Consider the following 115,343-nt stretch of genomic DNA (forward strand, 5'->3'; position numbering starts at 1 on the left):
TTTTCCCGCTCCCGGGCAACATGTGCCATGAGTTCCGATCTTTCAGAGATCTGCCAGGCAACAATCTTTTGCAATTCTCTATTTTTTTGAAGTAGGATAAGCTGGGTCAGTAACAGCGATTCCAGCAATTCCCTTGATCCGGACTTCTGAGTGTTCCCGAAGAACTCCATTGCTCCAATGGTAGCAGGGGACCAATAGTCCTTGCCCATAAAATAAGCCTCGATCAGTTTTTCCACCGATCCGAAATACATGGTCACAAGCTTTCGGTCCACGCCCGCACATTTTGAAATGTTGCTGACTGTCAGTCCGGTATATCCCTTTTCCTCGAGGACCTTTCCCACTGAAATGATCATTTTGTTCATGGTGCGTTCCCTGTCGTGCTTTGCCCCACTGTATTTTTTCCGCTGTTGCTTGATGGCCATGTCCTTTTGTTAGATGAAACTGACATTCAATTTAGCCAATCTCTTTTAATATGTCAAGCAAGGGGTTATTGTTGTGCAGTCACTGGGCAAATACAGTGTTTTATCTCTGTTCTTAGGGAGTCAATAAACAAGTTGCCCAATCTTCTAGATTAATCGAGCACTTGGACTTCGTTGATTAATAGGCCGAAATCTGATCATAATTACGGGGACGCAACAATAATATCAGGATTGAAGGAACGGTCAGAGAAATTGCCCCTAAAACTGGCATAACCGTACAAAAAACCGTAAATTTAGAATGGAAAGAATTATGGATACAAAAACGGTAAAAGGGGATTTCAGCTCTGGCAGAACCCTGGTCATGGGAGACCTTCACGGGTCCCACCTGGCATTGAAGCAATGTCTGGAACGCTGCGGATTTGATCACGGAAATGATACCCTCATTCAGTTGGGTGACGTTGCCGATGGACGGGACGGAGTCTACCAGTGTGTGGAAGAACTATTGGAAATTGAGAACCTTATGCAATCGCTGGGAACCATGACGTCTGGCTTCGGGAATTCATCGAGACCGATTTCCATCCTCATTATTGGAACCATGGAGGAAAGGATACCGTTATGTCCTACCTTCGGTGTGCCGGGGGCAATGGTGTCTGTTTTCCTTCGGGAAGCGGCTATAAGACTTCCCTGAATTCCTCCGATATACCTGCGGCGCACAGGCAATTTTTCAGCAGCCAGAAACCCTATCATATTGATAAGGAAAACAGGTGCTTCGTACATGGAGGGTTTGACAGGTACGCTCCTTTTATCGGACAGCCGGCAAACACCTATTATTGGGACAGGATGCTCTGGTCTGAAGCTATGGACTATCGGGAAATCGGGAACGGGAACGGTGGATTCCGGATGGAAACACCGTTCAAAGAGATCTATATCGGGCACACCCCAACGACCAACTGGGGTTCGGACCATCCGATGCGAGCTTTTAATATTGTCAACATGGACACGGGCGCGGGTGGTACCGGACGTCTGAGCATTATAGATATCGATACGGGTGAATATTGGCAGTCCGATCCGATTTCCCTGCTCTATTCCGTTGGGTTCTAAGATAAGCAGATTTTCAAAGATTTAAAGGGGTTCCGATCACCCTAATGGATCAATAGAACTTACAATAGATATGTCTATATTTTGATATCACTATTTCGAAAAGAAGAAAGTTTCTGAAACTAGGTGACAAGGGTGTATCACTATTTTTGTATACCCTGAACTTTTTTCAAGATGTTTGAGAAACCCGTGGTTTCTTACGGTGCAAGCATCTTCGCAGGCATAGGTTCGAAATTTTAAGTAAGGTAATATTACTCCCGGATATCAAATTCTGCAAAAATTTCAAAGCTCTTACGCGTCTGCATATAGTCAGATTTTAAATAATGTTTCACGACCCTGTATCTGCCTGCGGTGTAATGGATCCGGTCTTTATAGAGTTTCTTTGTGAAGGTTTCGGAACCGTCGGGCACTATCCGCCAGCCAAGGTCGGGAAACTCGATATCTTTTGGGGAGACAACCTTCCATCGATCTGCTTCAAACCTTTCGATACAGAAATGCAGTCCGGTAGTAATGGTATCGTTCGTATTATTGGTTATTTTTACCGTCATGCTACCAGGCAATGTCGATATTTTTAGGGTTTCTGGCAGGGCGGTTAACTCTACCGTCTTATCTGTACTGTCCGGCTCCTGAACCGTTGTACGGTTCGTACGGGACGCTCCATGGTCTCTGCTATTATGGCCCTGCCCACAGCCCAGTATTAAGCTTGCTGATATGATAGAGATTGATAACTTTCCCATATATTTAAGATTTTGTACCAATAGCGGGATCAATGATTGGCCTCTACAGTAACGATTACCGTTTCTGCCGCTCCAAGTTTGGGAACCAGTGCGTGAAAGGTTATGTTGGGGGCTTCCGATGTTAGGTTCATCTTAATTTTAACATTCAGTGTATATTTCCCGTTACAGTCTCTGGAATAGTCGTAGTCAATTTTTTCGACTCCACTGCTTAGCTGTTTTTTACCGATGATCAGATCGTATTTTTCGAAATCCAATTCATCCGCACAACTGCCCGTGACCAGGTCGTCGAACTGTGCCTGAGAGCGGATAATAGAATGGTTATCCTTCAGGTCTATCCCTAAAGACCGTTCGGTATGCTCGCATCCATACAGTGTTTCCATAGACTCCGTTCCGATCTTGGCAGAACGGCACTGTTCACTTTTAGTGCATCCAACCAGGAGCGTAACCAGCGAAATAATAACAAGAAAATTTTTCATTGAACTGATATATAGGTTTAAAATCAATTTTAATCATCATATGATGATATAACGTTCAGAATTGATTGTTCGCTACAACAATACATGCCGAACGTGATATCTGTCGATAGATTAAAGTTGACCCAAGGCTTTTGTTGTTTTAAACATCTTCGATCTTGGTCAATTGAACCTCATATTACAAAAAGATGTCTCGGCCGTTTGGGCCGAAACGAGGTGTAGCCGCAAGCGGCGATAACTATTAAAGGACATCAACACCTTCCGATATACGAAACTTCATCCGGGATATCATTCGTCGATCACTCTTCCAGCCTGCTCGCCAATAGACTTTCAGCCAGCATCATCGCTTTGCCCGCTGACGGATGTTCGGTGATATCGACCAGGAGCGATGAGAATTCATCACTGACCGGGATCATCTTTTTTAGATCGCGTTCCAGGTGACGGCGGAATTTCTCCATGTCATCCCCAAGGCGATGAAACCTCTGTAGCTCATGGTAGGCCGGACTCTCTTCCATTTCCTCCAACATCACCCTATAATTGTCCCTGTCTGAACGGAGGCCGACGATCAGCCACCGGAGCCTTTCATCGTCCTGCCGGCCGATATAGTCCGGATCCCCGGCAAGATTTTCAGCTTCTATCTGTAACAGCGTCAGCAGGTCGTTTTGCTGGTAAGCGGCATCCAGTTCACGGACGATATCGCTCCGCAGTATCTCTCCCTCTTTTCCAAGATCCAGCGTATCGCAGAAGTGGTCCATTAGCCTCTGGTAAAGCTCAACGACCTCTTTCGGTCTGTCCTGTGCTGTCTCTCCTTTTATCTCGGACATACTCTTGAATCCAAAGGCCTCCCTGATCTGTTCCAACAGCAGGTTTCCGCTCCGCAGTGTTTCGTCCATCGGAGTCAGTTTGGGAGCGCCCGGTGGAAGGAACAGCGATAACAGGTCGGTCATTATATCGGCCCCCATCGGAGCCGAGATATATGGCCTGCCCGACCATTCCACATAAAAATCCATCTCTTCCATAGCAGGCGAGCGCAGTGCGAATGCACTTTCGCAGGAACTTACGATGGCCTGTTTTAGGATCTTCCTGTTTTTGGCAGGTATCTTTTTACTTTTGTGCCAACCGGCAAGAAGATATGCTGCCTTCATATATTCCTTCCCCAGTTTCTCGTGGGGAAGCCTGCTGATCGCTTCGGCGACTCCCTTCACCTCCTTGCCAAGCTCACGTTCCCGCCTCACGGTCTGTTTCAACCTGTCCGTTTCAGCCCGTAATGTATGGAGTTCCCCGAGCAGTCCGTTTCTGTCCTTTCCTTCCAGTTCGGACAATATTTCCTGCTCGGACGGAGATGGTTCGTAACGCCTATCGCCGGCGCTGTCTTCTTCGGATAGTTCTTCTTCTTCCGTATCCGGCCGGGGCTCTACCTCCACCTTTTCGCCGAGACACATCAGCAACAGGCAGTCGCATAGATAATGAAAACGCTCTACCGAGGTGCTTTTCGTGTCGATTTCTTCCAGCATGTTCCAGAGAAAACTATCCAGTTCACCTGAGCCGCTGAACACATACTGGTCAATGGGGCCGTTCCTTTCGGTCAGTGACTGATCGATGATATCCATGACGGCCTTTCTATCTGCCAGATGGGAAAGACATTCCGGTCGGACGTAAAGTTCGACCAGTGTATGCTCGTCTTCCATCAGCCGGTTCTCGGTAATGCGGTCTCCCTGCCAGAAGATCCGGTTGTCCATAAAGTCCAGCTGCAAACGTGTTTTCTCTTCCTGATAGCCGAAAGCCGCGCCTTTTCCTACATGTATCCGAAGACAGATGGCCGGCTCGGAAGGTTCGGTGATGAATGTTGCGGGCTGGGTAACCGTGTACTGCCTGTAGCAGAACAGCCGGCCGATCCCGGCAGCACTCAGTGATCTGGTCTGCCAGCCCTTTCCCGCATCGCTAAGCTTACCTATATGAACGCTGCCTCTCGGATCAGGCTCGGGAAAATGAAAGGTTATCGGGGAACGTTGTTTTCCTTTCTTTCCATGGTAAATTGACAGTACGGTCTTTTTCATATCCCGGGATATTTTAGGTCTACATATTCAATCGAACCTTAAAGCTAACCAATAAAAAAGGGACGCGGAAATATTTAACCTACCAAAATGCCAAAAACGGTTACATAATTATTGCTTTAAATAAACCTTGATGGAAGCATGGTCTGTATATTTATCAGTAAAAGTATAGACAGAAAATATAGCCGATCCTAAAGATATAGTTGGATTCTGACAACCAGAGATATCGTTCGTGGTGTTCAAAATGCATTTCAAGGTGGTAAAACCTCATTTCGTCGAAAAAATTTGAAAAACAGATTAAAAAATATTAGTTTAATGGTTTTAACCTCAGTTTTGTCTGAACAGTATGCAAAGGAGTTTCGATGTTGAGTTCAGGACACGTGTGACGGTGACCGATGTCACAGGGAATATTCCCCGCTGGTGCGGGGACTGCCTGACCTATGCCCAGGCAGAACGGTTTATCTTTCAGGAGGGAATCTCCGTCCGTCAATTCTACAGTCACTACCTCTTCTTTGTCGAAGTTATGGATATTGACCTGCATACCGAACTGGTTGCTGATTTCCTGATAAAGGAGGCCAGCCTTTTCCTTTTCGTGATGCTCGAAGGGAATATGTCCTTCTGCACCGGCGGTGGGGAAGCCATTGCCGAAGCAACGGGAAATACGTGCTATGCCACCTACAACCGGGAAGGCAGGTTCACGTTCTCGCTGCCGGCAGGAAAGCACAGGTTATGCTATATCTTGCCCAGGACAGAATGGATCGCCAAGAACATCAAGCACTACCCGAGATTGGAACCTTTTCTGGAAAATATGTACAATAGCGAAACCTCTTTCGGATACCTGCCCACGTGTACCATCACCAAAGGTATGGAAATAGGTTTAAAGAAACTCTTTGGACTCAGGGAGGAAAAGGGAAGGGACTTCGAAGCAGATCTGCTGAGGGATGCAAAACGGGTCATGTACCATTACCTTAACCTGTTGGAGGACAAACTGGCACAGCGTGTCCATCTGATAAAGGACTATATTGACCGGAATTATGCCAACCCGGAGCTGAACAACGCCTTGCTGATGAAAGTTTTCCATATTACCGAAAAGACCCTGATCGACACCTTCAAAACCGAGTTTGGCACCACGCCGTATAATTACCTTGTTGAGCTGCGTATCGAAAAGGCCAGACTGATGTTCGAAAAGAGAGAAAAGACGCCGACACAGGTTTATATACTGGTGGGTTACGTCAATTTTAGGAGTTTCAAGACCCAGTTCAAGAAAATCCATGGAATTTCCCCTTCTCAGTACTGTAAACTGATACGTTAGGGGTTTTGCAAACGCTGACAAAACCTCCAAGTGTCAAAAAACACACCTTTTTGCCCTATTTTTCCTACAGAAAACAGCTAATTTTCTCTGTTTTTTGCCCCTTCACTTTCAGAAACGTTGCCGAAATTTAGCCCTAGGCAGTAAAAAATTATTCGACTGTACATATTATCGGTAACTAAAATGAACACAGCATTAAAAATATTGAATCCATCGTGGTTTATTCAGACTAATCAGAGAGTTGAATAAATACGATCGCTTCATCCCCTAAATTACATACATATGAAAAAGATAGTCCTTACGATAACCATATGCCTGACCGGGTTGCTTGCACATGGTCAGCAGCGTTTGTCCTATTCGTATGACGCGGCCGGCAACAGGACAAACCGCACCGTCATAGTTAGTGCACAGGCCGTTTCAGGTCAGGAAAACCAGGAAACAACTTCCCCGGTATATATTGACACCCTTGACGGCAAAGAACTCGCGATCCGTCCAGGTAAGGGGAATGCCTCCCTGGCGGTTTCCGTAAAGGGAGGCACGTCCACTTCAGGTGGCCGTATATCCCTTATAGGCCGCGGGGGAAAAATATTGACCGAGCAGCCCATATCCGGCGAAACTACTATTATTAAACTGGACGAACTGTCTATGGGTACCTATACAATGCGAATCTTTTTAAACCGCCGTTCTTCCATATGGAAGCTGGTCAAATTACAGACTAAAACCTGCAAGTTATGAAAGCGCTAACATCGATATTCTTATTCCTGCTGGCTGGTACAGCCATTCTGTTTGCGCAGGAAAATCCTAGTGACTCCACAAAAAGGAAAGTCCCTGATCTTGAAAATTGGACAGAAGAAAAGATTGCACAATGGGAAGACTCAGTTAAGAAAGCCCTTTATCCGGAGGCAATCATAATGTCAATTCCTCAATCAGAGGTGCAGACCCTGAAACCTGCTTCTAAGACCATGTCCGTTTCAATGGCATTTGTCAATAACCACGTCCCCGATACCTATCCAGTGGATGTGACCAAGGATGTAGGTGAAATACCCATGTCCTCATCAGTCGCTCCTACCGGAGCCAAGATGTACAATGTGCCTATAGAAATTTCCCCTGGCCGCCAAGGGTTCCAGCCGCAGCTTTCGATTGCTTATAACAGTCTTGGAGGAAATGGCACAATGGGCATCGGGTGGAGCATTGGGGGACTTCCCTCGATCAGCCGAATACCACGAAGTAAATACTATGACAACCAGTCGGGCGGGGTGAACCTTTCCAAAGCAGACGCTTTCGTTCTGGACGGGACCAGACTGATAAAATTGTCGGAAACGTCCACTCAGATAATGTATGAAACGGAACAGGGACAGGTTAAGGCAACAGCTTTCCTTAACGGCAATATCATCCGATATTTTGAGGTTAGTTATCCCAATGGAAACAAAGGTGTTTTTGGTCTTACTACCAACGGAACAAATCAGCTGACCTATCCAATTACAAGCCTAACCGACCTCAGGGCGAACAATATTACTTATTCATATACATTTGCAAGTAACCGCTACTACATCAGCACGATTACTTACGCTGGCGCTTCTGTCACATTCGTCTACTCTTCGACCCGCCCAGATCCCGTGGTCAGCTATGACGGAGGACTGAAAGTAACGGACAACCGGTTATTGCAGCGGATCGAGTGTAAATCAGCAGGAACCACCTTTAGAACCTACGATTTTACCTATCAGACCCAGACCATCCAGAATGTATCTGCACTTACCCAGGTAGGAAGCACGGCATCGGGAAAATCCCTGAACCCTCTAAGGTTCTACTACGGGGAAGGGAATACTGCTTACTCGTACACAAAAGCACAGACGCAGCTTCTAGAATGGTACAACTTCACCCAACCCGGACAATTGATCGTGAGCAAGGGTAAGTTCGATTACGGAACGGACGACGATGGCCTAATTACGCTTCCTAACAAGAATCCTTATTGGCAGCATTATCGTAACTCCACTTGGTTTAGGCGCTCGCAAAACCGCTACGACAATCATTACAGCGGGACGGAGAAGATCTTTCTCTATGCAGGACTTAAGGAAACCTTTGCATCGCCTATGCCGAATCTGGTGACCGAGGCAGGCTTTACGGATATCTTCACTGCCAATATAGACGGGAAATACGAAGAAGAGGTCATCAAAGTTAACAATACGGTTTCTGGAAATGATGATCGCTTGCAGTTCAAAGTGTATTCAGGAAACCTCTATTCGGGGATTGCCCTTAAATATACGAGAGTTTTTAATTTCCCAACCGTTCTTACCGACGCCGATGGCGGAAAGAGCATCCATCCGAAAATGCATCTCACCGGTGATTTCAATGGGGATGGAAAAATGGAGGTTTTCTCCGTATCGAATGCCAACCCCTTTGGATGGAATGTGTCGGGACGCTGCTACCTTTTTGACCTAGAGACGGGCAGCAAGCTCTACGATGGGATCTCTTTCCAGATGTACCGGGAGTTCGTCGGTACCAACCAGAGCAACCCGCAGGCAGCTGCACAGAATTCCGACCGCCTGTACGCTCTTGACTATGACGGAGACGGGCAGACGGACATCTGTTTGATCAATGGAAGCGGCACCCATATCTATAAATTCCAGATATCAGGATCGTCCCATACACTGGTCCACGCTGCTTCCTACTCGGCACTGACGAAGGCAACCCTGGACGGCAGGCAGTTGTTGGTCGGTGAATTCAACGGTGACGGCAAACCTGACTTTCTGTTGACCACGAAGTCGGCTATATCCGATTGGGCGATCTATTACGGCATGGGCAACGGACAGTTTGAAAGGGTCGCTGTTTCCATAACGAGCAAGAACAGCACGGATGAATTTTTCTTGCAGGATGTGAACAGTGACGGGTTGACCGATATCATCAAGAAATTTGGATCATCGGGCATGTTTACCTATCTCACCAGACCCGGGGTAGCTTATACTTCGGATAATTACGCCTCATTTGATTACAGCGGTTCCATACCCGTTCCCACCAACATCATCAGCCGGAACTATTTCCACCAGGTTGTTGCACTGAAAGATGGTAAGGTCACCCGGTATTCCTATCCGCGGAACGACACGAAAGAGAAACAACTGACAGGGGCAATCAACAGCTTTGGGGTGGTAGGCAAAAACTACTATCTGATGCTGAATGAAGCCGGTTATTATTACAGCAAGGGTAGTGGGGCTGTATATCCGTTTGAAAACTTCCAGGGCCCATTCTCTGTCGTTGTGGGAGAAGAACAGTTCCTGAACGGAACGCGAAATGAAAACGGTGAATATCGCTATGAGAATGCGGTTATCCACAAACAGGGACGGGGATTCTGTGGTTTCGGCAAGATAACGGCGATCGACAATATCCGGGGACGGACTTCTATACAGGAATTTGACCCATACAATTTCGGGATACTGAAAATTGATGATTCCCAAACAGCCAAAACTACCAATACCTGGTCGGTCAGCGTCCAATCAAATAAAATTGCGAAAATAAGACTCACCACACAGTCCGTGCTGAACAAACTCACGGCACAGACGGCAACCTCCACATTCGTGCATGACACGTATGGGAATGTGACCAAGGCGAGCGTTAATTATGGAGGAGGACTCACCACAGTCACAGACCAGACTTATTACAATTCTGTTACGGGCGCAATTTATCTTATCGGCCAGCCATTGACCAAAGCAGTAACTAATACCCGTGCGGGATCATCGTGGATCGATAAGGAAGTATTCACCTACAGTACGGTACGTCTTCCGCTGACACGGATCACCTATACCGGTACCCTAGGTAATCAAAAGACCGGGGAGACCAGATGGACGTACGATTCTTATGGCAATATCCTTTCTCAAAAATCGGCTCCTTACAATGTCACCGAGTTTTTGGGGAATACGTACACCTATGATGCCACGGGAAGGTTTATTGCCACGATGACCAATGCGATGTCACAGATTACGACATATTCCAACTACGACCCATTCGGAAACCCGAGGAGCATCAAAGACCATAAGAACCGGACCACCAGTTATACTTACGACGTGTGGGGAAGACTGGTTTCCGTGTTACATCCTAGCGCTGTAACCGAAACTACAACTATTGCATGGGGTGGTTCGGGGATGTATACTGTCAGTAAATCAGCGACCGGAAACCCTACGTTTATTACCCATAATGATGCCCTTAATCGCGATCTGCGCACAGGTAACCAGCGGTTCGATGGGCAGTGGCAGTATGTAGCAACAGAATATGATTCTTATGGCCGAATTCACAGAACATCACTTCCATTCAGGGGCACATCGGCTACGCAATGGAACACTTATGCCTACGACAGTTATGATCGCCCGACAACATTAACGTCGGCTTCAGGCAAAATATCTTCTTGGAGTTATTCAGGCCTGAGCACCACCGAAACGCAGAATGGCATTGCCTCCACCAAGACCACGGATGCCACGGGAATATTGGTAAGTGTGACAGATCCTGGTGGCATTATCACATATACTGCGCGACCTGACGGGCAACATTCATCCATAACGGCTCCCGGTGGGGTCGTTACCTCTATCGAGTACGATGCCTTTGGAAGGCAGACAAAACTGATCGATCCCAGTGCCGGGCAGCAAACTATCGCCTATTCCTATTCTGTGACAGGTGTATTGACGAAAACGGAAACCAATCCGAAAGGAATCAATATTTCCGTGTTTGATAAATACGGGCGTATCACTAGCCTACAGCGTCAAGGTGAAATTACCACCTCATATGCTTATAGTACGGACGGACTGTTGGCAAGCGAGACCTCAACAAACGGAACTTCAAAAGTATACACCTATGATACGTACGACAGGCCTTTGACCGAGCGCGAGAACGTACCTGACGGTAAGTGGCTGCAAAAAACGTACGCCTACAGCGCAGGCAACGTTTCTTCGGTTCAGTATACGGCACAGAGCGGTACGCTTGGTACAGAAAATTATTCGTATGCCAATGGACATAATACGGAGATAAAACTGAATGGAACAGCCTCCATCTGGAAGCTGACCGCAGAAAACGCATTGGGACAACAGACTGCCGCTACAACCGGCGCCATGAACAGGACCTATACCTACAATAATTTCGGAATACCGACCGGTAGAACGGCGGGAACTGTCCAGAACTTCACCTACAATTTTGATGCACAGAAGGGCAACCTGTTGAGCCGAGTTGATAACAGGCACAGCAAAACCGAATCATTCGCTTATGACAACCTCAATAGGCTTACAAGTGCTGCCGGCAAGGTGATCACCTATGCGGCTAACGGCAATATAACCCGTATCCAAGGTGTCGGTACGATGGCCTATGGCAACACCGCCAGACCTTATCAGGTAACCATGCTTACGCCAGAGGGAACCTCCGTTCCATTACGGAATCAGACAGTCGCTTATACCTCGTTCCAGCGTCCCTCCAGTATCGTGGAGAATGGAGTTACCGCCTCTCTAGTCTACAATGTTAACGGAGACAGGGTAAAGATGCAGGTGCTTAACGGGACTTCAACAGTACTCACACGCTATTACATAGGCGGTCAATACGAATTGGACGCTAATTCTAATGTCGAAAGATTGTACCTTGGAGGTGATGCCTATTCAGCGCCTGCAGTCTACGTAAAAGAAGCGGGTGCTTGGAAAATATATTATATTTGTAGGGACTACCTCGGTAGTATCACGCATGTAGCAAATGCGGACGGTTCTTTGAAACAGGAATTGAGCTATGATGCTTGGGGTCGATTGAGGAACCCAGTTACCCAAGTAGCCTATGTTCCAGGTAGCGACCCGGTATTGTTTCTTGGACGGGGATATACCGGGCACGAGTACCTGCCGTGGTTTGGGTTGGTGAACATGAACGCAAGGCTGTACGATCCAGCACTTGGTCGCTTTTTAAGTCCCGACCCGTTCGTTCAGATGCCGGATTTCAGCCAGAACTTCAACAGGTACAGCTATGCGCTGAACAACCCGCTTGTATATATCGATCAGAACGGAGAGTTCATCCATCTTATAGTAGGTGCCATTATTGGTGGTACAGTGAATTTAATCGTCAATTGGAAAAACATAGATGGAAATTTTTGGAAAGGATTGGGGTACTTCGGTGTTGGTGCGGGCGTGGGAGCTCTGTCTGCGGCAGGAGGTGCTTGGGCTGTAGCGACATTTAAAACAGTAGGAGTAGTAGCTGGCGCTGGTGTCGGTGCTTTATCAGGGTCGGTTCTAGGAGCCGGAAGCAGTGTACTGCTGAGTGGAGGCAACAACCTACTTGCTGGTAATGACTTTTTCGAAAACTGGAAGTCCAGCGCGATCTCGGGAGCGATCAACGGCGCTATTACAGGTGCTGTCGGAGGTGGTTTCGCTGGAGGAAAGGCGGCAATACAACAGGGCAAGAACGTGTGGTGGGGAAATGATGTAAAATACGGTCGAAATCAATGGTCATTCTTTAATATTGAGAAACCTTATGACGTAGTTGATTTTAAAACTTACAAAGTTGGATCAAATAATCTAAATGACTGTGTCCCTACTTCTATGGCTGAACTCGACAAACATTTTGGCGGCAACACCTCATACGAAGAATTTGTAAAACGGACGAATTACATTGATGGGGAAGGTGTTAAAATAGGGATAAACGAAGGCTATAACAAGATATTAAGTTCAAATTTTCACTCCAATAGAATTGATCCAACCCAATTACAAAATGTCAGTTCTATGCACTCTCTAAAAAACTCTGGCAGAATGGTATCCGTATTTATGAAATTAGGAGATAAACTAGCACACGCGGATAATATTCGGTCAATAAAATATTATTCAACCAAAATTGTAATTCAATTAAGAATAGGAAGTTATCACTATACAGACCTAATAAAAGATCAATACTTTAAAGTTTGGTCCGTTTCTGGAATAAAGTAATTCTTGAATTAATATATCATCATGAGAAATATCAAGACAATATTAATGTTATGTTCAGCATTTAGCTTTTTTTATGTGAAAGCGCAAACAAATCTTTCTTTGATCGAAGAGAAGTATAAACGGCTGGATTCGATATCCTATATGGGTAAACTAGAACGTTCAATTGCACAATCATCTTTTTTGAAATTTAAGGAACGTAACAAAAGTAATATTAATGAGATTTATGATGAAATCATGGGTGGGATAAATGGATATACGGTAAAATTCGTTTTGAGAGTAGACATTGATACAACAAGTCTAAAAACAGGCAACTACTTGAGAGTTAAGGATTCAGTAATGCTGTTTGACCTGTATTGCCACGATGAAAAGCTTAATCCTCGATATTTTGTCAGTTTTGAAAACAATAATTTAGAGGATTTCGGAACCAATTATCCAATTTTATCTGCGAAATATGCAAAACAACTAAAGTCCGGTATTAAGCAAGTTTTAAAGAAAAATCCAAAATACATCGTCGACTGTACCTATTTATCAAACACGATTCTATACGTGAAAGATGAGAAGCTATATGTGTATAGGGTCATCCAGAAAGAAGTATACGAATTGGATGATTATGTAGCAAAGTTTAAAGACTCCAAGGCCTTCTATGTTAGTTATTAAGTAAGTGATTAGTCGGTTTTAAAAAAATAGCAGTGCTACAATTCAAAATTATAATATCGTCACTATTTTGCTTTACCATAGTAAACGCACAATCAAACCTTACATTGATCGAAGAGAAATATAAACAGCTGGATTCTATAATCTATTTAAACAGTTTGAAGGAAGCAATTCGACGATCTTCAACATATTTCCTTGAAGAGCCCACTGAGGATACCGTCAGTAGGATATATGATAAAATAAATAAAGAAATAAATGGAAATAGAATAAAGTTTGTTCTACGTGTTGACATTGACACCTCAAGGCTTAACTCTAATAGTTATTTAGTGCTCGAAGATTCTCGGTATGCCTTTGATATTTATTGTTATGATAGCAAGTTCAATCCCACATTCTTTGTCTATTTTAACAAGGATGAATTAGACAATTTTGGTAATGTTTATCAAACCCCTGAGTTGAAATATGCAAAAAAGTTAAAGGCTGCGGTTAAGCAAATTCTGAAAAAAAAGCCAAAACATATACTATTTAGTTATCATTTACCCAATACGATTTTATATGTTAACAATGACAGGATATATGTTTATCGGGTCATCCAGAAAGAGGTATACGAATTGGATCATTACGTAGCAAAATTTAAAGATTCGGATTTTTTTTATCAGACACTATAATAATATAAAAGCACAAATGTCAAAAAAAAGGTCAAAAAACTGAGTTTGCTTGGAGTACGTCCTTGGATATCGAACAATTGTGCTCATGGCGTAATGGATACGACCCCGCCCATATCGTTAAAACTTAAATTAATAACGGCATGAAGACTATAATTTTAGTTCTAATTGGTTCATTTTTTTTCACAAGTATTTTGCACGGGCAAGTAAAGTCAATGGAAGATATCCCAAAAAATATTATTCAATGCCTTGATAAGACGGGGGATGATTCTTCTGCAGTATTGAATATATGTGAGTCTACATTTCTGAATTATTTCTTTGAGAAACAGCGAGGTTCATTTTCATTTGAAGATAAGAATGTTCTCTTTCTTACGGGAAATTATGGAGCAATCAAGAGTACAAAAAACACATTTTTTAGCGATATAAAAAAGGGTTTAAAAATTGGTAGTATACCCAATAATTCTATGAGACAACTTTTGATTTTTAACGATTCTGAAAGGAAAAGCACAGGGTATGATGTCGCCATTATTACCGGGAGTAAGAAATTTTTAACAAACAAAGATGCTATTAAATCTATAGAAAAATCTCGAAAAAGATCGTGAAAACTATGTTTTTGTTTTCCTGCATCCGTGTCTTTTATTTACAACGCGGCCGGAGCAAGGGTTGAAAAGCGTGCGGTGAACTGTTCAATACAAAACCAAAGATTAATTTTAATTTTCCAGATATCTCAGCTGCACTAGGGTCAAAAAACACACATTTTTGTTCGCTTTTTGCCGAAAAACAGTGTCATTTTCTCTGTTTTTTGACACCTGCATTCAGGTAAAGATACCGAACTTTATATTGTGATCTACACCTTGTAGGTCAAAGAAATTTCAAGGGATGGTAAAGGGGAGTGCCCACTTTCATGCCGTGGTTCCCCTACGGAAAAAAGTAGTTGGAGCTAAAGAGAAGATGCCCCGTATTTTAACATTTTCTCCTCATGCACAAACCGCTGGGTACTGGTAACTTTTAAAGCGGACCACTACACGGGACGCCGGCACGGCGATAAGGTGCCATGAATAATAAATACGCAGGGCCGGTGGGAGGCTAGGCCAACCACTGTAGAACCAAGGTAACGGATAAAAGTAAAATGGAAACAAAAAGCACATCGGAAATAATAATGAGAAAGATCCTCTGTATGTCAGAGGCTCTGATCCAGCCCATGAGGATATGGCTGTGCACTGTATCCATACGGATATCCATTGCGGTTCCACCAGCGATCATGTTCATTGGAATCAAAGAGATGTTCATAATCAAATTTGCCCGAAAGAGAATTGTCAACAGATTCTATTACCCGCGTAGGTTTGCCCTCTTTAGGCTTGGCTAGGCCTTTCGGCTTCTAGGAAGCTGACTGACCACCGAATAAGATCCCTCGACTGCATAACTGTGAGGCAAAACCGTTGTGCGGGTAACAGCAAAAGATTTTATAAACTTAATGCTTGCATTATGGCAACAGTAAAGAACAACCGGACACGCACCGGTATCGCATTGTTTTTATTCTTTTTGTTTGGTGCATTTCTTGTCGTGAACGCCATGGAAAAAAATAGAGGGGAAAGAGAAGAAAAACAAGTAGAGACAAAGAAGGCGGATGAGCTTTATACTTTTGAGTATAATGGTCCCGATTTTAGCAAGGCGAACGTGGAGGACGAATCACACTGGTCCTTCACCCCGAGTACAGAACTATGTGACGGATTGGACGAAAGACCATGTCGTATACAGGTATCCGCAGCGTATGTGGATAATCCAAATACTTCTCCATCCTTAAAGCCTAGCGCTAATATAAGCGCAAGCTTAAATTCAGGAACGAATACGCATTACGTGGATGCCATCGCCGATGCGGCTGGGGTTATCTCTAATATGCAGAATTAATATCCCTTCCAGACGATCTTAAAATCCCCCAAAACCAATCTGTTAATTAGGTTGGTTTTAGGGGATTTTCATTTGATAAATGCAGACTATTATAGCTACGAGTGTCTTTAATTCTGCTCGATACCGGTCAATCGGATGATGTCATCGGGAAGTGGTAAAGCATAGAGGCTGCTGTTGGGCTGTAAAGAGAACGTTTCCCCATTTACTATCCTTGTCGGGATTATTCCTGCGCCTTCCCGGTTAAGCCTCTTGATGTCTATCCATCTGAGGCCCCGCATAAGGAGCGATTTTCTCCTTTCCAGAAGAATGATTGCCAGAGCATCCCCATCCGATTCGGCAACCAGCTCTTGATATTCCGAATCGCTGTTCCATCTCGTCCTCAGCAGTGTATTAAGATCGTCCATCGCTGTCGAGAGATTTCCCAAGCGGGCGCTGCTTTCCGCCCTGATCAAATATAATTCATCGACAGCAATGCCGCTGAAAAGGATGCTTGGACTTGCTGCATAACTCCCCTTGAACTGATGATAGCCACTGTTGGGCCTAAAAAAAGCGGTTTTCCGGAGATCGCCGTCATCGTAGGAAGTATAGAGGGACGTGTCTATCCTGCCCCTTGCGGGGTGGTGAAGCCCAAAACTGGAGTACATCTCCGAATAGAATACGGTTTCTTTGTTAAATTTTCTGAACGGTATTGACGCCGTTACGGATCCGTTGAGGTCGGGGTCTCCATTGTAATCCATAAGTGAATTTTTGATCCCAAGTGCAAGATTCGCATATTTATTAGCACTATCTGGAATGGACATGGACAGGTAGGTTCTTGCCAACAGGCCATATGCAGCGGCCCTAGATGGGCGCATAACGTGGACAGGATGTTCGGATAGCAACAGAGCCGCAGCTTTTGTGTCTTCCATGATCCGGTCGTATGTATCCTGCACGCTTGCCCGTACGGATTTGACATTGAAATCCGAACCTGACCGCAGGACTATGCCCAGGTCCGTGGAAGCTGTGGTTTCATCGTAAACCTTGGCATGCTGCCAGACAAGCAGGAGATAGTAATATGACCTATAGAATAAAGCAGAGCCCTTGATGTTGTCCCAGGCAACCGAGTTTGCCGGAGTCCGCGGGACATCGGCCAATCTTTCCATAACGATATTTGAATTGTAAACCACCTGATAGGACTTCGACCAGTCATTGCCGTATTCGTATGGAAACGGTTTGTAACTATACAGGGAAACCTGTAAACTCGTCAGTCCGTTATAGGTAGCCGGCAGAAGAAAGTAGTCGTCAGCGCATGTTTCCATGAAGCCGGGGGTGGCGGTATTCATGGTTACCGCATCGTCAAGCAATGCCTGAAAGTCTTCGAGCGTTGAAGGGGTAACCAAAACCTTGTCCGATTTTTCTTCCAGGTATTTTTCACACGCCAGTAATAAAAACAGGATAGGAACAAACAGTATGATTAATCTTGTAAATTTGGTTTTCATGATGGGGTTGATTTAAAAGTTTGACCTTAGACCAATGGTTACGGTGCGCGGTTCGGGATAAATCGAGTCGTTATCGGGATCGATCCGGTCTCCGTTCGCCCTCCAAAGGATACCCAGATTGGAGGCAATGGCAAATAACTGCAGTCGTTCAAATGGAAGTCCTTCTTTCTTGGAAAACAGTTCATAACCCAGGTTTATGTAGTTTAGCCTGATATGGTCTCCTTTGATAACATTAACTTCCGATGATGCAAAAAAGGCGTCCCTTCCCGAAATTAGCGGATAGGTAAAGGAGGGAATATCCGTAATGGATTCATCGCCCGGTTTTTGCCATCTGTTTTCATAGTCAGCGTGTCCTCTTCCGTTTTGCACCAGCGCTGCATAAGAGATGGTGGGTTTAAAAAGGTAATATCCGAATTTGTAACCTATGTTGATGGATGCAGAAAATTTTTTCCACTGGAAGGTATTGATCAGGGATCCAAAATATTCAGGGACGGAAGAGCCCATATATCTGACGTTCCCATCGGTTCCCTCTTCATACCCCTCTTTGCTGATCTCTGTGTAGTCCGTGCTCAGGTCCCCATTCCGATAACCCTGTGGATTCCCCGAAGCATCCAGTCCACCCCATCTATACGCTGCAATGGCATATAGGGGCTTTCCCACGATGGGGCTTATACTGTTGCCAGTAGAGGTTGATACGATATTGGCGCTTGGACTGAAATACTCCCTAGTTTTACTTATATTATAGTTGAACAAAAGTGAAGTGTTCCAGCGCAGGCTGCCTTCAATATTTTTGCTGTTAAGTACGATGTCTATGCCGTTTCCTTCCATGGCTGCAACATTCCGGACGATTTCTGAGCCTCTTCCCCAGGTAGTATAATCGTAAGGAGTTGTTCCGTACAGGTCGGTCCCTTTCTTTCGGTAGTATTCAAGCGACCCTGCAATCCGCTGTCCGGCGGATGCAAAGTCTATCCGCAGGTTAAGTTGCGAAGATTGTTCCCAGCGCAGTTCGGGATTATTAAGTGTATTTATCCTCGCAAGACGGAGTCCCGTGGCAGCATATGTGCCGTAAGTTGCTACCGGAAGTGCAGAACGGCTCAGGTCTACGTTGCCACTATGACCGTATGTCGCCGTCAGTTTTAGGTAGGGTACCCAAGCGGCTTTATAAAAATTTTCCTTCGAGATGTTCCAGCCGATACCCGCCGACCAAAGAGGTTTCCATCTGTCATTGGTATTGGCTCCAAAGATATTCGACCCATCCTGACGAGCACTGGCAGAAATCAGGTACCTTCCCTTAAAATTATAAGAGGCATTCATGTACCCCGAAACAAAGCGGTGCACTGTGCTGCTCAATGTTCCGTTGGACGAGATGCCCTGGGAGTTTCCCGTGATAAAGTGGGGATAGTAGTTTACGAAATCGACATCGGTATAGGACAGCGGATCCTCATTGTAACCGTATTGGGCGTAGCCATTCCCGCTTCCCTTTGCCTGCCGCACTTCCCATCCCGCAATCGCGGATACACGGTGGTATCCCCAAGCCCTGTCAAGATTCAGCTGTGTTCTGAACGTATGGGATTCCACCGTCCGCATGCTTAGTCTCCTGATGCCGCCCAAAGGGACAATATAGTCGACAATGCCCGTTGTCCTGTTTAGCTGGCTGAATGAGTTTATCAGGTTCCTTGCATTGTAGCTTTCTATGTCCGATAGATTTTCGGTATCCGAAGACTGTCTCTGGTATTGGTATTTTGCATCAATGTTCAGATAACTGGTCAATTTATAATTTGCACCAGCGTTTGCATATATTTCCTGTTGCTTCGTCGTGGATCTATTATGTTTATAGTCTTCCAATGGATAATAACGCCAGTTGAGCAATCTGCCGCCTCCAACGGTATCGGTATAGGCTTCCCGGTAGGCAAGCTGTATCGAGGCCGGATCCCCGTTTTCATCGGCAAAGCTTAGATAAGTAGGCCATCTTCCATTCACCTGCACGGTGTTGTAACCCGGACGGCCAGATTCCGAAGTACTGTGGGTGAAATATAACCCTGTCGTAACAGCCATATCCCTTAATGGTCGGAAAGTGTGGTCTGCTTTTAGGTTAATCTTGCTGAACCGTGCATGGGATTCGTTTACATTCTGGTCATAAGCGGAAGAAAGGTTAAAATTGTGCTTATCTCCGCCACCCTGCAAATTGAGGGCATGTTGCTGGGTAACACCTTTTTTCAGAAAGTGTCTGCTGTACCCATCCCGGATATCTACCGACTTCAGGCGGTCGATCTCCTTAGCGGCATCAATATCCGATATCTGTCCCGACCTGTTCTTTAGGAACACTTCAACGGCTGGGGTAAGCGCCGCATACGGTGTGCCGGTTATCTGGTCATCAAAGTAGCCTTCATTGAACAGCAGACGTTCCACATCGATGTAATCAGAGGAGGACATCTGCGGATAATAGTACAGGTCTGGTTTGTCCGCAATAATAATGTTTGAATTGAACCCAATTCGCAGCGGCTGGTTGAATTTCCCCCTTTTGGTCGTTATAACAATTACACCGTTCCCTGCCCTTGCTCCCCATATACTGGCCGCCGATGCGTCTTTAAGGATCGTTACGTTTTCGACATCATTGGGATTGATGTTATTTATGTCTCCTTCATAAATGAAATTGTCAAGAACGATCAGCGGATCCAGGGGGCCGTTGATGGTACTCAGGCCCCTTATCGATATGTTGGTGGTGTTCTGTGGATTGCCATTGGATTTTCCGGTGGTGAAACTAAGTCCGCTGGTAATGTTGTTCAGGCGATCCAATAGGTTGGTTCCTGATTGCTGGTTCAGATCGCTGGCACCGAGGCTTACGGTGGAGCCGTTTATTTCATTGGGTTTCACCGTCTGGTACCCCGTATTCACGACAGTAACCTCATCGAGGTCAAATGTTTGAGGCTGTAAGACAAGATCAAGAAACGGAGTCCTGTCAGAAAGTGGTATGGACAGAGGCTCATACCCTAAATGGGTGATCAGTAGAGTGTCGGGCAACGAGGGGATTGAGATCTGGAACAGACCATCTGAATCAGTGGCTGTCGCCCGTTTGCTGACAGCGGATCTTACCGTTATGGATGGAAGTTTATATGAGCCTTGTTCCGTACTTATCCGTCCGGAGATTACATGGGATCGATCCTGAGCAACCAGTCCTCCAGATATTGAAAACAACGCTATTGCCAAAAGTAATTTTATTTTCATATCAATACTCCTTTGTTGTTAGTGTTACATTTTCATTATGGATCATCCGCTCAATATTTTCGAATGTCAATTCTTTAGAGGCGGTAATGGCTTTGACCTTGCCGTTGTTATCTATCCACACATAATGTGGAATCAATTTACGGGGGAACAATTTTTTGAAAAGGCTATCATTGATGACAGAGGGAATGGACAACGTATAATCCAACTTGTCAAAAAAGGCTTTTATTTTCGTGTTGGTATCTCCAGTACCTGTTATACTGTTGACCAATAAGATTTGGAGATCGGGTTGTAAACGTGTGTTCAGGGAATCCATCTTTGGGAAACTCTTGATACAGCTTCCGCACCACGTTGCCCAAAAATCCAATATGATCAGTTTCCTGTCCCTATAGTCATTCAAGGTTATCGTATCCTTACCGTCTGGATGGTTGACTACATGCAAGGGAATCTGCCATAGCGCATAGGGGATGGTGTCACCGACCTGTAAGTGCCTGATTTCGGATAGCCCAGCTTCAGCCCGCTCTCCGGCGGACTGTGCATGGACATCACTAAACAATATGAAACAAAAAACCTGTAGTAAAAATGCCTGCCGGACATTTACCAGTGTATGCCATTTGGTGGCAGGCGAAAATATTGTTGTTGGTATTCGAGTCACCTTCGAAAGGTTTGGAATATAGGCAAACAGGCGCCTCATGTAGCTGTAAAATAGCTTCATTTGTAAATAGGTTTATAACGTTCATCATTCTGTTATTTTAAAAATTACCTATTTTGTTTTGGGCGCCCTTTTCAATTTAGGTAAGAGAAAGCCATATAATGGCTTTGCCAACCTTAATCAGGGGCAGCAATAATATTTTTAAAAAGTTGTTTTTTTAGATTCATGCTCGTTACCAGTTAAACGAGCCTCGATAGGTAGCACAAAACCATTAGGCCGGGCGTACTGATGCCCGCGCTCCTGGTGGTAAACAGGGAGTGATTATAAATCACTCTGGACGCATCAATAAGTGCCCGGCCTAATGATAAGAATATCATAAGCCGGGGTTCACTTACTGCTCGCGTCCTTTTCAATTACCACATTGCGCGGACGAGGCTCAAATAAGCGAACACCATATTCAAAGGTGTTCCAAAAATATCATTTTTTAAGAACTATCTATCATCGTCTCGCGATGATGGAATTGTTATTTCAGATTCAAATCTACGGAATGGTATTAAAATTTCCTAAATTATTACAAATTATTTCTTTTAAGCCGAATTATTTCTTTGAATATCCAAAACAAAATCAAGAAATAATACTACCGAACTGCACCATTATGGCGAATTTGCAGTATGAAAGTTGATATTTTTAGTGAAATAAATAAAGAGCTCAAAAGGCAGAAAAGAAAATCCCCCTGGCTGGCTGATGAAGTGGGAACTTCGCCCAGAAATATGTATGATATTCTTAATGATAGAAAGGATATTTACGTGGGCGATCTAAGTGAAATTAGCATTGCTCTTAAAAAGAATTTTTTCAAGTTATATGTCCCTTTTGTTGATGCTGCTATATCAGCATCTGGCACTAAGGAGACGGTAAGTCCAACAATTGGCGATGAGGAAAAGTCAACCCTGAGGATTGGCATCAAATACCCCGAATCTCAAACAGAGGCTATTGGAGCGTTCCTAAAGCAGGTTAAAGTACTGGCCAAGGAATATGGCTTTGAGGTAGAATAATTTTCCATATTGAAATTTTAAATCATGAACAACTTCCTTCACGATATATCTATTAGCAATTTTAAATCCCTTAAGGATTGTAAAATTACTGACTGCAAACGAATAAATTTATTTATAGGCAGGCCAAATGTTGGTAAATCCAATATACTGGAAGCCCTATCATCATTTTCAATACCCTTTTTAAAAGAAAACTCTTCAAAAGCTCTAACTCAATTGATCAGGCTTGAAAGTGAAACCGAACTTTTTTATAATGGCAACTATAACGATCCCGCAAGAATAGAGACGAATAAAGGTTTCGTCCAATTCTCTTATGAAAAGGAAACTGGGCTTCAAATTAAGATTGATACAGGGTTCGACCTTGGTATATATACTATTGATGATAAGCTAAATGTCCGTTATAAAAGAAATGACGATTATGTTTCGCCTATACGCAAATACTCATTTCAAGCCCATACGCAACAGCGCAAGACGCATAGCCGTTACCTGATCCCTCCTTTTGGAATAAATATGTTCAATATGATTGAAAAGGACGAGGTGCTCAAAAAGGAAATTTCGGCGCTATTCGCTGAATATCGATTGAGCCTGGTATTCGACAGAGCTAGTCAGTCACTGAAGATTATGCAGGCGGAGGATGCTAACGAGATTTTTCTTGTGCCTTATAACTCTATCGCCGACACCCTGCAACGAATAATATTTTTCAAAACAGCAGTCGCCAGCAATAACGATTGTGTATTATTATTTGAGGAGCCTGAGGCACATTCATTCCCGCCCTATATGACACATATAACCCAGGAAATGATCCATAAAGAAGATAACCAGTATTTCGTTGCAACTCATAGCCCTTTTATTCTGAATGACTTTCTGGAGAACAGCCGTGAAGAATTAGCGGTGTACATGGTGCACTACGAAAATCACGAAACTCGGCTAAGGCGCTTGGCAGACAGTGAACTCCATGATATTTATCAGTTTGGGGTTGATTTATTTACTAACAGCGAAAGTTATATCTAATAATACAGTATGGATTTACATATTATTCCGGAGTGTTATGTTGATACAAACTTAATTGAAACACTGGTCTCCCCACTAAAAGGCTACAACCATCAGAAAGGATGTGGAACGGTTACGAAAGTCATGAAAGAGAGATTTTCAGATGATTTTGCATTAGGTATTATTGATAAGGACAAAAAGGAGATCGATTATTTAAAGGAGTTTACTGAAGTACTTGCCAAAGGAAGTTTGATTCTTCATAAGCACAAAAGTAGACCTCATTATATCATACAGATTAATCCTGCAATTGAACAATTTATACTAAATGCAGTCAACGAAGTTGGCCTGCACCTTAGGGAGTATGACCTGCCCGATTCGATCGATGCTCTAAAAAAGGTGTCCAAATCTGCTAATAGCAAAAACGACCAGCGTTTTAAAAGACTGTTTAGGGATGTAAGAAAGATCGGTGGTAATGAACTAAATATTCTTGCCTCGTGGGTGGAGTACCTTAAAAGTACCACCTATGATGCAGAGCTGGAAGTTATTAAATCACTTTAACTTCATTTTCGGAGGACTTGATTGTGAAACCCATAGTTGGGAACCCCGAATTTGAACCAGACTGGAAATGGATTTGAAGACAAATGGTTGTTACGGATGGCCGTACCATAGCTACTTTTCCTAGCAGACTAGCTCTACAGCTTTAGCGACAGCAAACCTGGTTTTCTCAGCACTGATTTCGAGTCCGAAGAAAGTGCCATAGCCACGGTCGATCCAAACAGCCGACCAATAGATTCCGGCCACTACCATGGATAGATGTTTCCGGTCAACTTTGTCGGTTTCCGCTCCCTGATATGGTGCAAGCATTTCCGAAAAGCAGGCCTCCCGCGCATCGTCCAACGGCTTCAGGAACGGTTTGGCATCGTTGAGGTGCCAGACCAGCAGTTCCTTAAGTTGCTTTTCGGTGAGCAGGTATTCAAAATGATCAACCAGTATTGCCGCGATCTGTTTCTTTGCATTCCGACTAGGATGCGCCTCACAGACAGTCCTTAACCTTTCCAAGTAGGAAGCCCTGAAATCCCTACCCCGTACATAGATCTCAATAAGATTGCCGACACTTCCGAAATATGAACGGATCTGCTTGGAATGGCAACCTGCAACCGCTGCGATATGGGTTATGGTCAATTCCCGGTAGGTACCATTAAGAAGGACATCGCCTACCGCCGAAATTAGTTTCTGTTCGGTCGTTAACCGGTTTCTATAAATCCGCTTTGGAGTTTCATGTGCCATACCAAGAAAAATTTATCGTGGAACTTTCTAAGTAACCAAAGTTGCTATTTCCCCAAATTTAAGCAATTGCTTTCAATCAGGATAATATCCGGTCAACTTGGCGTTTCCATTCTGCTTCAATGGCGCCAATTCAACTATCTGGGCTGAATATTGGATTTCGATTTCGTGCATAGAATACAAATTACTACCGGGGTCGAAGGCGTACAGCCGCTTTTGCAATAGTCAAAGTGTAAAACCATATAAGCACCTTTAAAACTTCCCCCCTATAAAGCGCTTTCAATATTCAAATAAAGGCTTATACAATTTTTGTAAAAATTCAAAAAAAGAAAATTAGATAGGATAAAAAGAGGTGTCCATAACTATTCCTATTAAGATTAAGGCTTCTCCTCAGGTAAATATATCTTCGTTCTCTTGCTCCATTCTAGGTTCGCATAATATGGATAATATGGATCAGATTTAGGTAAAGCAGAAAGCGTAAGCCCTGAAAACGAATTTAATGTATTGCCAAGAAATTCAGGTGTATTCTTTTTGTATACTAAAGCATCCTCTAGCAGTTTTTCTATGGAAGCAATATGTTCGTATGAGTAATTCTTTGATATAAAGTCTCCAAAGTCGTACAAGGGAACTGGAAACCCATGGGTAAAATCCATTCGTTGTACACCAACAGTACTAAATGAACGTCTATCCTCTAGATTTAAAGAACCGATGTATTCCGAAAGTGCCTCCAGTCTAGAGAGGTCTGTAACGGAAATAGTGGCTGACCGATGAAGACCTGTTTTTACGTTATAATAGTTAAAATAAGCTGAAGCAATTTTCTTAACGTCCTCTTTTGAGCCTGAATTAATGAGAGGCAATATGTTCTGATAGGGAAAACCATCCGAAAGGACGTCCGTAGGTGAAGCTATTATATAATTTGCTTTGTTTCGGAATTCGAAAAGGACTTCCACGCTTGCCATTGAGCATGCGTCAAATATGATATAGTTAAAATGCATAGGAAGGGCATCCCTCAAGTCCAATATATCAATCTGATTTCCCCGATCTTCTCCAAATGACCGTGTTTTTGGCTGACTGGAATACTGTGCTGCGGGAGCCCAGGCAGTGCCGTGGGACCAAAGTATCAAGTTATAATAATTAGCTTGATAATTACTCCTAATATAAGTCAACACGTTGCTTATCTGGGCTGCACCGGACGGGTCTGATGCATCGAATACTTTTAGCGTATCGCTTGATATTTTAAGTGGGTTATTATCCGGAGAAATTTTTAGTAGGTATCCGTATCGATCGTTATCCTTCACATATGCAAGGATCAATGAAGTGGTATTGTCCGGCTTGGACGAACCTTTTTCAAGATCATTGATTGCTTTCCGTGCTTCCTGTTTTAAATCATTGTTGGCTTCCAAATACAGAATAGTAACGATGTTTGAAACCGTTGGCATATTGGGATCATCGGCTTTCTTACATGAGAAGGTTAGAGAAGATAGAATTAAGCTTAATATCCAACATTTTAAGTGATCCATCAGTTTTTGTATTGTTTTGTTCTGAATGTGGCTTCCACTTGGATGCTGTCGTTTAAATCATTTGTATTGAATAAATAGCCGTTGATTTCCCCTTCTACGATTTTTGACTTAGTAACAGGCTCCATATCTACCCGGTTGACCGACAGGTGTACAGGGTTTTTCAAAGAAGGGATATAGGTTAATTTTTGGGTTTTTGTTGGATTAACCGCTACCCTTTCAATATAATCACATACGATACCTTGGTGCTCGATATCGCCACTTTTAATAAGGTCAGTAATCGTATACTTTTTGCCTACCATAGGATTAGAAATATTGATCTGCATTTGTACTGACGATAGACCCAAAACATTCGGCAATTCGTCAAAAGTATCGGAAAGGATTATGCAATAGAGCGGATTTTCTTGGATTGTCCTGATAAGTTTTTGGGTACGGAATTCATTTGGAATACTATCATATAAAGTTGATCCGATTTTCCCATCGAAAAATGTATCGTCTTTCTCTATAGGTGCACCTTCTTTTTTACAACCAAAAAGGAGATTAACCGCTAATAATAAGAATAAGATTTTCGCTTTCATAAAATATAAATTTAAGACAAACCTACCTCCTGTACTAACTAAGAACAGGAGGTAGGTTTATTAAACAGGTAATATTATAGTTTTTTCGGCAATACCTGCATTGTAACTGCGCCATTGCTAATGGTATAAGCATCTGAAAAGAACCATGGACTATTGTCTATTTTCTTTTTACCAGAATTTGTCCGAAGTATAGGATCTGAAAAATAGAGCGTCAGACTACCTAGATCGTCACTAGTTTTAGTTGTCACTATCTTTGTAGATTCCGTTTTTTCAGTGGATTTATTAGACGAATAGCCAAAACCTAGGTCTAGTTTTACAATTTGCTTAATTATGTTTCCTAGGCCTATGTCAATTTTAAAATTGGTACTATTAGCATACGTATTTTTGTAGCTGTAACTTTTCTCAATGGTTTCAGAATCATCTCTTTCAAAAATCTGAAAATTTAAATTCATAGCCTCCTGTGCCACGTCCCATTTTTCTAATGGGTACCCGGCACCATTGTAGGGAAAATACCATTTAGATTCAATATCATCGCGCGATTCGATGGAGTAGGTGTGTCTGTCCCGATGAAACCATCCCCCGTTCTTGATTACGTGTTTTATTTTTCGGAAGCGGAATATCTCCGTTGGATGCACATTCATTACAATAGATTGAGCAGCCGCACTATTGCCGTCTCTTTTCCCTTTTGAAACGTAAATACGGAACTCGAAATTGCCGTCTGTCCATAATGCCCTACTGATCTGATCATATGAAAGTGGATTTTTGTCATCACTTTTATGTTCATGCTTATCTTTTAGAAACGGATCGCCCGTCTGATCTGAGATAGTATAAAGGATCGAAGGTTCAAATTTAATCATTTCGATATGCTCTCTAATCTGTGGGTTAAGTTGACCGTCTTTAGGATTAGAATGTGACATTCCGTAATATATATAATCTCGCTGCCAATATTGCGGATCTACACCGAACTCTTCCCAAGCTCCCATAATCATTCCCTCGTTCTCCGTGGAAGTTGCGGGAGTTGCTTTTGTATTTAACCTCTTATCAAAAGCATTATCTATAAATTCATAATCCGATTTCCCTATCGCACCTTTTACTTTTATATCGTTCTTTTTCTTTAATCTTTCGCTGTTTTTTACAACCAAAATGGGAAAGCCTGGAATTTCATTGGGCTCAAGAGTGAACATTCTCTCTCCATTACCATAAATTACATGAGGATCATTATTACGATTTAGAGCAGTAACCGCAATTTCTTTTTCCTCAGAATTCCACTTATCTGCGCTAAACTCAAAGAAAGCGGTCAAATCTGGTAAAAGTATATTCAGCAAAGGAAGTTCTTCTTCAATCTTGTTTAGTGTACTAGGATCATCACTATATTTCTCAAGGATCGCTCGAAAAGTTTGGCCTTTGCTTACGACCTCGTCCTTCACGAACGGATAAAATACATCATAATCATTGTCAAATTGCTCCATCGCCTTAACCTTAATAAAATTTCGTAAGTCAGGTTCGTTGTAGACCGCTTTGGATAGAATTTTTGAAAATACTGTTCTGGCAGAATCTGCGGATAGCTCGGCATGTGTGTGCCCCGGTTCCACCGGGGTTGAATGATCCTTCTGACAGCCGATTAAAACGCCTCCGCTGATTAATAATGGAAAAAGTAAATGTTTAATTCTCATAATATGATTGTTTTAAAAAATATTTCTCCTATAGGATTACCAAATTTTCAAGCTGTTTTTGCAAGCGAAATCTTAAGAAGCATTCTTACGCTCTGATTAAGCACAAACTGTATTTGGAATATTAAGAATTCGATTTTGTGACGCATGCATCCCATAAAACGTCCTTAAAGAATTAACGTCTAAACACACCGGTACTGTTTCTGAGCCTAAATAAACGAGCGGTTCACCAATGGTCTCCGATGCAATTCCCATCTTCGAAAGGGTTCTCAAAAGCTTGGTGTCACATTCCGCAAAGACTATCGAATCGGAGGCTTCACAAATAGGTGAGATGCCGGTTAGGATTAACTGCTTGAATAACTCAATAGAGCCTGCCCCCTTACGTGTTGCAAACCGCCCGATATGCCACACTGTGGAATCCGATGGAATGTGACATCGTTCAACAACATGTAAACCGAACACTTTTTCAATGGGAAGTTGGTCGATTTTGTTCCACTTGAGCGTCCTGATACAACCGATGATAGTCTTAAAGTGATTTTCTGCTACAAAGAAAGACGATTGGTGGAAATGTATTATTTCTTCTTCATATACCGTGCGGACTAGCTCAAAATACTCTGCGGTAAATGCGGTTTGCAAATGCCTTGTGAAATTCTGCTCCACAACAAACTCTGCGGCATTAAATAACCGATCAGCAGTAATTTTTCTTATTTCAATTGTATCTTTTGACATAACCGACTGCAAAGTTAACCTTCACCCTAATGGATAGTATTACCCAAAAGTGTAGTTTCCTGCAACTACACTTTTGGGTAACAAGTTGTTGACAACCTATACAGAAGTTTATTTGAACATGATTGAATTATATAACTTTATGGGAAAAGGTTCGAATAGCAATGAATAGATTTTTCTTTTCAAAGAATAAAATAGAGAAGCTGTCGGAAATTGATTTTCGCCAATTGTCGGACTATCAGGGGGTATTACACGCCTTTGCCAGAACGACATATACAAGCGTGTATGTTATCGACTACGAAAAGCAGGCTTTTGAATACATGTCAGAAAATCCGTTGTTCTTATGTGGACATTCTGCTCAGGAAGTTAAGGAAATGGGGTATGCCTTCTACTTCAAATATGTAACCGAGGAAGATCTGGATCTTTTAGGCAGGATAAACAGAATAGGATTTGACTTTTTTGAGGGGATACCCATCGAAGAAAGGACCCATTATACGATTTCATATGACTTCCACCTGAAGAGCGATAACGGAAAAAAGATTCTGGTTCATCATAAACTGACTCCGGTGTTTTTGACGGAATCCGGAAAGCTTTGGAAGGCAATCTGTGTAGTGTCGCTTTCAGCAGAAAGAGGTTCAGGTAATATAAAAATCACCAAACAGGGAGATAAAGAGATCTTTCAGTTTGATCTGTTGGACAACCGGTGGAAATCTGTCGAAAAAATAAATCTTTCAGATAGGGAGCGGGAGATCCTCCAGCTTTCCATACGCGGCTTTACTATTAATGAAATTGCAGAGAAAACGTTTGTTTTTCCCGAAACCATTAAATTCCACCGCAAAAAACTGTTTAGCAAGCTGAAGGTAACAAATATCTCGGAAGCCATATCTTACGCAGCAAACAATAGGTTGCTTTAGCAATCCTTTATCGAACTGAAATAAAAATCGGGAAATTTTTTTATGGCTCCCCTTGTAGAAATATCAAAAAGTATGGATGTACACATTGATGCTACTAGCCACGATCCGATTGATAATTGAGGAGGTGGGACACTTCCATCTTCGGTAATATAGCTGTTCAGTACTTCGGTCGCCCAGTGTTGTGGTTTGCCCCAAAACGAGAGATGGTTTAGCGCGTATTCGACAAACTCTATTTCGTTGAATTTCCTGCCGGGCCGGGCTATTGTATCAAGCCCCGTCCCGTCCGGTGTTATTACAGCTACAAGCCCTCCCCAGCCGATATTATACGGATGGAGCACCGGTATACCATTGTCCTGGCAGTGCTTGTCGAACTTTAGGGGAATGTCGGACGAAAAATCAAGCGCATTGACTGCTATTTTATGCCCTTGGATAAGGGTTTGCAAATTTTCTTCTGTGACAAAGCATTTATGGGTTTTTACAGATGCGTGGCTATTGATCTCTCCCAACCGTTGCTTAATCGAGTCAACTTTCGGGAGCGATATGTCCTCCACCGTAAAGTTCTGCCTGTTCAGGTTAGATACCTCAACCGTATCCCCATCTATGATCGTCAGGTTCTCAAACCCGAGCCGGAGGGCACATTCAGCAATCACACTGCCGATCCCACATCCCGCGATGAGTATCGGAGTCTTTTTGATAGTTTCCTGCTGACTGTCATTGATGTAGATGCGATTTCTTATATACCTTGTGTCGGGATTCTTCATAACCGCAAAGTTAGTAAAGAGCTATGGCTATGTCGTTACACAAAAGTGTAGTTATAAATTCCTCCACTGTTAGCCTGCATGACAGCTGAAACATATCGCGCTGACGGCACAATTTTTTAATCGCTTGAATTGCCTAAGGTAACAGATCATGTTTTATTACGCAGGGAGTTCTATCAACGACCCCGTGACCTATTTGCCTCCTGCTTTTTCCGTTTCCTCCTTCGCTTTTCGGCCTCGTCCACGGTATCTGGGGCAATATCCGGCTCGGGAACGGTTTCCAGCATGATTTCTAAAAAAACCGATACCGTGCTGCCGACGGTTTCAAGCATAGTGGACGTTGTATGGAATAGACCCTGGTCCACACCGGAGGCAAGTTCGTTCGCCTGAGACCTGCTACTATGGTTATTCTCGGCTCCCTGTTGCAATATATCCAATTGCTCACGCTGCGCCAGACTGCCGTTCTTTTTGATATTGGCATAGGCAAGGGTATCCTTTAGGCCGCGCTCAAAACCGAATTGTGCGTCAAACACCCGCTCCCCGCACTGTTTGAAGGCCATGCGGTCAAACTGTCCCATCTTTTTGGAGTGCTCAACGTTCCTTCCCTTTGAGCTGTTCATCGGGCTGAGCTTGAATTTACCGGTAATGTCCTTTCGGCTTACGATGACCTGTATGTGCATCTGGTTGCCAGTCTTTTTCTCGCCCCGTTTCTTTGAGCCTTGTTGTACTTCTTTGTCCTTGTGGGTATAATACCGGTGGTTTTCCACCTTGGCGAACCACATCAGGTCCCTGTGGCTATTGATGCCAGGACGCTTGAAGTTTTTTGCATATTCGTCCATGACCTTTTCGGCGTACCGTTTCAGCTGTTCCTTCATACCCTCCTCTCCATATTTTTCTTTCAGGTGAGCCAGTTCTTTCTGGCTCGGGCTGATATTGATCAGAAAAAACTTCGCCTCGTGGTTGCCGAGTTTTGCACGGTTGCCATCCAGCGAGCGGCGTACCTCGTAGGCTTCGATATCGCTGCGCTGCCCGTTGAACCAACGTTCCGGTTCCAGCTTATTTTCCGTGCGGTTCTCCTTTTCCAGGTAGTGAACGAGCTTTGCGCTGCTGCCTTTATTAGCCGCTTCCTTTTTATCCGTGATATTGATGTACATGGTTATAAAGCTTCGATCTGTTTTCTGGTCTGGCGGATGAGCTCTTCCTTTTCCCTTGCCGGGGTCATCATCCCGAAGGCTTCCCGTGACCGGATATAATTTTCCAGGATATACAGGAATTTCTTTTTCAGCTGCTCCTTTGCATCCAGCATGTCTGATAAGTCCGTAACAGCAGCGGAGGTCTCTGCAAGGATCTCGTTATGTTTTTTTACCACAGTGAACACTTCCTGCTGCGCGCTGAGCAGAATCTTGTTATGCTTGGCAAGACCGTTGAAAAAATCAATGATGTTCTTCTGGCTTCGGGTCATGCGGTCAACTTCCCTCTTGATCGGGATCAGCAGGTCGTTTTCCTGTGTCCTGATAAATCCGATGTAGTCCTTGTGCTGTTTCAGTAGCGTGTTCTTCAGCAGCTCATCGTTGACGTCTTTCGGATCCTTTTTGCTCCGGTGGAAATAGTCCACCATCTGTACGAACACCAGCCGTTTCGGCCGTCCGAGTTTCAGGGCGATCCTGTCCATTTTCTGCGCGGTCTGCATGTCGTACTTGATCGTCCGTAATGTTGCTTCCGCATCCGTCTTCCTTGTTTCCATTGGCATAAACGTTTGGTTACTTAGCAGTATATCCGCTATGCGGGATATATAGCCTTCTGGATATATCGAACCCTATGGAGGGTTCTTTTTTATTGTATTTTGCCGCTACCGGCGGCCATGGGAACCCCCGGAGGGTTCCCAAAGCGCCCTTTACGGCACCGTAAAGGCAAGCAGGTGAGGCTCTGCCCAACCTCCGCTTGCTCCGATTTTCTTTGGGAAAATTGGACCTTTTTGACCCGGAAGGGTCAAGGGCGGAGCGATGGACATCCGACCGTCGTAAGGCGGTCTCCAGTCAAGATCTTCATGCGGAAGATCCTTTGTCCATAGGTATCCTGCCCGGTGTTGTTCAGCGGGTAGGGTAACCACACTGAGCAACAAAATTCTGGGATCACTAAAGTGGTTTACCGATGGGCAGGTAGGCCAGCCAAAGGGTCTATCCCTGGTATAGCCTATCGTATATCCAGATAAACAATGAGCTGGATATCTGAAACTCTGTATATCTGGATATTTGATATCCAGATATCTCGGTATATAGATATCATGGTACGTTGGTATCATGTTCTATCGGTGGAATTGTTGGTTGTACATATTAATGACTGCTTCCCGGTATTGACTTTCATTCCTGATCCGTGGTCTCCTTGAAGAGGGAATCTTTTTACGAGGTGCAGACCCGTTATGGGCCCGCAAGAAATGGCCAGTAGATCAGGCTCCCCTCGGTAGGGTGGTAGGATGGATGGTAACGGATATACCCGTACCCATCCAACTCACGCATGCACTTGTGGTAGGTGGCTATGGAAGCGATCTTCGCATAGCCCATCAGTGTCTTCCGGGTCACGTTGAAAGGGTTGGAGTAGCCGCTGCGCTGCCAGCATATGAGCAGTGCAGTGAACAGGCTGACATGGGTCGGCATCAAACAGTCATCCGCGCACATGCGCCTGAGCCAGTCGCCGAAGGTCACTGTTAACGCTGTAGGTTCGAGTTGCCGTTTCATTGCTCGCCTCCTTCCAGCATTCTGTTGATATCCTCCAGCCGGTAGTACATCATCCCGCCGATCTTGGTATAGCGCAACGTACCATTGATCCGTAAGTTCTGGAGCGTTCCTGGTGAAATGTTCAGCAGTTTTCTCACTTCGCTGCTTTTCAGCCATTGTCTGTGCTGTGGCTGTCCTGTGCCGATGTGTTGCCTGATCTCCGCCAGCAACTCCTCCTTGAACGCTTTCAGGTCTTCCCTTGTGATAAGTTCTAACTGCATGGCTTTTCCTCCTTTCCATCCTCACCGTTTTTCTGTTGCATAATGGCCAGCACTTCGCTGCGTTTGAAATACACTCGCTTTTGCAGGCGCAGGAAGGGAAGGCCCTTTCTCATCCAGTCAGTAAGGGTAACCAGCGATATGCCGAGTTCCTCTGCGAGTTCTTTTTTGGACAATAGCCGCTCCTGTTCCTCGGGCTTGCCGCTGCCCGATTGTCTGAAATGTTCCTGTAGTTCCGCCCTTACGGCATCCCTGATGCACCGGCTAAGGGCTTTGCGATCGATGATCTCCATAGTATTCTGTTTTGGCTCAAAACTGCCAAAAAAGACCGCACGGTCATGACCACGCGGAACCGCTTGGTTAAAATGGAGGGATTTGGATTAAGTTGGGAAAGGGGATAACCTGCTGGACACCAGATTGATGGCAAACAGGTTAAGTTAGAATGGTATGAGGCTGACGAAAGAAAAGGTCAGGTCCGCTTTTTGGCGTCCACGATGCGGAAAAGTTTCATTTTAGCCGGAACGGGCGCGTATTTGGAACCGGGTTTCCGTTTATCCCCCGGAAAATACCGGCGTATGCTTTCAAAGTTGATCTCTTCGTTGTCCTCCCGGAAATATTTACAGATCATCTTTACCCAGACGATCTGGGTCTGTGAAAAGAGCATCTCCCTGCCGTCGGACAATTTTGTCTCCTGTAATTGCAGGCAAAGGTCGATAAAGGTAAGGAGATGGTCTTTACTGATATTGATATAATCTTCGGTCTCGAGTTTCCTTGCAGCTTTGAGCTCCTGTTTGGTTGTCTCCAGCTGATCTTTCAGGTTCCTGATCTCCGTTTCCTTGGCCGTGATGATCTCGTCCCGGGTCTTTGCGCTGTCCCATCGGTCTATGCTGTCGAGGTAGGCAATAAACGCGCGGAGCCGGATTTTCTGGGCGTTGTTCCTTTCATGCTGTTTCCTGGAACGTTGCCAACCTTCCCTGACCAGGGCGGTTAGCTCGTCCGTAGCGATATCTCTGACCCGGTTATAATATTCTTCTTCATCGGCACCCTCGTTTACGGTAAGGAAATAATTGAGATGATAGCGGTAAAAGGCTTCCAGTTCGCGTTCGTCCAACATGTATAGAATGTTCAGGTAATGGCGGTCATAATGGCTTTTCCACCAGGAGAACGGTCTGCCGATGTCATAGGGGTGCTCTCTTTTCCCGAAACGGGGACGGGGTTTGAAGTATTCTTTCATAAGCTTGTCGATCCAGTTGTTGAATAAAACAACAAATATACCCTATTTTTCTGTCAATCAGGTTATTCGGTCGGTTCAGCGGAATGTATCGGAAAAAGCACATCTCCTCCGGTATGCGCTATCTGTTCGGCAGGTCATTGTTACCGCTCGGTATTTCAACGGCGTGGCCCCCGAGGCCCACGGCGGTAACTGGTATCATCATCACGCTGGGGCGAGCGGCGGTTGAAGTGTTTTTGTATGCCCGATATAGCAGACTCCGCCCAAGCAGGCCTGTATTCACTGAGATAGACAAGCTGCCTGTTCTGCACACTCACAAGTGACTTTAAGTTGTACGATTCTTCCGAAGCATCGATGAGTTCCACGTTATAAAAACGGCCAGCAAAATAGGAAAGGTTCTTCAGTCCCTCCTCATAATTGTAACTGATGCTTGCAGCATCGACAGCATGGCCGCCCGCCTTTACCCGCGCGGCAACCCGTTCCATCGACAGTTCGACACTCCTAAGACCGATGTAGACAAGTCCCACAGTATAGCCTTGGCCTTTGAAGCGGGACACCGTATCCATGATAAGACCGGGATCTCTGAAATTCGTCTCGATGGTAAAGTCTGTCCGGTTCTTCAAGGCCTCGTCCACCTGGTCGAGAAAATACTGGTCAACTGCATAGGCAATGCTCTCAAACGGAAGGCCGGGAAACTGTGCTTCGAACCTTGCGATCTCCTTGTCGGCATCGAAGATAAAAGCACCGGGACTGGACATATCCTTGGAGAATGTGGACTTGCCCGCTCCATTCGGCCCTGCTAAAATCAGTAGCTGGGGATAATCCGGCAACATGTTCAGAGAATTTTGACAAAGTGACCAATACCTTCGCTGTCTACCCGGACCAGCTCTTTTCTGTCCCTGTATTCACGCACCACATAGGAGGTGTCCGGACAGACTTTTTGGTCATAGTAGGCGATGTAACCGTTCCGGCGGAACGTGTCCTGTCTGACGGATTCGGCAGTAGCGCGCAACCTTTCGGTCAGCTCCTCCGCTGATAGCTCGAACACGGATTTGGAACGTATGTCTTTTGACAGTGTGCCCATAGGTCGTTGTAATGTTGTCATACAAATTTAATTAAAATAAACCATTCTTTAAATACTCCTTCTTTTTGAAGCGGCACAGGGCCAAGTTGCCCTGTACCGCCATATTCTGTGCGGATCAAATGCCTGCCAGTCTCTGTTTGAGAATCGCCATGTCCCGGCTTACCTTTATGTCCAGTATCTTCGCATAGTGTTGCGTAGTCTTGATATTGGTGTGTCCCAGCATCTTCGACACGCTCTCGATGGGTACACCGTTGGAAAGTGTGACCGTAGTGGCAAAGGTATGCCTTGCTATATGGAAGGTCAGCGTTTTGGCTATGCCGCAGATGTCGGCGATCTCTTTCAGGTAGCTGTTCATCTTCTGGTTGGTCAGCACCGGTAGGAGCAACCCTTTATTCACGCATACCGGATGGTCTTGGTATCGTTCCAATATGATAGCAGCACCGGGCAACAGGGGGATACGGCTGGCCGTGTCGGTCTTTTTCCTCTCCGTGAATATCCAGAGATCACCGTCAATGCCCTTGGCCACTTCGTGGCGCTGTAACTTTTTAACATCGGCATAGGAAAGGCCGGTGTAGCAGCAGAACAGGAATACGTCCATGACCTGTGCAAGCCGCTCGATGCTGATTTTTTTATTAGACATCCTTTCCAACTCGTCCTGCGTAAGGAACACCCGTTCTTTTGCCTTGGCCGTTGACCTGTAACTGATGAACGGGTTTGCATCCAGCCATCTGTTGGCAAGGCAGTGGTTGACGATTTTTTTGAGGTGCTTGATGTATTTGGCGGCGGATACTCCGCTGCATTTGCATTCGGTTCTGAGATAGAATTCAAATCCGGTGATGAAGGCGTGGTCAAGCATGCCGATCTCGATGTCCGGTTTGCCGTATTGGAACCGGAGAAAACCTGTAAGGTGCTTTTCGGAGGTCCTGTAACCTTTGAGCGTATTGTTCTCAAAGCCATTTCCGATCAGCGCTTCCACCTTTCTGTTGTGATCGGCGAACAGTTCCATCAGATAACGGCTCTTTTTTGTCCTGCCGAGAAACTGATCAAGCAGGCCTGCTGCGGTGATAGGCCTGTCTGCGCTCATCAGTAGTTGATGGGCAGCACTTACCTTGTTCTGGAGGCTGTCGAGGTAGGTGTTCAATGTCCTTGCGTCCTCTTTGGTTCCGGTGGCACGTCCCGCACGGCCGTTCCACCTAACGGGATCAATGGTACGCCCGGTGGACATTTCGGCACGTTTTCCGCTGACGGTGATGCGCATGTAGATGGCGATGGGGCCACCCTTGTAGACTTTTTGTTTTCTCAGATAGAAAAGCAGGCTGTAATTACCTCTCATGATAACAGATATTAAAAAGTTAAACAAAAGTAAGGATGTAGTGACCTGCTGTCAAGATGTTCAGATATTGAACATCTTGTCTATCAATTGGTTATAGTCCATTCGGTGCGTAGTGCTTCCGCCTTTTGGTACGCACCGAATTACGCTCATTTTTATTGCGAATTGGTGCATATTTTGGCGTTTTGATAGCAACAAAAAACCCTGCAAATGTATGATTTGCAGGGTTTTATCATCTTTTGATATCTTAATCAGTAGCCCGTAGGGGAATCGAACCCCTGTTTCAAGAATGAAAATCTTGCGTCCTAACCCCTAGACGAACGGGCCATTGTTTTTGGTGATGCAAATATAAGATCAATATTCAAATCACCAAAACATTTTTGCCTCCTATTTTATAATACACTGAATTTGAAAAGGTTATTTTTTTCTAAGAAATATATCCTAAAACACGGTATCCATGATATTTCCGAAGCCGCTATAATAACGCTAAACAACAGGTATTTTATATCAAGTCGAAACCAATATCTTTTCGAAAATACTTACGTTCAAAAAAGATTCTTCCGGCATCAGCTGTCGCCTGCTGAAGTGCATCAAACAGGTTATCTTGTAGCGTCGTGACAGCGATAACGCGTCCTCCCGCAGTAACAACCTTCCCATCTACTTCTTTTGTTCCTGCGTGAAAAACAATAGAGTCTTCTACATTCTCGATATTCGTAATCTCTTTACCAGATTCATACTCTCCCGGATAGCCTCCAGAAACCAATACTACTGTTACAGCTGTTTTGGAGCTGACTGTATAATTCCGAGAATCTAAATCGCCTTTTGCTACCCCTTCCAATAAATCAACTAAATCAGACTGAATCCTCGGCAATACAGATTCAGTTTCCGGGTCGCCCATACGGACATTGTATTCGATAACGTAAGGCTCTCCATCTATATTCATCAAGCCAATAAAAATAAACCCCTTGTACGGAATTTCGTCTTTCTTCAACCCCTCGATTGTCGGCTTAATAATGCGCTCTTCCACTTTGGAAAGAAAAGTTTCATTCGCAAAAGGAACGGGTGATATCGATCCCATACCTCCGGTATTCAGTCCAGTATCACCTTCGCCAATACGCTTATAGTCCTTAGCTGAGGGCAATACCTTATAAGAATCACCGTCGGTAAGTACAAAGACGGAAAGTTCAATCCCTTTTAAAAATTCTTCGATAACCACTACTGAGCTAGCATCACCAAATTTCGCATCGGCAATCATCGCCTTTAGCTCCGCTTTAGCGTCTTCCATTGTTTCACAAATCAACACCCCCTTTCCAGCAGCCAGACCATCGGCTTTCAAAACAACGGGTAATTTTTGTGTCTCCAGATAGGTTAACCCTTCTTCCAGATTAGATTTATCGAAAGATTTATAAGCAGCCGTCGGAATTTGATGGCGCAACATAAATTCCTTCGAGAAATCTTTAGAACCTTCGAGCTGCGCCCCTTTTTGTTGAGGGCCGATGACAGGTATATGTTTAACATCTTCTCGGTTTAAAAAATAATCGTGAATACCCTTCACTAGCGGTTCTTCGGGTCCCACTAGAATCATATCAACAGCATTTTCAATAGCGAAAGATGCTATCCCATCAAAATCAGTAACTTTCAAGTTCACATTTTGTCCATACTGACTCGTCCCCGCATTCCCCGGAGCGATAAACAGTTGATTCAATTTTGGACTTTTCGATAATTTGTACGCAAAGGCAGATTCCCTGCCGCCCGAACCAATAATTAAGATATTCATATGAGCAAAGATACCGATGTTGATTAATAATCATCAAAAAAATAATGATGTATACTGATTTTTTTCGTATTTTGAGTGCAAATTTCACCTGTTATGAACATGAAAAGACTTCTTTTATTGTGCTTTTTTACGCTAGTTACAATCGGTGTAAAAGCACAAGATTTACAAGGTCTTCTGGCTAAAATAAATGCATACCATGATTCCCGTCCTATTGAAAAGTTATATCTCCATATCGATAAATATAGCTATACTGCAGGGGAAACAATTTGGTTCAAAGCCTATACTACAGTGGGAATAGACAATCTTTTGTCCAACATTAGCAAAATTGCTTATGTAGAACTCCTCAACCCAAAAGAAGAAGTTGTTTCGAGTATACGAATCCCTATATTAACGGGCCTCGGGATGGGCGACATCACATTGACCGACACCTTAATTGAAGGGACATACCGTATTCGAGCTTATACCAACTGGATGCGCAATGATAGCTCTATTTATTTCTTTAACGAGAATATACAGGTGAGCAACGGTAGATTAGATAACGTCCTTTCCCGCTCTTATCTAGATAATAGCAACTATACCATCCAATTACAGGATATCCAAGGCGCTCCATTGGCAGAGGAGGTCGTACGATATGAAATTATTTCCCCGAGGGGCAAGAACTTAAGAAAAGGTCGCGTTAAAACCAACGACCAAGGTCAGTTGGAGATTCCTTTTAAAGATGATTATGCCGAGGCCAGACTTTCTATTAATTTTACGAATAAAGCAAAAGCGCCTGTCGAAAAAATCTTCAAATTACCTAAAGCAACAGTTTTAGAGAATAGTATACAATTTTTTCCAGAAGGAGGAAACTTATTAGCCAACAGCATCAATAGAATCGCTGTCAAAGCACTAAAACCCAACGGACTTGGCATCGAGAGTCGAACGACTGTATTAACAACGACGGGTGATACCGCAGCAACCATCGAAACCAACATCCTAGGTATGGGCTCGGCTCCGCTATTTATCCAAAATACAGAACCCATGGTTGCATATACCACATTCGATGATGGAACGACTATAAAATCGGAACTTCCCATCCCCCTTTCTTCCGGCTGTAATATCCAAATAAACAATGGAAATAGTGATAAACTGTTTGCACAAGTAAATGTAAGTACCGATAAGCAAGATGGTAGTGAAATCTATTTTGTAGCACAAAACATGGGAAATGTATACTATGCATCGAAACAACCTGCCTCCAAATCAGAACTCGTCTTTTCCGTACCTAAAACTGATTTACCCAACGGGATATTAACTATCAGTATTCTAAACAGCAAACTAGAGCCTCTGATAGAAAGACCTGTTTTTGTCTATAATGAAAAGAAAGCGCTACCTCTTGTAACGGATATCAATACACCAACGAGTACCAAAAGAAAACAAATAACCGTGTCTCTTGAAACGGGAGATCCATCAGATACTATACGGACTTCGGTTTTATCCGCTTCAGTAGTCAACACCTCCAAATTAAAAGATAACCCTAAAATAGCGCCCAACATTCTCTCATCGCTGTTATTAAGTGCAGATATAAAGGGGTATATCGAAAACCCCGGCTACTATTTTGACGGCGAGATAAAAACCAGCGATATAGACAATCTACTTTTAACACAAGGTTGGCGTAAAATAGATATAACCGCTCCCTTAGAAATCAGTGAACCTGCTTTTTCTCCTGAGAAGAGCATATCCATCAAGGGTGAAGTCCGAAAACTCGGCCGAAAAGCGCCGGTTCCAAAAGCCAACATGGTCTTAGTGCCAACACACAATTTTATGGAGTTTATCGATACGGTGGCGAATGAAGAAGGCTATTTCGAGTTTGACAATTTATTTTTTCCCGACAGCATTAAATTTTTGATAACAGCGAAAGACGAAAAAGGCAAGAATAATATCGACATTATTGTGCCTGAAGAAACTTCGCCCGTTATTGATCCTAACAAAAATGCTCCCGGCGAACAAAATAATGTGAACGCGACCTTTGTCGACGAACTTCTTAACAGTAAGAAATATTTTTCGGGGCTAGAAGCGCAAGGGCTTATGGAAAAATCTATTGCGATTGAAGAGGTTATCGTAACTGCCCAACGCCCACGACATAAGGCTTCCGAAAGTTCCGCAAATCTCAATGGCCCCGGTAACGCAGACCAAGTTATCTCTGCCGAGGATTTAACCACTTGTACCACATTGGAAATGTGCCTGAATGGACGCCTAATGGGGGTAATGTTCCGAAACGGCATACCATATACCACTCGCGGAGGAGGCGAAATGCAGGTTATATTGGATGGAATGTACGTCGAAAGCGATATGTTATCCATGATCAACCCTATGGACGTGCAAAGTGTAGAAGTGCTACGTAATGTAAATTACACCGCCATTTATGGCTCCTACGGTGGAAACGGTCTTATCATCATTACTTCAAAAACAGGAGCCGACGCCATGCGAAGCAGCTACACCCCTAAAGGTATCGCGACAGTACAACCAAAAGGTTTCCATATTCAGAAAACATTTTACAAGCCCGTTTACGAACCCGGTTCTGAAACAACACTTAATCAAGATTTCCGAACTACCATCCATTGGGAACCCAATATCATAACGAATGAGCAGGGTAAAGCGACTTTTGACTTTTATACTTCTGATGAGGCCGGTGAATACCTTATAACCATAGAAGGGTTGGATTTTAACGGAAGATTGGGACGAAAAACACTGACTGTTGACGTAAAATAAGAACGACCTATAATATGCAAATTGCGTATTACAGGTCGTTCTGGTTACATCATTGTTTTCTCCACATCGTTAATCTTCGTTATCATATAACGACCGATTGCTGCGCGTTGCACCGCATCTACGGCATCTACAAGATTTCGTGCTATCGATGCTTCACCCGGCTTAATCAATACAATAATATCCTGTCCATTCGTTGCTTGTTTCACCTCAACAGCCATCTTCGCCAGCAGCTCTCCTAAACCCAGTTTTCCATATGCTACTTTTTGCGGACTGCTTTTGGGTGATTCCGCAGTGCCGCGATAATACGTTAATTCATTATTTTCGCCTAACAGAAGGTTCAGCACTCGATCTTCACTCAGTAAAATTGGCTCCGTTATAGGCCCTTTATCTGGCATCGCGATATCCAGTTGGTTGGGTGTATTCAGCGAGGTGGTGAGCATAAAAAAGGTAATTAAGAGGAATGCCAAGTCAACCATTGCTGTCAAATCTACTTTAGGCATAGGCCTGTTTCGAATACTCCTACGTTCTTTCTTGCCTCCAGTTTTTTGATTGTTCGTTAATTCTGCCATAATGTATTGTTTTAAAAAGTGAGACTTGGTTATTTATTTATAATATTGATGGTTTTTTGCTTATTTTTCCATAAAATAGCACAAAAGAATATTATGGGCGAATTCATCAAAGCACAAACAACCGAACATATCACTTACGTGGGACTTGACCGAGGAAAATCCAACGCCATGCATTTAGAAATGATGCAGGAACTAATAAGTGAATTGGAACGTGCGAAAGAAGATCCCGCAGTGGAGGCTATTATTCTTCACGGCAAAGAGGGTTTCTTTTCTGCTGGGCTTGATCTGATCACGCTATACGAATACAATGAAGAGCAGATAAAAAACCTGTGGGAAACATTTATCGATTTAATATACAAGCTTGCTTCTTTTCCCAAACCAACCATTGCTTCTGTTACAGGACACGCACCTGCCGGTGGATGTGTTTTGGCCATCTGTTGTGACTATCGTATTATGGCAGAAGGAGAGTTTATTATCGGATTAAATGAAGTTCCCGTCGGCCTAATTGTGCCGCCAAGCATCTTCGACCTCTACAGTCTATGGTTAGGACAAGCCCAAGCTTATCGATACCTCTTAGATGGAAAGCTTCTCTCTCCTGCTGAGGCGCTACAAAGCGGTCTTATCGACGAGGTTGTTCCGACAGACCGCATCCATACTACAGCTGCTCGAAAAGCAAAATCATGGACACAATTCGAACGCCAAGCTTGGGGAACAACAAAATTGAATATGCGCAAACATTTGCTACAGCACATCAACGAAAACAAAACAGAAGTGGTACAACAAATGTTAACACAATGGTGGAAACCATCAACACGGCATATATTGAAAACTATTATCAATAATCTCACGAAACAAGGATAAAAGATGAAGAACATTTCTATTTTTATATGCTGCTATGTCATTTTAATGACGTCCTGCACCTCGTCCAATAAAAAAACGGAGGAGACAAAGGACACTATGGATACTCCCACAGCTATATTTCCGGAGGATACACAAGGAATCAGTGAAGTCATCACTCGCTTTACAAGAGCGTATCTCAGCCAAGATAAAGAAAAAGCAAATGCACTTATACATCCTGATTTGGGCTTATATGTGATTTATCGTCCGGGAGCCGCCGATACGTATGAAAAGCTCGATAGCATTGATTTCAGCCGACCGACGCCCGAATATTTTCCCTACGTAACTTTTGAAAACGACTACGCGCTCACATTTGAAAAACTTCCTGTTTTTGATTGCGGAGAAGAAAAATGGGATAAGTTGGGATTCTTCTGCGATACCACTTCTCAGGCAAATCAACTTACAACAATAGCAACCTTTGACCATGAGTTTAATGGCATAAGCGACGATGAACTCACGGAAATAAAACAGCTAGAAAAAGATACCTTTCGTGTTATTTTAACTAAGGACGAAAACTTAATTTTCCACGTAAAAAAATACCAAGATAAATGGTACGTGTTTGTGCTTGATCGTGCTTATGGTGGGTGTGATGCATAAAATAACCAAGTAGACTTAAATTTTAGATAAACTTACGATATGAACAGTATAGACATTGAAACAAGAAATCGTATTCAGCAGTGGCTTGGCGCAGAATATGATAATGATACTGTTTCACAGGTTCAAAAACTTGTGGACAGCAACGAAGAAACAGAATTGATTGACGCGTTTTACAAAGAACTGGAATTTGGAACCGGGGGTCTGCGTGGTATTATGGGTGTTGGATCGAACCGAATTAATAAATATACCATTGGCAAAGCAACACAGGGTCTAGCAAATTATCTTAAAAAACAATTTTCAAATCAAGCTATCAAGGTGGCGGTAAGTTATGACTGCCGAAACAATTCGCAACAACTAGGACATCTGGTAGCGGATGTTTTCTCGGCAAATGGTATCCATGTCTACCTATTTAAAGAGCTTCGTCCAACCCCCATGCTTTCCTTTGCTGTCCGGCATTTTGGATGTCAAGGTGGGGTTATGTTAACAGCCTCTCACAATCCAAAGGAGTACAACGGATACAAAGCTTACTGGAATGATGGCGGACAATTGGTAGCACCACATGATAAAAACGTAATCAATGAGGTCAACGCCATACAATCCGTAAACGATATTAAGTTTGAGCGCGATAACAATAATATTACCCTCGTGGATGAAGACTTTGATAGACTCTATATCGACGAGAACAAAAAATTAAGTATACATCCAGAAGCTGTATCTGCACAGAAAGATCTGACGATAGTCTTCTCACCCATCCACGGGACGGGCGTAATCGTACCTAAGATGCTTTCCGCATGGGGTTTCACCAATGTGCAGGTTGTGGAAGAACAAATCAGATCGGACGGAAACTTTCCAACAGTAATCTATCCAAACCCCGAAGAGGAAGAAGCAATGACGATGGCGAAACAAAAGGGAGAGGCTTTAGATGCGGATATTGTGATGGCTACCGACCCCGATGCGGATCGTGTTGGTTTGGCAGTAAAGAATCATAAAGGCGAGATACAGCTACTAAATGGGAATCAGATTGGTAGCTTACTTATTTATTATGTACTATCGTCCAAAAAAGCGAAAGGCGACCTGCAGGATAACGATTTTATCGTGAAAACGATTGTGACATCCAACCTCATGAGCGATATCGGCAATAGCTTCGGTGTGAAGCATTACGAAACGCTGACCGGATTTAAATTCATCGGTGAAATTATGACGAAACTGGAGGGAAAAGAAAACTATCTGGTTGGCGGCGAAGAAAGTTACGGTTTCTTGGTTGGCGATTTAGTTCGAGACAAAGACGCAGTAAATGCCTGTGCCTTTATCGCAGAGATGGCTGCTTATTTTAAAACGCAGGGAAAAACGGTATTCGAAGTATTATTGGAGCTTTACGAAAACTATGGCTGCTATCAGGAAAAACTTATCTCGCTTACCAAGAAAGGAAAAGCAGGCGCCGACGAAATCAAGCAGATGATGGCGGATTTACGCGCCAATCCTCCACAATCATTGGGCGGCATAAAAGTTAAAGAAATCCGTGATTATTCTACCAGTGTCACACATGTATTGGCCGATGGAACGAAAACGACTATAGATCTACCAAAATCAGATGTACTTCAATTCATTACAATTGATGGCGATGTTATCTCTGCCCGACCGTCAGGTACTGAACCTAAAATTAAGTTCTATTGTTCTGTTAAAGAGAATCTCGATTCCAGGGATGCTTACGAGCAAGTACTAGCGAAGCTGGAAGACAAAGTAAAACGAATTATGGCTGACATCGTGAAAGATTGATTATGGAGAAATGGACTTTATTAGATTCAAAGTATATTATCCAGCGTCCTTGGGCAACTTTGCGCGTTGATAAACTGCAACTCCCAAACGGCAATATTAAAGACGAGTACTATGTCCTGGAATATCCCACTTGGGTCAATATGGTAGCATTTACGGAAGACGATCAGCTACTCTTTGTCCGGCAGTATAGACATGGCGCCAACAAGATTATGGTAGAACTTCCCGCCGGCGTAGTCGATGACGGCGAGGCACCGGAAGAAGCAGCACATCGTGAACTTTTGGAAGAAACAGGCTATGTTTTTGAATCTATTGAATATATATGCGAGTTATACGCCAACCCGGCAACGAGTGGAAATCTAACGTACACCTATGTATTGAAAGGCGGAAAGAAAATTCAAGAGCAACAATTGGACAGCTCAGAAGATATCGACGTCGTGATTATGGGAATAGAAGAAGCTAAACAGTTTCTTTTTGGCAATAAAATAGGGCAGGCATTGCATGCTTCTGCGCTATTTTATTCTTTTCAAAAATTGGGTTTGCTTTAGCAAAACCCAATTTTATTTTCAGAACGCCCCCATAAACAGAATAATATTCAATATTTTTGTACCTTTGCAATATGGCAAGAGAGATTTTTGAAACCAAACGGAAAGCATTAAAAATTAACCTCAATCCCGATATTTATGGCACCTTTGCTGAAATTGGTGCTGGGCAGGAAGTCGCCCGCAACTTTTTTGGCGCCGGAGCCGCTTCGGGAACCATTGCAAAAACGATGTCGGCTTACGACATGGCTTTTAGTGACGCTATATATGGCGTGGAGGAATCCGGTCGTTATGTGAGCCGTACCCGTTTAATCAAAATGCTAACGCACGAGTTTAATTTACTGACCGAGCGTTTGCAAGGAGAAAAGTATAAATCAAAAAAATTCTTTGCTTTTGCCGATACCGTTACTACACTCAATTTTACCAAAACCAACGATCCGCACGGATGGATCGGCATACGTTTTCAACATGAGGTAGACGGTCCAGTCAATGATATCGTTGTCCATATCCGTTTATTGGACAGTGATTCTCGTCTACAAACCAAGGTATTGGGAATTTTAGGTGTTAATCTCATTTTTGCAGCGTACTATTATGCAGAAGATCCGCAAACCATGATTGAATCACTTGTCGACAATCTTTCTATCGGATCAGTCGAAATAGATTTAGTTAAAGTATCGGGACCTGTTTTCGAACATGCCAATGAAAGACTTCTCAACCTTTATCTCATTGCCAAAGGATTCGCTAAAGCAGCTATCTTCAGACCAGATGCGCACGCGGCTCAAATCAAAGATTACTTGTACAAAAAAAATATCATCATTCTACGCACCAAGTATCGTCAAAAATCAAACCCCAACTTTGACCTCTTCAATCTTGCAGTAGAACAATTCAAAAAGAATACAGGAGGAACAGCAGCAGATACGGTCGTTTTAATCGAGGTGTTGATGGGTAACGTGCTAGACGAAGAAAACCGAATCACGAACGAGGATCTCACTTATTTCGCAGAGCGTGCCGAATACCTTTGTTCAACCGGCAACAACATTATGGTCTCCAATTTCCGACGCAATAACCATCTCGCTGAGTTTATCCAAACATTCAGACCCAAACACGTTGGTATTGCGACCAATACATCCAACTTGAAGAATATCTTCAATACAGACAATTACAACAAAGACCTGTATACGAATGAATTGCTTTCCTATATATCCGGCATGTTCAGTAAAGATGTCAAGCTATATGCTTATCCTTATCTGGATAAGGAAACAAATGAGATTATTACGACCAGAAACATGCCTGTAGCAGAAGAAGCCAAACCACTGTTTGACTTCCTGGTACAGAATAAATATATTATCGATATAGAAAACTACGACGAGAAATTTGTGAAGACCGTATAGTGTAGTGTACTACTTACTTTTAAGCTTCATCAGCTCGTCAATAGAAAAGAACACACCAAATGTGACTAAAGATTTATTCGATTTCCACTTATCTTCATGCATAGGCGTAGCACCTACGATCTGGAACTGGCCTTTGATGAATTTGTATCCACCCCGTATCGTAAACGCCGGTTCAAAAAAGGATTTCCGTCCATCAGTGATATTCGTTAATCCTTGATTTTCGATATATTCTTCAGACATACCATTTGCGTCAAAATTCGTATACTTAATACCACTATACCGCAACGCAATACCTACATCTACGAAAGAAAACCGCAGATGAATTCCTGGCTGGATAAAAGTCCTGTTGAACCGCATATTTACATCGCTGTTAAGTCGTCCGCCCCCATACCCCACATAAGTATCCGCAATCAATGCCAGTCCATTGCTTCTTTCAAAGATAGGATAGTATCCACCGACACCGCCTTCAAACAGCATCGCGTAGGCGTCTACATCACCCGTACTTGGATCTTCATTCGCCATACTGTAATTGTATGTCGAAAGCGTCGTCATCAGTCCTAGATATTTAACAGGGGAATAAGCCCCATGAAAATTAAACACCGAGCTATAGTCTCGGTTGTTGTCCGCACTTCCAGTCCCCAACCTTCCATTGACAGCTAAGTTGGCATCGTTCTTATCTTTCAACATCGGCATACTAACCGCATTGGGCTGATAATAATAACGGCTACAAGAAGCTAATAAAAGGATAGACACGGTAAATACTAGCGTTATCAGATGTATTCTTTTATTCGTTTTCATCATAAACTCCTTTCTATAATGTTTATACCCAAAAAGACGACTTTAATCGAAAAGTTAAAACATCCGTTTGGGTGATTTTTTCCTCCTCCTCTTTTCGGGTGAATACACTACCCTATTCAAGTGATTTTTAGCTTATACAAGATAGATTGAAGCTTTTGGCATACGTTCACCGTGAATATATTGTAAATTAGAGTCATGAATACGGTGTTGTCTAAACGGAAATTTCTGCTCGTATGGCTCCTTTTTGTAATGTTGTTCCAGCTGAAAGCACAAGTTTTCGTTCTGCCAGACTCGATGTCCCACATCCCACTCTCCACTTATTCTTACACTTATTATGATCCAGAGAATAAGGAATTTCTTCCTCCTGCTGATAGCCTCTTCCGCAAACACGAAGGGATAATTTTTAATCTAGGAAGGAAAGCCGGCACCTATTGGATCAAGATGGATATACGAAACATAGATTCCTCCGATAGAAACATTATCATAGAGTGTACGACTCCCAATTTGGGTAATATAGAACTGTATAAAAGAACGGATTCCGTTATCGCCCATTTGGAGACACTCGGAGCAGAACATGTCTACCACAGTCGTCCCATCAAACATCAAAACCTGCTATTTCCAATCGCACTTACTTCACAAGAGGAAGCCACTTATTTTTTTAAGATTAAATCGGACTTGGCTGCATTGAATTTCGACCTGTTGTTATGGGATATCGAAGCCCGGAAAGAATATACACTTAAGGAATCCAATGTCATCTCCTATTTCTTCTTTATCATGACCACTTTTCTCGTGATATTAGGAATCGTATTGATCATCACAAAACAAAAAAGACAATGGAGTTTTTTTATATATGTTTTCTTAGGTGCCGCTTATACCTATTGCATCCTGGGATTGTCGTATAAAAATATCTGGAGTAATTCGCCAAACTTCCAACAGATCGCGAGCTACCTCTTCACCAATCTATATCTTATTGCAGGAATCTCCTTTTTTCGGGAGTATTTCGTAACGAGAAGATTGCTTCGTCGGTTAGACAATATATTGAAAATCCTGATCTACTGTTCGTTTGTTTTGACTTTGTGCAGCCTCTCCCATTTATGGATACCCAAAGCATTTTTTTCCGTATTACAAACGTTAAATCCCATTATATTCTCTCTTGCAGGTATATTGGTAACTTACATTCTCATTTTCCTATTGATACATCAGCGAAATAAAACCGAAACGATTTGGTTCTTGATTGCTTTTGCACCACATGCCTATGCCATTATAACCTCCAGTCTCCGTCAAGTAGGCGAATACTATTTTGAAACTGAGCTACAACTGCTTGCTAACGTGCCTTTATTCTTATGGACAATCCCCACCCAAAACCTGATGATATGGTCGATGATATGGGAAGTTTTAATTGTTTTTACACTGATGATGACCCGTTTCCATAATTTATACGAACAGAATAATGCCATGGCCTGGGAACTCAGCAAACAAAAAGAGAAAAGTGCGAGAATGCTGATGGATAGCGTGGAGCAAGAAAGAAAAAGAATTGCACAAGAACTGCATGACAGCAGCGGTGTACAACTCTCATCTATCCGTATGAAACTCACCATGCTGGCGGATAGCCAATCTTCAAATCTCTCTGAAGATAAAATAAAAGAGGTTATGCGAGATGTAGATCATGTACATCACGAGATTCGTACGATTTCGCACAATCTCATGCCGATATCCCTCAGTAAATTAGGGCTCAAAGCAGCCATACAAGAACTTATCAATCCTATTAAAGCTTCTTTTCCGCAAAAGAAAATACAACTTTTTCAGCAATATGAATCTCAAAGACTGTCCGAGGATTTACAGGTTAATCTATACCGGATAATTCAAGAGCTCATTAACAATGTCATGAAACATGCTGATGCCTCTGAAATTACCATTCAGCTCATAACTGATGGCAACCGCCTAATTGTAAGCTTAGAAGATAATGGTAAGGGTTTTCAATATAACGCGATGCAACATACCGGATTAGGTTTAAAGGGTATATTCTCACGTGCGCAGCTCTTGGGTGGTACTTGTGAAATCGACTCCAAAGAAGGGACAGGTACATTTATTGTTATCACCGTGCCATTACTCTAAATAAGATTATTCTTTGTAGCAAAGGTTATCAGTTCGGTTACTTTGTTCACACCGCATTTCGCCATCATATTTTTGCGATGCGTATCTACTGTGTTCATACTGATAAATAACTGTTCGGCAATTTTACTGCTGGATTTGCCTTCTGCAATCAATTTTAGTACTTCTATTTCCCTCGAAGACAATTTAACACTGTCGTTTTTACTCACTTGTCCAGTAGCATTAGTATCTTCGTTTAATATAAAAGCCTCTACCACTCTATTCTGTACCTGCTGATCTAAGTATCTTCTTCTATCGTTTACCGTTTCGATAGCGATGATCAACTCCTCTTTAGATACGTTTTTAAGCACGTAACCCAATGCGCCTATTTTTAAGGCTTCGCGTATGAGCTCCGTATCATCATATCCGGTCAGCATTAAGATTTTTTGTTCTGGAAAACGTTCCAATATTTTTTCTATACACTGGATGCCATCTATCTCAGGCATATTGAAGTCCATTAATATTACATCCGGACGATGCTTCTCTATGGCATTCATCAATTCGGATATTGCTGTACACGCAATAATATTCCCGAATTGAGGCGCTCCACCCAAAATCATAGCCAGTCCATCCACAATAATCTGTTGGTCGTCGACAATTAATAAATCTAATTTGTCTGTTGTTTCCGTTTCTTCCATCGTTCAAAATTGGGCTCATGAATATGTAGACATTCTCAGCTCGAATGCCACAAGCTGCTATCTAGAGATACTTTTTAAAAATAGAATACAGAATTTTCAATTCCTCTTCATTTAAAACGGCTGCTGTCGTCTCTTCTTGAATATAATGAACTTTAAATGCTTTAATGGCAGCATCTAAATTTGTTATATTATATCCGATAATTCGTAATGCCAATTTAGGATCAAAACCTTCCGGTGGCGTTTCCAGGTTATCATCATACCAATATCCAAAACCTTGATCTGCCAGTATTTTCCAAGGAAAACGAGAAGGGTCTATCTTCCTACCGGGCGAAACATCCATATGCCCAATAAAATTTGCCTGCGGAATCTTGTAGGTTTCTTTCAGATAACGCAATAAATTAATCAACGCATTAATTTGAATATCTGGCCAAGGGTCAGTTGTTCCGTTATTGTCCAATTCAATACCAATGGATGACGAGTTGAGATCTGTATCATTTCCCCATTTGCTTACACCTGCATGGTGCCCTCTGTACAAATCATTTACCATTTGTATTACTTTCCCATCGCGCCCAATTACATAGTGAGAACTGACGCCCACCTTTTGGTTATGGAAGGTTCGGACAGTCTGTTCCGTAGAATTTTGTGCTGTATGGTGAAGAACAACATAGTTTGGTTTTCTGATCCCAAAATTCACGGAGGCTATCCATTCCTTTTCAGGAACAATAACCTTTTCCAATTGGCCCGTTGCAGTCGCTTCTTTATATAATTCAGCAAATTCTTCTGCCTTTGCTTTATAAATTTTTTCTGTTGCCGCATATTTTCCACCGCCACAAGACGACAGCAAAGCTGCACAGCTAAATAAAAAGATATAGATATTTTTCATTCAAAGTTTTCTGTTACCTCTCTGCTCCTAATTTAAACAAAGCAATAAATGCTCCAATTCCTAAAGCTCCTTCACGATGTGTTCCGGTAAGATATATCCCTCGTTCAGTTCGATAATCTGCAGATTCCTGAACTCTATCTGGGCTCCCTCCGACTCTAGGCATAAATATCCCTTTCTTTTAGAGGATTCACGTATACCATTTACAAATTTTCCGTTAACAGCGAGTTTAATGGTTCCGTCAACGCAGACCACGGTATATTTATTCCACTCTCCTACACCCAAACACCTGTTTTCAATCGATTTGCTCCGCACTCCTCTAGGGTTATCCGGCACCGTAGTTACCTTCCCTGCTCCGAAAAGTTCGCCGTGTACGTAAGCAATAGGTGGCGTTTCGCCATTCCGCTTGTTTTGATTAACCCAATCTAGCTCCAGCATCTGCACTTCCACGCCACTAGGTAGCCTATTATGTTCTTCCGGTTGTGCATCGCACCAAACAAAGATCCCCGAGTTTCCGCCTTTCTCCATGTGACGCCATTCCACGTGCATAATAAAATTTTGATACATCTTTTCCGAACGCACCACACCGATCGGCAACCCTTTACATACCAGTTTATCTCCCTCGCGATACCAAGTCGTATCGGTCGTATTAACGTCAATCCATTTTAATGTCCTTGCTTCCGGAACACCATTTATCAAGGTATTGAAATCCTTCCGTTCTCCAAACTCAAAAAGAATTTCTTGGGCATTAGAAACCATTCCTCCGCTTAGAATAAGTAGTCCAACAAAAGTTAATATCTTCAATATATGCATGATAAAAGAATTAAGTTTTCTTTAAAAATAAAAAAACTCCTGCAATTTTAAAATTGCAGGAGTTCTTCAGACATCTCCTATTTTCGACAAATAGGGTGGTTATCTTAGGCTTCCGCGTATTCCTCGATAGAAGGACATGAACAAATCAATGTTCTATCTCCTTGTGAATCGTTTACCCGGCCTACCGAAGGCCAGAATTTATTCACTTTTAAATAAGGAAGCGGATAAGCGGCTATTTGACGTGTATATGGTCTGTTCCATTCATCAGCAGAAACAATCTCCGCTGTATGTGGCGCATGTTTCAATACATTATCCTTTTGATCAATCTCACCAGCTTCCACCGCGGCGATTTCAGATCGTATAGCAATCAATGCATCGCAAAAACGATCAAGTTCCGCTTTGGATTCCGATTCGGTCGGCTCTACCATCAATGTACCTGCGACAGGGAAAGATACCGTAGGCGCATGGAAACCATAGTCCATTAAACGTTTGGCGATATCGCCAACTTCAATGCCTACGCTCTTAAATGCACGGCAATCCAATATCATTTCATGTGCACAACGGCCATTTGCTCCCGCATACAATACCGGATAATAGCTTTCCAAACGTGCTTTTATATAATTTGCGTTCAAGATAGCTGTTTTGGTTGCATCGGTCAACCCCTCTCCTCCCATCATCGCAATATAAGCATACGAAATAGTTAAGATGGACGCCGATCCAAATGGAGCAGCCGAAACAGCCGAAATACCTTGCTCTCCCGAAATTTCTACTACCTCATGATTCGGTAGAAACGGTACCAGATGTGCTGCGACACCAATTGGCCCCATACCTGGGCCACCTCCACCATGTGGGATACAAAAAGTCTTATGCAAGTTTAAATGGCATACGTCTGCTCCGATAAAACCGGGACTGGTCAAACCTACCTGCGCATTCATATTAGCACCGTCCATATATACCTGTCCACCGTTTTGGTGAATAATTTCACATATTTCGATAATCGACTCCTCGAAAACCCCATGCGTTGAAGGATAAGTTACCATGAGGGAATTTAAGTTTGCAGCGTGTTCTTCTGCTTTCGCCCGAAGATCCGCTACGTCGATATTACCATACGCATCACATTTGACAACAACTACCTTCAATCCTGCCATAGATGCTGAGGCGGGATTTGTTCCATGTGCTGACGCCGGAATTAAACAAACGTTGCGATGTTCCTCACCTCGGCTTTCATGATATGCACGGATAACCATTAGACCGGCATATTCACCCTGAGCACCCGAATTTGGCTGAAACGACATCTTCGCAAATCCTGTGATTTCGGATAGCCAGTCGTTTAATTCATTGATGAGTTGCATGTAGCCGGATGTCTGATCAACAGGCGCAAACGGATGCAGACCGCCAAAATGTGCCCATGTCAACGGTAACATCTCGGTAGTCGCATTGAGTTTCATCGTACAAGAACCCAACGGAATCATAGAATGGCATAAAGATAGATCTTTCGCTTCCAATGATTTAATATACCGAAGCATCTCACTCTCGGAATGATAACTGTTAAAGATCGGATGGGTAAGATAAGGAGAGGTACGCACAGCTTCTGCGGGAATAGAAGATCCTAGTTGGTCTACCATGCTGCGTAACTCAACATCGTTCCACGATTTTCCTTTAATTTTGGCAAAAACCTTCACAATGGTTTCAATGTCTTCAAAAGTGGTAGTTTCATCAAGGGAAATACCAACTATTCCATCATGATAAAAGAAATTCAGTTCATTGTTGAGGGCTTCCGCTTTCAACGCACCAACATGATCATCAACCGCGATACGTAAGGTGTCAAAATATGTTTCGTTAATTTGATCGTAACCAAGTTCCTGCAATGCCTTGTCTAATAACTTAGTTAAGTCGTTAATACGTGTTGCTATATCTTTTATACCTTGTGGACCATGGTACACCGCGTAGAATGACGCCATGATCGCCAATAGCGCTTGTGCTGTACAAATGTTTGAAGAAGCCTTGTCACGACGGATATGTTGTTCCCTTGTCTGTAATGCCATACGCAGTGCATAATTACCGCTAGCATCAGAAGTAACACCAATAATGCGTCCGGGGATATTCCGTTTATATGCTTCTTTTGTCGCAAAGAACGCGGCGTGCGGTCCACCGAATCCCATCGGTACACCAAAACGCTGTGAATTCCCGACAACAACGTCGGCACCCCATTCTCCTGGAGGGGTCAGTAACGCCACCGACATTAAATCGGCTATAGCGCATATGGTGATATTTTTATCGTGGGCTGCTTCGGAAAAAGCGGCATAATCCGTAATCGTACCATCAGCCGCTGGATACTGAATAAGCGCGGCAAATATGTCTTCTGTCAAGTTCGCCTCTTCGAGATCAGCGACCCGTATCTCCACACCAAACGGAACCGCTCTCGTTTGCAGTACATCCAATGTCTGTGGATAGATATTAGGCGTTACCAGAAATACATTTGCCGTTTTATTTTTCCGTGCACTGTATAGCATAAACATCGCTTCAGCAGCAGCCGTAGCCTCGTCCAACAGGGAAGCATTCGCAATTTCAAGTCCGGTTAAGTCAGAAATTGCTGTCTGGAAATTTAACAATGCCTGCAAGCGTCCTTGGGCAATTTCCGCTTGATACGGTGTATACTGCGTATACCATCCTGGATTTTCCAATACGTTGCGCTGAATAACAGCAGGAACAGTTACGTCATAATATCCTTGGCCGATATAAGATTTGAATACCTTATTTTTATCTGCGATTCGCTGGATTTTAGCTAAATATGCTTTTTCGCTTAATGCCTTTGGCAAGGCTAGCGATTTCTTCAACCTAATCTGGCTCGGAACTGCCTGCTCGATTAATTGATCCAAGGATTGCACTCCTAAATAGCTTAACATTTCCTGAGCCTCTTCTGCCCTCGGGCCATTGTGGCGATCCTGAAACTTTTCTTGATAAAATACGTTGCTCATTTTGCGCTTAACTTTTCCGTAGCACCGTCCTAAACCATCTTATTTAGACCTTTTGAGAAAGATACTATCTTTTACTTTTTGAGACCGCAAAGATACGATTTAATCATCGAAATTAATAGGAACCAAGAGCCGAGTATAATGCCACAAGCCTATAATTTAGTTATAGTATTTCTCATAGATACGACTATATTTTAAACGAAATCAAAACAAAAACAGTTTTATTTCCATAATTATTAACCTTTTCACAAGAATTTTAGCAATAACACATTTCGGCATAAAAATTATTCTTCGCAGCGTAAATTGCTTAACTTTAGGACAGTAGTAAATAAAAAGCACCCTTTATGATAAAACTCCAGGTGACAAATGAAACGGGAAGATTAAGGGCTGTCGTATTAGGTATTGCGAACCAAAACGGGCCGGCTCCGAAAGCAGAAGAGGCTTATGATCCGAAGTCTTTGGAACATATATTGGCGGGTACCTATCCGGTAGAGTCGGATATGGTTTTTGAGATATCCGCCTTCCACGATGTATTGGAGCGATATGGAGTAAAAGTATATCGCCCCGAGTTGATACCTGATTTAAACCAAATATTCTCGCGCGATATCGGCTTTGTCATAGACCGCTTCTTTATAAAGGCTAACATCCTACCCGACCGTGCAGAAGAGTGGCGAGCCATCGGGCATATTGTGAAGCAAATCGAACCAGAAAATTTTATGGAAGCGCCAGAGGAAGTACATATCGAAGGCGGCGATGTCATCCTATGGAATGAATACCTTTTTGTAGGTACATACAAAGGCGACGATTACCCGACGATAAATACCGCTAGAACGAATATGAATGGCGTACAATTTTTGAAGGATATGTTTCCCAACAAAATTGTGAAAGAATTCGATCTGATCAAATCGATGACCAACCCAAGGGAAAATGCTCTCCATCTAGACTGTTGCTTTCAACCCGTAGGCAGGGATAAAGCTATCATCTATCCCGGTGGTTTCCGGAATCCAACAGACTATCTTTATCTCCGCAAGATTTTCGGCGGAGAAAACATTTTTACTATAACGGCAGACGAAATGTACGAAATGTACAGTAACGTATTTTCTATTTCAGAAGATGTTGTAGTGACCGAGCGGCGGTTTGATCGACTCAATTATTGGCTTAGAGATCAAGGCTTTCATGTTGAAGAAGTTCCTTATCACGAAATTGGTAAACAAGAAGGTTTATTGCGCTGCTCCACCCTTCCGCTACATCGAGATTAATCTTTATGTTCTTTTTTACCTCAAAAAAGAACCAAAAAAATCGTCGCTTAAAACCTTTGGCATGGAGGATAGTACAAAAAATAGCGTTTTACATTTGCCAAAGCTTTTGAGGCGACATTAAATGTTAAGGAAGGGGATAGTGCATGTGTGGAAATAGTAATCTTTTGTAGGTATGCAAACAACAGACACTTTACTTTTAGTTCGGCCTTTTCGATTTCGGAAAAACGAAGAGACTGCCATAAACAATTATTTTCAAGAAGATTTACTGTTACCTCTGCCTGCTCAGCAGGCTCAAGAAGAGTTTGACAATTTTGTAAACACCCTCAACGCACATAAAATAAATACATTGGTGATACAGGATAAGGGAGAGTATGACACTCCAGATAGTATCTTCCCAAACAATTGTATTTCATTTCATAAGCGAACAGCAGTTCTCTATCCGATGTTTGCTGAAAACAGACGGCGGGAACGTAAATTGGATTATTTGGAACCGTTGAAACAGCAAGGCTTGACGTTTGATAATATCATAGATTATACCGGTTTCGAGAAAGAAAACCGTTTTTTAGAGGGAACAGGCAGCCTGATTCTAGACCGTGTAAACCGAATAGCTTACTGTGCATTATCTCCCCGCGCTGACGCCGGTATTGCACATCAATTTTGTCTAGATCTGGGGTATGAATTATTTATTTTTGAAGCCAACCAAACAGTAGATGGTTTGCGCAAACCTATTTATCATACTAATGTAATGATGTCGGTAGGAACATACTTCGCCGTCGTATGTACTGACAGCATCGACAATATATATGAAAAAAGGAATTTGATTAAACGGTTAGAAGAAACCGGAAAGACGATTGTCGATATATCGGAGGAACAGGTTACGTCCTTCGCGGGGAATATACTCGAAGTACGGTCTATTGCGGAAGGCGCTTATATTGTGATGAGTTCACAAGCATATCACAGTTTCACAACGGAACAGCTAAGCTTACTACGTTCTTGGGGACAAATTATACATAGTCCATTGGATACCATTGAAAGGGGAGGAGGCGGCAGCGCACGGTGTATGCTCGCGGAAGTATTTTATTAGATTAGCTTACTCCTTGCCTCTATTGGTTCTTCTTTCAGATAATAACTCTCTACGCACACGACTAAGGCTCTCTGGCGTTATACCAAGATAAGAAGCAATCATCCATTGGGGAACGCGTTGTAGCAAACTCGGGTACATATCCATAAAAAGCAGATAACGTTCCTTTGCACTCATGGCTAATAGTGAGTTTATTCGTTGCTGCTGTATGTAAATATTGCGCTGTAAAGAGTTTTCCATAAAACATGCAAAAGCATGGCTTAAGTGCGACGCCTTTTCCATAAATTCCGGTTGTATAAAAACAATTACCGATGGTTCGATCGCCTTGATATAGAAGTCGGTAGGCTTATTGAAATACTGGCTCGCCCGATCTGAAATAATCCAGTTCTCCGGTGCAAATTGTAAAATATGCTCTCCCCCTTTTTCATCCAGAGAAAACGATTGCAACAGACCCGATTCTACAAAAAAGGCATATTGACTCAATTCTCCTGCTCTTAACAGATAATGGTTGTGCGTTATTTCCCTAAACGAGAAATAACGCACAAGTTGCTCAAAAACCTCTTCGGAAAGTTCAGCTTTCTCCTTATAATATCTATAAAAGTTACTCTCTCGCCAATTGATATCTGTCAGTGCCATTAATATAGAATCGTAAATTTAAAATCTAACGGATTAAAGTATTTTTCCAGATCCCGAATAAGGTCATCACCGTGTTTCAGATATAAGGAAGCAAAGTTTTCTGTGCGCTCTTGTAGCCCACCATTAGGGAACAGTTTGTCTTTCACACGCTCTATTTGTATCAGAGCATCTTCATGATTATGTTTATCGGCTTTCAGCAACTTTTTCTCCAAATTATTAATCGCTTTTTTCAGGCGCGCCTTCACCGCTTCCGTGCTCGGTCCAAGACTCGGGTCAATCTTATGCGCCCGCAGCTTAATCTTTCCGAAAATAGCATTAAACTCCATCCACTCGTCACGCAGGTTCAACCTATGTTTTGTATGACGCCGAACATATTCATTTTTTAATACGTCTGTTGGTTTAAATATGCTTTTGAAAGTCAGATCCAAACGAAAAATTTTTCCTGCGACATTGTCATCTGTAATCATGGCCGAGTTACGTGGAACAAGAATAGGGAACGGCACTTGATAGTAATCGAAGTTAGCCTTCAGCTGCAGCCAATACACAATCTCCGCTCCTCCACCGATATACGCTAAATTTGGTAGGATCAGCTCTTGATATAATGGTCGCATTACTACATTCGGGCTAAAACGTTCGGGATATTGTTCTATTTCTGCCCGCATCTCCTCTTCCGAAAAATAAAGCTCGCGATGCAGCACTTCAAATCGGCCATCTTCCATACGCACGATACGCTCTCGAAATTCATCCGTTAAGTAAAAGAAGTTGATTTCCCGCGCATGAACTTGGGTATGATAACCTAACTTTTCCAACTTTCTGGAGGTATCGTCAATAGCTTTAAAACTATTTTCATCAAAAATATCTTGGCCTATAATTGGCGTAAAAACTTTCTTAAAGGCCTTACTATCCGCATCAATAATCACCAGTCCGTACGGTTTGAACAGTTCGTTTACCATATGCCGGGTAGCGGTTGCAAGAGACTGATTTTGCAGATAAGCGTCCTCTACTATCGTTTTTAATTTATCCCCGTTCACAGATAACCCAAACGTACCACAATATTGTTTCACGGTATCGGCAATATCTTGTGTGGACATCCGCCCCGTAGCAGAAATAGTTGGTGTATCCCATATTATCTTCTTACCGAATACCTTGGTGTTATTGATTTCGGCGAAATCATGGTCCTCGGTGGCCATCCAATAGACCGGTACGAATGAATATTCCGGATAGGCTTCTTTTAAATCTTTCGCCAGTCGTATCGCGGTAACAATCTTAAATATAAAATAAAGCGGGCCAGTGAATATATTGAGTTGATGCCCTGTCGTGACGGTAAAAGTTTTTTTATCCCCCAACAACATGATGTTAGCTTCCACTTCGGGGGATTGTGCTAAAAGCGAGCCGTATTGCTCACGAAGTGTAGTGGTTAATAATTTTCTGTGCGGAAAGTTCTGCTTATCAGTAATCTGTCGTTTAAACCCTTCCAGTGTAGGTGCTTGACCATAAAAAGGTGCCAGCTGTTCATCGTTGGCAAGATAGGCTAATAGTGTCTGCGAAAAACTACCGGTGTCACTGTAATCAATGTATGTTGCTTTCATCTAACGCTGTTCGTGTCGTCTCGTAATATCTACGGATTTGAGCGGACAATTTACATATTTTTGTACGAAGCCACCACGAGAATATCGAAATTATAGCAAACGTTTGACGAAAGTCTATTTAATTACTTTTCCATATAAATCGAAATCCTCTGCCCGCTCCACTTTTACCTGGACAAAATCTCCGATACGTGCGTAATCCGTTCTGGCATCCAGCACGACCTCATTGTCGACCTCCGGCGAATCATACTCTGTACGGCCAATAAAATAATCACCATCAACACGATCAACAAGCACCTTGAACGTTTGTCCAATTTTATCTTGATTAATTTCGTACGAAATGCCCTGCTGAGCCTCCATAATTTGCTCTACACGTGACTCTTTCTCCTCTTGTGGCACGTCATCTACTAAGGTATGGGCATGTGTTTTTTCTTCGTGTGAATAGGTAAAACAACCTAAACGGTCAAATCGCGTTTCTTCCACCCATTCCAACATTTCATTAAAGTCCTGCTCCGTTTCTCCGGGGTAACCGCATATTAAAGTTGTACGTAAGGCAATATCGGGTACTTTATCTCGGATTTGATTAACCAGGTCAATTTGTTTTTGTTTGGTCGTTCCACGGCGCATCGATTTCAGCATGGCATCAGAAATATGCTGTAAAGGCATATCCAAATAGTTGCAGATATTCGAACGCTCATTCATCGCATCCAAAATATCCATTGGAAAACCAGATGGATAAGCATATTGGAGGCGAATCCATTCGATGCCATCTACATCCGATAAATGACGTAATAAATCGACCAGATTACGTTTTCCATAAATATCCAACCCGTAATAGGTTAGATCCTGCGCGATCAGTATCAATTCCTTCGTTCCATTAGCCGCTAAAAACTTCGCCTCTTTCACTAAATCGTCAATAGATTTAGACACATGCTTACCGCGCATTAACGGGATAGCGCAAAATGAACAAGGACGGTTACACCCTTCTGCAATTTTGAAATAAGAAAAATGTGAAGGCGTGGACAATAGACGTTCACCCAATAGTTCGTGTCGATAATCCGCCCCAATTGTCGTCAGCAATTCTGGAAGATCATTTGTCCCAAAATAAGCATCAACATTTGAAATCTCGGATTGAAGTTCTGGTTTATACCGCTCGGATAAGCAACCGGTCACGATAACCTTATTTATCTTACCTTCTTCCTTTAAAGCCGAATATTGCAAAATGGTATCAATCGACTCTTGCTTTGCATTATCAATAAAACCACAGGTATTAATAACGACAATATCATTTGTTTGTATATTGGAAGCTTCATGCACAACTTCCATCTGGTTGCCTTTCAGCTGCCCCATTAACACTTCAGAATCGTGGATATTCTTGGAGCATCCCAACGTCACGACATTCACCCTCGGCCTACTCACTTGAAGAGCAACCTTTTTATTTTTTGTTCTCATTTATTACTTAAACAACGAATCGACGAAATCCTTTTTATTAAATAGCTGCAGGTCGCCGATCTTCTCACCCACACCAATATATTTTACAGGAATTTTAAACTGATCTGAAATACCAATAACTACCCCTCCTTTTGCCGTACCGTCCAACTTTGTTAATGCTAAGGCATTGACGTCGGTCGCCTGTGTAAATTGTGTCGCTTGCTCAATCGCGTTTTGCCCTGTTGAAGCATCTAGTACTAACAGGATTTCATGAGGAGCGCCCGGTACGACCTTTTGCATCACATTTTTAATTTTGGTCAACTCGTTCATCAAGCCCACTTTATTATGCAAACGACCAGCTGTATCTATTATAGCGACGTCATCACCATTTGCCACCGCCGATTTAACGGTATCATACGCCACCGAAGCCGGATCGGAGCCCATCGGCTGCGCCACGACACGTACCCCAACACGTTCACCCCACAATTTAATCTGATCTACAGCCGCAGCGCGGAAAGTATCTGCAGCACCCAGTACAACCTTATTTCCTGCTTCTTTCAACTGGTGGGCAAGTTTACCGATAGTCGTGGTTTTTCCCACACCGTTTACACCTACGACCATAATTACATACGGTTTGTGCGCACCATATTCAAATGTTTCGAAGTCATTACTGTTATTTTCTGCCAATAGGGCTTGTATTTCTTCTTTGAGCAGACGATTTAGGTCCTCTGTACCCACGTACTTATCACGAGCAACACGTTGTTGGATACGGTCAACAATCTTCAGCGTTGTTGTTACGCCAACATCCGACATCACGAGCACTTCTTCGAGGTTATCTAGAACTTCATCATCAATAGTCGATTTACCAACAACAGCTTTGGTTATTTTGGAGAAAAACCCTTCTTTGGTTTTTTCCAAACCTTTATCTAAAGCTTCTTGCGCCTCTGCTGTTTCCTGCTTCTTTTTAAAAAAATCAAATAATCCCATGGAGAAAAAAGTAAAAGGTAAATATACTAAAAAAGCCCTTTCGGTACATACCAAAACGGCTTCTCTTATCTTTTAAAGAAAACTTTAAAAAAGAATAGCTGCTGCGCAACTTATTTTGCAGCTTCTGCTACAAATTCTTTTACCTTGTCGTTGTGAACCATACCTTCTTTAAAGGTATAAGCTCCCGTTTTGGCAGACTTAGTAGTTACGACAACCTTGGTAAATTCTTTACCGCCTCCTTTTTGTAACGATGCAACCGATTTCTTTGCCATTGTTTTATATTTTTTTGTGAGCTAATGCTCTAACTCGTTAATTACTTAATTTCTTTGTGAACAGTTACTTTTCTGAGTACAGGATTGAATTTCTTCAATTCTAAACGCTCCGTAGTATTTTTCTTGTTCTTGGTGGTGATATAGCGAGACATTCCCGGAAGACCACTTTCTTTGTGCTCAGTACACTCTAAGATTACTTGTACTCTATTTCCCTTTTTTGCCATTGTTTTACTTTATTTGATCCGCCTGATGGCGGACAGATTTCATGAATATTTTGATAACAGGCGGTAATGATTAAATAGATCCTTTTTTGATAAATTTATCAATTACTGCTGTAATTCCTTTTTTGTTAATCGTCTTGATTGCTGAAGTAGATACTTTTAGTGTAATCCAACGATCTTCTTCCGGGATATAAAAACGTTTAGTTTGTAAGTTAGGATAAAACTTACGTTTAGTTTTAACGTTCGAGTGTGAAACGTTATTCCCTGTTAATGCCGCCTTGCCTGTTAAATCACAAATTCTTGACATGATATTTGATTTTTAATATTGTTTTCTCCAAATCGCTCTTTTCACAAAGAGTTTGCAAATATCCATATTTCTTTTGTGAATTGCAAGCAATGAAATAATATTTTTTAAAGTTTTCCACAATCCACAATTGTACCTATCCCGTTGTAACTTTGTAATCCACTCCATACTCTTTACTCATCACTTCTTACTCATTACGAATCAACATAAATTATATAACTTTGTCTTTTTACAACATGCTTCACAAAACGCAAGGAATCGCTCTCAAGACCACCAACTATGCAGACAATAGTATTGTCGTTCATATTTTCACCGAAACATTTGGCATGCAGTCCTATCTCATAAACGGGGCGAGAAAACCTAAAGCACGCATTTCAGCAAACCTCTTTCAACCTTTACATCTCTTGGATCTTGTTGTATATTATAAGGAGACTAACGGGTTACAGCGCATCAAAGAAGTACGCCCACGCCCGGTATTGAAAGAAATACCTATGGACATCACCAAGGGCTCGATAGCTCTGTTTCTGAACGAAATACTATACAAAGTCCTTCGTCACCAATCACCGGATGCCTTTCTTTTTAATTTCATACAACAATCAATTATATGGTTGGATGAAACAGATCAACGTCTAGCAAATTTTCATTTGATTTTCCTGATTAAGTTAAGTCGATTCCTCGGTTTTTTACCCTTGCACCATCATAACCAGAAATATCCGTACTTTAATCTCTTGGAAGGTGTATTTGGCAGTAGCCTTCCTGCGCACGGCCATGTGTTACATGAACCACATACATCGATTTTCCTCCAATTACTGCAAGTCCATTTCGAAGAATCATACCGTATCAAGATGAATAAGGATGACAGAAAGTATCTTGTAGAAAAAGTGTTGGAGTTTTATAGATTGCATACCGAAAACTTCGGCCAAGTAAATTCATTATACATCTTGGAAGAAATATTTAACTAAATATTTCTATGTAACATTTTTATTGTTATTTTTAAGACAGCAAAAACAAAACTTGTTTACTTATTTACTTCACTTAAAATTTACTGTTATGGACTGGTTTCTGAAAACATTAAAAGAAAACTACGCCAACTTCGACGGCCGGGCACGCAGAAAAGAATTCTGGATGTTCGTTTTATTTGTTTGGCTAATCTATGTTGCTCTTGGTATCGTAAGTGCTATACTTTCTTATATCAGCTCTATTTTGGGCGGGTTGGTATCCATTATTATGGGGCTTGTTTCTCTTGGATTACTCATTCCCAATCTAGCTGTGGGTGTACGTCGCCTTCACGATACTGGTTGTCCCACGTGGTACATTGTATTTGCCTTTATCCCTCTTGTCAACTTGTATTTCCTCTATCTGATGATCAAAGAAGGAGATAAAGGTCCAAATGAATTTGGCCCTGATCCGAAAGAAAGTGGCGAGGGTCCCAATCCATTTGGCAACTTCCCGCCGACACCAGGGAACAATCCATTTACGAACAATCCTAACGTATAATATAAAAAAGCCAGACCGAAAATGGAGTCTGGCTTTTTTATTGTAATTATAAATAAGAGCAAAAAAGAAGCTGTTTCCCTCTTCGGAAAACAGCCCTTTACAATAAATATATTTGAAATCTAAATTAGATAAGCTTTACATTTACCGCATTAAGACCTTTACGGCCTTGTTCTACTTCGTAAGATACGTGATCGTTCTCACGGACTTTGTCAACTAGTCCTGACACGTGAACAAAAATTTCACTCTCGCCGGAGTTAGGGATAATGAAACCGAAACCTTTGGTTTCATTAAAGAATTTTACTACGCCTTCTTGCATTATTGTATTGTATTATTATGTATTGTTTCTAAAGGTATAAATTAATTTTTAATGTCTCTTTATTTATTTTCAATTTTAAACGAAAAGCAGCTTGTACCGTCAAACAATACGCATGCAATTTTGTATTAGTAACAATAAAAACGAAGAAGATGAAAAATATAATCGGTTTAATTTTAGCAATCTGTATGGTATCTATGTCCAATGCACAAACGAATAATTTTGAATCCAGCAGAAGAGTCTCTACTAGAGGTTATGCTGAAAAAGAAGTAACTCCTGATATTGTTTATATTTCCATTTCATTAAGGGAATACTTTGTCGATGGAAATACCAAAAATAAAGTCAATATCGAAACATTGGAAAAGCAACTCTATGATGCCGCATTGGCTATTGGCGTTAAAAAAGAGGACTTCAACATCCAAAATATCTATAGCTATAATTACGACAGTTCAAAGAAAAAAGAAAACAAACAGCTACTACAAGCAAAACAATATCGGATCAAAGTTTCCAATCTAAACGGATTGAACAATATGTTGGATCAAGTGGATCCTAAAGGTATACAAAGTACTTCTATAAACGGTTACGATCACTCTCAAAAGCGTCAAATTGAGAAAGAGTTGAAAGTAGCAGCGGTACAGGATGCGCGTACTAATGCAGAGATCATCGCTACTGCAACCGGAGACAAAATAGGAAAGGTGCTCGCCATCAATGACAATAGCTCATTTGGCTGGAACGACATTTTGCCGACTCCGCGTATGTATGCCATGTCTGCAAAAGCAGAAGTAGGAGATGCTGCTTCGGCAGATGGTGGAAACCTCGACATCAACGTGCGCCCCATTAAGCTCACCTGTAACATCGATGGGATCTTCGAGTTATTATAGTTCTTTTTTTCCCGTAAAAAAAGAACCAAAACCGAGCGAAGCGAGCTCATGGACACCAAAACAAACACTTGTCCATAAAACCTCGCCGCTGTTTTTTTTTGAATCCTTATTGGATAGTACAAAAAAGAAATTTCTACATACTCAACAAAAAAATAGGCGGCATTTAAGGTTAAGGATAGTGAATACAATGCGTAAGCAGGAATGTTTTATATCCCAGCATGAAAAACAATCTTTCTTTTGAAACAGAAAAAAGAATACGAGAGCTAAGATGGGTGGAGCGCGTCTCCACCCTATTAGATAGCAAGTTCAAAGTCGCCGGTTTCCGTTTCGGACTTGACCCTCTATTAAACTTCTTTCCTGTTCTTGGGCAAACCATCACATTTGCAACATCCGTTTTGTTAGTTCTAGTTATGTTTCGAAACGGAGTAAGTTCTAAAGCAGCAACCAAAATGTTGTTAAATAGTATATTCGATGCTATTTTAGGCTCTATCCCTATTCTAGGAAATATCGTCGATTTCTTTTTTAAAGCCAATCAACGAAACGTTAAAATATTAAAGGAGCACTATAATGAAGGTAAACACGAGGGAAGCGCCAAAGGAATATTGACGGCGCTTTTTCTCATTTTGCTTTTACTATGCATCATACTTTTTTATCTTCTATGGCTCTTTGGTAAGTGGATAATGGAAATTTTTACGGGCTAATCCCTATTTTTGTATCCAATATGAGCAAAACAAGAATATTCGCTCTAAGTATGATTGTACTCATGCTTATCGCTTTCTTCAGTAACCCCAAACAAGAGCAACACGAAAAGATAGTAAGGGAAAAAGCCATAGTGCTTCTTAAACAACAAGCTGGAAAGCAAAATGAACAAATGGTAGATTTTGGTATTCAGCTTTTTGGAAATACGTTAATCGATCAATTCATGCAAAACCATGTAAAGGTCGAAAACTACTATCTTTTTTCCGTTACGAAAATACGTGTAGGCCACCAAGAAAACACGATCGGTGGAGGAGCATTCGGCACAATCTGGCTTAGTCCTAAAATAGACGAAAAAGCAGCCGAGATAGTCAAGATGATAAAAGAGGGACTATAAATGCTGGACATTCTATATGAAGATGAAGATTTAATCGCTATTAATAAACCACATGGATTATTAGTACATCGATCGTCTATTGCTGCGGATACCTCCAAATTTGCTTTACAACTTCTCCGAGATCAGATACAGCAAGCTGTATACCCTGCCCATCGTTTAGATCGCAAGACCGGTGGTATCCTGCTCTTCGCACGAAACAAGGAAATGGACTCGCTCACACAACAACTCTTTGCTAACAAAAATATAGCGAAAATATATTGGGCAATTGTACGAGGTTACACTGATGACCAAGGAACAATTGATTACCCCCTTCGTAAGGAAAACAATTCCTTACAAGATGCGATTACACACTACCGGACATTATCCCGAGCGGAGATTGATCTTCCTTTTGGTAAACACGCCACTTCTCGCTACTCATTATTGGAAGTTAGGCCAGAGACGGGTCGGATGCACCAAATCCGTAAGCACCTCGCCCATATTTTCCACCCTATTTTAGGTGATAGACCTCATGGCTGCAATAAGCAAAATAAGCTTTGGAAAGAGCAGTTTTCTATGGACACCATGATGCTCCATGCACAAAAATTATCCTTTAAACACCCGAGAACCCAGCAAGAAATTAATATTGAAGCACCTACACTTTCGGAATTTAGCCGTGTACGGCAAATTTTGGATTTATAAATATAAGGAAATAGAGTAAATCGTTCGCGTGAATTGAAAATAGCCGAATATCCAGACGGTAAATGGTCTTTTTTTGCCTATTTTTGAAAAAATTTAGATGATCATGATTAAAAACGTTGCGTTAGCCGAGCATCATATAGCGCTTGGTGCTAAAATGGTACCTTTTGCGGGGTTCAATATGCCCGTTCAATATTCAGGAATCAACGACGAGCATGAAACTGTTCGTACTGCTGTGGGTGTCTTTGATGTGAGCCACATGGGCGAATTTATCCTAAAAGGTGAAAAGGCGATGGACTTGATCCAAAAAATATCATCAAATGACGTTTCTAAATTGTACGATGGTAAGATACAGTACGCGTATATACCAAACGAGACAGGGGGTATTGTAGACGATTTTCTAACCTATCGCATTGATGAACAGACTTATTTATTAGTCGTGAACGCGTCGAATATAGAGAAAGACTGGAACTGGATCAGTAAATATAATACGTATGGTGTAGAAATGAAGGATATTTCGGATAAAACATCATTATTTGCAGTCCAAGGTCCGAAATCAGCCGAAGCCTTACAATCTCTAACTGATATTGAGTTGGCAGAGATGGAATATTATACTTTTAAAAAAGGTTCATTCGCGGGTGTAGACAACGTATTAGTGTCCGCTACGGGCTATACTGGTGCCGGCGGGTTTGAAATCTACGTGGCTAATGAAGACGCTAAGAAAGTATGGGACGCTATATTTGAAGTGGGCGCAGCATACGGCATTAAACCTATCGGCCTTGGCGCACGCGATACATTACGTTTAGAAATGGGTTTTTGCTTATACGGAAACGATATTGATGAGAATACTTCCCCATTCTCCGCAGGTCTAGGTTGGGTAACAAAATTTACCAGCGATTTTGTGAACAGTGAGAACTTAAAGGCTGAAAAAGAAAATGGCGTTTCTCAGAAATTGGTAGGATTTGAAATGCTTGAGCGTGGTATTCCGCGTCATGACTATGAAATTGTCGATACAGAAGGTAATAAAATCGGCCGCGTAACTTCCGGTACACAGTCCCCAACACTGAAGAAATCAATTGGCCTGGGCTATGTAGACAAAGCCTTTGCTAAAGAAGGAACAGAAATATATATATCGATCCGAAATCAATCAGTAAAAGCCGTCGTTAAAAAGCCTCCTTTTGTTAAATAAGAATATTATATTAAGTATAGAGACGCGTGCTGCGTCTCTATTTTTTTCTTTTCGGCTGCTGTTTTCCCTCCCGTACACTTCTTTTAACGACCTTCAACAAAACCAGCTTGAAGTATATCAATACGACCAATAAGGCTATGGATATAAATAAAAAAAGGTGATTTCCCGTCTGGAAAGACATGATGCCACTGTATACCAAAAATGCAATGGCGAGATTCAAAACTATATTTAAGATAAAATACTTCGTCATATTTATTTTTTAATGGGTTTTCCTATGACCTTTTCGCGCATAAAGAAAAAATAAGCTATCCCGGCTATGATGTTACCAAAGATGATAAAAATAATTAACAATATCCGCTCTGTATTGGTCAACTTTACCGAGAGCATAATTTCCCGTAAAACCAAAAGTATCCACACCAAGGACAGCAGCAACGCCATGCTTATCAAGATGTAAGCTAAAGAAAAGTTTAATACCCACAATATAAACGCCAGGATGTAAAACCCTAGGCTAAAATAAAATGCTTGCTGGGTTTGTTGGATGAGGTTCTTCATCCAACAAAAATACAGAATCTTTGATTATGGGAAAATTCCCAACTCTTCATAAGCCACTCCGATCTTATCGATAGCACAGATGAAAGCGGCCGTCCGCAAATCCTCTACCCCCTCTCTGTTTTTATAAATATCACGAATCTCACGATATGAACCTATCATCGTATCTTCCAGTCCGGAATGGACCAAATCAATTTCATCCGGTCCACGCAAAATTGTTTTACGCTCCAAATCAGACACACGCTTACCTGTGGTAGATTCGATAATGTCAATCAGCTCATTATACATATTTTCTTCGAAACGCTTTTCCAAACGCCCGTAACGCACATGGCTTAAATTTTTCAACCATTCAAAATAGGATACGGTAACACCTCCTGCATTTAGATAAATATCCGGAATTACCAAAATTCCCTTATTGTTTAAAATGACATCCGCCTCTGAGGTCAACGGTCCATTGGCCGCCTCTCCAACGATTTTTGCCTGTATCCGATCGGCATTATCTTTATGGATAACGCTTTCTAAAGCTGCCGGAATAAGGATGTCACAAGCTTGCTCCAATCCTTCTGCAGGGTTTGAAAAATTAATGGCCCCGGGATAATTAAGAATGCCTCCTGTTGTTTGTCGATGGGCTTGTACTTGGTCAACATCCAATCCATTTTCATCGTAAATTGCCCCATTATATTCGATTAAGCCCACGAGTTTGGCACCTGCCTCTTGAAAGTACTTTGCAGCATGGTAGCCCACATTTCCTAACCCTTGCACAATAACACGTTTACCAGCAATACCCGTAGTAAGTCCCAGCTTCTCCATATCATCTTGGAAGGAGCATGCCTCACGAACACCAAAGAATACACCTAAGCCTGTAGCCTCGGTCCGCCCGCGCACACCTCCTTGTGAAACGGGCTTTCCAGTCACACAAGCTTGTGCATCGATATTATTAGGATTAAGTGAAGAATAGGTATCTACAATCCAGCTCATTTCACGGGCCCCAGTACCATAATCCGGTGCTGGCACATCGATACCCGGCCCGATGAAGTTTTTCTTACACAGCTCCGATGTATAACGACGGGTTATCTTTTCTAACTCAAAAGCGGAATATTTACGTGAATCTATCTTTATCCCTCCCTTTCCTCCACCAAAAGGAACGTTTACAATAGCGCATTTATACGTCATTAAAGCCGCCAAAGCCATTACCTCTTCCTGGTCTACCTCCATACTGAACCGAATGCCCCCTTTACATGGAAGTTTATGATGCGAATGCTGTACCCGATAGGCTTCGATGACTTCAATACTGTCACCAATCTTAACAGGAAATTTTACCCGAAGTATAGAATTACAAGCTTTAATTTGGGCAAGAATACCCTGATCAAATCGTGTAAATTGAGCGGCTTTATCAAAATTCCGCTGAACACTTTCAAAGAAACTGTTGTTTGCTGTATTTGTCATCCCCATAACATTGCTTTTTATATATTTATGTTGGTTTTGCTTTACGCATTAAAATTAACAAACTTTAATCGAGTTAAGCACAAAATACACGTAGCAACAAATATTTATGTTTTTTTTGTTGAAATATGCTTTTTGTTTTCCTTTACATAAAAAACAGCAATGTCTGCTAAGAGTTTTGTTTAAAAAGCGAGAACTTTTTTTGAAAAAGAAAAAGGAAACAAATGTCTCCTTTTACACTTTATCAATATGAACGCTAATAAACATCCATTTCCGGATCAATTTCTTCTTTCCATGCCAAGATACCACCTGTCAAGTTAGCCAAATTATCGAACCCTTGTTGTTCTAGTAACATAACCGCCTGCGCACTACGTTTCCCGCTACGGCATTGAATAATAACCGGCTTATCTTTCGAGACCTTGTCCGACTCAATTACAATCCCTGCTAGTGGGATGTTTAAACCATTTAAATTTGAAACTTCATATTCAAACGGCTCACGTACGTCAATAAGTTGAAAATCCTCATTGCGATCGATCATTTCTTTCAGTTCCTGAACTGTAACTTCTTTCATATTTTTTTACTTTTATCAAACCTAAATAATTTCATTTTTATATGCAATTTAATTGCACATAATATAAAAATGCATGTGCTTTAGCTCTCCTTTGCCATATAATGCTATTTAATTAGAGGAAATATACTATTTTAGAAACACGTAATTGGAATCTATCCTTAATACAGCGCAAATTTTATACCCAATTACATTAATGTTATACTATGAAAGAAAACCTTTTACGATGGTCTTTTCCTCTTTTTCTACAACTTGCGGTGTGCACGTTTGTAACGGCGCAAGTCGTGGAAACAACGGATGTGGAACGTATTATCTCCACGCTGGCTGCCGACGATATGCGAGGAAGAGCAGCATTAAGCCCCGATATTGCACGCGCGGCAGATTTTATTGCAGAAGAATTCCGGCAAGCGCGTCTGCAGCCGTATGTCGAAGATAATTACCGCCAAACATTTGAGGTTACGAAGGTTTTTACGGAAAACGAATCCATCAAGATCAACGGAAAAGCATTAAATGTAGACGAATTTATCATATTGAACAGCAACCCCAACCTCTCTTGGAATCAAGATTCGGAAATAGAAGTCATGGAAATCCGCGCAGGAGACGATTTCTCTGAGCGCTTCCGTGACATCGTGCGGAATAATGCCAACCACAACATCGTTTGGGTAGATCCATCCTTTGCACCTATGCTGGCACGTTTCAAAAAAATATTTTCACGTGAAAACGTCATTCCAAAACAAGCAAGTGCAGCCGATGGTCCAAGTAAAGTGTTTGCCATCAAAAAAAAGAATATAAAAAGTTTTCAAGTAGACGCTAGCACCATACACGAGGATTTCCCATTGTTTAATGTTGCGGCTGTTATTCCCGGAAAATCTAAAGCAAACGAATTTGTAGTTTTCTCCGCACATTACGACCACATCGGTATCCTCGACCCAGTAGGAAAAGATTCCATCGCCAATGGGGCAGATGACGATGCTTCCGGCACGACTGCCATGATTGCATTGGCCAAACACTTCAAAAAGGAAGATATTAACGAGCGTACCTTGATTTTTGTTGCTTTTACTGCCGAAGAGATCGGTATGTTTGGTTCTAAATATTTCTCTAATAATATCGATGCTGATAAAGTGGTTGCCATGATCAATATCGAAATGATCGGCAAGGATTCAAAGTTCGGTCCGAATACCCTATATGTAACAGGATACCATCATTCCAATCTCGCAGAACTGATGCAAGAAAACCTAAAAGGAACGGCTTTTACCTTTCATCCAGATCCTTATCCCCAGCAAAACCTCTTTTATCGGAGTGATAATGCGGTATTAGCCGCTTTGGGAGTTCCGGCACATACCTTTTCTACTTCGCAAATTGATAAAGATGAATATTACCACACGGTAAAGGATGAGCTTTCGACATTAGATATCCGAAATATAAAATCCAGTATCGAAGCCATTGCTAAAGGTGTAGTTGGGATCATCACCGGAGAACAAACGCCGTCACGTGTGGAGAAGTTAACGGACTAGTTTCTGCATGACATAATCATCTAGGACGTAACCATAATAAGGTATATCCACTTCCTCTATAACTTGAAACCCTTGTTTGAGATAGAAGTAATATGCCTTGTTACCCCTGTTTACATTGAGTTCAACGACTGAAAAACCTCGTTCTTCTGCTTGATCTACCGCGAAATCAATTAACTGTTTACCTAACCCCAGTCCTTGGTTGTTTGCCAAAAGGTATAGTTTTTCTATTCGCAAAATATCTTCACTTTTCTTTTGAAGAGCAATAAAACCCAACGGCTGTGTCTCTTGTTGAAAAATAAGATAAAAATCTTGCCCATTTAACATAGATTGTTGAATGGCTTCAGGTCTATAATTTTTACGCAACATGAAATCTATTTGATCGCGACTTAAAATAGCTGTATACGTCGTATGGTATACTTCCGTCCCTAAATGATGGATTACCGCAGCTTCTTCCTTGCTTACTCTTCGAATAGTGTACATTTTAAATTTCTTCGCCTATACAAACATATTCATCCGAATTAAATTCCAGATAGATAAAACCGTCCTGTTCTGTTATAAATTCATTCCGATTTATATGCTTAATGCCAACCAATGATTTGAGGAGATTTTCTGGAACGAAAATACGAGCACCCGCTTCCTTCCATTTCTCGTAACGATGAAGAATATATACATATCGTATACCGTGAGACAAGACTACGATATTTATTAACCCACTATAGGATGCTAATATGTCATCCGACATATCGCAAACAATATTAACAGCTTTGTGGTTGTGCTGAATAAGGTAATCCAGGGCATCTGCTATAAATCCCTTTTTTATCGGAAAATTTCTGACCTGCTCTTGTTGGTATGCTCTTTCTTTCGTGCTGAATACTACATCCACTTTGATGTCTGCGGCTAAGAAGAAATCTACGGTATCATCGTTAGCTATTACCGTAGGACTCCACTCCAGAAGTTGCCCTATGTATTCTTCATCGAGCGCTTCATAAGATGCCACGATCAACGCTGGTTCTTGATTTTCCCTAATAATATGATGTGAGGACATTTTTATTTCTCGCCAAGTTGTCGCAACGTAATATACGACATCAACCCTATACTCACTTTCAGTGCATTTTCATCAATATCAAAGGTTGGCGTATGCACAGCTGATGAAATTCCAGCCGCTTTGTTTCCGGTTCCTAATCGATAAAAACAGGCGTTGGTTTCTTGCGAATAATAAGAGAAATCTTCGGCAGCCGGCCATATATCCAATTCAACGACGTTTTCTTCGCCGAGGTATTCCACAGCAAAAGCGCGGGACGACGTTGTTAATTTCTCCTCGTTAATTAGGAAAGGGTATCCTTTTCGAACTTCGAAATCACAAGTTGCACCCATACTATCCGCAATGCCTGTTGCCATCTTGACCATACGCTCATGGGCTTCCGCCCGCCATTCTTCGTCAAACGTACGGAACGTTCCCTCCAAATATACCTCATCAGGAATAACGTTGGTTGCGCCATTACCCACAATCTTGCCCCAAGACAAAACCGTCGGTACCCTTGGATCCGCATTCCGGCTGACTACCTGTTGAAGAGCGGTAATAATTTGCGCCGTAATGGCGATTGGATCTATATTTTGATGTGGGTGTGCACCATGTCCGCCCCTACCCTTTACGGTCATGAAAAGTTCATCACAAGATGCCATGTATTTTCCGGCGCGAAAGCCCACTTTGCCTGTTTCGATAAAGGGCATCACATGCTGCCCTATAATACCTGTAGGCTTGGGGTTTTCCAGCACACCTTCTTTAATCATAATGGACGCTCCGCCGGGTAGACGCTCTTCCCCGGGTTGAAAAATAAGTTTTATGATACCTCCAAACTCGCTTTTTAAAGATTGCAATATAGACGCAACACCTAGTAATGAAGAGGTATGCACGTCGTGCCCACAAGCGTGCATAACGCCAAAATTCTGTGAACCATAACTACGCCCTTCCACCTCCTGTATAGGGAGGGCATCCATATCCGCACGAAGAGCCAATACCTGTGTCGAAGTCTTCTCTCCATGAATCAGCCCGACCACTCCTGTATTTGCCATATCCTCATAAGGTATGCCTAAGCGCTCCAGTTGCTGTTTGACAAAAGCAGATGTCTCGTATTCTTCAAATGATAATTCAGGATGTTGGTGCAAATGGCGTCTAAACCCCACCGTTTCTTCAAAGAAGTCTTCGGCAAGCTGTTTTATCTTTTCTTTCAACATAGACATGATTTTTCTCCTTATTCGTACGCCCAAACGTCTTCGGTGAAGACGAAAACATTACTATACTGGGAACGTAGCTCCCGCATAAAATTTGTCGCTTCGGATCGACTTCTAAAATCGCCGACCTTGACTCTGTAATTTGGCTCGTCATAGGTTACATAACTTCCTATGTCTTTATAAGACGTCTGAAACCTAGATTGTACGGCATAAGCATCACTTCGGCTCGATCCAGAAAATATCTGTACACGAAACCCACGTACTTTTACCCGCTTACCACTTTTTTTATCGACTACTTTTGATCCCAAGCTGATCATACGGGCGGTAGTCGGATTGATACCGTTTTCTGCTCTGAATTCCTGCAACAGGTTAATCAAAGAATCCTTTTCCACTTCAACGATTCCCGATTGTGCCTTACTAATTTGTGCTAATCCAATGAGTATGAAACCAAATATCAATCCTTTATATAACATCTTCCGTGAAATTTTTTAACTGTTTTTTCCGTGACAGTTTTTATATTTTTTGCCCGAGCCACAAGGACATTCGTCATTTCTACCTACAGTTTGCGTTTTGCGTATAGGTTGTGTTACCTGCTGCTCACGCGTATCTTTATCTTCTTCAGAAACCCCTGTCGGCGATACCAGTTCTGCTTTAGTTGCTTTAACCTGCGCTGGCTGCGGCTGTACCGGGCGCGCTTCCCGCACATTTTGCGGTTCTTGTTGCTGGCCTGGAATTTCTCCTTTAAATAAGAAGCTTACAATCTCTTTATTCATCGAAGCAAGCATGCTCTTGAATAGGTTGTAGGCCTCCATTTTGTAAATAATAATAGGATCCTTTTGCTCGTAAACAGCATTTTGTACAGATTGCTTTAAGTCATCCATTTCACGTAAATGCTCTTTCCAAGCTTCGTCAATCAACGCTAAAACAATTCCTTTTTCAAAAGATCTGAAAACTTCTTTTCCATTAGACTCTACTGCCTTCTGCAAATTTGTCGCAACTTGTATGCCACGAATACCATCGGTAAACGGTATAACGACATTTTCTATCATTCCTCCACGTTCTGCCAAAACGTTTGTTAATACAGGAAGCGTTTGCTCCGCGATTTGCTGTCCTTTATTTTGATAATGCGTGATAACCTGTTGGAATAGTTTATCAGTCAGCGTAGCTACGCCACTTTGCGCAAACTCTTCTTCCGTAATTTCGGGATTTAGGGCAAACAAGCGGATAACTTCGATTTGGAATTCTTCATAGGTTCCGCCCTCTTTCGCTTCGGAAACGATATCTTCTACCACATCATAAATGGTATTATTCAAATCGACATCCAGACGTTCACCAAACAAAGCGTTCTTACGTTTCGAATAGATTACGGTACGCTGGGAGTTCATTACGTCGTCGTATTCCAACAACCGCTTACGAATACCAAAGTTGTTTTCCTCCACTTTACGCTGCGCTCTTTCAATAGATTTCGTCAACATACTGTGTTGCATCACTTCCCCTTCTTCCACGCCCATTTTCACCATGATGTTGGAAATACGCTCAGAAGCGAATAACCGCATCAAATTATCTTCCAAAGACACAAAGAATTGTGAAGAACCGGGGTCTCCTTGACGGCCCGCACGACCACGTAACTGACGGTCTACGCGACGTGATTCATGCCGTTCTGTACCAATAATCGCTAAACCTCCGGCTTTGATAACTTCTTCCGTTAATTTAATATCCGTACCCCGACCCGCCATATTCGTAGCGATTGTCACTTGACCCGGGCGTCCAGCTTCCGCAACAATGTCAGCCTCCTTTTGGTGTAGTTTCGCATTCAATACATTGTGTTTGATACCACGCAATTTCAACATCCGGCTAAGCAATTCGGAAATTTCCACAGATGTTGTACCGACCAATACCGGTCTGCCTGCCTCGGTTAAGACTTGAATTTCCTGTGCCACCGCATTATATTTTTCTCTGGCTGTGCGGTAAATTAAATCCTGACGGTCATCCCGTTGAATAGGTCTGTTTGTCGGGATCTCAACCACATCCAGTTTATAAATCTGCCAAAGCTCTCCTGCTTCTGTGGATGCCGTACCAGTCATCCCAGCAAGTTTATGGTACATACGGAAGTAGTTCTGTAAAGTAATCGTTGCGTACGTTTGCGTCGCATCTTCTACTTTTACATTTTCTTTTGCCTCGATTGCCTGGTGCAAACCATCGGAATAACGGCGTCCTTCCATTATACGGCCTGTTTGTTCATCCACAATCTTCACTTTACCTTCATCTACGATATACTGATCATCGATTTCGAACAAGGTATAAGCTTTAAGCAATTGGTTTATAGAGTGGATACGCTCTGATTTAATAGAGTAATCCCGCAATAATTCTTCTTTTTTCTGCGCTTTTTCTTCTAAAGATAGATCTGATTTTTCGATATCGGCTATTTCCGATCCCACGTCAGGCATAATGAAGAAGTTAGGGTCTTCACCCGAAGCAGTAATCAATTCGATACCTTTTTCACTGAGTTCTACTTGATTATTTTTTTCATCAATCACGAAGAATAACTCCGCATCCACTTTAGGCATGTTGCGGCTTTGCTCTGCCATATAGTAGTTTTCTACCTTCTGCAACAATTGTCTGTGGTTTCCTTCAGATAGATACTTAATTAAGGCCTTGTTTTTCGGCAAACCACGATAAGCGCGCAATAATGCCATCCCGCCACCTTCTACATCAGCATCACCGTTGGCAATGGCTTTTTTCGCTTCGTTAAAAACGGTATTTACATACGCCTTTTGTGCATTTACTAATCGCTCAATCCGTGGCTTCAGTTGATAAAACTCATGCTGATCACCACGAGGGATCGGACCGGAGATAATCAATGGAGTCCGTGCATCGTCAATCAAAACGGAGTCCACCTCATCAATCATCGCGAAATGTAGCTTGCGCTGCACCATAGAATCTGGTGTCTGTGTCATATTGTCGCGCAAATAGTCGAAACCAAATTCGTTATTTGTTCCGTATACAATATCCGACAGATATGCTTTTCTACGCTGAGGTGAGTTAGGTTGGTGCTTGTCAATACAATCGACACTTAATCCATGAAATTCAAATAATGGTCCGTTCCATTCGGAGTCACGACGTGCCAGGTAATCATTCACTGTTACAATATGCACACCCTGTCCGGATAATGCGTTTAGGTAAGTCGGCAGTGTACCCACTAAGGTTTTACCCTCACCGGTGGACATCTCGGCAATCTTACCCTGATGCAAAACGACACCACCGATAAGCTGCACATCATAATGCACCATGTTCCAGGTCACTTCCGTACCAGCTGCTATCCACGAGTTTTTCCATACTGCTTTATCACCGTCAACCACCACGTTGGGTTTACGCGCCGCCAGATCACGGTCAAAGTCGCTTGCTGTAACCTCAATTTCTTTATTTTCTGTAAACCGACGAGCAGTATCTTTCACAACAGCAAAAGCTTCGGGTAGGATTTCCAACAGTACTTCTTCCAACTTCTTATCTCTATCCTTGGATAGCTTGTCCACCTTCTCATAAAGTTCTGTCTTTTTGCCCATATCGACATCATCCTTATCAGCTTCCGCTTTAAGAGACGCGATTTCATCGTCAATATCGGCTAAATATGCTTTGATTCGGCTTTTAAAATCGGCTGTTTTCGCCCGTAATTCGTCATGGCTTAACGACGATAACTTCTCGTACTCCTCTTTGATCTTATCTACAATGGGCTGTATGGATTTGATATCTCGCTCTGACTTGCTGCCAAATAGTTTACTTAAAAATTTTAACATAATATTTTATCTCCGTATATCGTTGTGCAATAATGACTCCAACACACTATTTACAGACATTTTGACACTAACCCGGCAAATTTAATTATTACAGATGATAACTAACAGGATTCCAGTTTATTTTTTTGTAACGAAATGGAAATTTCGGTACGCTGGTTTTAAGGTGTTAGGAAAAGCTTTTTATCCGAAATCGGTATCAGTTTTAGCCCCTGCGCTTTATCGAATAGCTGCTGAATCGCTCTGCGTCCTTCATCGCCCAAATGCTCCGAATATTTATTGACATATAGCTCAATATGCTTATACATCACTTCTTCTTCCATTTCCTGCGCATGCGAACGGATATAATCCAACCCCGATTTTGGGTTTTCAAAGGCAAATTGCACACTTTCGCGAACCAATAGGTTGATTTTAAGCTTGAGCTCCTCGTCCAAATCACGTTTCACTACAATTCCTCCCAAAGGTATCGGACTATTGGTTGTTTGTTCCCAAAAATCACCTAAATCCACGACCTTATGTAATCCCTTCGCCTGATAGGTAAATCTGTTTTCATGAATGATCAACCCTAAATCAATCGCGCCGTTTAATAGTGACTGCTCGATATCGGAGAAAACCAATTCCACTTTATTCTGCAAGGCGGGGAAAGCCAAACCTAATAAGAAATTGGCAGTGGTGTATTTTCCGGGAATACCAATTTTCAAATTACTTTGGTGCGGACTCCACGCTGTCCCCTTTTCTAACACCTCTCGTAAACGGGCTGCAAGCTGAGGGTCTTCCGCGATGAGCAACGGTCCTACTCCGGAACCTAATGCGCTCCCGGCATCTAGCAACTCGTAGTCGTTTACGGCATATGCGAAAGCGTGGTAACTTAACTTGGTGATATCTAATTCTCCTTGAAAAGCTTTTTGATTCAACGTTTCTACATCGTGATATTGTACATCAAATTCCAGTCCTCCGGTATCGATTTTATGATGGATCAACGCATCAAAAATAAAGGTATCGTTGGGACAGGGTGAAAAGCCTAGCGTAAGTTTCATTTTATATATTCAATTTATGAAAATACAAAAATACTAACATTCCAAGAAAGGTCACGAGCATAACGCCTCTTGCTGCCTTCTCCTGTGGCATCGTCTTTCTATAGAATATTCGTACCAGTAACAGGTTGATAGCCGCAGCAACAACATATGCTATGAGGGGTTTCGTTGGAAAAAACCGTTCAGGAAAAGACGTATACGTTGTTAGCAGGTAGGCGGTTAAAGGACATATAAGCCCAATCGCCATACCTATCCAGAAGTTATTTTTCATTTTTTCACATCAAAACTCCAGGAATTTAATTCCGTAATAGTATGATGAGCAGTCATATCAAACTGGGTAGGAACAATAGAGACGTACCCGTTGCTTAGCGCATAAGCATCCGTATCCTCTCCTCTGTCCAGCAATTGAAATTTGCCCGTCATCCAAAAATATTCTCTATTATATGGATCTAAGCGCTCATCAAATTCTTCAAACCATTTAGCAGTGGCCTGTCTACAGATTTTTATTCCTTTTAATTCCTTGCTGATATGTGGGAAATTAACATTCAATAACGTGGCTTTTTGCAATCCGTGATCCAGCACCTGTTGTGCTATAGCTCTTACATAGGGTCGGCAATGGGAAAAATCGGCGTGATGGGAAAAGTCATCCAACGAGTACCCAATCGATGGAATATCTTCTATAGCTCCTTCAACGGCGGCAGACATCGTGCCCGAATACAGCACGTTGATAGAATAATTCAGTCCGTGGTTGATACCCGATACGCATAGGTCCGGCTTTTTGCCTTTAAAAATTTTATTTACCGCAAGCTTGACACAATCCACAGGTGTTCCGGAACATTTATACATTTCCACACCTTCATACAAATCGATTTTATCTAAACGGAGCGGTTTGCCAATTGTAATCGCATGCCCCATCCCTGATTGCGGGCTGTCGGGAGCCACCACCACGACATTGCCTATTTTTTGCATTTCCTCTAACAGCACCTTGATACCTGGGGCGGTAATGCCATCGTCATTGACGACCAAAATCGTCGGTTTCTTTTTTGCCATAGGGCTAAAATAAGGTTTATGTTCTTTTTTTTGCTTAGTTTATGAAAATTTCATCATTTTACTATTTGTTCTTGTACACGTAAAGTATAACTTTGGAAGTCAATTAAAAACAGATATGCAACAAAAATCAGATATAGGCGTCATTGGTATCGCCGTTATGGGAGAAAACCTTATTTTAAACATGGAAAGCAAGGGTTTTCATGTGTCTGCCTATAACCGTACAGTAGACAAGGTAGAACATTTTGTCAATGGTCGCGCAAAGGGAAAAAACATCTATGGAGCTACTTCCATCGAAGATTTGATCCAGTCATTAAAAAGTCCGCGGAAGGTGATGTTAATGGTAAAAGCGGGTAAACCTGTTGATGACTTCATTGAGCTGCTGATTCCACATCTGGATGAAGGCGATATCATTATCGACGGCGGAAACTCCCATTTTCCGGATACCGAGCGGCGAACCAAATACGTAGAAAGCAAAGGTCTGTATTACATCGGAACCGGTGTATCGGGTGGTGAAGAAGGAGCATTATTGGGTCCATCGATCATGCCAGGCGGTTCTTCGGCAGCATGGCCTGTTGTAAAACCAATTTTTCAGTCGATTGCCGCAAAAGTTGTCGATGGTTCTCCCTGCTGCGACTGGGTAGGTTCCGGCGGCGCAGGACATTTTGTGAAAATGGTGCATAACGGCATCGAGTATGGCGATATGCAGCTGATCAACGAAACTTATCACATCATGAAAGATGTGCTGGGTATGACACCCGATGAGATGCATGAAGTGTTCAAGGAATGGAATGAAGGTGAGCTGGATAGCTATCTGATTGAGATTACCCGTGACATCTTAGCATTTAAGGATGAAGACGGAGAACCGCTAGTGGACAAGATTCTTGATACCGCCGGACAAAAGGGTACCGGTAAATGGACAGGAACGGTAGCGCTTGATCTGGGCATACCGCTTACGCTTATTGCCGAGTCGGTATTTGCGCGTTGTTTATCGGCGCTGAAAGATGAGCGCGTAGCAGCTTCTAAGGTGTTACAAGGGCCAAAGCCATCTTTCGATGGGGACCGCCAAGCGTTCATCAATGATCTACGCGACGCGTTATATGCGGCTAAAGTTATCTCCTACGCACAGGGATATCAAATGATGGCCGCGGCTGCCAAGGAATTTGGCTGGGAACTGAACTACGGCAGTATAGCGCTCATGTGGCGCGAGGGATGTATCATCCGTTCTGCTTTCTTAAGCAAGATCAAAGAAGCCTTTGATAAAAATCCGGCATTGCAAAACCTGATTCTAGATGATTTCTTTAAAGATAAAATTCAAACAGCCCAGCATGGCTGGCGTCGGGTGGTTGCAACGGCGGTTACCAACGGTATTCCTGTTCCTTGCCTCAGTGCCGGGTTGATCTACTACGATGGCTATCGCTGCGAGCGTCTGCCGGCAAATCTGTTGCAGGCACAGCGAGACTATTTCGGTGCGCATACCTACGAGCGCCTCGACAAGCCACGTGGCGAGTTTTTCCACACCAACTGGACAGGTCGTGGTGGGGAGACTTCCTCCACAACCTACGACGTATAAATCTAACATTTTATTTAGATTTTCTTTTCATGCGCTGGGGCTTCCTCAGCGCATTTTTTTTAAATATAAACCCGTATCTTCATTAAAAATCATGACTATGGAAAGAAGAAGCTTTTTAAAATCAGTGACTGCCGCAGGTTTAACCGGTACGTTGCTTACATCCTGTGCCTCTCCGGAAGAAGGCGCAAGGTCTGCTAACGGAATCGAGAATGGTACCATTTTACATAGTGTATATTTCTGGTTAAAAGACGGTCTTTCCGAGGACGAAGAAAAGGATTTCTTAAATTTTTTCGAAGAACTCCGTAAAGTGCCGGGCGTACAATCGTTAGATTACGGAAAACCGGCACCCACCAATCCACGGCCCGTTGTAGACAATTCATTTCAATATAACCTGCTGGTTACCTTCCTAAACATGGATGATATTAATACCTATGAAACACACCCTATACACACAGCTGCCTCAGAGAAATACAGTAAATATTGGGTTAAAGTAGAGGTTAGGGATACTATTATCGCTTAATTTTGTATTTGCAACCGACAAGTATCTCCAATTTCTTTTAATGTACAAAAACGGGGGAACTAATTCCCCCGAGTAATTTCTTTGATAAAGTCTACCTCTTTCTGTGAAAAAGGAGTTCCATCTTTTCGGAACACATCGTGAAACCAAATAGGAGGCTCTTTCTCATTGGGCAAGGGCGTATCCCATGCAAAAATTGTGTTCGTTTTGCCAGAAACCAGTCCCCAGTTGATCGCCCCGATGTTGTGCTCTTTTAATATAGGCATAATCGTTTCAAACGTACTTCCATTAGTTCTCGCCATGTACTCCGTACAGATCATCGGACGGTTGAAACCCTTTAACGAATCGATGGCTGCTAAATGATCTTCCGGTCCACTGTAATTATGGTAGGAGATGATATCCGATTGCTCCAATGAATAGGCTGTCAATTCCACTAAAGCCTTATCCCAGACGCCAACGCTTAAGGGCTGTGTTGGGTTAACCGCACGAGCCCATTCAAATACCTTTTCCAACAATGGCATACTTTGGTTTCCATGCCCACGATTTCCAGGTTCATTATACAGATCCCAGAAAACTATCCGTTTTTCGTCTTTGAACGTCGTCAATATATCTTTCACGTACGTTTCAAGTGTATTTAACAATTCCGGCTTTTCATGCAATAAATCTCCCGGATCCTGTGCCCAGCCCGAATTATGAATGCCCGGCTTGGGTTCAGGCTGTTTACCTGCTGAATATGTAGGGTTCCAACAGTCGTCAAAGAAAACAAATATCGTCGAAATATCATGTTTCTCCGCAATGTCCATATATTGCTTCACACGGTCTTTAAAACCTTCTTGATCAATTTCCCAAGCTGCGTGGTGTAAATATACCCGCATACAGTTCATCCCGATTCCGGCAGCCCAACTAAGCTCTCTGTCAATAGTTTCAGGATCGAATGTTTCTTCCTGCCACATTTCCAGCTGATTGATAGCGGTACTAGGTTGAAAGTTTGCCCCGCGAAGCCACCCCCATTGTTTATACCATTCGTTGGATTGCTCCTCCGTCCAACGATCGCGGGGCTTCTGCTCTGCGGTGCTACAAGAAAAAAGAATCGTGGCAATACCTAATAATACGACACTTTTTAACAGTTTCTTTTTCATGAATTGTTTGTTTAAATATACGAATTCTCTTTATTTTACTTATAAGCTTTCACTATATCCTGATATTGCTTCTCATTGACTTTGATGATAAACCCATGTCTGGCTACAGGAGGCGTAAAGTCAACCTTAGACCACATGCTTCCCGTCAACGAATTCGCTTTATACAACTCATATAGATGTTCGCCATAGTTTTCGACGTACAAGAACCAGCTTTTGTCATCCATCGATTTAACAATAATAGGCGCTTCACGCCATGCAGGGCTAATCGGTGGTCCGGGGTTACTATATGGTCCGATTAGATTAGGTGAAGTGGCGACTCGTACCGTTTTTCCGTTTGGATTTTTTTCTGGCCAGCGTTCATCTTTAATAATCGCGTAATAGGTATTGTCCACCTTTCTGATGATCGCGTCAATAGTAGCCATATTCTCATCGGCACCTGTAAAATTAAACAAACGTTCAGCTGGGGTAAATGTCTCAAAATCCGATGTCAGGACATAACAGGTACGCATTCCTTCCCACCAAGCTTGGTCTTTAAGTCCCGGAAATGACGCATGCCAAGTGATGATATATTGCTTACTGGTCTCATCGTAGAACATCTTAGGTGCTCCCACATAATATCCTTCATTTTGTTGTCCCAGATGGGAGACATCAAATACACTTCTTGCAAGATCCTTCCGGCTCCAGGTGATGAGGTCTGACGAATAATACAGCGTGAGTAATGGTGCATTGTCGCCCCGAACGCCGATCATATAGTAGTTGCCATCAGCTCCCTGACAAATATCTGGATGTCCACGATAATCTGACACGATCACGTTTCCCTTATTCAACGTTTCCCATTTCAAGCCATCACGTGAGACAGAGTAAAACAAATGTCCATACGCCGCATTCGTCATGTGCGCAAACAAATAGCCCCCATTACCATCTGATGTACCGGGAGGATTAGTCTCGTCAGGCTCTAAACTCTTCTTGCCCTGACATGAAGCGAGGGTGATACACACTAAATGTAAAAAAAGGATAATAGATAATACTTTATTTAGTTCTCTCATTTTTTTCTGTTTAATTATAGAATAACAATCGTTCCGTTCGCTTCTTTTATTCTGGTAATTTTCGGTTTCTCCGGATAGCCATTTGGCGTGTGGTAAGAAATATACTTATTGCCGTCAAACCCTGTAAAAATCATAGCATGTCCTCCATCATCGTTATTCAGTTGCTCTGATAGATGTTTCCATGGCCCGGCTAATGTTCCGGATTCAGACTCGGCTATACCAATGGCATATTTTCCGTTTTTGTCAAAACTCGACCATATCATTTGCAATTTGCCATCATCGGTTTTGTAGAGGAAAGGAGCATCCGTTACATAACCTGTTATATCACCAGATTGAATAGGGTTAGTCCAAGGAGCTGCAGAGGCATTTAATAACAGCAAAGGTTCTCCCTCTGTCTCTTTTAAGTCTGCCGTTAACTGCTGGGCATAAATCTCTCCGTCTATAGCCTGCAGCCATTCCTTACAGAAGATAATCCAGGGCTTGTCCTCGTCATCGATAAAAAGACTTCCATCCAAGCTCATCCATTCAGAAGGCGTAACGGCGTGGTTTACCAATGGTTTATATGGCCCTGTCACTTCGTTGGCCACTAAGATAGACGTGCCTCTATTAACGGATGGCAGTGCCGAGAAAGTTGCGAAAATATAATACTTGTCCTCGTATCGATACAAGTCGGGCGCCCAAAAGTCTTGCTTACCCCAGAAATCCGCATTGGCAGTGAATACGTTCCCCTCGTCTTTCCAGTTCTTCAAATCCTTACTGCTATACATCTTAAAGTGTGGATTGTTCCTGAAGGTAAGATAGTACGTTTTTGACTCCTCATCTGCATACACAAAAGGATCCCGACCCTGTATCTGTTCAATGGGAATAGGATAATGTTCCATTTCAATAGGTTCTGGCTTGGGAGAATCCCCTGCTTTATTACTACAAAAACAAAAAGCGAGGAGCAGACACAACACCGCAGGGATAAAATATAATTTCTTCATTTTTATTCATTTGTAATGGAAGCATCCAAAAGAAATCCTTTCAGATACCTCCATTTTTCTTTTTCTACGTTCTATTATTGTACGGAATTACCATCAATACTGATAAGTTCTTTTACATACAACTCACTAAAGCTCACCAGATTGTTAGCCCGATGACTTGCTGTCGGACGTATTTTTAGGTAACGCCCTTTCTGCACATTAGATACTTGGTTGGATTCATGCAAATGATACCAATAGGGTCCTCCTCCGACGTTCGGAATATCGTTACAAGTAATGGCAAGATTCCAGGTATTACTCTTATTGACGTTATTATAATTCTCCAAATCGCCGTCAGCTACAAATGTGAACGAATCGCTCAGATAGAATTCACAGCTTTTTAAATCCCGGTCACCCATGTCCAGCGTACCCTGTCCAACACCTACGGCACCGAAATTTACTTCCCTTCCCATATCTATGACGATGACGATATTCGGTATGTCTCTTCGTTCCCAAAACATATGATATCCCCAGTAATCCATAGCACCGTAATCGTAGTCATCCCATGTAGGTATGGCACCATCCCACTTCGTTGCCCAAGCGGTCTCAATGTTGCCGTCAATTAATGATTTTGCGAAGAAATCAGGCTCTCTCCACCGTTGTTGATTGTTTGCAAACACAATTTTCCAATCGGTACGCTGGACATCTCTATACACATATTTTGGATTCGTTACTATAAGGTATTTTATTTTTCCACTTTTCTCAATATTTTCTACAGATAGCTCTGACAGTTTAAGCGGTAAAAGATACGTTTTATCGGTTTGCAATCCTGCTCTACTTAGTCGCAGACTGGTCTGTGCCTCTTTATCGCCAGGACTAAAACTAAAGTTTCCAAAACTATATGTCCCGTTGGGGAGCACCGCATAATTAGTGCCCAATGAATCATTATACCTATTGACCAGATTTTCATTTTCAGCAATATCAAGCCCGGCCGTAAAATCCAACACATTATCTTCGCTATGGGATATTCTAAGTTTTAATGGAACATCCAACGTCTGAAACGCGATTTCAGCATTAGCATCTTCTACTATCTCCCATTCTACCAATGGTCTATTCACCTCAAACCGCATTAATAAACTGTTTCTAGTGTTATTGACAGTATCTGACGCACTTTCTAGCGCTATAGGCAGCACCCAAACAAGACCTTGTTGCTCTTCTTCTTGCATAGCCTCGTATATCGCTGCCGGATAGAAAGTGATAGGCACATATTTGTGGTCTTCGTTCGCATCCAATATTATATTTTGCCCCCTTGTGACATCATACGAATCCTTTGGTATAATCCGAATTTTGTCTGGCTCATAACCACCCATCGTTGCAGCATCTTCTATTGACAATACTTTTAACGCCATATTCGAGCCACTCTGGGGGCTTCCGCCTCCTTTTAATATCAAGATAGAATCCACCACTTGCTGCTGCGTGGTATTCATCGTGAAATCTTTAATTCCACTCTCTTTCAAAGAGTGGATTTTGATATATTTTTCGGGGAATATGCTGTTCGCAAGATCATCGTTGCAGGAGAGCAAAGACATTGCGACTATTCCCGTAAATAACATAATATAAATGATTCTTTTCATTTTCCAATAGTTCTAAGATTAATAACCCGGTGCTTGTACCATTTGCGGATTGGTGTATAGTTCGCTATTTGATATCGGCATTAAATACAAACGATCCTCCCACCCGAAAGGTTGGCTTATTTTCGTTGGTGTATTGAACACACTAAATGAAGGTGCTCTCCGTACCGCATCCAACCCTACGAACTTATCCGGATTCAAGTATTGCCTTCCTTGTGCATACCGTCGAATATCGAAAAAGCGATGACCTTCCAGATATAATTCTACGAAACGCTCTTCCAGCACCGCGTTCAACAATGATTTGTTGTATTGTGCAAGCGAAGACACTGTCCACTCCGGTACTCCTGCCCGACGTCGTATCCTATTCAGGTAGTCCAGTGCTTCTGTTGTATTTGAACCTAAGCGGGCATTACATTCGGCCAAGTTAAGATATAGTTCGCCAAGACGGATAAGCGTAATAGGATAGGTGGTTGCTCCAAAGTTGTTCCCCCATCCGATTCCGGTGTAATTCAAATTGGGATGTACCCACTTTTTATTGAGAAAGCCGGTCACCGAATAGTTTCGTGTGCCCCAGATAGCAGCATCATATCCCGATCTTAATGGATTGCGCATTTCAATATATAAAGGAGTCCGGTTGGCAATCACGGGTGAATATTCATCTCCATCAAAAGAAAGCCAAGCATAAAAACGAGGTTCCCTATTGACGTTCAGATTGACAATATCCGAATTGGATAGTCCGGCAGATCGTAACCACGCCGATCGATCAATAAACGTCGGATCTTCTTCCGGCAATACCCCATTGCGGGTATAGAAGTTCTCCATCGTGTATAAGGTGGGAGACTGACCACTCCAACCTCCTATATTTTGGTTTTCATTACTTGTTAGGACATAGTGCGGCATCGAAGCCATGCGCATATCTTCATCAGCAGCCCATGCACTGGTCATTGCCCATATAGTCTCCCGATTACCTTCATCAGGTCTGGCCGTGTTCATATAGCGGAGCATCATGACCTTTTGCCGGAAAGCTTCCCCTTCTGCGGTATTAGGATCTAGTCCCGGTATGTGAGGTAGCGGTATAGCCTGGTTTTGACGCAAAGTTTCGGATATCGATACATCATACAATGCCGCCCCGTCAGCTTCTGCTGCCTGTATAGCGTCTAAGCATGCCTCTCTTGCCCGTACCCATTTACGCTCTTCGTATTGTAGACTGACAAGCTCTTTTCCATATCCAGGTGTCTCAAATTTATCATTTCTCCAGCTTCTATGTGGGAAGTTCCCGTTCCAAAGCGGAGACGCAGCCGTTAACAAAACCCGAGCTTTCAAGGCTTTGACGATGACAGAGGTTGCCCTGCCAAAGTCTTGATTATTTGCATATTGTGCAGGCAGCACATTCATTACTTCGTCCAATAAACCCACAATATAATCTACGCAATAATCAAAGTGAAAACGGCCCGGAACTTCCTCTTTCGGGATGTTTGTCCGCAAAAGATCATCAATAATTGGTATAGGGCCATATGTTTGTAATGCACGGAAATGATAATAAGCCTTTAAGAATTTTGCCTCGGCTATATATTGCGCTTTATTATTGGGGTTAAGTGTCGGATTATTTTCCTCGATTAATCGCAGAAAAAGATTGCAATAGCCTATTCCGTTATACCAAACTACCCACGGATAGTTGGTGTTTCCATCAATAGACGAGGGTGTAACCGCATTCCACTGTGCGAGACGCCAAGCGTCCGAACCCCACTCTTGGGGAAAAACAACCTCATCTGCTACGATCTTAGCAAAATTCAAGTCCGCATTTCCATTCTGCAAATAACCATAACAAGCATACAGATTTCTTAGAGCAGACTGGTCATCTATGATCATATCTTTGGTATCCGGCTGTTCAGGTGGGACCACGTCAAGATAATCACAAGAGCCGAAAAAAGCCAGCGATAACAGAGCGACTGCTACGGTATATAGTTTTTTCTTATAAAACATCTTCATTGCTTTGATTTTATGTTAAAAGTTGAACTGCAAGCCTAAATTTAATATCCGTTGCAACGGATAGGTATTGTATGCTAACTCCGGATCCCAATAGTCAAACGGCGACCACACGGCAAGGTTATCACCACTAAAGTAAACGCGGCAATAGGGGAGTCTATAACCTACTTCGAGGGTCTTGAAACGGATAAAATCGGCTTTACGCATCCAAAAACTACTGGGTTGTAGATTGTTGGTTATTTGAGTACCGAGTATCCCTAATCGTGGATATGTGACACCTGTATTATCTTGTCCTTCCATCCAATAACTGTCAGCAATCCACTGCATCAGGTTTCGGTCGTTACTATCGTTTGCAGAGAAAGGATTCACATCAGAAAGCATGATCCGACGCTTAGCAGAACCATTAAAAAATACGCTCAAATCCAATTTTTTATAGGCCATGCTTACTCCTAAACCATATTGTATACGAGGCATATTTCCGTAAGACGACAACATGACCTGGTCTTCGAAGGTAATTCTGCCATCACCATTAATATCCCGATACTTTATATCTCCCGGCATAACAACGCTACCGAAAAGACTTTGATCTGCATGTGCCAGGATATCTTCCTCGTTTTTAAATAAGCCGTCGGCTATATATCCTCTTGTATGCCCCAATGGCTTCCCTGTATTTGTTTGCCAAGTATATGGATAGTCCGGTTCGTCTACATATACGTATTTATTTCGGGTGTAGGTATAATTCCCTCGGATATCCACAGAAAGATCTTCACTTAGTTGTTTTTGCCAATTCACACTAAGTTCAATACCCTTATTTTCCACTTTCCCTATATTTGCCCAAGGTACCGCATTAGCATATCCCAGCATCGACGGAAAAGAAGCCCGTCTCATTAAAATTCGATCCCGCTTATTGTGGTAATAGTCGAAAGTTACGTTTACGGTATTCAGCAGGCGCATGTCTAAACCTATATCGAATTGCGTAGAACGTTCCCAACTAGGATTGTATGTTGCATAGGTATTCACGATCGGACCTTGCAAGGTGTAATTTCCGGTATATCCCGAACTAAAACTGGGGCCTCCCCACATATCCACCACATTCAGGTAGAGAAAATGCGGCGCTCCTGCATAGAGACCGGTTTCGTCGCTTCCAACCAAACCATACGACCCTCTTAGCTTGAAATAATCAACATACTTTGCTGCCGGTGTCCAAAAATTTTCGTTACTGACAACCCATCCTAAAGACATTGCCGGAAAAAATTCGAACCGTTGATTTTTTGCCAAACGCTCCGTTCCATTATACCCGAAATTGAACTCAGCCAAATACCTATTATCATAGTCGTAGGTCATCCGGCCAGAGAGTCCCTGATTTCTATTAGGCAATACATTTAAGCGGAACTCACGCATCATGTACATCGCCATACCTGTTACGGCATGCTTCCCAAACTTGCGGTCGTAGTTAAGCCGTGCATCGAAATAAAATGTATTGTCGCTATTTCTTGTCACATCAGATTGGCTGATATATTCCGCGCCTACCTTCAATCGATTCAAACCAAACTGATCCGGATTCGCTTCATCCCAACTTCCACCGGTTACGCTGTACAAAAAAGGATCTAATGATCGGGAATAGAATGTATTCGAATAATTATTGAAATTAAGCAACGATGTAACCGACAATCCTTCCGTCAAAAAATTTAGTTTCTGGTCTAGTGCCATGGAAACATTTAACTTATTAGTATTCGTTTCCCGAAAACTATTCAACATATTGGCATAAGGGTTCGTATAGAATCTACCGGGCGACATGACTGCGCTTCCGAATTTGAGGTGCCTGTCATCAGCTTCTTCAGGAAACAGCGCGGGAAATGATACGGGGTTATTGGTAAATATCTGATAGAAAATATCATTTGCAGATATATTCGGGGAGTTCTGATTTGTGATCTGCGCATTCATTCGCAAATCAAGCTTTGTGCTAGGAGTCACCTTGTATCCAATATTATTTTGGAAAGTATACAACCAGCGATTGTAGTTATTGTCAAATGAATATTTTTCTGGTATATCCAACAAGCCACCATCATGGTTAACCTGCATATTCATATAATACACGACCTTCGAACCACCTCCTTGTACATTTATATTGCCGCGTTGACTTAGGGTATGACTTTTAAACATCAAGTCATTCCAATCCACATCTGGAAATACATAGGGGTTTACGCCGTTGCGCGTATTTTCAATTTGTTCAGGCGTATAACGTAATTGAGCGGATGGGTTACGGCTTAACAAAGCATTATTGTATGTTTCCATAAATGTTGCTCCATCTGCATAGTCCACGATATTAACCGGTTTGAGAAAGGAATTTTCAATAGAGACGTTTATCCTTGCTCTTTCATTTTCTATACCGCTTTTGGTATTTACCAACATTACACCGTTTGCTCCACGAGCGCCATAGATAGCGGTTGCAGACGCATCTTTGAGGATAGAAAAACTTTCGATTGCCTCTGGAGGAATATTATTGAGATCCCCCGCGGATATCTCCACACCATCCAATAAAATCAACGGTGTTGCACGGCCACCAAAGGTGCTGATCCCCCGGATATAAAACTGTGAAGTAGACCCTGGCTCCCCGCTGTTGGTCATGGCGACCACACCGGATAATTGTCCTGCCAGGTTGTTTGTCAACGATGAAGACGGCGCACGCAACACCGAGCCCTTGACCGATGTGATTGCGCCTGTCACGGACACTTTCTTCTGCGTTCCTGCTCCTACCACGACAACTTCATCCAAAATACTTTCAGATTCAAGTTTAACTTCAATGAAACCAAGATCACCAACTAGTATATCCCGGGTTTTATAACCTATAAAAGATATCTGTAAAATAGAATTGTTGTCACAATCTTCTATCGTAAATAATCCTTCCTCATCTGTAGTTGTTCCATTTGTTGTCCCTTTTTCCACAATACTTGCACCTACAATTGGCTCGCCACTTTCGTTCACTATTTTTCCTTTAACCTGACGCTGTTGCTTTATCGCAATAGTTGGAACTGTGCGGGATTCACTCCGCTTCACAACATAAATCTGCCTATCGGAGACAAAATAGGTGTTCCCTATAGGCGTTAGGATTTCGTCTAAAACATCAGCTACCTTCCGGTCATCGGTATTTACCGTTACTTTTCGGTTACCATCAAGAACATTGTCCTGATAGAAAAAAACATACTCTGTTTTTTTCTCTATTTCCGAAAGGACCTGCTGTACAGTTTTGTTCTTTAGATGCAGGGATACCCTTGCCGTCTGAGAGTAATTGTCATTGGAGTAGCATATACCAATCCCCAAGGCAAAACATAAAACAAACAACTTCATAATTCGACATGTTCTTCTAATACCTAGCCGAAAAGAGCTAAGTTCCTCAAAATTATCATACATTTGTAATGGTTTATACGTTTATAACTATAACTAAATTCTTAACCGGATGACACTGGCCTGTTGTCCGGTTTCTTGTTTTGTAGGTTTACATTTATCTCATACACACTTCTTTTTGAATTAGGTTTTTAGTTTATTAATAAATGGTATAATCGCCATCCGCATTTTTCAGATAATTGATCGGTAATGCACGGGTCAAGTCGGTCAGCAAGATATCTAAATTGTCTTTAAGATCCAGTTTACCAGAACATTTTAGATGAGCAGCTTGATCATCACATGTGATTTTTACACCATAGTAGCGTTCCAACCGTTTAATGATATCGCCTAGGGCTTCGCTTTCAAAACGGTATAGCCCTTGCGTCCATAATGCATACATGCTCGCATCCACCGTCTTAATAGACGGCGTACCTTCTGTATTGGAATACAATTGGTTTGGTTTCAATACTACATCCTTCTTATGTATGGCGGAAGCAATACTAACGGAACCCGATAGTAATGCGACATTGTTTATGTGATCGACTTCGTATGCAGAAACATTGAACTTCGTCCCTAACACCGATATATCCATCCGCTTCGTTTTGACTATAAATGGACGGTTCTTGTCTTCAACAACTTCAATATAGATTTCTCCATTGACATAAATCTCTCGGTTTTCTTTACTGAATTGGTTCGGATAAACTAGCTTAGTGCCCGCATTGACCCATGCTTTTGTACCATCCGAGAAGATAATGGTCGAACGCTTGCCATGGGGTGTGATTAATTGATTATAAGAAGTCGTCACTTCCTTTTGAAGAATGATATTATCATCCGCCACGATATCATCGACGCCATATTGAACAGACGATTCTGTATTGTGCAATGTAACAACCTGATCCTCCCCTAGAACCAACCGGGTATCGGTGTCATTAAAATCCACTTCCGGTAATGCTTGGGCAAACGTTGTAATATCCTTCTGCTGAACATCTTCACTTTTTTTCCACAAAAAAGGCAATATAGCCACCATAATACAAGCAGCAACGGCAATCGCTCGCAACATGACATACCTTGCATTTTTCTTTTTCTTTTGGCCAATCACATACTGTAGCTGTTCTCTACGTTCAGAAATTTCAGCCGGTGTCATGCTAAAATTGTTAAATCGAACACTGGTTTTATACAGCGAGATGGCTTCCTCTATGATAGGCGCTAAATCCGGATGCCGATTGATAACATTCTTCCAGAAAAGGGCATCCTCTTCGCTCTTTAGAAGCTGCCAACGCAGAAAATCCTCGTCCTTAAGAAGGTCTATAACCGTGTATCCTCGAAATTGGTTATCGCGCATTTATCTTGTTTGCTTTCCGTATATACAAACGAGATATTCTTTTATACCCATTTTTTGGGAAAAATATTTTTTTAGCTATAAACATGACATCCCTAAGAGATGTGTAACGTTTGATACATCAAGAACAGAAATGTTTTAATAGGTATATCAAGAGCAATTGCTCCTCGCCTCGCAGTCTTTTCAGTGACCGCGAAATAAGCTTTCGCACGCCATGCTGCGTCATGTTCAATATTTCCGCAATTTCTGCATACTCCAGTTCTTGTATGAAACGTAGATAGATCGCTTCCTTTTGGCGGGCGGTCAATTTAGTAAGAAGGTTATCTATCTTTTGCTGTATGATAATGCGATCTTCTTCATTAATAATCGTATCCAAGACGGTCGTCGAAATGGAGAATTCAAGCGCTTCCTCGGTGATGGGGCTCGCCGTAGAAACCATCTTAGAGGTATAGATGTTATAAAGTTTATTTTTAAGGGACTTGAGCAAAAAGAATTTCAGATGTTCAATAGACGAAAACTTTTTTTGGTTGTTGGAATGGATCTTTAAGAAGATGTCTTGAATGGCATCCTTTACAATATCTTCACTTCCGCCGAGGCTTATGCCATACGCATACAGATCGTTGATGAAAAAGGTATAAAAATATGAAAAAGCATCGCTACTTCCCTTTAGAAACTCCATAAACATGGTGTTTTCATCTCCCCCATAAACGCGAGCGGTCGTATTGGTCATAAATATCGAAATTCTATTTCAACAAAGATAACCGATTTTTTTAATTTGATATGTAAACGTTTCCGAAGATACGCTTCCTTAAGCCGACTTTAAGCCTTAACTTAGACACATTTATCAGTTTAATCATTATAATACTATGGCAAAGCACACTGTCTTCGAAAGTCGATATGCGATTGGACCCAATGAAACGAAATCATTGGATACCAAAGGACTTCGTGAAAACTTTCTGATTGAAACCGTTTTCGCACCGAATAAAATCCATTTTGTATATTCCCACTACGACCGTTATATGGCTGGTGGCGCAATGCCTGTCGACGGGCGCTTGCAACTGGAAACGATTGATGAACTCTTAAAGGAACCCTATTTCCTTTCCAGACGTGAATTAGGCGTTATTAACGTAGGTGGCGATGGAACGGTAGAAGTAGATGGTACAGTCTATGAAATCGGGCACAAGGAAGCTCTATATGTAGGAAAGGGTGCAAAAGAGGTCTTTTTCAGCAGCAATGACGCCGCTAATCCGGCGAAGTTTTATCTGAATTCTACGCCGGCGCACCACAGTTTTCCAACAAAGCGCGTGACCAAAGCCGAAGCAAATAAAATAGAACTCGGCGCGATGGAAACAGCAAACCACCGCGTTATCAACCAGATGTTATTACACAAAGTTTTGGATACTTGCCAATTGCAAATGGGGATGACGGAACTACAACCAGGTTCCGTTTGGAACACTATGCCATCCCATACGCACGATCGCCGTATGGAAGTATACTTTTATTTTGATCTACCAAAAGACCAAGCCGTTTCTCATTTTATGGGACCAATTGATGAAACGCGTCATATTTGGATGAAAAACGAGCAAGCTGTTATTTCCCCTCCATGGTCTATCCATTCGGGCGCGGGAACTAGTAATTATACGTTTATCTGGGGAATGGCCGGTGAAAATCTGGACTACGATGATATGGATAAATGTGCGATAACGGATTTAAAATAGAACAGCGATGCAGAAAACGATATGGTCGATCCTTGTTTGTGCTTTGTTAAGTGCAGGCTGCGCTGAACAGCAGAAAGGCATCGTCGTAAGTAATCCAACGGATATTGCTCGCCAGGAGCTCGTTAGTATTCCCTATTCAGAATTTACGAAGCATTTCGATGTAGATTCTATCTTTTCGGTCAAGCTGATAGACGCCGAGACGGAACTTCCGTATCAACTGGAAAAAATAGGAAATACCACCCCTGAAAACGTTTTGATTTTAGTTCCTATAGACGCAAAAGGTGAGGTTACGCTATCCGTAGCAAAACAAGATTCCAAACCGGATTTCAAAACACAAACTTATGCCCGTTTTGTGCCCGAGCGTTTTGACGACTTCGCCTGGGAAAATAATGTGCTTGCTTTCCGTATGTACGGCAAAGCGTTAGAAGGCCGTCCCGACGATGCGCAGGGAACGGATGTATGGGCAAAACGTACCGAAGAGCTGGTCATTGATAAATGGTACAAAGAAAATGATTATCATACTGATCATGGCGAAGGGTTGGACTATTATTCTGTCGGGCAAACACTCGGCGCAGGAGATGTAGCTCCCTACTTTGATAACAAGATACATTTCACCAAGCATTATCGGGAATATCAAATACTAGACAATGGGCCGCTTCGAACAACATTCGTGCTTAGCTTTGAACCGGAGGAACTAAACGGTGAGACCATTTCCTTGACCAAAACGATATCTCTGGACGCAGGTCAACATTTTAATAAAGTGGTGGTAGACCTTAAAAATCAACAGTCGCAAAGCACACCCGTAGTTGTCGGATTAGCAAGACGCGGAGAAAGCGAACCGCAATACGACTTTAACGAATCAAGCCGTAGCTTAGCTTATTGGGAGCCAGATGTACAAGGACATGGTCAAACGGGAACAGCATTGATCCTACCTGAAAGCCAACCTACCTTTATCGATAATGACAGTACACAATTTTTGTTAAGCGTAGGAATTCAGCAGAATCAACCCTTTGTATATTACAATGGTGCTTCTTGGAATAAAGCAGGACAAGTGACGTCTGCCGATGAATGGAAAGGCTTTGTCGAAAAACAAGTAGAAAAAATAAATAATCCTTTAGTTGTTAAACTAAAATAAAATATAAAAATGTCTGTCTTAAATACATTTGATTTATCCGGAAAAGTAGCCCTGGTTACAGGCTGCAAACGCGGAATTGGAAAAGCGCTAGCTGAAGCGCTGGCTGAAGCGGGTGCCGACGTTATCGGTGTTTCTGCGACATTGGAGTTAGAAAACTCAAAAGTTGCACAATCTGTAGAAGCTATTGGAAGCAAATTCTATGCTTATCAATGTGACTTCTCCAACCGGGAATCTCTTTATCAATTTATCACCCAGGTCAAGAAAGATCATCCGGTCATCGATATCTTGTTTAATAACGCCGGTAATATCTTGCGCAAACCCGCTGCGGAGCACCCGGATGAATATTGGGATCAGATTATCGAAATCAATCAAAATGCCCAATTTATACTGACCCGAGAAATCGGAAAAGACATGATTGCCCGCGGGTCGGGTAAAATTATCTTTACCGCATCGTTGCTGACATTCCAAGGTGGTATTACCGTACCGGGCTATGCTGCATCCAAAGGGGCTATCGGCTCCTTGACAAAGGCTTTTGCCAACGAATGGGCATCTAAAGGTGTGAACGTGAATGCAATCGCTCCAGGTTATATCGCCACAGATAATACAGAAGCACTGCGTGACGATCCGGAACGCTCGACCTCTATCCTCGGACGTATCCCCGCTGGACGCTGGGGTGAACCGGAAGACTTTAAAGGTCCTGCCGTATTCTTGGCCTCCAAGGCTTCGGATTATGTACACGGTACAATCCTAACCGTCGATGGTGGCTGGATGGGCAGATAACACACGATAAAAATACGGTATGGTGCAGCAGCATAAAATGTCTGCACCATTTCCATTTGTTTCCATACCATGGTGTCAAACGGCAATACAATAAATCAAAACATGCGTACCACTTCATTCTACCTTACCGCAACGAAGCCATAAAACCGTGCAATGCAATAAGCCAACCGTACTATTTCGTCTGACTTTACTTCAGGAACAGCTTTACGTTGTGCGGCGGTAAGAAATAGTTGCACAATAACGTCTCGCTATTGTCTAATTAAGCAAAATACTCGCAAAGCTTTTTTAGGGCATCACACACTTTTTATAAAAAACCGTACCATACTGCTGCGCTGTTGTACAAGTTTTCAAAAAACTTGTGCGTTTATTATTTTAGGATTCCTCATCTCACAAACGAATAAAAACAACCTTTAAAGCACCAAACACCCTGTTTTTTACTTAAAAATTGACCTCAACAAAGGCTTTTCATAGGGTAATTTTGTGACTAAAGTTTTTCGGGGTACCCCTATTTTTGTCACAAAATTACCCTATCGGCGCCAAACCAATATCTTATGTTTGTATCGTTGCAACAATCAAAAAATAATATTTAATGCTTTAACTTTAAAAATCATGAGAAAACCAACAACACAATCGCATTTATTAGGTGATGATGCCATGATGCAATATGTAGAGCACATTGTTACAAACATGAAGGACGAGAAAGACTTATTTCCGGCACCTGTACCGTCGTTATCCGTTGTGGAAGCAGCTCTAGCTACATTCCGCCATTCGGCCACGGAAGCGGCTTATCGGGACATTCGGGCAGTCAAGATTCGGAAAGAAAAACGGAAACAACTCGTATATCTTCTCCGCGAGCTATCTAAATACGTCGATACCGTAGCAAAAAAAGATGTCACGGTTATTCTAGCAGCGGGATTTGTCCCATCCAAAGACCCGGAATCCTATGCAGGCTATATACCAAAGGCAACTCGCCTCGTGGCTAAGCCACAAGAAGTCGGATCTTCAAGGATAAAGCTCAAAGTAGATCGTTGGCAAGGTGCCCGCATGTATCAATTTGAGTTTCGTAAAAAAGGAACTGAAACGGCTTGGTCGATACAACTCAGTTCCAAATCGACTTGCCTACTGAAAAGTTTGGATAGGTTTGAGGAATACGAATTCCGTGTCACCTATATCGGCATCGATCCCACACCGAACTACAGTGATACGGTATCAAGCTACGTGGTTTAAACTTAAAAAAATTTTGTAGTTTTGGGTGCGTTTCAATCCGTTTTTGTTTTTCCATAGAACTTATTGCGACAAAATAGTGTAATTACACGTGCTTATTGTACGTTGGTTGGTCGGCTACTATTAGAAAGGAGAGAATGTATGCGGCATATGGACTGCCACGAGGAAAGAATCCATGTATGTGGAAAGATCCAATCTTTTGGATATCTGTTTGTATTTGACAGAAATGAACAATGTATCGCGGCGAGTGAAAATGTAGAGAAACATTGGCGCCGTCCAGCACACGACTTCATCGGAAAGAGTATAACCGAACTTTTGGATTTTCTTTTACCCAAACACTCGGAGCATTTTCACCACTTTAGAGATGAGATTGCAGATCCTGTATTCAATCGCTTTGTAGAGAAGGTAGAGCTGGATGGCCACGATTATTATGTTAGTATTTATCGCTGTGGAGAAAATTTGTATCTCGAAATAGAACAGAGCAATGGATTTGACCTAAGGCAAACGAAACTTCATTATTACGCTAAACATCTCGAGCGTGGGGGTAGCGACGTATGGAAATCGCTCACACAGCTCATTAAGGAGATTATCCAATTTGACCGTGTCATGATTTATCGCTTTAAAGAAGACAAAAGCGGTCAAGTAATCGCTGAATCTATCAATAATAATCTGGATTCACTTTTGGGATATCGCTATCCAGAATTTGATATTCCAAAACAGGCGCGAGCATTATATAAAGAGTTTCTAGCTCGTCATACAGCCGATACCGACGGTCCTATTAGTCCATTGGTTCAATCAAAAGAAGAAGAAATAGATCTTACCCATTGTAGTGTTCGGGCGCTATCCCCTATACACCTCCAGTATTTACGCAATGCGCAAGTTCGTGCAAGTGCTAGCTTTTCGATCGTGGTAGATGGTGAACTTTGGGGTCTAGTAACGTGTCAAAACCTACTGCCTAAGCATGTAGACCTTGCCCAACGACATGCTTGTCTATTCTTGACACAGTATGCCGTTAACTACTACCTCTCAACCCGTCTAAAGCAAGAAACGCAATATATCGAGATGACGAGTCAACTAGAGGGGGAATTGAAAGAGGAACTTTGGATCAACAACGACTTACTAGCCACTTTCAATAAATATGCGCACCGATTAATGAATAAACTTGCTGCCGATGGAATGTTTATTGGAAACGAAGAGGAAAAGCTTTCATTTGGCGAAATACCTGCGGCACACCACATCACTATAATCAAACAATTGCTAGGTCAGCAGCAGGAGAATGTATTTGCCACAAATAAATGCATATATCGGGAAGATACGAAAAATGAAGAGACACTATTTCCTGGGGTGATTAAAGTCGATCTCATTCCAAATTCATCATGGACATTACTTTTTTTTCGTAAAGAGCATGTAGTAGAAGAAATATGGGCGGGCAAACCAGAAAAAATAACACCAGACACACTAGCGGGACATGAAAATTATCCTTCACCGCGTACTTCTTTTGCAGCGTGGAAACAGATCAATGAAGGCGCGTCACTAAAATGGGAGCAAAGGGAACTGCTGTTTATAGAGCGTATCGCCCTTTTGGTACAACAATCTATAGCTAAAAAGGCTGGTGAGATACAACGTTTGAACGAAGAACTTGTGAATGCAAACAATACATTGGATACGTATAGCTATACATTGACGCATGATCTCAAAAACCCGCTATCTGCTATCCGGCTTTCCGCACAAATGATTCAAATGAAACCCGGTCTAAGTGAGGAGTTTTTGAAACGATGTAGTACCAATATTTTGGATGCCGTGCAGTTGATGTCTGAAATGATGGAGAAGATGCACGAAGAATTTGCAGCCACAGGTTCGGTTGCGTTGAGACCCTATCTCATTGACCCAACAGCACACATTCTATCTATTGTAGAAACAGCCAAACAGGAACATGGCGTACACCACCTACATTTTGAACTTGGGGAAGTCTATCCTGTTTTAGCCGAAAGAACGCTGCTTTTTCAGCTATTCTTAAATTTAATCGGCAATGCCATAAAATACAGTGGGAAGGAACAGCAACCTTACGTGAAAGTCTATAGCAGGATTAATGATGCTTATATATCCTATTTTATTGAAGACAATGGCATTGGGATGGACTTGAAAAGTAACAATGATATTTTTGAGATTTTTCTGCGTATGCCAAATTCTACTGGTTATGAAGGATCCGGGGTAGGTTTATCTATTGTGAAGAGAATTGTCAATAGACTAAATGCAACCATCGCTGTGGAAAGCGAACTCGGCAAAGGCACATTGTTTCGGGTGGATTTTGTTCGGCCTCGATAAAGGAACAGCTTCGTTAACGCAGATAAAGCCCTTTTTTATCAATAAAATCAATAACCTTATCGGGTACATAAAACTGTATACTCTTCCCTGCTTTTACAGCTTGGCGTACAAACGTAGAAGATAACTCCATAACCGGCGTTTCTGTTACTGTAATAGATGGATGCTTTTTAAGCTCTCCCCCATCATAACCCGGTCTTGGATAGATAACAATTCGGTAATCACGAAGAATAATATCCGCATTTTTCCACTTATGAAAACTGGCGAGGTTATCCTCCCCCATAATCAAGGAAAACTCCCTTGTGGGGTATTTTTCTGCCAAATGGATCAGTGTATCGATGGTGTATGAGGGTTGGGGTAAAGAAAATTCAATATCAGATACTCGTAGCTTTTCGGCCCCTTCGATAGCAAGATTGACCATCTCCAGACGGTCGTACATATTTCCTAAGTTCTTCTTTTCCTTAAAAGGGTTTTGAGGTGATACTACAAACCATACCTCATCAAGCGCGGTATAATTTGCCATGTAATTGGCAATAATTAGGTGTCCAATATGTATAGGATTGAAAGAGCCAAAGAATAAGCCAATCTTTTTGTTTGCCATTACTTATTCAAAAAATTCAAAACCAACTCTTCTGCTTCTGCACACGCAGTTTCCAAATCAAAATTGTTTAATACCACATCAAATTTATCTGCGTAGCTCAATTCCACCTCGGCTTTAGCAAAACGTTCTTGCAATTTCTCTTCTGAGTCCGTTCCCCGACCTCTCAAACGCTCTTTCAGTACGTCCAACGACGGAGGGTTCACAAAGATAGCTAAAGCTTCTTCGGGATATTTAGATTTCAGACGTAGGCCGCCCACCACATCAATATCGAAAATAACCGACTTTCCCATCGCCCAGATACGCTCTACTTCCGTTCTCAATGTTCCATAAAAAGTCCCGCTATATACCTCCTCGAATTCGATAAACTCCTGTTTCGCTATTTTGTGCAGAAAATCTTCTTTGGAAATGAAATAGTAATCTTTTCCATTTATCTCTCCCGTTCGAGGTTCCCGCGTACTAGCAGAAATAGAAAACGCAATCTTATCTCCATGATTTGATAATAGCCGCCTTACGATAGTCGTTTTCCCCGCGCCAGAAGGAGCCGAGAATATGATAAGTTTTCCACTCATTTTTTATAACACGTTAAGTAGCTGTTCCTTTATCTTTTCCAATTCCTCTTTCATCCGGACGACAATCTGTTGAATATTGGCATCATTCGCTTTAGATCCTAAAGTGTTGATTTCCCGACCCATTTCCTGAGAAATAAAACCCAATTTCTTACCATTGGAATCGCTTGCATTTAATGCTTGAATAAAGTAATTACAATGACTTTTTAAACGAACTTTTTCTTCCGTAAGATCCAGCTTATCTATATAATAGATAATTTCTTGTTCAAAGCGGTTCATGTCTACATTTTCCTTTCCAACCGCTTCGTCTAGATAGTGGCTTAAACGCTCCCGTATCAACGGAATACGGTTTCCGTCCACTTCTTCCACTTGCGACAGATACGAAAGAATCAAATGTACACGACTTTCCAAATCTTTCTTTAAAACGTCACCTTCATCCTGCCGGAATTTTGTAAAGTGTGAAATCGCTGCATAGAAAGCCGCCATCAATACCTTGCCTTCTTCTTCATCTACCGCATCTTCGTTGGCATTTACAACCTCCGGCATCGTTAGTGCCATCTCAAAAATAGATGCGTTTGTTTCTCCGATTTCCTCCGCTATTTCTTGTAGTTGCTTATAATATTGCTTTAAAAGTGCCGCATTGATACTAGAAGCTTTCGCTGTTTGATCAACATATTCAACCGATACGGTGATGTTCACCTTACCTCGTTCGATCAGCTTACTGGCTTCGGTGCGAAGCGCCAGCTCCCGGTCAGAAACAACTTTCGGTAAACGCAAGCTAAGTTCAAGAAATTTGGAGTTCAGGGATTTCAATTCGACTGTATATTTGACCGTTCCATTTTCATGGCTGCCTATACCGTACCCTGTCATAGATTTTATCATACGCAAAGGTATGAAAAAAGGAAGCTTATGCTTCCTTTTTTACTTTTTTACTGTTTATCTTTTCTCTAACGACTTCAAAAATAATGGGTAAAATGGAGATGAATATGATTAAGAGCACTACTTTTGAGAAGTTATCCCGAATAATCGGAATATTGCCTAAAAAGTAACCTGCCAAGGTGATACCCACTACCCATAAAAAACCACCAACGACATTATACGTTAGAAACGTACCATAATGCATTCTGCCGATTCCTCCCACAAATGGAGCCAGCGTCCGCACAATAGGAACAAAGCGCGCAATGACAATCGTTTTACTTCCATATTTTTCATAAAAAGAATGTGTTTTTTCTATCTGTTCGTCTTTTACAACACGTTTTCCAAACAACTTAAACTTGGTGATCTCCATGCCAAAGCGCCTTCCGATAGAATAGTTCATCGAATCTCCAGCAATGGCGGCAATCAACAGAAGGGCGATCATAATCCATACATTCAATTCGTTGGGCTGTGCGGCCAACATGCCGGCAGCGAACAAGAGGGAGTCGCCTGGTAAAAAAGGCATAACCACAACGCCCGTTTCTATAAAAATAATCAAGAATAGGATAAGGTATGTCCAAGTCTGATAATCATTCACAATCTCCACAAGGTGCTTATCGATATGGAGCACAAAATCTATTAAAGAATATACTACTTCCAAAATGACTAGATTAGATATTGTTCAACATAACCGGCATCACCAACATCAAAATATCTTCGTTGTCTTCTTTTACAGCAGGAATCAATAATCCAGCTCTATTTGGCGTACTCATTTCAATCACGACTTCACTTGAATTTAAGTTGCTCAACATTTCCACTAGAAATTTAGCATTAAATCCAATTTCCATATCCTCGCCTTCAAATTGGCAATTTAAACGTTCGTGTGCTTCATTCGAAAAGTCTAAGTCTTCGGCCGAGATATGAAGCTCGCTTCCCGAAATCTTTAGCCTAACTTGATGGGTTGTTTTATTCGCGAAGATAACCACGCGACGAAGGGTGTTCAAAAATAACAGCCGATCTACCGTAAGTTTATTCGGATTGACTTGAGGGATTACAGCTTCATAGTCTGGGTAGCGCTCATCAATAAGCCGACATATCAAATGAATATTTCCGAATTGGAAAAACGCATTTGTGTTATTATATTCTATAGAAACAATGGTGTCATCAGATGGAAGCGAAGATTTCAACAGCGTTAATGCCTTTTTAGGTAAAATGAAGGATGTCGGCTTTTCTGAGCTTACATCCGTGCGGCGGTAACGGACTAGTTTATGTGCATCTGTAGACACGAAGGTAATGCTTTGTTCTGCCAATTGCACGAGCACACCTGACATTGCCGGGCGCAATTCGTCATTGCTTACTGCAAAAAGCGTTTTGTTAATGGCTTCTGAAAGAATAGCTGCATTTAACGCTACGGTAGAAACATTATCAACTACCGGAATTTTTGGAAAATCATCAGCATTTTCTCCGCTCAATTTATATTTTCCATCGCCCGCACTAATCTCAATAGCCAATGTATTGGTATCCACAGAAAATGCCACGGGTTGATCAGGAAGGGTCTTTAATGTTTCTATCAAGATTTTAGAGGGCATCGCCACTCGTCCTTCTTCCTTTGCTTCGATCTGCAAAGATGTTACCATACTCGTCTGCAAATCCGTAGCCGAAATGGTCAACAGGTTATCTTTAATTTCAAACAGAAAGTTTTCAAGAATAGGTAGCACCGTGCTGCTGCTCGAAGCTCCGCTAATTGATTGTAGTTGTTTTAATAAAATTGACGTGGATACAATAAATCTCATTTCCTGAATTTTATAGATTTTTATATGCAATATTACACAAAAGAATCTATATTTTATAAACTGAATGCGTGTTAATTCTTATCGCAAATTAATTAATTAGTACCTTTGTAAGGTTAAAAGACATGCAGTTTAAGGATATTATAGGTCATTATACCCTCAAAGCGCACTTGGCTCATACCGTAAAAGACAACCGGGTAAGCCATGCGCAACTATTTCTCGGTCCGGAAGGATCGGGAAGCTTGGCGCTGGCTGTCGCTTACGCACAATACATCAACTGTGAACAAAAGTCTGAAAATGATAGCTGTGGTACCTGTAGCTCCTGTCGGAAATATCAAAAGTTGATCCATCCTGACCTTCATTTTTCCTATCCGTTTTTTGCTAGTGGGGAAAAAGACGTCGCTACTACTTATTTGGAAGAATGGCGCACCGCTTTTCTGGATAATCCTTACATGGGGTTGGATTATTGGCGTCATCAGCTTGAAGCAGGAAACAAGCAGGCAAACATCAATATCGCTGAGGCACACGACATCATCAAAAAACTCAGCTTGAAAGCATTTGAAGCCGAATACAAAGTGTTGGTAATGTGGCTTCCCGAATACCTCAATACACAGGGAAACGCGTTATTGAAACTAATTGAAGAACCGCCCGAAAAAACACTGTTCCTTCTCGTATCGGAAAATCAAGACAGGATATTGAACACCATCATATCGCGTACACAGCTGGTGAAAATCCCGAAACTTTCACATCATGATATTAAGCAATATCTGATAGAAGAAAAAGCAATCTCAGAAGAACGGGCAAACGAAATTGCCTTTATAGCCGATGGAAATGTACAGACGGCTATAGATCTCCTAGAGGAGAATACGAATCCCTATTTTGATTTGCTCATCCATTGGTTAAGATTCGTTGTAACCGATTCGGGTTTGAATATTATCCGTTTCTGTGAGGAGGATTTTCCTAAGCTAGGGCGTGAAAACCAAAAAAATTTTTTACTTTACGCTATTAATGTGTTCCGTCAGGTTCTATTGATACAAACGGGTCTATCACAATTAGTGCTTTTACAGGGCGAGGAGCTAGATTTTGTCCAAAAGTTCGGTGACAATTTTAAAAGGGAGCAGTTGGAAGCTGCTATTGATTTACTTGAAAAAACACATTATAAAGTAGAACGTAATGCTAATCCTAAAATTTTATTTTTAGATTTATCTTTGCAATTAGTTTTAATATTTAAATATCAAACGTTCCCACAAGGGACTCAATATATATAAAAGGAAAGAATATGGGATGTGGCAATTGCTCATCCGGAGGTGGGTGCGGTAGTGGTTCTACCGGAAAAACACCTGCAGGATGCCAAAATAACGGCTCCTGCATGACCAGCGGATGTAATAAACTAGATGTATACGACTGGCTTTCCGACATGGATCTGCCGGCAAACTATAAACCATTCAATATAGTAGAAGTGCGATTCAAAGGGTCACGTAAGGATTTCTACATCAATACGGACAACCTTTATCTTGAAATGGGTGAAATGGTCGTCGTTGAACCTTCTACTGGAGGATATGATGTCGGACATGTATCGTTAACCGGTGAATTGGTACGTTTACAGTTAAAGAAAAATAATGTAAAACCAGAAACGGTTGTCAAAAAAATATACCGGAAACCCACGGACGCAGACGTACAGAAATATAATGCAGCAAAAGAGCTGGAGTGGGAGACAATGCACCGGGCTAGAAAACTTGCCTTGGACCTGGGCTTGTCTATGAAGATTTCTGATGTCGATTATCAAGGAGACAAAACTAAAGCAACCTTCTACTATACTGCAGAGGGGCGTGTGGACTTTAGGGAACTGATCAAGCGTATGGCAGAAGCGTTCCGTATCCGTATCGAAATGCGGCAGATCGGGATGCGACAGGAGGCCAGCCGTTTGGGCGGTATCGGTTCATGTGGACGGGAGCTTTGCTGTTCTACTTGGCTAACAGATTTTAAAACCGTCTCTACCGCAGCAGCGAGATATCAAAACCTTTCGTTGAATACGCTTAAGCTTGCAGGGCAATGTGGTAAATTAAAATGTTGCCTTAACTACGAGCTTGATAGTTATATGGATGCATTAAAGGATATTCCTACCAACGTCGATCGACTGGATACCGAAGCAGGAACTGCCTTCTTGCAGAAGACGGATATTTTTAAAAGAATTATGTGGTATTCTTATCCGGGAGCAGAAAGCTGGATTCCTTTGGACGTCAATATGGTGCGCGAATATGCTGAAATGAATAAAGATGGACGCAAATCACAAGATCTGAAGATCCATCAGGAGCCGGTGGAAGAAATAGAAAAACCTGCTTCCTACGACTACGAAAATGTGGTGGGCCAAGACTCTTTAACACGCTTAGACGAAAAAAATAAGAAACGAAAAAAGAAGAAGCCGAAAAACAAAAAAGAAACAAACGCAAGCGGAAACAAAATTGCAGAGTTAAAGAAAGTAGAGACAAAAGAAAAAAAAGTCGTTATCTCTAACGAAGAAAATGCCAACGGGAACAAGCCCAAAAGACGGCTTAACAGAAATAAGGGTAAAAACAGGAATAAAACGCCAAATAATAATAAAGGCGATAGCTAAACGGTTGTTTTCAAATATGAAATTACATAAAAAGGTTGTCGGGTTTAGTCTGTTATTTTTCACACTAGCTTGTGCCAACCAGCCTTTTTATGATGTTTATAAATCGACAGTTAACAGACGATGGCACCATCATGAGAAGCAAGCATTTCAAGTGCATATACACGAAAATGATGCGCGATACGACGTATGGATCTATATTAGGCACACCGGAGAATATGATTTTGCCAATTTGTTCTTCCTCTCTCACGAAACCGGACCGCAGCTAAAAGACAGCTCCTACAGATACGAACTCAAACTATCCACTCCAGATGGGCGCTGGATCGGAAAAAACGCGGGTAATCTATATGAGAACAAACTTCTTCTGAAAGAAAACCATGTTTTTCCGGATACAGGTATCTATACCTTTGAGATCGAACAAAATATGCAGGAAAATCCAATATCGAATATTACGGATATTGGTTTAAAAATTATTAAAAAGTAATGGTTAGGTTCATTCGTTGGTTACTTTTTCCGTTTTCCATTTTATATGCAGCGGTTGTACTGCTTCGAAACTGGGCTTACGATAACCAACTTTGTAACAGTACATCTTTTCATTTTCCCGTGATAATTATTGGAAATCTGTCGGTGGGGGGCACGGGAAAAAGTCCGATGACAGAATACGTGCTTCGCCTAATTAAACCTCATTTAAACGTAGCTGTTCTTAGCAGGGGATACGGGCGGAAAACCAAAGGATTCCGGTATGTAGAGGTGCGTGACTCTGCTAGACTTGTGGGAGATGAACCGCTCCAGATAAAACGTAAGTTTCCAGACGCGCTGGTGACCGTGTGTGAAGACCGCGTGTATGGTATTCAACAAATTCAAGATCAAATCGACGCCGTACTCTTGGATGATGCCTACCAACATCGGAAGTTACGCCCGAGCTTTTCTATACTGCTACTTGACTATGAATCATTACAACATCCCATTATTCCGTTACCAACTGGAAATTTTAGGGAACTGCTACATGGTTGTAAACGCGCTAACGTAATCGTCATTACCAAATGTCCGCAAGAAATTCCCGCACAAGTGAAGTTCTCCATAGAATCGAGGCTTCGAAAACATACACAAGTATCCTTATTTTATACTAAAATAGCCTATCAAAAGCTACAGACAACAAATGGTTTAGTATTGGATAGTACGCAACTTAATGATACCGTCGCAGTAGTCATAACAGGTATTGCTAAACCTCAACCATTATTATCCCACCTAGGACCGCAATTTAAAAGAATTATCCATTTATCTTTTCGTGATCATCATAATTTTTCAAAGGATGATCTTGATAACATAAGCCAAACCTTTCAACATATCGGCACATCTCAAAAAGTTATTATCACAACTGAAAAAGATATGCAAAGGCTACCATCTTCGTTCATAGCCCAACATCCCCTATATTTCCTGCCTATAGAGCAAGAATTCTTATTTAATCAAGCAAATACGTTTGATGCTATTGTAAAGCGTGCATTCTCTTCTTAACATTAAAGATTGGCTAGCTTAGTACGGTCTCTAAAAGATCGCCTATCCTGTTATCCACTAGTAGACAGACGCTGTATTAAGGATTGCCGACTGCGACGCGGTTATCAGAGATGATTGCGGACCTGGTTACTGGATTTTACGCAAGGTAACTTGGGTATTAGCACCTGATTGAGCCGTATTTATACTGGAATGCCGTTAATAAATGTTAAAATGTAACACATTTGATACACTACATGCAACAATACTGTACTATAATGAGTTATATAATAGAAACAACACCATTGTAGTGGTTTAACAATTAAAATATAATATCATGAAAAAATTATTTTTAACCGGGATCAGCTTATTATTCGCGCTGACGTTAACATTTGCCCAGGATGCAAATCCGGAAGACAAAGCAAAAGAAAAAGTAACAAAATTAACAGAGAAATTAACATTGACAGATGAGCAGCAAACTTCTATCTATGATATCGTTTTGGAACATGCAAAAGCAAAACAAGCATTAAAAGCAAATGCTTCACAGTCGCCAGAAGCATTAGCAGAGGCAAAGAATAGACTGCAGGAGACGACAGACGCACAAATCAAGGAAAAATTGTCTGATGAGCAAAAAGCATTATATGACCGGGTGATATCTGAACGTCCTAGAAAAGAAACACCTACACCTGCTACTCCTATCACACCTCCGACACAACCGGAGCAACCAACCCAACCAGAGCAGCCGATGGAGCCACAACAACCGGAACCACAGCAACCGATGGGTCAATAGATAAAGGATTATTAATTCACAAAAAAATGCGAAACCTTAATCGGTCTCGCATTTTTTACATTCCAATAAACTTAAATAATAATACACATTTTCTTTTTTAAGACGATTTCAGTTTCTTCTGGATATCCTGAACATACGTTTTAAACTTCTTATCTGTTTCAATTAAATCTTCTACTGTTTGGCAGGCATAGATCACGGTAGAATGATCACGTCCGCCGAAAAAGTTTCCAATCGATTTCAAAGAGGATTTTGTGTGGTTTTTTGCTAAATACATAGAGATTTGGCGAGCCTGTACAATCTCCCGCTTTCGAACTTTCGATTTTACCATCTCAACCGGTACTTCAAAATACTCACAGACCAGTTTCTGGATATATTCCATTGAAATTTCCTTGTGTGTATTTTTCACAAAGTTTTTTAACATGGATTTCGCCAAGTTCAGGTCGATTTCTTTTTTGTTCAATGTAGATTGAGCTAAAAGGGAAACCATGGCACCTTCTAACTCCCGCACGCTGTTGTCAATCTGTGTAGCAACAAATTCGACAACGTTTTCTGGTAATTCAATACCATCAGAATACATTTTTTTCTTCAAGATAGCCATTCGGGTTTCTAGATCCGGAATCTGAATATCTGCAGACAACCCCCATTTGAAACGACTTAATAAACGTTCTTCTAGGCCGGATAAATCTTTAGGAGCCTTGTCTGACGTTAAAATAATCTGTTTGCCAGACTGGTGCAAATGATTGAAAATATGAAAGAAGATATCTTGCGTCTTTTCTTTACCCGAGAAGTTGTGCACGTCGTCCATAATAATCACATCCATAGCTTGATAAAAATTCACAAAATCGTTTATCGTGTTATTTTTTAACGAATCAACGAATTGCTGACAGAATTTTTCACAGGAAACATAGATGACCAGCTTATCCGGTAAGTTCTTCTTAATTTCGTTACCGATAGCTTGTGCCAAATGAGTTTTTCCTAAACCGACGTCTCCATAAAGCATTAAAGGATTAAAAGAAGTACCTCCTGGCTTGTTTGCTACGGCAAAACCTGCTGAGCGTGCCAATCGATTACATTCTCCTTCAATAAAATTATCAAATGTGTAATGGGTATTTAGTTGTGGATCTACCTGTAGCTTTTTTAGTCCGGGAATAACAAAAGGATTTTTAATATTCTTATTTAAAGCTACAGGGACGGGAATAGATTGTTTTTTACCCTCTGCACCATTCCCGTTGGAAGGGATATTGGTGGTATAAGGTGTATTGGCGGAAGATTTATCCACGATAATATTATATTCCAAACGTCCTTGCTCACCCAAGAATTTCTTAATCGTTTTACGCAGAATACCAACATAGTGTTCCTCCAACCACTCGTAAAAAAATACCGAAGGTACTTGAATAGTCAAAACGTTCCCATTTAAACCTACTGCTTTAACAGGCTCAAACCAGGTCTTAAAACTTTGCGCAGGTATATTGTCTTTGATGATCTGAAGACAGCTATTCCAAACACTTGTACACGTTTTTTCCATTCTTAAATTGTTAATAACTTGAAAACCAATATTTGACAAAAAAATTGTTTAAAACTTTCTCTTAAGACGAAGATGACAAAAAAAAACGACCAAAAAAACTAAAAAATCAAAAAAAACGCAAACTCCTAACTATTAATTCTTTAAATAAAAAAATGCGGTTTTTTATAGACAAAACAATCATTAAAAATATTTTTTCAACATCCAGATTTTTGACTTTTAAAAAACGCTGCTTCTGTATCTGAAAAACGCAAAACCTCCTTTAATGTGGAAAACTATTAGGCTTTTTTCGTTTATAAATATAGGGAATATTTAGGTATATACCATTCCACTAAGATACCATTGTATCTGTTTTTATTCCTGTGGTCAATTTTTTAACTTGCTTTGCGATAGATGTTGCATCATATCCACAAATTTTCCAAAGCTCTGCCTGTTCGCCGTGTTCGATGATATCATCGGGAATTCCTAAACGAACCAATTTCGCTTCATAGCCGTGTTCTGCCATAAATTCCAATACGGCAGAACCAACTCCTCCCATAATACTGCCATCCTCCACCGTAATAATCTTGTTAAATTTTTTAAATACCTCATGCAACAATTCTTTGTCCAACGGTTTAACAAACCGTAAATCATAATGTGCAGGGTAAATACCTTCCTCATTTAACGCTTGGACGGCTTTCGCTGCTTCATTTCCAATAGCACCGAAACTTAAAATAGCTACCTCTTCTCCGTCATGCAATTTACGGCCTTTGCCTATTTCGAGTTTGACGAACGGACGTTTCCAATCCACCGTTACTCCATTACCACGTGGATAGCGAATAACAAATGGACCCATATCCGGTAATTGTGCCGTATACATCAGATTTCGAAGTTCTTCCTCGTTCATCGGGGCAGAAACAATCAAATTGGGGATACAGCGCATATACACAATATCGTATGCTCCATGATGTGTTGGACCATCGGCTCCAACAATTCCGGCACGATCCAGACAAAAGACAACATTCAAATTTTGCAATGCCACATCATGGATGACTTGATCATAAGCGCGCTGCATGAACGAAGAATAAATATTACAAAAAGGTATTAATCCCTGTGTAGCCAAACCCGCGCTAAACGTTACTGCATGTTGCTCAGCTATACCTACATCAAAAGCGCGATTCGGCATAGCTTTCATCATAATGTTTAACGATGACCCGGAAGGCATTGCTGGCGTAATCCCCATAATTTTATCATTGGCTTCTGCTAACTCTACTAACGTATAGCCAAAAACGTCTTGATATTTCGGTGGTTGCGGTTTATCTAAAACCGATTTCTTAATCTCTCCCGTGATTTTATCAAATAAACCTGGGGCGTGCCATTTCGTTTGATCCTTCTCGGCTAATGCATACCCTTTGCCTTTCACGGTCACGGCATGCAATAATTTTGGCCCGGGGATATGTTTAAGATCTTCTATGGTTTTCGCCAATTTCGTTACATCATGTCCATCTACAGGTCCAAAATAACGGAAATTCAGTGACTCGAATAGATTTGCATTCTTCAGTAATGTCCCTTTAATGCTTTGCTCCAATTTCTTTGCCCATCCATAGGCGTCGGGGCCATTCTTCGAAATTTTAGCTAATACAGCAATCAGGTCATCCCGAAATTTATTATAGCTTCTAGATGTTGTAATACTAGTCAAGTACTCTTTCATCGCCCCCACATTGGGATCAATAGACATACAGTTATCATTGAGTATAACCAGCAAGTTCGATTTCTCAATCCCCGCATGATTTAAAGCCTCAAAGGCCATCCCACCAGTTAACGCTCCGTCTCCGATTACGGCAACATGTTGTCTATCTTTCTCTCCTTTATATTCCGAAGCAACGGCCATCCCCAATGCAGCGGAAATAGATGTAGAAGAATGTCCTACGCCAAAAGCGTCGTATTCGCTTTCGCTTCTTTTTGGAAAACCTGATATTCCACCCAGAATCCGATTAGTATGAAAGGTCTCTTTTCTCCCGGTTAATATCTTATGCCCATATGCTTGATGCCCTACATCGAAAATAATTTGATCGTAAGGTGTATTCAATACGTAGTGTAGCGCGACGGTTAATTCCACCACGCCCAAGCTAGCTGCAAAATGCCCCCCGTTCACGGAAACAATATCGATAATGAATTGTCTCAATTCACGGCAGACCTCTTCCAACTCACTTGGTTTCAACTTCCTGAGGTCTGAAGGATAATTTATTTGTTGTAATAGTGGACCTGCCTCTACTTGCATGTTTTCAATTATATAAAATAAGTTACAAACTTAATAACTTATTCCCTAAACTACAGAACAATAAAAGCAAATAAAAGTTTATTCCTGTTAAAAATGAAATAATGCAGGGATATAAACAATAGCGATGTATTGTTAATAGAATTTCAATTGTGGATAAAATATAAAGTAGCTTTA

Annotated in this window: 108 protein-coding genes and 1 tRNA gene (1 of these 109 cut by a window edge); 44 read left to right on the plus strand and 65 right to left on the minus strand. The window is 42.0% G+C overall.

Translation table 11 applies throughout. The features are described from left to right. Positions 1 to 422: the 5' portion of a TetR/AcrR family transcriptional regulator gene (locus H8B21_RS05295; RefSeq protein ID WP_190312706.1), read on the minus strand. The gene continues 226 nt to the left of window position 1, outside the view; the window shows 422 of its 648 coding nt (coding positions 1–422); it begins with the start codon at positions 420 to 422; its stop codon lies off the left edge, out of view. Between the two features lie 307 nt (positions 423 to 729). On the opposite strand from H8B21_RS05295, the gene H8B21_RS20530 reads away from it, so the two are divergent. Next, positions 730 to 1,107 carry a metallophosphoesterase gene (locus H8B21_RS20530; RefSeq protein ID WP_223814848.1) on the plus strand — a complete coding sequence of 126 codons (378 nt, stop codon included), beginning with the start codon at positions 730 to 732 and terminating at the stop codon, positions 1,105 to 1,107. After that, positions 1,035 to 1,520, plus strand: coding sequence for a hypothetical protein (locus H8B21_RS20535; RefSeq protein ID WP_223814849.1), 486 nt, complete (start codon positions 1,035 to 1,037; stop codon positions 1,518 to 1,520). The genes H8B21_RS20530 and H8B21_RS20535 overlap by 73 nt, the downstream gene beginning before the upstream one ends. Positions 1,521 to 1,768: 248 nt before the next feature. Here H8B21_RS20535 and H8B21_RS05305 read toward each other — a convergent pair whose 3' ends face one another. The 3 genes from H8B21_RS05305 to H8B21_RS05315 all read right to left on the minus strand — a co-directional run bounded on the left by H8B21_RS05305 (position 1,769) and on the right by H8B21_RS05315 (position 4,784). Then, a complete protein-coding gene (locus H8B21_RS05305) occupies positions 1,769 to 2,254 on the minus strand; it encodes an immunoglobulin-like domain-containing protein (RefSeq protein WP_190312707.1) in 486 nt (161 codons plus the stop codon). A 29-nt stretch (positions 2,255 to 2,283) separates the two neighbouring features. Further along, entirely contained in the window at positions 2,284 to 2,730 is a 447-nt protein-coding gene (locus tag H8B21_RS05310) for a hypothetical protein (RefSeq protein ID WP_190312708.1), read from the minus strand. A gap of 296 nt (positions 2,731 to 3,026) precedes the next feature. Further along, positions 3,027 to 4,784 carry a hypothetical protein gene (locus tag H8B21_RS05315; protein WP_190312709.1) on the minus strand — a complete coding sequence of 586 codons (1,758 nt, stop codon included), beginning with the start codon at positions 4,782 to 4,784 and terminating at the stop codon, positions 3,027 to 3,029. A 343-nt stretch (positions 4,785 to 5,127) separates the two neighbouring features. Between H8B21_RS05315 and H8B21_RS05320 the strand changes: the two genes are divergently transcribed. From H8B21_RS05320 to H8B21_RS05345, 6 genes are all read left to right on the plus strand, one after another. Then, entirely contained in the window at positions 5,128 to 6,093 is a 966-nt protein-coding gene (locus H8B21_RS05320) for a helix-turn-helix domain-containing protein (RefSeq protein ID WP_190312710.1), read from the plus strand. 279 nt (positions 6,094 to 6,372) lie between these two features. Then, a complete protein-coding gene (locus tag H8B21_RS05325) occupies positions 6,373 to 6,825 on the plus strand; it encodes a hypothetical protein (protein WP_190312711.1) in 453 nt (150 codons plus the stop codon). Further along, positions 6,822 to 13,019 carry an RHS repeat-associated core domain-containing protein gene (locus H8B21_RS05330; RefSeq protein WP_190312712.1) on the plus strand — a complete coding sequence of 2,066 codons (6,198 nt, stop codon included), beginning with the start codon at positions 6,822 to 6,824 and terminating at the stop codon, positions 13,017 to 13,019. The genes H8B21_RS05325 and H8B21_RS05330 overlap by 4 nt, the downstream gene beginning before the upstream one ends. 75 nt (positions 13,020 to 13,094) lie before the next feature. Further along, the gene (locus H8B21_RS05335) at positions 13,095 to 13,676 is read left to right on the plus strand and encodes a hypothetical protein (RefSeq protein ID WP_190312713.1); all 582 of its coding nucleotides are present in this window, start codon (positions 13,095 to 13,097) and stop codon (positions 13,674 to 13,676) included. Between the two features lie 155 nt (positions 13,677 to 13,831). Next, positions 13,832 to 14,338 carry a hypothetical protein gene (locus H8B21_RS05340; RefSeq protein ID WP_190312714.1) on the plus strand — a complete coding sequence of 169 codons (507 nt, stop codon included), beginning with the start codon at positions 13,832 to 13,834 and terminating at the stop codon, positions 14,336 to 14,338. A gap of 140 nt (positions 14,339 to 14,478) precedes the next feature. Beyond that, positions 14,479 to 14,937 (plus strand): hypothetical protein, encoded by a 459-nt coding sequence (locus H8B21_RS05345; protein WP_190312715.1) that lies wholly within the window; start codon positions 14,479 to 14,481, stop codon positions 14,935 to 14,937. 484 nt (positions 14,938 to 15,421) lie between these two features. Here H8B21_RS05345 and H8B21_RS05350 read toward each other — a convergent pair whose 3' ends face one another. Beyond that, a complete protein-coding gene (locus H8B21_RS05350; RefSeq protein ID WP_190312716.1) occupies positions 15,422 to 15,604 on the minus strand; it encodes a hypothetical protein in 183 nt (60 codons plus the stop codon). Between the two features lie 216 nt (positions 15,605 to 15,820). Here H8B21_RS05350 and H8B21_RS05355 point away from each other — a divergent pair, with 216 nt between their 5' ends. After that, entirely contained in the window at positions 15,821 to 16,243 is a 423-nt protein-coding gene (locus H8B21_RS05355) for a hypothetical protein (protein WP_190312717.1), read from the plus strand. A 107-nt stretch (positions 16,244 to 16,350) separates the two neighbouring features. On the opposite strand, the gene H8B21_RS05360 is transcribed toward H8B21_RS05355, so the two are convergent. Genes H8B21_RS05360 through H8B21_RS05370 form a run of 3 tightly spaced genes read right to left on the minus strand, consistent with a single transcriptional unit; the run spans position 16,351 to position 21,658 of the window. Further along, positions 16,351 to 17,721 (minus strand): RagB/SusD family nutrient uptake outer membrane protein, encoded by a 1,371-nt coding sequence (locus H8B21_RS05360; protein ID WP_190312718.1) that lies wholly within the window; start codon positions 17,719 to 17,721, stop codon positions 16,351 to 16,353. Positions 17,722 to 17,733: 12 nt separating this feature from the next. Continuing rightward, complete coding sequence (locus tag H8B21_RS05365; RefSeq protein WP_190312719.1) at positions 17,734 to 20,946, minus strand: SusC/RagA family TonB-linked outer membrane protein; 3,213 nt, start codon at positions 20,944 to 20,946, stop codon at positions 17,734 to 17,736. 1 nt (position 20,947) lies between these two features. After that, entirely contained in the window at positions 20,948 to 21,658 is a 711-nt protein-coding gene (locus tag H8B21_RS05370; protein WP_190312720.1) for a TlpA family protein disulfide reductase, read from the minus strand. A gap of 608 nt (positions 21,659 to 22,266) precedes the next feature. On the opposite strand from H8B21_RS05370, the gene H8B21_RS05375 reads away from it, so the two are divergent. From H8B21_RS05375 to H8B21_RS05385, 3 genes are read left to right on the plus strand one after another with little or no spacing between them, the layout of a single operon-like run. Next, on the plus strand, positions 22,267 to 22,647 hold the full coding sequence (locus H8B21_RS05375; RefSeq protein WP_190312721.1) for a hypothetical protein: 381 nt from the start codon (positions 22,267 to 22,269) through the stop codon (positions 22,645 to 22,647). A gap of 24 nt (positions 22,648 to 22,671) precedes the next feature. Continuing rightward, positions 22,672 to 23,655 (plus strand): AAA family ATPase, encoded by a 984-nt coding sequence (locus tag H8B21_RS05380; protein WP_190312722.1) that lies wholly within the window; start codon positions 22,672 to 22,674, stop codon positions 23,653 to 23,655. A 9-nt stretch (positions 23,656 to 23,664) separates the two neighbouring features. Further along, the gene (locus H8B21_RS05385) at positions 23,665 to 24,192 is read left to right on the plus strand and encodes a hypothetical protein (RefSeq protein WP_190312723.1); all 528 of its coding nucleotides are present in this window, start codon (positions 23,665 to 23,667) and stop codon (positions 24,190 to 24,192) included. Positions 24,193 to 24,312: 120 nt separating this feature from the next. Here H8B21_RS05385 and H8B21_RS05390 read toward each other — a convergent pair whose 3' ends face one another. The 5 genes from H8B21_RS05390 to H8B21_RS05410 form a co-directional block, all read right to left on the minus strand. Then, positions 24,313 to 24,921 (minus strand): TetR/AcrR family transcriptional regulator, encoded by a 609-nt coding sequence (locus H8B21_RS05390; RefSeq protein ID WP_190312724.1) that lies wholly within the window; start codon positions 24,919 to 24,921, stop codon positions 24,313 to 24,315. A 374-nt stretch (positions 24,922 to 25,295) separates the two neighbouring features. Next, positions 25,296 to 26,357 carry a clostripain-related cysteine peptidase gene (locus H8B21_RS05395; RefSeq protein ID WP_190312725.1) on the minus strand — a complete coding sequence of 354 codons (1,062 nt, stop codon included), beginning with the start codon at positions 26,355 to 26,357 and terminating at the stop codon, positions 25,296 to 25,298. A gap of 80 nt (positions 26,358 to 26,437) precedes the next feature. Then, entirely contained in the window at positions 26,438 to 27,013 is a 576-nt protein-coding gene (locus tag H8B21_RS05400; RefSeq protein ID WP_190312726.1) for a DUF5025 domain-containing protein, read from the minus strand. A gap of 74 nt (positions 27,014 to 27,087) precedes the next feature. Beyond that, positions 27,088 to 28,686 carry a hypothetical protein gene (locus H8B21_RS05405; RefSeq protein ID WP_190312727.1) on the minus strand — a complete coding sequence of 533 codons (1,599 nt, stop codon included), beginning with the start codon at positions 28,684 to 28,686 and terminating at the stop codon, positions 27,088 to 27,090. 96 nt (positions 28,687 to 28,782) lie between these two features. Further along, positions 28,783 to 29,412, minus strand: a complete 630-nt coding sequence (locus H8B21_RS05410) for a hypothetical protein (protein WP_190312728.1) — start codon at positions 29,410 to 29,412, stop codon at positions 28,783 to 28,785. A 161-nt stretch (positions 29,413 to 29,573) separates the two neighbouring features. Between H8B21_RS05410 and H8B21_RS05415 the strand changes: the two genes are divergently transcribed. Next, the gene (locus H8B21_RS05415; RefSeq protein ID WP_190312729.1) at positions 29,574 to 30,323 is read left to right on the plus strand and encodes a response regulator transcription factor; all 750 of its coding nucleotides are present in this window, start codon (positions 29,574 to 29,576) and stop codon (positions 30,321 to 30,323) included. Here H8B21_RS05415 and H8B21_RS05420 read toward each other — a convergent pair. From H8B21_RS05420 to H8B21_RS05435, 4 genes are all read right to left on the minus strand, one after another. Further along, positions 30,320 to 31,084 carry a HesA/MoeB/ThiF family protein gene (locus tag H8B21_RS05420; RefSeq protein WP_190312730.1) on the minus strand — a complete coding sequence of 255 codons (765 nt, stop codon included), beginning with the start codon at positions 31,082 to 31,084 and terminating at the stop codon, positions 30,320 to 30,322. The genes H8B21_RS05415 and H8B21_RS05420 overlap by 4 nt on opposite strands. Positions 31,085 to 31,257: 173 nt before the next feature. Further along, positions 31,258 to 32,235, minus strand: coding sequence for a DUF5712 family protein (locus H8B21_RS05425; protein ID WP_190312731.1), 978 nt, complete (start codon positions 32,233 to 32,235; stop codon positions 31,258 to 31,260). A 2-nt stretch (positions 32,236 to 32,237) separates the two neighbouring features. Next, positions 32,238 to 32,825: a BfmA/BtgA family mobilization protein gene (locus H8B21_RS05430; RefSeq protein WP_190312732.1), complete on the minus strand. Its 588-nt coding sequence runs from the start codon at positions 32,823 to 32,825 to the stop codon at positions 32,238 to 32,240. A 150-nt stretch (positions 32,826 to 32,975) separates the two neighbouring features. Next, positions 32,976 to 33,383, minus strand: a complete 408-nt coding sequence (locus H8B21_RS05435) for a hypothetical protein (protein ID WP_190312733.1) — start codon at positions 33,381 to 33,383, stop codon at positions 32,976 to 32,978. Between the two features lie 163 nt (positions 33,384 to 33,546). On the opposite strand from H8B21_RS05435, the gene H8B21_RS05440 reads away from it, so the two are divergent. Continuing rightward, positions 33,547 to 33,789 carry a hypothetical protein gene (locus H8B21_RS05440; protein ID WP_190312734.1) on the plus strand — a complete coding sequence of 81 codons (243 nt, stop codon included), beginning with the start codon at positions 33,547 to 33,549 and terminating at the stop codon, positions 33,787 to 33,789. A 23-nt stretch (positions 33,790 to 33,812) separates the two neighbouring features. Here the strand turns inward: H8B21_RS05440 and H8B21_RS05445 are convergent, their stop codons facing one another. The 4 genes from H8B21_RS05445 to H8B21_RS05460 form a co-directional block, all read right to left on the minus strand. Beyond that, complete coding sequence (locus H8B21_RS05445) at positions 33,813 to 34,076, minus strand: helix-turn-helix domain-containing protein (RefSeq protein ID WP_190312735.1); 264 nt, start codon at positions 34,074 to 34,076, stop codon at positions 33,813 to 33,815. Then, positions 34,067 to 34,366, minus strand: coding sequence for a helix-turn-helix domain-containing protein (locus H8B21_RS05450; protein WP_190312736.1), 300 nt, complete (start codon positions 34,364 to 34,366; stop codon positions 34,067 to 34,069). The genes H8B21_RS05445 and H8B21_RS05450 overlap by 10 nt, the downstream gene beginning before the upstream one ends. Positions 34,367 to 34,542: 176 nt before the next feature. Next, the gene (locus H8B21_RS05455) at positions 34,543 to 35,187 is read right to left on the minus strand and encodes a hypothetical protein (RefSeq protein ID WP_190312737.1); all 645 of its coding nucleotides are present in this window, start codon (positions 35,185 to 35,187) and stop codon (positions 34,543 to 34,545) included. 275 nt (positions 35,188 to 35,462) lie between these two features. Beyond that, positions 35,463 to 36,137 (minus strand): zeta toxin family protein, encoded by a 675-nt coding sequence (locus H8B21_RS05460; protein ID WP_190312738.1) that lies wholly within the window; start codon positions 36,135 to 36,137, stop codon positions 35,463 to 35,465. 20 nt (positions 36,138 to 36,157) lie between these two features. Here H8B21_RS05460 and H8B21_RS05465 point away from each other — a divergent pair, with 20 nt between their 5' ends. Next, positions 36,158 to 36,340 carry a hypothetical protein gene (locus tag H8B21_RS05465; RefSeq protein WP_190312739.1) on the plus strand — a complete coding sequence of 61 codons (183 nt, stop codon included), beginning with the start codon at positions 36,158 to 36,160 and terminating at the stop codon, positions 36,338 to 36,340. A 163-nt stretch (positions 36,341 to 36,503) separates the two neighbouring features. Here the strand turns inward: H8B21_RS05465 and H8B21_RS05470 are convergent, their stop codons facing one another. The 3 genes from H8B21_RS05470 to purD all read right to left on the minus strand — a co-directional run bounded on the left by H8B21_RS05470 (position 36,504) and on the right by purD (position 39,495). Further along, positions 36,504 to 37,721, minus strand: coding sequence for a site-specific integrase (locus H8B21_RS05470; protein ID WP_190312740.1), 1,218 nt, complete (start codon positions 37,719 to 37,721; stop codon positions 36,504 to 36,506). 252 nt (positions 37,722 to 37,973) lie between these two features. Next, a tRNA-Glu gene (locus H8B21_RS05475) sits at positions 37,974 to 38,045 on the minus strand. 175 nt (positions 38,046 to 38,220) lie between these two features. Then, positions 38,221 to 39,495: a phosphoribosylamine--glycine ligase gene (gene purD / locus H8B21_RS05480; protein WP_190312741.1), complete on the minus strand. Its 1,275-nt coding sequence runs from the start codon at positions 39,493 to 39,495 to the stop codon at positions 38,221 to 38,223. A gap of 99 nt (positions 39,496 to 39,594) precedes the next feature. On the opposite strand from purD, the gene H8B21_RS05485 reads away from it, so the two are divergent. After that, a complete protein-coding gene (locus tag H8B21_RS05485) occupies positions 39,595 to 42,243 on the plus strand; it encodes a TonB-dependent receptor (protein WP_190312742.1) in 2,649 nt (882 codons plus the stop codon). A 44-nt stretch (positions 42,244 to 42,287) separates the two neighbouring features. On the opposite strand, the gene H8B21_RS05490 is transcribed toward H8B21_RS05485, so the two are convergent. Further along, on the minus strand, positions 42,288 to 42,812 hold the full coding sequence (locus tag H8B21_RS05490; protein ID WP_190312743.1) for an ExbD/TolR family protein: 525 nt from the start codon (positions 42,810 to 42,812) through the stop codon (positions 42,288 to 42,290). Positions 42,813 to 42,905: 93 nt separating this feature from the next. Here H8B21_RS05490 and H8B21_RS05495 point away from each other — a divergent pair, with 93 nt between their 5' ends. The 5 genes from H8B21_RS05495 to H8B21_RS05515 all read left to right on the plus strand — a co-directional run bounded on the left by H8B21_RS05495 (position 42,906) and on the right by H8B21_RS05515 (position 48,012). After that, a complete protein-coding gene (locus H8B21_RS05495; protein WP_190312744.1) occupies positions 42,906 to 43,673 on the plus strand; it encodes an enoyl-CoA hydratase/isomerase family protein in 768 nt (255 codons plus the stop codon). Between the two features lie 3 nt (positions 43,674 to 43,676). After that, positions 43,677 to 44,306: a hypothetical protein gene (locus H8B21_RS05500; RefSeq protein ID WP_190312745.1), complete on the plus strand. Its 630-nt coding sequence runs from the start codon at positions 43,677 to 43,679 to the stop codon at positions 44,304 to 44,306. 39 nt (positions 44,307 to 44,345) lie between these two features. Further along, a complete protein-coding gene (locus tag H8B21_RS05505; RefSeq protein WP_190312746.1) occupies positions 44,346 to 46,082 on the plus strand; it encodes a phospho-sugar mutase in 1,737 nt (578 codons plus the stop codon). Between the two features lie 2 nt (positions 46,083 to 46,084). After that, positions 46,085 to 46,627 carry an NUDIX hydrolase gene (locus tag H8B21_RS05510; RefSeq protein ID WP_190312747.1) on the plus strand — a complete coding sequence of 181 codons (543 nt, stop codon included), beginning with the start codon at positions 46,085 to 46,087 and terminating at the stop codon, positions 46,625 to 46,627. A gap of 71 nt (positions 46,628 to 46,698) precedes the next feature. Further along, entirely contained in the window at positions 46,699 to 48,012 is a 1,314-nt protein-coding gene (locus H8B21_RS05515; protein ID WP_190312748.1) for a nicotinamide mononucleotide adenylyltransferase, read from the plus strand. Between the two features lie 9 nt (positions 48,013 to 48,021). On the opposite strand, the gene H8B21_RS05520 is transcribed toward H8B21_RS05515, so the two are convergent. Beyond that, positions 48,022 to 48,813, minus strand: a complete 792-nt coding sequence (locus tag H8B21_RS05520) for a hypothetical protein (RefSeq protein WP_190312749.1) — start codon at positions 48,811 to 48,813, stop codon at positions 48,022 to 48,024. A 192-nt stretch (positions 48,814 to 49,005) separates the two neighbouring features. Between H8B21_RS05520 and H8B21_RS05525 the strand changes: the two genes are divergently transcribed. Then, the gene (locus H8B21_RS05525) at positions 49,006 to 50,925 is read left to right on the plus strand and encodes a sensor histidine kinase (protein WP_190312750.1); all 1,920 of its coding nucleotides are present in this window, start codon (positions 49,006 to 49,008) and stop codon (positions 50,923 to 50,925) included. Here H8B21_RS05525 and H8B21_RS05530 read toward each other — a convergent pair. The 4 genes from H8B21_RS05530 to gcvP form a co-directional block, all read right to left on the minus strand. Continuing rightward, positions 50,922 to 51,599, minus strand: coding sequence for a response regulator (locus H8B21_RS05530; RefSeq protein WP_190312751.1), 678 nt, complete (start codon positions 51,597 to 51,599; stop codon positions 50,922 to 50,924). The two genes, H8B21_RS05525 and H8B21_RS05530, sit on opposite strands and share 4 nt — an antisense overlap. A 61-nt stretch (positions 51,600 to 51,660) precedes the next feature. After that, a complete protein-coding gene (locus H8B21_RS05535; protein WP_190312752.1) occupies positions 51,661 to 52,482 on the minus strand; it encodes an N-acetylmuramoyl-L-alanine amidase in 822 nt (273 codons plus the stop codon). Between the two features lie 60 nt (positions 52,483 to 52,542). Continuing rightward, entirely contained in the window at positions 52,543 to 53,292 is a 750-nt protein-coding gene (locus tag H8B21_RS05540; RefSeq protein ID WP_190312753.1) for a 3-keto-disaccharide hydrolase, read from the minus strand. A 104-nt stretch (positions 53,293 to 53,396) separates the two neighbouring features. After that, positions 53,397 to 56,270, minus strand: a complete 2,874-nt coding sequence (gcvP, locus tag H8B21_RS05545; protein WP_190312754.1) for an aminomethyl-transferring glycine dehydrogenase — start codon at positions 56,268 to 56,270, stop codon at positions 53,397 to 53,399. 341 nt (positions 56,271 to 56,611) lie between these two features. Here gcvP and H8B21_RS05550 point away from each other — a divergent pair, with 341 nt between their 5' ends. After that, the gene (locus H8B21_RS05550; RefSeq protein ID WP_190312755.1) at positions 56,612 to 57,526 is read left to right on the plus strand and encodes a dimethylarginine dimethylaminohydrolase family protein; all 915 of its coding nucleotides are present in this window, start codon (positions 56,612 to 56,614) and stop codon (positions 57,524 to 57,526) included. Positions 57,527 to 57,698: 172 nt separating this feature from the next. Further along, a complete protein-coding gene (gene ctlX, locus H8B21_RS05555) occupies positions 57,699 to 58,610 on the plus strand; it encodes a citrulline utilization hydrolase CtlX (RefSeq protein WP_190312756.1) in 912 nt (303 codons plus the stop codon). 6 nt (positions 58,611 to 58,616) lie between these two features. Here ctlX and H8B21_RS05560 read toward each other — a convergent pair whose 3' ends face one another. The 7 genes from H8B21_RS05560 to rpmB all read right to left on the minus strand — a co-directional run bounded on the left by H8B21_RS05560 (position 58,617) and on the right by rpmB (position 64,047). Then, entirely contained in the window at positions 58,617 to 59,243 is a 627-nt protein-coding gene (locus tag H8B21_RS05560) for a Crp/Fnr family transcriptional regulator (RefSeq protein WP_190312757.1), read from the minus strand. Beyond that, the gene (gene bshC / locus H8B21_RS05565) at positions 59,243 to 60,832 is read right to left on the minus strand and encodes a bacillithiol biosynthesis cysteine-adding enzyme BshC (protein ID WP_190312758.1); all 1,590 of its coding nucleotides are present in this window, start codon (positions 60,830 to 60,832) and stop codon (positions 59,243 to 59,245) included. The genes H8B21_RS05560 and bshC overlap by 1 nt, the downstream gene beginning before the upstream one ends. A gap of 114 nt (positions 60,833 to 60,946) precedes the next feature. Continuing rightward, positions 60,947 to 62,281, minus strand: a complete 1,335-nt coding sequence (gene rimO, locus H8B21_RS05570) for a 30S ribosomal protein S12 methylthiotransferase RimO (RefSeq protein WP_190312759.1) — start codon at positions 62,279 to 62,281, stop codon at positions 60,947 to 60,949. A gap of 3 nt (positions 62,282 to 62,284) precedes the next feature. Beyond that, positions 62,285 to 63,247 carry a signal recognition particle-docking protein FtsY gene (gene ftsY / locus H8B21_RS05575; protein WP_190312760.1) on the minus strand — a complete coding sequence of 321 codons (963 nt, stop codon included), beginning with the start codon at positions 63,245 to 63,247 and terminating at the stop codon, positions 62,285 to 62,287. Between the two features lie 110 nt (positions 63,248 to 63,357). After that, complete coding sequence (locus H8B21_RS05580) at positions 63,358 to 63,519, minus strand: DUF4295 domain-containing protein (protein WP_130142179.1); 162 nt, start codon at positions 63,517 to 63,519, stop codon at positions 63,358 to 63,360. A 41-nt stretch (positions 63,520 to 63,560) separates the two neighbouring features. Then, the gene (rpmG, locus tag H8B21_RS05585; protein ID WP_002998409.1) at positions 63,561 to 63,743 is read right to left on the minus strand and encodes a 50S ribosomal protein L33; all 183 of its coding nucleotides are present in this window, start codon (positions 63,741 to 63,743) and stop codon (positions 63,561 to 63,563) included. Between the two features lie 70 nt (positions 63,744 to 63,813). Beyond that, positions 63,814 to 64,047, minus strand: a complete 234-nt coding sequence (rpmB, locus tag H8B21_RS05590) for a 50S ribosomal protein L28 (RefSeq protein WP_130142180.1) — start codon at positions 64,045 to 64,047, stop codon at positions 63,814 to 63,816. A gap of 233 nt (positions 64,048 to 64,280) precedes the next feature. Here rpmB and recO point away from each other — a divergent pair, with 233 nt between their 5' ends. Both recO and H8B21_RS05600 read left to right on the plus strand, forming a co-directional pair. Continuing rightward, on the plus strand, positions 64,281 to 65,006 hold the full coding sequence (recO, locus tag H8B21_RS05595) for a DNA repair protein RecO (protein ID WP_190312761.1): 726 nt from the start codon (positions 64,281 to 64,283) through the stop codon (positions 65,004 to 65,006). Positions 65,007 to 65,094: 88 nt separating this feature from the next. Further along, positions 65,095 to 65,541, plus strand: a complete 447-nt coding sequence (locus H8B21_RS05600) for a DUF805 domain-containing protein (protein WP_190312762.1) — start codon at positions 65,095 to 65,097, stop codon at positions 65,539 to 65,541. A gap of 124 nt (positions 65,542 to 65,665) precedes the next feature. Here H8B21_RS05600 and H8B21_RS05605 read toward each other — a convergent pair whose 3' ends face one another. Continuing rightward, complete coding sequence (locus H8B21_RS05605; protein ID WP_093364840.1) at positions 65,666 to 65,857, minus strand: cold-shock protein; 192 nt, start codon at positions 65,855 to 65,857, stop codon at positions 65,666 to 65,668. A gap of 149 nt (positions 65,858 to 66,006) precedes the next feature. On the opposite strand from H8B21_RS05605, the gene H8B21_RS05610 reads away from it, so the two are divergent. From H8B21_RS05610 to gcvT, 5 genes are all read left to right on the plus strand, one after another. After that, on the plus strand, positions 66,007 to 66,735 hold the full coding sequence (locus tag H8B21_RS05610) for an SIMPL domain-containing protein (protein ID WP_190312763.1): 729 nt from the start codon (positions 66,007 to 66,009) through the stop codon (positions 66,733 to 66,735). Between the two features lie 218 nt (positions 66,736 to 66,953). Continuing rightward, positions 66,954 to 67,436: a DUF4112 domain-containing protein gene (locus tag H8B21_RS05615; RefSeq protein WP_190312764.1), complete on the plus strand. Its 483-nt coding sequence runs from the start codon at positions 66,954 to 66,956 to the stop codon at positions 67,434 to 67,436. 20 nt (positions 67,437 to 67,456) lie between these two features. Next, the gene (locus tag H8B21_RS05620; protein WP_190312765.1) at positions 67,457 to 67,828 is read left to right on the plus strand and encodes a DUF4359 domain-containing protein; all 372 of its coding nucleotides are present in this window, start codon (positions 67,457 to 67,459) and stop codon (positions 67,826 to 67,828) included. Then, positions 67,829 to 68,506, plus strand: a complete 678-nt coding sequence (locus tag H8B21_RS05625) for a pseudouridine synthase (RefSeq protein WP_190312766.1) — start codon at positions 67,829 to 67,831, stop codon at positions 68,504 to 68,506. A 103-nt stretch (positions 68,507 to 68,609) separates the two neighbouring features. Beyond that, positions 68,610 to 69,692 (plus strand): glycine cleavage system aminomethyltransferase GcvT, encoded by a 1,083-nt coding sequence (gcvT, locus tag H8B21_RS05630; protein ID WP_223814850.1) that lies wholly within the window; start codon positions 68,610 to 68,612, stop codon positions 69,690 to 69,692. 37 nt (positions 69,693 to 69,729) lie between these two features. Here the strand turns inward: gcvT and H8B21_RS20870 are convergent, their stop codons facing one another. The 4 genes from H8B21_RS20870 to H8B21_RS05645 form a co-directional block, all read right to left on the minus strand. Beyond that, complete coding sequence (locus tag H8B21_RS20870; protein WP_223814851.1) at positions 69,730 to 69,942, minus strand: DUF6358 family protein; 213 nt, start codon at positions 69,940 to 69,942, stop codon at positions 69,730 to 69,732. Positions 69,943 to 69,944: 2 nt separating this feature from the next. Continuing rightward, complete coding sequence (locus tag H8B21_RS05635; RefSeq protein ID WP_190312767.1) at positions 69,945 to 70,244, minus strand: hypothetical protein; 300 nt, start codon at positions 70,242 to 70,244, stop codon at positions 69,945 to 69,947. Between the two features lie 24 nt (positions 70,245 to 70,268). After that, complete coding sequence (locus H8B21_RS05640) at positions 70,269 to 71,687, minus strand: Glu/Leu/Phe/Val family dehydrogenase (RefSeq protein WP_380906649.1); 1,419 nt, start codon at positions 71,685 to 71,687, stop codon at positions 70,269 to 70,271. A gap of 253 nt (positions 71,688 to 71,940) precedes the next feature. Beyond that, a complete protein-coding gene (locus H8B21_RS05645) occupies positions 71,941 to 72,255 on the minus strand; it encodes a rhodanese-like domain-containing protein (protein WP_190312769.1) in 315 nt (104 codons plus the stop codon). A gap of 203 nt (positions 72,256 to 72,458) precedes the next feature. Here H8B21_RS05645 and H8B21_RS05650 point away from each other — a divergent pair, with 203 nt between their 5' ends. Beyond that, the gene (locus H8B21_RS05650) at positions 72,459 to 73,766 is read left to right on the plus strand and encodes a M20/M25/M40 family metallo-hydrolase (protein ID WP_190312770.1); all 1,308 of its coding nucleotides are present in this window, start codon (positions 72,459 to 72,461) and stop codon (positions 73,764 to 73,766) included. On the opposite strand, the gene H8B21_RS05655 is transcribed toward H8B21_RS05650, so the two are convergent. From H8B21_RS05655 to surE, 8 genes are all read right to left on the minus strand, one after another. After that, positions 73,755 to 74,246: a GNAT family N-acetyltransferase gene (locus H8B21_RS05655; protein ID WP_190312771.1), complete on the minus strand. Its 492-nt coding sequence runs from the start codon at positions 74,244 to 74,246 to the stop codon at positions 73,755 to 73,757. The two genes, H8B21_RS05650 and H8B21_RS05655, sit on opposite strands and share 12 nt — an antisense overlap. A 1-nt stretch (position 74,247) precedes the next feature. Continuing rightward, entirely contained in the window at positions 74,248 to 74,811 is a 564-nt protein-coding gene (locus H8B21_RS05660) for a thiamine diphosphokinase (protein WP_190312772.1), read from the minus strand. A gap of 2 nt (positions 74,812 to 74,813) precedes the next feature. Beyond that, positions 74,814 to 76,001, minus strand: a complete 1,188-nt coding sequence (locus H8B21_RS05665) for a M20 metallopeptidase family protein (RefSeq protein ID WP_190312969.1) — start codon at positions 75,999 to 76,001, stop codon at positions 74,814 to 74,816. A 17-nt stretch (positions 76,002 to 76,018) separates the two neighbouring features. Then, positions 76,019 to 76,471: an SPOR domain-containing protein gene (locus H8B21_RS05670; protein WP_190312773.1), complete on the minus strand. Its 453-nt coding sequence runs from the start codon at positions 76,469 to 76,471 to the stop codon at positions 76,019 to 76,021. A 15-nt stretch (positions 76,472 to 76,486) separates the two neighbouring features. Beyond that, positions 76,487 to 79,792, minus strand: a complete 3,306-nt coding sequence (secA, locus tag H8B21_RS05675) for a preprotein translocase subunit SecA (RefSeq protein ID WP_190312774.1) — start codon at positions 79,790 to 79,792, stop codon at positions 76,487 to 76,489. 158 nt (positions 79,793 to 79,950) lie between these two features. Next, entirely contained in the window at positions 79,951 to 80,826 is an 876-nt protein-coding gene (locus H8B21_RS05680) for a 1,4-dihydroxy-6-naphthoate synthase (RefSeq protein ID WP_190312775.1), read from the minus strand. A gap of 1 nt (position 80,827) precedes the next feature. Further along, positions 80,828 to 81,094: a hypothetical protein gene (locus tag H8B21_RS05685; RefSeq protein ID WP_190312776.1), complete on the minus strand. Its 267-nt coding sequence runs from the start codon at positions 81,092 to 81,094 to the stop codon at positions 80,828 to 80,830. Then, entirely contained in the window at positions 81,091 to 81,873 is a 783-nt protein-coding gene (gene surE / locus H8B21_RS05690; protein WP_190312777.1) for a 5'/3'-nucleotidase SurE, read from the minus strand. Before surE ends, H8B21_RS05685 begins: the two co-directional genes overlap by 4 nt. Positions 81,874 to 81,988: 115 nt before the next feature. Between surE and gnd the strand changes: the two genes are divergently transcribed. Then, positions 81,989 to 83,443, plus strand: a complete 1,455-nt coding sequence (gene gnd, locus H8B21_RS05695; protein WP_190312778.1) for a decarboxylating NADP(+)-dependent phosphogluconate dehydrogenase — start codon at positions 81,989 to 81,991, stop codon at positions 83,441 to 83,443. A 97-nt stretch (positions 83,444 to 83,540) separates the two neighbouring features. Beyond that, positions 83,541 to 83,963: a Dabb family protein gene (locus H8B21_RS05700; protein WP_190312779.1), complete on the plus strand. Its 423-nt coding sequence runs from the start codon at positions 83,541 to 83,543 to the stop codon at positions 83,961 to 83,963. Between the two features lie 59 nt (positions 83,964 to 84,022). On the opposite strand, the gene H8B21_RS05705 is transcribed toward H8B21_RS05700, so the two are convergent. The 8 genes from H8B21_RS05705 to H8B21_RS05740 all read right to left on the minus strand — a co-directional run bounded on the left by H8B21_RS05705 (position 84,023) and on the right by H8B21_RS05740 (position 96,174). Next, complete coding sequence (locus tag H8B21_RS05705) at positions 84,023 to 85,099, minus strand: cellulase family glycosylhydrolase (RefSeq protein WP_190312780.1); 1,077 nt, start codon at positions 85,097 to 85,099, stop codon at positions 84,023 to 84,025. Positions 85,100 to 85,134: 35 nt separating this feature from the next. After that, a complete protein-coding gene (locus H8B21_RS05710; protein ID WP_190312781.1) occupies positions 85,135 to 86,145 on the minus strand; it encodes a glycoside hydrolase family protein in 1,011 nt (336 codons plus the stop codon). A 14-nt stretch (positions 86,146 to 86,159) separates the two neighbouring features. Continuing rightward, positions 86,160 to 87,128 (minus strand): glycoside hydrolase family 43 protein, encoded by a 969-nt coding sequence (locus tag H8B21_RS05715; RefSeq protein ID WP_190312782.1) that lies wholly within the window; start codon positions 87,126 to 87,128, stop codon positions 86,160 to 86,162. 74 nt (positions 87,129 to 87,202) lie between these two features. Beyond that, positions 87,203 to 88,738: a DUF1735 domain-containing protein gene (locus H8B21_RS05720; RefSeq protein WP_190312783.1), complete on the minus strand. Its 1,536-nt coding sequence runs from the start codon at positions 88,736 to 88,738 to the stop codon at positions 87,203 to 87,205. A gap of 18 nt (positions 88,739 to 88,756) precedes the next feature. Further along, on the minus strand, positions 88,757 to 90,724 hold the full coding sequence (locus H8B21_RS05725; protein WP_190312784.1) for a RagB/SusD family nutrient uptake outer membrane protein: 1,968 nt from the start codon (positions 90,722 to 90,724) through the stop codon (positions 88,757 to 88,759). 15 nt (positions 90,725 to 90,739) lie between these two features. Continuing rightward, on the minus strand, positions 90,740 to 94,069 hold the full coding sequence (locus H8B21_RS05730; RefSeq protein ID WP_190312785.1) for a TonB-dependent receptor: 3,330 nt from the start codon (positions 94,067 to 94,069) through the stop codon (positions 90,740 to 90,742). A 196-nt stretch (positions 94,070 to 94,265) separates the two neighbouring features. Then, positions 94,266 to 95,447, minus strand: a complete 1,182-nt coding sequence (locus H8B21_RS05735) for a FecR family protein (protein WP_190312786.1) — start codon at positions 95,445 to 95,447, stop codon at positions 94,266 to 94,268. Between the two features lie 118 nt (positions 95,448 to 95,565). Then, entirely contained in the window at positions 95,566 to 96,174 is a 609-nt protein-coding gene (locus H8B21_RS05740; protein WP_190312787.1) for an RNA polymerase sigma factor, read from the minus strand. A 136-nt stretch (positions 96,175 to 96,310) separates the two neighbouring features. On the opposite strand from H8B21_RS05740, the gene kduI reads away from it, so the two are divergent. The 5 genes from kduI (at position 96,311) to H8B21_RS05765 (ending at position 102,626) form a co-directional block, all read left to right on the plus strand. Next, complete coding sequence (kduI, locus tag H8B21_RS05745) at positions 96,311 to 97,162, plus strand: 5-dehydro-4-deoxy-D-glucuronate isomerase (RefSeq protein ID WP_190312788.1); 852 nt, start codon at positions 96,311 to 96,313, stop codon at positions 97,160 to 97,162. 7 nt (positions 97,163 to 97,169) lie between these two features. Then, on the plus strand, positions 97,170 to 98,297 hold the full coding sequence (locus tag H8B21_RS05750; protein WP_190312789.1) for a DUF4861 family protein: 1,128 nt from the start codon (positions 97,170 to 97,172) through the stop codon (positions 98,295 to 98,297). 9 nt (positions 98,298 to 98,306) lie between these two features. Beyond that, positions 98,307 to 99,077, plus strand: a complete 771-nt coding sequence (locus tag H8B21_RS05755; protein WP_190312790.1) for an SDR family oxidoreductase — start codon at positions 98,307 to 98,309, stop codon at positions 99,075 to 99,077. Between the two features lie 609 nt (positions 99,078 to 99,686). Beyond that, complete coding sequence (locus H8B21_RS05760) at positions 99,687 to 100,304, plus strand: hypothetical protein (protein WP_190312791.1); 618 nt, start codon at positions 99,687 to 99,689, stop codon at positions 100,302 to 100,304. Between the two features lie 138 nt (positions 100,305 to 100,442). Next, positions 100,443 to 102,626: an ATP-binding protein gene (locus H8B21_RS05765; RefSeq protein WP_190312792.1), complete on the plus strand. Its 2,184-nt coding sequence runs from the start codon at positions 100,443 to 100,445 to the stop codon at positions 102,624 to 102,626. A 13-nt stretch (positions 102,627 to 102,639) separates the two neighbouring features. On the opposite strand, the gene nadD is transcribed toward H8B21_RS05765, so the two are convergent. Genes nadD through dnaN form a run of 5 tightly spaced genes read right to left on the minus strand, consistent with a single transcriptional unit; the run spans position 102,640 to position 106,498 of the window. Then, positions 102,640 to 103,224, minus strand: a complete 585-nt coding sequence (gene nadD, locus H8B21_RS05770; RefSeq protein ID WP_190312793.1) for a nicotinate (nicotinamide) nucleotide adenylyltransferase — start codon at positions 103,222 to 103,224, stop codon at positions 102,640 to 102,642. Next, positions 103,224 to 103,793, minus strand: a complete 570-nt coding sequence (gene gmk / locus H8B21_RS05775) for a guanylate kinase (RefSeq protein ID WP_190312794.1) — start codon at positions 103,791 to 103,793, stop codon at positions 103,224 to 103,226. The genes nadD and gmk overlap by 1 nt, the downstream gene beginning before the upstream one ends. 3 nt (positions 103,794 to 103,796) lie before the next feature. Further along, positions 103,797 to 104,672, minus strand: a complete 876-nt coding sequence (locus H8B21_RS05780; RefSeq protein WP_190312795.1) for a YicC/YloC family endoribonuclease — start codon at positions 104,670 to 104,672, stop codon at positions 103,797 to 103,799. A 25-nt stretch (positions 104,673 to 104,697) separates the two neighbouring features. After that, positions 104,698 to 105,366 carry a DedA family protein gene (locus H8B21_RS05785; protein ID WP_190312796.1) on the minus strand — a complete coding sequence of 223 codons (669 nt, stop codon included), beginning with the start codon at positions 105,364 to 105,366 and terminating at the stop codon, positions 104,698 to 104,700. A 10-nt stretch (positions 105,367 to 105,376) separates the two neighbouring features. Beyond that, positions 105,377 to 106,498 carry a DNA polymerase III subunit beta gene (gene dnaN, locus H8B21_RS05790; protein WP_190312797.1) on the minus strand — a complete coding sequence of 374 codons (1,122 nt, stop codon included), beginning with the start codon at positions 106,496 to 106,498 and terminating at the stop codon, positions 105,377 to 105,379. Positions 106,499 to 106,620: 122 nt separating this feature from the next. Here dnaN and H8B21_RS05795 point away from each other — a divergent pair, with 122 nt between their 5' ends. The 5 genes from H8B21_RS05795 (at position 106,621) to H8B21_RS05815 (ending at position 111,387) form a co-directional block, all read left to right on the plus strand. Beyond that, positions 106,621 to 107,763, plus strand: coding sequence for a DNA polymerase III subunit (locus tag H8B21_RS05795; RefSeq protein ID WP_190312798.1), 1,143 nt, complete (start codon positions 106,621 to 106,623; stop codon positions 107,761 to 107,763). 11 nt (positions 107,764 to 107,774) lie between these two features. Further along, entirely contained in the window at positions 107,775 to 109,109 is a 1,335-nt protein-coding gene (locus tag H8B21_RS05800; protein WP_190312799.1) for a PSP1 domain-containing protein, read from the plus strand. 16 nt (positions 109,110 to 109,125) lie between these two features. Next, a complete protein-coding gene (locus H8B21_RS05805; RefSeq protein ID WP_190312800.1) occupies positions 109,126 to 109,590 on the plus strand; it encodes a gliding motility lipoprotein GldH in 465 nt (154 codons plus the stop codon). Beyond that, positions 109,590 to 110,621 (plus strand): tetraacyldisaccharide 4'-kinase, encoded by a 1,032-nt coding sequence (gene lpxK / locus H8B21_RS05810; RefSeq protein WP_190312801.1) that lies wholly within the window; start codon positions 109,590 to 109,592, stop codon positions 110,619 to 110,621. Before H8B21_RS05805 ends, lpxK begins: the two co-directional genes overlap by 1 nt. A 313-nt stretch (positions 110,622 to 110,934) precedes the next feature. Next, entirely contained in the window at positions 110,935 to 111,387 is a 453-nt protein-coding gene (locus H8B21_RS05815) for a hypothetical protein (RefSeq protein ID WP_190312802.1), read from the plus strand. Positions 111,388 to 111,484: 97 nt separating this feature from the next. Here the strand turns inward: H8B21_RS05815 and dnaA are convergent, their stop codons facing one another. Together dnaA and dxs are read right to left on the minus strand one after the other, a co-directional pair. After that, positions 111,485 to 112,912 carry a chromosomal replication initiator protein DnaA gene (gene dnaA / locus H8B21_RS05820; RefSeq protein WP_148918052.1) on the minus strand — a complete coding sequence of 476 codons (1,428 nt, stop codon included), beginning with the start codon at positions 112,910 to 112,912 and terminating at the stop codon, positions 111,485 to 111,487. 328 nt (positions 112,913 to 113,240) lie between these two features. Continuing rightward, on the minus strand, positions 113,241 to 115,169 hold the full coding sequence (gene dxs, locus H8B21_RS05825; protein WP_190312803.1) for a 1-deoxy-D-xylulose-5-phosphate synthase: 1,929 nt from the start codon (positions 115,167 to 115,169) through the stop codon (positions 113,241 to 113,243). Between the last annotated feature and the right edge of the window lie 174 nt (positions 115,170 to 115,343).

This window comes from Sphingobacterium chuzhouense, assembly GCF_014692525.1.
Classification (GTDB): Bacteria; Bacteroidota; Bacteroidia; order Sphingobacteriales; family Sphingobacteriaceae; genus Sphingobacterium; species Sphingobacterium chuzhouense.

Excerpts from the sequence above, each read along its gene's own strand:
- H8B21_RS20530 (WP_223814848.1), top strand. The coding sequence starts at position 730 with ATGGATACAAAAACGGTAAAAGGGGATTTCAGCTCTGGCAGAACCCTG.
- H8B21_RS20535 (WP_223814849.1), top strand. The coding sequence starts at position 1,035 with ATGTCCTACCTTCGGTGTGCCGGGGGCAATGGTGTCTGTTTTCCTTCG.
- H8B21_RS05305 (WP_190312707.1), bottom strand. The coding sequence starts at position 2,254 with ATGGGAAAGTTATCAATCTCTATCATATCAGCAAGCTTAATACTGGGC.
- H8B21_RS05310 (WP_190312708.1), bottom strand. The coding sequence starts at position 2,730 with ATGAAAAATTTTCTTGTTATTATTTCGCTGGTTACGCTCCTGGTTGGA.
- H8B21_RS05315 (WP_190312709.1), bottom strand. The coding sequence starts at position 4,784 with ATGAAAAAGACCGTACTGTCAATTTACCATGGAAAGAAAGGAAAACAA.
- H8B21_RS05320 (WP_190312710.1), top strand. The coding sequence starts at position 5,128 with ATGCAAAGGAGTTTCGATGTTGAGTTCAGGACACGTGTGACGGTGACC.
- H8B21_RS05325 (WP_190312711.1), top strand. The coding sequence starts at position 6,373 with ATGAAAAAGATAGTCCTTACGATAACCATATGCCTGACCGGGTTGCTT.
- H8B21_RS05330 (WP_190312712.1), top strand. The coding sequence starts at position 6,822 with ATGAAAGCGCTAACATCGATATTCTTATTCCTGCTGGCTGGTACAGCC.
- H8B21_RS05345 (WP_190312715.1), top strand. The coding sequence starts at position 14,479 with ATGAAGACTATAATTTTAGTTCTAATTGGTTCATTTTTTTTCACAAGT.
- H8B21_RS05350 (WP_190312716.1), bottom strand. The coding sequence starts at position 15,604 with ATGAACATGATCGCTGGTGGAACCGCAATGGATATCCGTATGGATACA.
- H8B21_RS05355 (WP_190312717.1), top strand. The coding sequence starts at position 15,821 with ATGGCAACAGTAAAGAACAACCGGACACGCACCGGTATCGCATTGTTT.
- H8B21_RS05360 (WP_190312718.1), bottom strand. The coding sequence starts at position 17,721 with ATGAAAACCAAATTTACAAGATTAATCATACTGTTTGTTCCTATCCTG.
- H8B21_RS05365 (WP_190312719.1), bottom strand. The coding sequence starts at position 20,946 with ATGAAAATAAAATTACTTTTGGCAATAGCGTTGTTTTCAATATCTGGA.
- H8B21_RS05370 (WP_190312720.1), bottom strand. The coding sequence starts at position 21,658 with ATGAAGCTATTTTACAGCTACATGAGGCGCCTGTTTGCCTATATTCCA.
- H8B21_RS05375 (WP_190312721.1), top strand. The coding sequence starts at position 22,267 with ATGAAAGTTGATATTTTTAGTGAAATAAATAAAGAGCTCAAAAGGCAG.
- H8B21_RS05380 (WP_190312722.1), top strand. The coding sequence starts at position 22,672 with ATGAACAACTTCCTTCACGATATATCTATTAGCAATTTTAAATCCCTT.
- H8B21_RS05385 (WP_190312723.1), top strand. The coding sequence starts at position 23,665 with ATGGATTTACATATTATTCCGGAGTGTTATGTTGATACAAACTTAATT.
- H8B21_RS05390 (WP_190312724.1), bottom strand. The coding sequence starts at position 24,921 with ATGGCACATGAAACTCCAAAGCGGATTTATAGAAACCGGTTAACGACC.
- H8B21_RS05395 (WP_190312725.1), bottom strand. The coding sequence starts at position 26,357 with ATGCCAACGGTTTCAAACATCGTTACTATTCTGTATTTGGAAGCCAAC.
- H8B21_RS05400 (WP_190312726.1), bottom strand. The coding sequence starts at position 27,013 with ATGAAAGCGAAAATCTTATTCTTATTATTAGCGGTTAATCTCCTTTTT.
- H8B21_RS05405 (WP_190312727.1), bottom strand. The coding sequence starts at position 28,686 with ATGAGAATTAAACATTTACTTTTTCCATTATTAATCAGCGGAGGCGTT.
- H8B21_RS05410 (WP_190312728.1), bottom strand. The coding sequence starts at position 29,412 with ATGTCAAAAGATACAATTGAAATAAGAAAAATTACTGCTGATCGGTTA.
- H8B21_RS05415 (WP_190312729.1), top strand. The coding sequence starts at position 29,574 with ATGAATAGATTTTTCTTTTCAAAGAATAAAATAGAGAAGCTGTCGGAA.
- H8B21_RS05420 (WP_190312730.1), bottom strand. The coding sequence starts at position 31,084 with ATGAAGAATCCCGACACAAGGTATATAAGAAATCGCATCTACATCAAT.
- H8B21_RS05425 (WP_190312731.1), bottom strand. The coding sequence starts at position 32,235 with ATGTACATCAATATCACGGATAAAAAGGAAGCGGCTAATAAAGGCAGC.
- H8B21_RS05430 (WP_190312732.1), bottom strand. The coding sequence starts at position 32,825 with ATGGAAACAAGGAAGACGGATGCGGAAGCAACATTACGGACGATCAAG.
- H8B21_RS05435 (WP_190312733.1), bottom strand. The coding sequence starts at position 33,383 with ATGATACCAACGTACCATGATATCTATATACCGAGATATCTGGATATC.
- H8B21_RS05445 (WP_190312735.1), bottom strand. The coding sequence starts at position 34,076 with ATGCAGTTAGAACTTATCACAAGGGAAGACCTGAAAGCGTTCAAGGAG.
- H8B21_RS05450 (WP_190312736.1), bottom strand. The coding sequence starts at position 34,366 with ATGGAGATCATCGATCGCAAAGCCCTTAGCCGGTGCATCAGGGATGCC.
- H8B21_RS05455 (WP_190312737.1), bottom strand. The coding sequence starts at position 35,187 with ATGTTGGACGAACGCGAACTGGAAGCCTTTTACCGCTATCATCTCAAT.
- H8B21_RS05460 (WP_190312738.1), bottom strand. The coding sequence starts at position 36,137 with ATGTTGCCGGATTATCCCCAGCTACTGATTTTAGCAGGGCCGAATGGA.
- H8B21_RS05470 (WP_190312740.1), bottom strand. The coding sequence starts at position 37,721 with ATGAGAGGTAATTACAGCCTGCTTTTCTATCTGAGAAAACAAAAAGTC.
- purD (WP_190312741.1), bottom strand. The coding sequence starts at position 39,495 with ATGAATATCTTAATTATTGGTTCGGGCGGCAGGGAATCTGCCTTTGCG.
- H8B21_RS05485 (WP_190312742.1), top strand. The coding sequence starts at position 39,595 with ATGAAAAGACTTCTTTTATTGTGCTTTTTTACGCTAGTTACAATCGGT.
- H8B21_RS05490 (WP_190312743.1), bottom strand. The coding sequence starts at position 42,812 with ATGGCAGAATTAACGAACAATCAAAAAACTGGAGGCAAGAAAGAACGT.
- H8B21_RS05495 (WP_190312744.1), top strand. The coding sequence starts at position 42,906 with ATGGGCGAATTCATCAAAGCACAAACAACCGAACATATCACTTACGTG.
- H8B21_RS05500 (WP_190312745.1), top strand. The coding sequence starts at position 43,677 with ATGAAGAACATTTCTATTTTTATATGCTGCTATGTCATTTTAATGACG.
- H8B21_RS05505 (WP_190312746.1), top strand. The coding sequence starts at position 44,346 with ATGAACAGTATAGACATTGAAACAAGAAATCGTATTCAGCAGTGGCTT.
- H8B21_RS05510 (WP_190312747.1), top strand. The coding sequence starts at position 46,085 with ATGGAGAAATGGACTTTATTAGATTCAAAGTATATTATCCAGCGTCCT.
- H8B21_RS05515 (WP_190312748.1), top strand. The coding sequence starts at position 46,699 with ATGGCAAGAGAGATTTTTGAAACCAAACGGAAAGCATTAAAAATTAAC.
- H8B21_RS05520 (WP_190312749.1), bottom strand. The coding sequence starts at position 48,813 with ATGATGAAAACGAATAAAAGAATACATCTGATAACGCTAGTATTTACC.
- H8B21_RS05525 (WP_190312750.1), top strand. The coding sequence starts at position 49,006 with ATGAATACGGTGTTGTCTAAACGGAAATTTCTGCTCGTATGGCTCCTT.
- H8B21_RS05530 (WP_190312751.1), bottom strand. The coding sequence starts at position 51,599 with ATGGAAGAAACGGAAACAACAGACAAATTAGATTTATTAATTGTCGAC.
- H8B21_RS05535 (WP_190312752.1), bottom strand. The coding sequence starts at position 52,482 with ATGAAAAATATCTATATCTTTTTATTTAGCTGTGCAGCTTTGCTGTCG.
- H8B21_RS05540 (WP_190312753.1), bottom strand. The coding sequence starts at position 53,292 with ATGCATATATTGAAGATATTAACTTTTGTTGGACTACTTATTCTAAGC.
- gcvP (WP_190312754.1), bottom strand. The coding sequence starts at position 56,270 with ATGAGCAACGTATTTTATCAAGAAAAGTTTCAGGATCGCCACAATGGC.
- H8B21_RS05550 (WP_190312755.1), top strand. The coding sequence starts at position 56,612 with ATGATAAAACTCCAGGTGACAAATGAAACGGGAAGATTAAGGGCTGTC.
- ctlX (WP_190312756.1), top strand. The coding sequence starts at position 57,699 with ATGCAAACAACAGACACTTTACTTTTAGTTCGGCCTTTTCGATTTCGG.
- H8B21_RS05560 (WP_190312757.1), bottom strand. The coding sequence starts at position 59,243 with ATGGCACTGACAGATATCAATTGGCGAGAGAGTAACTTTTATAGATAT.
- bshC (WP_190312758.1), bottom strand. The coding sequence starts at position 60,832 with ATGAAAGCAACATACATTGATTACAGTGACACCGGTAGTTTTTCGCAG.
- rimO (WP_190312759.1), bottom strand. The coding sequence starts at position 62,281 with ATGAGAACAAAAAATAAAAAGGTTGCTCTTCAAGTGAGTAGGCCGAGG.
- ftsY (WP_190312760.1), bottom strand. The coding sequence starts at position 63,247 with ATGGGATTATTTGATTTTTTTAAAAAGAAGCAGGAAACAGCAGAGGCG.
- H8B21_RS05580 (WP_130142179.1), bottom strand. The coding sequence starts at position 63,519 with ATGGCAAAGAAATCGGTTGCATCGTTACAAAAAGGAGGCGGTAAAGAA.
- rpmG (WP_002998409.1), bottom strand. The coding sequence starts at position 63,743 with ATGGCAAAAAAGGGAAATAGAGTACAAGTAATCTTAGAGTGTACTGAG.
- rpmB (WP_130142180.1), bottom strand. The coding sequence starts at position 64,047 with ATGTCAAGAATTTGTGATTTAACAGGCAAGGCGGCATTAACAGGGAAT.
- recO (WP_190312761.1), top strand. The coding sequence starts at position 64,281 with ATGCTTCACAAAACGCAAGGAATCGCTCTCAAGACCACCAACTATGCA.
- H8B21_RS05600 (WP_190312762.1), top strand. The coding sequence starts at position 65,095 with ATGGACTGGTTTCTGAAAACATTAAAAGAAAACTACGCCAACTTCGAC.
- H8B21_RS05605 (WP_093364840.1), bottom strand. The coding sequence starts at position 65,857 with ATGCAAGAAGGCGTAGTAAAATTCTTTAATGAAACCAAAGGTTTCGGT.
- H8B21_RS05610 (WP_190312763.1), top strand. The coding sequence starts at position 66,007 with ATGAAAAATATAATCGGTTTAATTTTAGCAATCTGTATGGTATCTATG.
- H8B21_RS05615 (WP_190312764.1), top strand. The coding sequence starts at position 66,954 with ATGAAAAACAATCTTTCTTTTGAAACAGAAAAAAGAATACGAGAGCTA.
- H8B21_RS05620 (WP_190312765.1), top strand. The coding sequence starts at position 67,457 with ATGAGCAAAACAAGAATATTCGCTCTAAGTATGATTGTACTCATGCTT.
- H8B21_RS05625 (WP_190312766.1), top strand. The coding sequence starts at position 67,829 with ATGCTGGACATTCTATATGAAGATGAAGATTTAATCGCTATTAATAAA.
- gcvT (WP_223814850.1), top strand. The coding sequence starts at position 68,610 with ATGATTAAAAACGTTGCGTTAGCCGAGCATCATATAGCGCTTGGTGCT.
- H8B21_RS20870 (WP_223814851.1), bottom strand. The coding sequence starts at position 69,942 with ATGACGAAGTATTTTATCTTAAATATAGTTTTGAATCTCGCCATTGCA.
- H8B21_RS05635 (WP_190312767.1), bottom strand. The coding sequence starts at position 70,244 with ATGAAGAACCTCATCCAACAAACCCAGCAAGCATTTTATTTTAGCCTA.
- H8B21_RS05640 (WP_380906649.1), bottom strand. The coding sequence starts at position 71,687 with ATGACAAATACAGCAAACAACAGTTTCTTTGAAAGTGTTCAGCGGAAT.
- H8B21_RS05645 (WP_190312769.1), bottom strand. The coding sequence starts at position 72,255 with ATGAAAGAAGTTACAGTTCAGGAACTGAAAGAAATGATCGATCGCAAT.
- H8B21_RS05650 (WP_190312770.1), top strand. The coding sequence starts at position 72,459 with ATGAAAGAAAACCTTTTACGATGGTCTTTTCCTCTTTTTCTACAACTT.
- H8B21_RS05655 (WP_190312771.1), bottom strand. The coding sequence starts at position 74,246 with ATGTACACTATTCGAAGAGTAAGCAAGGAAGAAGCTGCGGTAATCCAT.
- H8B21_RS05660 (WP_190312772.1), bottom strand. The coding sequence starts at position 74,811 with ATGTCCTCACATCATATTATTAGGGAAAATCAAGAACCAGCGTTGATC.
- H8B21_RS05665 (WP_190312969.1), bottom strand. The coding sequence starts at position 76,001 with ATGTTGAAAGAAAAGATAAAACAGCTTGCCGAAGACTTCTTTGAAGAA.
- H8B21_RS05670 (WP_190312773.1), bottom strand. The coding sequence starts at position 76,471 with ATGTTATATAAAGGATTGATATTTGGTTTCATACTCATTGGATTAGCA.
- secA (WP_190312774.1), bottom strand. The coding sequence starts at position 79,792 with ATGTTAAAATTTTTAAGTAAACTATTTGGCAGCAAGTCAGAGCGAGAT.
- H8B21_RS05680 (WP_190312775.1), bottom strand. The coding sequence starts at position 80,826 with ATGAAACTTACGCTAGGCTTTTCACCCTGTCCCAACGATACCTTTATT.
- H8B21_RS05685 (WP_190312776.1), bottom strand. The coding sequence starts at position 81,094 with ATGAAAAATAACTTCTGGATAGGTATGGCGATTGGGCTTATATGTCCT.
- surE (WP_190312777.1), bottom strand. The coding sequence starts at position 81,873 with ATGGCAAAAAAGAAACCGACGATTTTGGTCGTCAATGACGATGGCATT.
- gnd (WP_190312778.1), top strand. The coding sequence starts at position 81,989 with ATGCAACAAAAATCAGATATAGGCGTCATTGGTATCGCCGTTATGGGA.
- H8B21_RS05700 (WP_190312779.1), top strand. The coding sequence starts at position 83,541 with ATGGAAAGAAGAAGCTTTTTAAAATCAGTGACTGCCGCAGGTTTAACC.
- H8B21_RS05705 (WP_190312780.1), bottom strand. The coding sequence starts at position 85,099 with ATGAAAAAGAAACTGTTAAAAAGTGTCGTATTATTAGGTATTGCCACG.
- H8B21_RS05710 (WP_190312781.1), bottom strand. The coding sequence starts at position 86,145 with ATGAGAGAACTAAATAAAGTATTATCTATTATCCTTTTTTTACATTTA.
- H8B21_RS05715 (WP_190312782.1), bottom strand. The coding sequence starts at position 87,128 with ATGAAGAAATTATATTTTATCCCTGCGGTGTTGTGTCTGCTCCTCGCT.
- H8B21_RS05720 (WP_190312783.1), bottom strand. The coding sequence starts at position 88,738 with ATGAAAAGAATCATTTATATTATGTTATTTACGGGAATAGTCGCAATG.
- H8B21_RS05725 (WP_190312784.1), bottom strand. The coding sequence starts at position 90,724 with ATGAAGATGTTTTATAAGAAAAAACTATATACCGTAGCAGTCGCTCTG.
- H8B21_RS05730 (WP_190312785.1), bottom strand. The coding sequence starts at position 94,069 with ATGAAGTTGTTTGTTTTATGTTTTGCCTTGGGGATTGGTATATGCTAC.
- H8B21_RS05735 (WP_190312786.1), bottom strand. The coding sequence starts at position 95,447 with ATGCGCGATAACCAATTTCGAGGATACACGGTTATAGACCTTCTTAAG.
- H8B21_RS05740 (WP_190312787.1), bottom strand. The coding sequence starts at position 96,174 with ATGACCAATACGACCGCTCGCGTTTATGGGGGAGATGAAAACACCATG.
- kduI (WP_190312788.1), top strand. The coding sequence starts at position 96,311 with ATGGCAAAGCACACTGTCTTCGAAAGTCGATATGCGATTGGACCCAAT.
- H8B21_RS05750 (WP_190312789.1), top strand. The coding sequence starts at position 97,170 with ATGCAGAAAACGATATGGTCGATCCTTGTTTGTGCTTTGTTAAGTGCA.
- H8B21_RS05755 (WP_190312790.1), top strand. The coding sequence starts at position 98,307 with ATGTCTGTCTTAAATACATTTGATTTATCCGGAAAAGTAGCCCTGGTT.
- H8B21_RS05760 (WP_190312791.1), top strand. The coding sequence starts at position 99,687 with ATGAGAAAACCAACAACACAATCGCATTTATTAGGTGATGATGCCATG.
- H8B21_RS05765 (WP_190312792.1), top strand. The coding sequence starts at position 100,443 with ATGCGGCATATGGACTGCCACGAGGAAAGAATCCATGTATGTGGAAAG.
- nadD (WP_190312793.1), bottom strand. The coding sequence starts at position 103,224 with ATGGCAAACAAAAAGATTGGCTTATTCTTTGGCTCTTTCAATCCTATA.
- gmk (WP_190312794.1), bottom strand. The coding sequence starts at position 103,793 with ATGAGTGGAAAACTTATCATATTCTCGGCTCCTTCTGGCGCGGGGAAA.
- H8B21_RS05780 (WP_190312795.1), bottom strand. The coding sequence starts at position 104,672 with ATGATAAAATCTATGACAGGGTACGGTATAGGCAGCCATGAAAATGGA.
- dnaN (WP_190312797.1), bottom strand. The coding sequence starts at position 106,498 with ATGAGATTTATTGTATCCACGTCAATTTTATTAAAACAACTACAATCA.
- H8B21_RS05795 (WP_190312798.1), top strand. The coding sequence starts at position 106,621 with ATGCAGTTTAAGGATATTATAGGTCATTATACCCTCAAAGCGCACTTG.
- H8B21_RS05800 (WP_190312799.1), top strand. The coding sequence starts at position 107,775 with ATGGGATGTGGCAATTGCTCATCCGGAGGTGGGTGCGGTAGTGGTTCT.
- H8B21_RS05805 (WP_190312800.1), top strand. The coding sequence starts at position 109,126 with ATGAAATTACATAAAAAGGTTGTCGGGTTTAGTCTGTTATTTTTCACA.
- lpxK (WP_190312801.1), top strand. The coding sequence starts at position 109,590 with ATGGTTAGGTTCATTCGTTGGTTACTTTTTCCGTTTTCCATTTTATAT.
- H8B21_RS05815 (WP_190312802.1), top strand. The coding sequence starts at position 110,935 with ATGAAAAAATTATTTTTAACCGGGATCAGCTTATTATTCGCGCTGACG.
- dnaA (WP_148918052.1), bottom strand. The coding sequence starts at position 112,912 with ATGGAAAAAACGTGTACAAGTGTTTGGAATAGCTGTCTTCAGATCATC.
- dxs (WP_190312803.1), bottom strand. The coding sequence starts at position 115,169 with ATGCAAGTAGAGGCAGGTCCACTATTACAACAAATAAATTATCCTTCA.